Source organism: Synechococcus sp. A15-62 (genome assembly GCF_014280075.1).
In the GTDB taxonomy this organism is placed as follows: domain Bacteria; phylum Cyanobacteriota; class Cyanobacteriia; order PCC-6307; family Cyanobiaceae; genus Parasynechococcus.
Map to the genome: position 1 here is coordinate 443100 of NZ_CP047950.1, position 108168 is coordinate 551267.

Here is a 108168-nt window from a genome sequence, read left to right on the forward strand (position 1 = left end):
CTTCGAACTGTTGAAAAGCTAAGGAGTGACCCGATCGCATTGAGCGCCATTTACCTGTACTTTGAGCAACAAATTGCTCAATCGTCATGCAGGCTTGTGTTGTTTTCTGAGCTGAGCTCATCCAGCGAAGGAGAGTTGATGTGCATCATGTTAACCATGGAGTCGACCATCATGGACATGGCCATGGGTGTTGATGAGACCGACTGCAGGAATGTTGTGTTCCTGTTTGGGTTTTCGCTGGAAGGTGGACGCAGAATGGGCATGTCTGAAACTAAATTTCGTTTTGTACCTGTTGACTGGCGTCTATTGGCCGGTTAACGATCACCAGAAGATTATGACTGAGCATCCAGTCAAATCTGCCAGATATCCCCAAGGGTTAAGCCTTCGCAATAGAAAGGATCTGGCCGCCCTGCGACAGAATTGATTTGATGGTGGCTGACATGGAAGTTTGAGTCACCACCGACTTTTGAACTGCTCGGCGGTTGGCACCCACCTGACGACGTGATGTCCAGTTGATGGTCAAAGACTTGGCGTTGCCAACGCTTCTGCGATCTTGTGCCTCTGGTGAACTGCCAGTGCAGAGACTATTCAAGAGTTTCGAATCTGTTTCTGCGTTGTCGTATCCGGCATATCCGGCATCCAAAGCCTTCGCACGTGTGAAGTACAGCGTGCTTCCGCCCACCACGGTCTGAGTTGCACGATTGTATGGAACTTGGTCGATGCCAAAGGCAGAAAGGTATTCATCGCTGTAGGTGTAACTGGCGATTTCTGCTTCGTATCCCTCTTCCTGCAGCAGTCGAACATGGCTCATCAACTCGGCTTGGTCACGGGGAGGACGGCCTAGTAGATGTTTAAAGTTCAGTTCAACAAAGCTGTAGGGGCTGTTGCATTCCAGGAAAAGCTTTTTATAGGTTTCCGACTGTGCGAGAGCCGTTACCAATCCTTGAACCGTTAGGTCCCCGTTCATGAACAGTGCCTCAATAGAGGGGTTCAGATCGAGTTCCATCAGGTGTCGATTGCCAAACACCTGGCGGTACGCTTGGCGGATCACATCTGCAGCATGTGACGTGTCGACGTTGGCTGCCGAGGAAAGAGTTGTTGGCCCAGTCATTTTTGTATGAATAGAAAGTGATGTGAGTGAGCCACCCCTTCAGGAAGTGGCTCCCTGTTGCAGCAATCGAATGCTCCTACATCACTTCAGTGATGGAAACGATCTTGCCTCCACGTGCATGGATGTACTTCATCTGGCTGCTCATGTCTTTTCCAGACACGACGTAGCTGTTTCCAGCTGTGCGCTGACGGGAACGAGCTGCCTGCGAAGCAACAACAATGCGGTACCGCTTCTTGGTGGGATCAGCTGCGCCTGATTGGGTACCGGTTCTGTTAGCCCGGCTGGTGGTTTTGCTCCAGCCACTGGGAGCCAGGCCTGTGGCGACTGAACTCACCAAAGCGGAGCTGCCGAGGACCGTATCGCTCGCCGCATACCCTTCTGCCAGGCTCAGTTGACGGTTGAAGTCAACTTGAGAGCGGCCGCTTTCCGTGAGGATTCGAGCGAACGGAACTGTGTCTTCACCAAAGGTGTTCTGGTATTCCAGGCTATCCACATAGCTGGAGATTTCCGCCTCGTAGCCACCTTCGGCAAGGATCTTGGTGTGCTCGCTGATTTCCGCTTGGGACCGCGGCGCTCTTCCCAGGAAATGTTTGAAGTTCAGCTCGATGAATCGATATGGCGCGCTGGTTTCGAAGAAACGGCGCTTGTATTCGGCTGAAAGACCCACAGCACGAACGAATTCACGTGTACTCAGATAGCCATCGATGAATTTGCTTTCCGCGGAGACAACCCGTTCGAATTCCATCAGATGGGGATTGCCCATCACCTGTTTGTAGGTGGAACGAATCAGCGCGGCGAGCTGATCGGGGCCGTCACCAGGGCAACGTTGGAAAGTTTCTTGCTCCCGCTGGCCGAGGCCGAAGGTGACATACATATCACCGCGCATGGGTGCAGAGTCTTTGCCTGAGGTGATGCCAGGTGCTTTGCTGCTGAACTGCGTGGCCGTGAAACTTCCAGACGATGGACGCAGACCAACAGGCTGACTAGGCAGGCTGATTCGCGGAGCCACGCCATTGGCAAGGCTGCGGGTTAGCGCCGGGCCTGCGCCGCGGGCACTATCACTGCCGGCAAAACTCTTTTGAAGAGCGGCCAGCATTGGGAAGGCTGCTGTTGATAAATCAGCGGGAGAAGACCATGAACGGGCATAGGGCACCACGTCGCTGCCGAAGACTTCGAGGTATTCCGCGGAGTCGACGATGCTGTCGACCAAGCCGTCGTGACCGTGTTCTGCCAGAAGGGCAATTTTTGACGAGATTTCAGCCTGTGTTTCAGGTGCACGACCCAGCAGATGCTTGAAATTCAGCTCGACACCCCGCTGTGGAGCAACGCTTCTGAAGAAGCGGTCCTTGTAGAAGCTGGACTTGGCCAGGCCGCGAATGAAGTCACGCACGGTCAATCGACCGTCCCGCAGCTGAGCTTCCAATTCCGAGCAACGCTCGAAATCCATCACGTGGGCGTTGCCAAAAATCTGTCGATATGACGCACTGATCACGGTCTCCAGAGACGCGTCATCCTCTGGCGAGTAGCACTCGCTTGTGACGCGATGGGGGCAGTCAGCGTGACTCCGGGGACCAACCCCAATCGCCATCTGATCACACGACTGCTTTAGAAATTCGCCATTGGTTAGGGCAGTGCTTTGTTCTGCTCCTCCCTTGCGCTGGAAGCGAACGGGATCATTCCACTTGGTGGTTGCGCCGAAACCGAGGGAGGATTGGGTGCTGGCCATTGTTTTGGTGAGGGGAGAGGGGAGTCGTTAGCGTCGAGATAAATGCGGAGCTGGGTTAAGTCACCGGCGTAATGCTGGCGATTTTGCCGCCCTCGTTATGAATGCGTTTGAACTGCTCTGAGAGCTTGTCGAACGGCACGTAGAAGATTCGGTTGCTTCGGGTGTAGCGGGAAATTCGCCTCACATTGTTGGCTTTGTAAGCCGTGACTTCGACGCGATACGTAATGCCTTGATCGCCTGCGCCAACCCCGAGACGTGTGGGTGCGTCTTGAAGGTTGGTCGAGGGACGGAAACTCCAGCCAGCCGTTTCTTTGGATGACGGGGGAACCACTGCGATGGCTCTGTTCAAATAAGCCGAACCACCCAGCTTGCTCCTGTTGCCTGCAAGATCACCCTTGAGGCTGCTGCTGCTGTTGCCGCGCAGCAACTGAAAGCTCCAGGTGAATTCCTGCAATGTCGCACAGCTTTCGGTCTTCCAGCCCCGCTGATAGGGGACCGTCCACTCGCCGAAGGTGTTCTGGTATTCAGCGCTGTTCAGGAAGCTGTCGATATCAGCCTCATACCCTTGGCTGTCCAGGCGATCGGCGTGCTCACGCATTTCCGCGTAGTCAGCAGGTGCGCGACCGAGAAGATGGCGGAAGGCCAGCTCGATGTAGCGGTATCGCGCGCAGTTATCAAAGAAGCGGCTTCGGTACAAGTCGCTTTTGGCAATGCGGCCCACCAGCTCACGAACGCTGATTTCACCGAGCTTGAACTGCGACTCTTCGACGATCTGCCGCTCGCTGTCCATCACGTAAGCGTTGCCAAGCACTTGCTTGTACACAGCACGGATGATCTGTTCTTTCCTGGCGTCCTCATCGCCTGGGATCAGCTCGAGAGGGGCTTCACTCTCCTCAGAGAAGCGTTCGACCCCTAGAAGCGAGGCTGGACCGAAAGGCATGAATTCACACGCAGTGGTTCGACTAATAGTCCTTCAGAAGCTCACGCCCGAAGAGCATTCTTTATAAACCTCAATCAATTGTGTCCGACTGTTGCGTCACGGGCTGATTCCTGCGCCGTGACGGCGATCTCGGCGGGTTTTGTAGGAAAAGTTTGGATGCAAATGGCTCGCTTTAGGCGTCCTGCCCTTGCCCCTTGATCAGGGACTCAAGGCTCGCCCTTGTCGTGGAGCGGGTCATCGGATTCCAGCAGTCGAGTTCCTGGACGGATCGACTGAGCAGAGCACCAATTTGATCCTCCAGTCCGGTGCAGAGCGAAAAGTCCGCCCCCCGAATCGACGTCACCGTTTCAAGTGCCGCCCCCTCAAGGTTGGCCCCGCGAAGATCGGCCATGTCCATCTCGCAGGTTCCGAAGCGGGTCCCCCGGCACATGGCTCCGCGAAACGTGGCTGATCGCAGGTCAGCGCCTGCTAAGGAAACGCCATCGAGCAAAGCTCCACTCAGATCTGAACCACTCAGATAGGCGCCCATCAACACGCTCCCTCTGAGATCCATCCCGCGCAGATCTGTGCTGTTGAGAAAAGCCCCATTCAGCTTCGCCCCGGGGCCAACGGCACCGCTTGTGTTCAGTGCAAAGCCCTCAGGCACCAGGGTGGTCTGGTCGTAACGGGCCAGACGTAGATCAGCTCCCTCGAGTTGGCACTGGCTGAGGTTTGTGCCGCGTAGATCACAGCGACAGAGCTTGGCGTCTCTTAGGTCGAGTTCTCCTAAGTCCTGACCGCTCCAGTCAGCCCCTCGAGCATCGATTGGATTTGTGGCTGAGCTTGTTGCTCCGCACGTTTCGGGTGCCGTCCACTCACGCAGATTTAGAGCCCCAGATTTGGGCATCGACATCTCAGTTGCGCAGCATCGAGACAACGATGGTAATGAGCACCCGCACGATTTCGAATCCACCGACGGCAAACAGGCCGAGCCAGAGCTTGAGAGCGAAAGCAGGGGGTTCCTCGTTCACCCAAGTGGCAGCAACCTCCAGTCGTTCTGACTGCGCACCTTGATGGATAGGCGCCCGATCTTGAAGGGCGTCGCGCCAGTCGGTTCCGTAGCGGGGGAATTGTTGGTAGATCGGGATTTCCCCAAGGGGCCGCCCGGGCAGAACGCGTGAACGTTGCTGAGGAACCAGGTCGTACCCGAAGCAGTTCATGTATTCCGGGCTGTCGAGTAGGGCGTCGATGAAGGCGGTAAAGCCCTTCTCTCCGATCACGATCGACCAGGCCCGGCGTTCGGCGTCGCCATGGGTTGGGCGCCCGAGCACGCGTCCCACCACCTGATCCACCATCCGGTAGTTCGAGTTGCACTGGTAGTAGCCCTGCTGGAAGCGTTCCGACAGCAGCAGACCTCGGATGAAATCCCGAACCGTGATGTTGCCGCTGCGGAGCTGTGATTCCAGGAACGGTTCGCGATCACTGCGCATCGCATGGAAGAAGACTTGGCGATAGGCCTGTTCAATCAAGCTGTCCATCTCTGCTCTGGCGCTGTCATCGCCCGCTGCAGAGGAGGCATATGTTTGGGGCTTGATGGTGCTGTTGTCTCCGGCCAGGTTGCTAACGCGACCGTTTTGGGTGTTGAGCGGGTACCCAAGAAGCGGGATGGCCATGGGGTGCTCCGTGAGTAGAAATACTTGGATGTAATCCTCTCTTGATCAAAAAAATTTGGTGGTAGCGCTTATCAGCTCTTAACTGCAGATTTGTTGAGCTCGGCGTGTAGGTGCTGGAAGCAGTCGCGGATCAACTGACGGTCGTTCGATCGCGAGACCCCTTCCAAGGCCTTCTCTTTAAGCTGACCGAGGGCGATGTTCATCCCCTCGATGGGCACGTTCATTCGTCTGTACAGCTCCCGAAGGGCGGCCATGCCGCTCGGGTTTGTAAAGCAGCTCTGGTTGCAGGCCACCGCGTAGGTGATCACGCGTAGAAAGTTCCAGCAGTCCCTCCAGCAGGTCTCTGCCCTGTCTTCCGGGTGAAGAGCTCCTCCCGGTTGCACCAGATGCGGCTGGGTCTCAATCAGATGACCCCGTGCCTGGTTCACCAGCTGATCCGACCGTTGGATCAGGCTGCCGGGAAGCAATTTATCCATACCGGAGACCTGGCAGATCGTTGCGAGCTCATCAGCCGTGAGCTGGCGTTGGGCTTGATCAGCACGCTCAAGAATGCTGCGCGTGGCCTGAGGCAAATCCTGGTTGATGCTCAGTCCTTGAACCTGTGCGGTCTGCAGCAGGGTCTTGAAGTCGATGTTCTGGAAGTTCAAGGGTTGACGCTGGCCACCGGTGTGGCGATCAGCCAGCCGTGGCGTTCCAGGTAAAAAGCCCACACCAGGTCGTCCCCCAGGCCAGGACAACGGCTGATGGCTGCTTCCGTGAGTTCAGTTGGTACCCCCAACTGCGTCAACAGCCAGCCAACTGAGTCTGGGCTTGAGGCCGTCGCTGTGCGGATGGCAGATCCCACCACCCAGGTCAGGCGGGTGTCCTTGAGGTCTCCATTGCTTTCTTCGCAAGCCAAAAGAAGGTTGGCCGCCGTGGTGTGTTGATCAAATGTCTCCTGCCAGAGCGCGATGTTTTCATCACGGAGGTTGATCCGAAAACAGCCCTCTCCCACCGGTAGATCCAGCTCACCGCTGCTGCCGGCCTGGTTCTGCAGGGTGGCAATTCTCGGATCTGCCAGTGCGCTCATCGAGAAACGCCGATCAATTCGAATGTAACCAGTGTCCAGGAATTTCCTCGACCCAGTCAGCGGTTCGTGGGAATCGACATGGATCGGCTGTCATCCCCTAGGGCTCCTGTCAGGAGTGGTTGTTGGAGGGCGCCTCTGAGGATTTCTTTTTCAGCACACCGGTGATGGTTGCCAGAGCAAACATCGCCAGCAGAGCCAAGCCCAGGGTGAGGCTGGCGCCCTGAGCGGCACCAGCTCCAACAGCCACGAGGATCGAATCGCTGATCAGCACGCTGATCAGCAGGGCGGGAGCAAAGAGACGCCAGTGGGTGCGGCTGATCCCGATGGCATAGCTGAGGAAATCAAACAGCCCGGTCATCAGCAGGCCTGTCATCAAGAAGAAGTTGCCTTCCAGCTGGTTCTTGCTGAAGCCATCGATGCGTTTCATCGCGCTAGCCCCCACCAGGCGGCTCACCGGTCCGCGTCCCCAGCGGCGGGCGATGAAGAAGGCCGCGCTGCAGAACACCAGGTCTGACAGGATGATCGTGAGGTAGCCCGCTTTGAAGCCCAGCAGCGAGCCGGCCAGCAGGGAATACACCGAACTGGGCAGCGCTGGCAGGATAATGCTCACCCCTCTCAGCAGGAACAGTCCGAGCGGGGCCCAGATGCCCATCTCATTCACGGCGCTTTGCAGCGGTGCGATGCCGTATCGCTGCAGATAAACGACGGCAACAATGAAGATGGCGACCCAGGCGCTGATCTTCAGCCCCGTCTTCAGCCTGGACATCTCTTCAATCGCTCGAAAGCCCTGGGGAATGTAGGCCAGTCGTGGCTTTTCCCAGGGCCGTGGACACGAAGCTCAGCATCGATACCATCAGCGAAATTTCTCAACACGAGGCCAGCCCGGTGACCACCACCTCCCCGCGCACCGCGTTCGAGCAACAGCTGTGCACCCACCTGCTCAGCCTCAGTGAAGTGGTTGAAACGCTGGCGGATCGGTTGATGGAGCTGGAGACGCGGTTGGCCGCTGTTGAGGGCCAGCAACAGGAGGATGCGGAAATCGCCGCGGTCAGCGATGACGCCGGCGAATTGCTCCTAGCCAGCGAAGAGAAGGTGCGGATGCTTCGGGATCGTCTGAGCCCAGGCGAGGTGGTGGAGCTTCACCCTGATTCCCATGCCGAGGAAGCTCCAGCAGACGAAGATCACGACATCTCAGAAGCTCCTGAAATGGAGATGGACGACGACCGCGTCGAGGACGAGGCCTTCAGTGACGAGACCCTCAGCGATGACACGGAATATGTGGATGATCCCCAGATCGATCTGCTCTCCGCCTGATCAGGCCAGTTCCAGCAACCTGATCCTGAATGCGGCCACCTGGCGTGCCATGTCCGGGGAACTGATCAGGAAGGGGTGATCGGCCATCGCCTCCAGCACGGCTTCGAGATGCTCCTCCTGGCTGAGTTCAGCCTTGTTGCTGCCTCGCAGTTGCTTCCAGGTGCGGTCGAACACCATGGCAAAACTGTCCGCGTTGTCGAAAACGCGGTCTGTGCCTGCATCTGGGGAGATGAATGACACGGCAGTTTTGGCATCAATGTGATGCCAGGACCCAGATTTGAACTGGGGACACGGCGATTTTCAGTCGCCTGCTCTACCAACTGAGCTATCCCGGCGCGCCGCCGAAGCGACACGGGAATCTTAAATCACCGCCTGCGCTCCCTTGCGGGGGTTCGTGCCAGGCAGATCAATCCAGCCACGCGGTGGCCAGCAGCTTCAAGGGCCTCACGGGCAGCCAAAGCGGTGGACCCTGTCGTGAGGATGTCGTCCACGAGCCAGACCGAGCAGTGGGCTCCTTGTCTGTCCAAGGGGCAGGCCTGGAACGCCCCGATCAGGTTGGTTTCGCGTTGGCGTTTGTTCAGATGGTGTTGGCTTAACCCGGCACGGTTGCGGTGCAGCAGCTCTGTCGTCGGCCGGCCCAATCCCAGGGCGATGCGCTGCGGCAAGGGGTTGGATCGTTGCCGCTTCCAGCTTGGAATCGGCACCAGCACTGCTGTTGCAGGCAGGGTGAAGCGGTCAGACAGCAGCTGAACCAAGGCCACAAGCGCTTTGCCTTGGCGCTGTTGACGCAGCTTCAGCAGAAGCTGGCGCAGCGGGCCTGCGTAAGACCCGAGAGCGCACCACGGCAAGGGCTGCAAGCCCTTGAGTCCCTGACAAGGGAGAGCAAGGGCATCGAGGCATGTGGTGCAGGGAGCCGTCGGCGGCAGAGGGTTGTCCCAGGGTCCATCACAGATCGGGCAGCGGGGCTCGATCAGAAGGGTTTGGGCAAAGCTCAGGAGCGCGCGATGCAAAGAGGATTGGTCGCTGCAACGAGCGTTCCACTGTTGGGCTGAATCGCTCCGAGATCAGGCGCCTTCTTTGGGCATCGCCCGCAGCATGGCCACCAAGGTGCGGTGGGCGTCTTCGCTGTCGGTGAGGGTGTGATCGAAAGCAATGCTGACTGTGGCGCCATCCACCTCCAGTTCCATGGTTTCCGCTTTCACAGACACCATGCGTGCTGCAGCGGGATTGCTGACGCCGCCGTAGTGCTTGGCGTAGGCCAGCACCGCTTCGGCATGGTCGTCGTTCATGTGTTTGCAGATCCGTGTGCTGACGGCATCAGTAAGGGGGTCTGCAGGCATTGGGATCAAACAGGTGAGTGCAATCTTTGCAGTGATCGGCTCAAGCGAAGCGCTCGATCAACAAAAGGCCGAGGCGAATGCCACTGAAGCCCACATACCCCGCCAGAACGACGAAAAGGCCGATGGCCAGACCATCGCGGAGCTTGGTGGGCATGGGGGTTGGGCGTATTGCCGGAATTCTCACCCGACCAGGGCCTGTTGGGCCAGTCGCGCCACACCTGCAGCCGGGGGTGTTTGGCAACTCGTAACAACGCAGCCGAGGCGGCGTTCCCGAAGCCGTCGCCATTGGGGATTGCGCGCTCCCCCGCCGATGCTGATGATCCGTCGGGGTGCGGCAGCACCCAGCTCGTTCAGGCGGTGCCAACCCTGCGCCTCGATCTCGGCGAGACCTTCGAGCAGTCCATGCAGGTAGAGGGCATCACTCACCGGCCGTGGTTCAAGCACAGGCAGCAGCTCTGGATCATCCACAGGGAACCGTTCCCCTGGGGCGGGAAGCGGCCGCAGGCGGAGTCCGCTGTCGGTGTCCGGGTTGATCTGGCGGCTCAGTTCGCTGAGTTGGTCGTCGCTGTAGAAACGCCGCAGCACGCCGGCCCCTGCATTGGAGGCGCCTCCACAGAGCCAGCGTCCCCCCACGCGATGGCTGGTGACACCCGTGGCTTTCAGGGGCGTCTCGGTGAAGCACTTCATCACCAGCGTGGTCCCCAGTACGGTGATCCCATCTCCGGGCCCCGGATCGGCGGCGAGCACGGCGGCATTGGAATCCGTTGTTCCGGCAACGATGATCAGATCGTTCGCCAGGCCCAAGGCCTTGGCCTGCTCCGGTGCGATCATCCCGAGAATGCTGCCGCTGGGACGGATCTCCGGCAGAGCAGGCCGCCAGGGCTGTTCGGCAAAACGGGCTGGCCAGCTGTTCGTTATCAGATCCCAACCCAGACGCAGGTTGTTGCCTTCTTCCCCCCAGCGCCAGTCGTTCAGCAGCCATCCGCTGATCCAGTCGGCTTGATGCCGCAGCAGGATCTTCTCGCCGTGGCAAGTGAGGAGTCGCAAGGCCCGGGCCAAGCTGCCGCTGCAGCTGGCGGCCGGACTGCTCGGATCCACCAAAGGCTGCAGAGCTGACTGCAGCTCAGGACAGCTCTGGGAGTAGGCCAGTGCTTTCCCGTGTGGGGAACCATCGCGATCACAGGCCAGCAGCGTGCCGGAGGTGCCATCCACGGCGAGTGCTTTCAGCTGGCACCTCAGCTGGGCTGGGATTGCCCTGATCAGATCTCCACAGCCTTCGCGCCAGCTGTGGGGGTTGGCGAAATCTCCGCCGTAGGCCTGGGATCTGCTGTCGAGAACCGCACCGTTAGCGGCAACAACGGCTGTGCGGATGCCGCTGGTGCCCAGGTCGATTCCGAGCACCAGCGGTGAATCCGTCATGGCTTCAGGCCGCGGCGACCTGCTTCAGCTCCTGGCTTTTTGCTGTCACGTCTTCCCAGGGGGCGTTGAGGTCGTTGCGTCCGAAATGGCCGTAAGCCGCTGTGTCCTGATAGAAACGCCCGCCCCGTTGCTGGGGGAGGTTGCGCAGACCGAAGGTCTCGATGATGGCGCCGGGGCGCAGATCGAAGTGCTCCTGCACCAAGGCGGTGAGGGCATCGTTGGCCAGTGCGCTGGTGCCGAAGGATTCCACCAGGATCGACACGGGTTTGGCCACGCCGATGGCGTAGCTCAGCTGCACTTCGGCCCGTTCGGCGAGCCCTGCGGCCACAAGGCACTTGGCCACATAGCGCGCGGCGTAGGCGGCCGAACGGTCCACCTTGGTGGGGTCCTTGCCGGAGAAAGCACCACCGCCGTGGCGGGCATAGCCGCCGTAGGTGTCCACAATGATCTTGCGGCCGGTGAGACCGGCATCGCCCTGAGGGCCACCCACCACGAATTTGCCGGTTGGGTTCACCAGATATTTGGTGGCCTCGCGGGAGGGCTTGAGGGCCAGATCGGCGGTCGCCGGCTCCACCACATGGGTCCAGAGGTCTTCGGTGATGCGCTCGCGGATGCCCTGCTCATCACTGATCCCGTCCACTTCAGCGGTGTGCTGGGTGGAGATCAGGATCGTGTCGATCGAGACGGGCTTGTCGTTTTCGTAGACAACGCTCACTTGGGTTTTGCCATCGGGAAGCAGGTAACCCAGGGTTCCGTTGTGGCGCACTTCGGCCAAGCGGCGCGACAGCCTGTGGGCCAGGCTGATCGGCAACGGCATCAGCTCGGGCGTCTCGTTGCAGGCGTAGCCGAACATGATTCCCTGGTCGCCGGCACCCACCAGATCCAAAGGATCACCGGCGTGGTCGTCGGCCTCGTTCACGCCCTGGGCGATGTCGGGGGACTGTTGGTCGAGGGCCACCAGCACCGCACAGCTGTTGGCATCGAAGCCACCGGCCCGGGCGCCGCTGTAACCGATCTCCTTGATCACGTTGCGCACCAGGTGGATGAAATCCACCTGCGCCTTGGAGGTCACCTCACCGGTGATCATGCAGAGGCCGGTGTTCACAACGGTCTCGCAGGCCACACGGCTGGAGGGATCTTGCGCCAGCAGAGCATCCAGAACGGCGTCGCTCACCTGGTCGCAGATCTTGTCGGGATGCCCTTCGGTGACTGACTCAGACGTAAAGACGAAACGGCTCATTCGGTGCTCCAGATCGCGCGACTTTACTCGTCTGTGCTGAGGGTGAGGTCGGTCCAGCTGTGGAGCAGATGCTGTGCTGATGGCAGTTCCGGAGCATGCTTCCAGCCACCGGTAAAGCCAATCACCCCGCCGATACCGGCCTCAAGGGCCATCTGAAGGTCGGTCTCCGCATCGCCAACCAAGGCACACCTTTGGGGTGGCAGGCCATGCCTCTTGCACAGTTCCAGCACGGCCTGTGGATCGGGTTTGCGCGGATGGTCGTCAGCACTCCAGATGCCGGCAACGCCTGCGCCGAGCTGATGGTGAGCCAGGAAGTCTTTAATGCCGGAATGGGTGTCGTTGCTGATCACAGCAGCGGTGACGCCCTGCTGGTGCAGGTCCTGTAGCAGTTGCCCAGCCCCGTTGATCAATGGGCTTGGGGTGGTGTCTATCAGGCCATCCTGGTCAGCCGCGTCGAAGCAGGTGTGGGCCAGGGAGAGAGCCTGGGGCCATGAGCAGCCCAACAGGCAGAACACCGTTGCCGTCGAGGCGATGTTGTCCTGCCTGGAGGCAACCGCCAGGGTTCCGCCGGGATCGAGCATGCCTTGATCAACACCGAACGCTCTGCGCAGGGTGTGGCGCAGCTCACAGGGTTTCAGCGCAGGGGCTTGTTCCTGAGCAACCTTTACGGCTTTGTTGATGCGTGCCTCTGCCAAGGCCAGCAGATGCGGCTCGCTATGGGAAAGGGTGCCGTCCTTATCGAACAGCACCCCTTGGAAATTGCCGATGGGATGTCCCTTCAGCAGCAGTTGGGCCATCAGGCTCAGATCATCATGGAGCTGATCGGATCTTCGCCCTCTTCGGCCTGCTCCATCAGCATCTGCTTGTAACGAGCAGCCATTTCCTCGGCCTTCTCGAACACCTTCTGAGGGTCGGTGAGCATGTCGCCCGGTTCGGGCTCGAGAGCCTTCGTGGACAACGAAATCCGGCCGCGCTCGGCATCCAGATCGATGATCATCACTTTCATCTGATCATTCACGTTCAACACCGAGTGGGGGGTCTCGATGTGCTCGTGGCTGATCTCGGAAATGTGCAGCAGACCGCTGACACCACCGATGTCGATGAAGGCGCCGTAGGGCTTGATGCCGCGGACGGTACCCACCACAACTTCGCCCACTTCCAGGCGATTCATCTTCCGCTCCACCAGGGCGCGGCGGTGGCTGAGCACCAGGCGGTTGCGCTCTTCGTCCACCTCGAGGAACTTCAGAGGCAGGAAGTCGGCAACCAGTTCTTCCTTCGGCTTGCGGGTGCTGATGTGGGATCCGGGGATGAAGCCCCGCAGACCTTCAACGCGGACCAAGGCACCACCACGGTTGGTGGCAAACACTTCGGAGTAGATGGTTGCGTCTTCCTTCTGGAGCTGGCGGACCCGCTCCCATGCCCGCTGGTATTCGATCCGACGGATCGACAGGGCCAGCTGACCATCTTCGTTCTCCTCACTCATGATGAAGAACTCGCGGATCTCTCCGGGCTGGAGCACGTCGCTCAGACCCTCGACCCGGTTGATCGACACCTCTTGCAGAGGCATGAAGGCAGCCGTCTTGGCGCCGATGTCGATCATGGCGCCCTTCGATTCCAGGGCGAAGACCGTGCCGTTGACGATGTCGCCAGGCTTGAAGTTGTAGTCGTACTTGCTGAGGAGAGCCGCGAACTCATCGATGGTGAATCCGGCATCGTCCAGGCTGCGGCTGGCGGCGCGGCTGCTTGGATCATCCGCGGTGGGGACGTCTTCAGGAATGCTCAGATCCTCACCCTCAAACGCCTGTTCGGCGGCGGCGGTTTCTGCAGAGGCTTCTGTGGCGTTCGCGTCCTGAACCTGATCCTGGATCTGTTCTTCTGTCGGAGTCGCAGACATGGGGGGCTGGCGGTCTACCTCAGGTGGGTAGTTCGAAAAAATCGCATGGAACGCCCGCCGACGTTTCATGGAGAACTATTGACTTTACAGACCTGACTGACGGCTTCAGTGCAGCGATGCCGCCTAGTGGTTCAACGCACTGAAGTCAACGAACCGATTCAACGAACTGTGGCCAGGTTGTTCTGTTCCTGATCGGCGTTCAGTGTTTCCAGAGTCGACACGAAGTCGTCAATGCCACGGAACTGGCGGTAAACCGATGCGAATCGGATGTAGGCCACTTCGCTGATCTGCTTGAGATCTCTCAGCACAAACTCACCGATCTCAGTGCTGCTGACTTCCTTGCCGTTGCGTTGCTGGAGTTTCAGTTCGAGCTCTTCCACGAGGGATTCGAGCCGAGACGTGTCCAAACCCGTTTTCTCGCATGCACGATTCAAGCCGTGCAGCAACTTGGTGCGGCTGAAGATCTCCCGGTTGCCGTTGCGTTTGATCACTGTGATCGGAACGGTTTCCACCCGCTCGTAGGTGGTAAAGCGGAATTCACAGTTGAGGCATTCACGCCGTCGTCTCACGCTGCGTCCACCATCCGCTGCCCTGGATTCGAGAACGCGACTATCTGTGTTTTGGCAGGAGGGGCACTGCATCCCCGAGGGCATCAATTAGTTCCACCAACTGTAGACAGTGATTTGAGACTTGAGAAGGGCCTCGTAGACATCAGTCTCATTTGAGGATTCCGTCGACGGCTGTTGCTGACGTGAGACTGCTGTGGTCCACTCGTGTGGACGAGACCGGCTTGCGACGGTGGGTGATGGAAAGCATGAAAAAACCCCGCCGAGGCGGGGTTTTGAGGGTTCAAATCACTTACCGATTTTCGGCGGATCGCGGAAGGCGATTGCGAAGAAGAGGGTGGCAATCGCGAGGGTAAGGATGAGGACGTAAGCGAAGCTTTCCATCGTGTTGTTCCTAGAGGGCGATCAGTTGAGGGGAGTTCCTGCGGGGGGAACGTAGCCCTCGGGCAGGCGACGGGTGGTTTTGTCACCGAGCTTGGCGAAGAGGCCAAATTCCACCTGATCTCCGAGGTCTGGATCAATACCAGCGAACACGTCGCGGTACAGGGTGCGGGCACCGTGCCAGATGTGGCCGAAGAAGAACAGCAGCGCGAAGGTGGCGTGGCCAAAGGTGAACCAGCCGCGTGGCGAGCTGCGGAACGTGCCGTCAGAGTTGTAGGTCTCACGGTCGAAGTCGAAGGCTTCACCCAGCTGTGCCTTACGGGCAAGGCGCTTCACGTCGGCAGGGTCAGTAAAGGTCTGGCCGTCCAGTGCGCCACCGAACACCTTGGCGGTTACGCCTTGTTGTTCGAAGGAGAACTTGGCTTCTGCACGACGGTAGGGAATGTCGGCACGAACGATGCCTTGCTCGTCTTCCAGAACGACGGGGAAGTTCTCGAAGAAGTTCGGCAGGCGACGGACTTCGAGGTTGCGACCTTCTTTGTCGCTAAATGCGATGTGACCAACCCAAGCGGTTGCCAAACCATCGCCGTTCACCATCGGACCCACGCGGAACAGACCGCCCTTGGCAGGGCTGTTGCCGACGTAGTCATAGAAAGCGAGCTTCTCAGGGATGGCCTCGAAGGCTTCTTCCTGGGTAGCGCCATCGTCCATCGCGGTTTGAACGCGACGGTTGATCTCAGTTTTGAAATAGCTCTGATCCCACTGATAACGGGTGGGGCCAAACAGCTCGACTGGAGTCGCCGCAGAGCCGTACCACATGGTTCCAGCCACGATGAAAGCGGCGAAGAACACGGCTGCGATGGCGCTGGCCAGAACGGTTTCGATGTTGCCCATCCGAAGCGCTTTGTAGAGACGCTCGGGCGGACGCGTGGTGATGTGGAAGATGCCGGCAATGATGCCGACGATTCCAGCAGCAATGTGGTGGGCAACGATGCCACCGGGATTGAAGGGGTTGAAACCTTCGGGTCCCCAAGACGGTTGAACTGCCTCGAGATGACCGGTTAATGCATAAGGGTCAGAGATCCACATGCCTGGCCCGAAGACGCCAGTGAGGTGGAAAGCACCGAAGCCGAAGCAGCCGAGTCCAGCGAGAAGAAGGTGGATGCCGAAGATCTTCGGGAGGTCGAGGGCGGGTTCGCCCGTGCGGGGGTCCTGCCAGATCTCCAGATCCCAATAAGTCCAGTGCCAGATGGCTGCCAGCATCATCAGGCCGGAGAAAACGATGTGAGCGGCAGCGACGCCCTCAAAACTCCAGAAACCGGGATCAACACCCGTTTCGCCGGTGATGCTCCATCCACCCCAGCTGCCGGTCACGCCAAGGCGGGACATGAAGGGCATCACGAACATGCCCTGACGCCACATGGGGTTCAGGACAGGATCAGACGGATCGAAAATGGCCAGCTCGTAGAGAGCCATGGAGCCGGCCCAGCCGGCTACGAGGGCTGTATGCATGAGGTGCACAGCCAGAAGGCGGCCCGGGTCATTAATGACAACGGTGTGCACCCGATACCAGGGCAATCCCATGGGTCAGGTTCGGGGGACAAGACTGCTTATGCAGTCAGACATGGGCGATCGTAAGGGCTTCAGTCCATGGGGCGGGGGAAAAGTGACCTGCCCGCAACGGTCAGTGACATGAAAGTCAGGCCCCTGCTGTTCACAAAACGCAATGCTTCAGCCCATGATGGGGTTTGGTTGCTTGTGAGCTCATGCCCGTTATCCGGTTTGTTCGCGAAGGGCGTGATGTGGAGTGTTACCCCGGTGAGAATCTGCGTGAGGTGGCCCGGCGTGAGGGCATTGAGCTCTATGGCCTGAAGGGGCAGCTGGGCAACTGCGGAGGCTGTGGTCAGTGCATCACCTGCTTCGTTTCCGTGGTCGACGAAGACAACGCCGATGCACTGACGGCACGCACCGCCGTCGAAGACAGCAAGTTGCGCCGCCGACCCCAGGAGTGGCGTCTGGCCTGTCAGGCCCTGGTGGAGAAGTCGGTCATGGTTCTCACCCGGCCTCAGGTGAGGCTCGCCAATGCCGATTCGAGATTGGCTGCGGCCAGGCAGGCGCCGCTGCCGGCGGGCCCCACCGCATGGCCAGCGCCTCCGGTCAGTGAACTCGATGAGGAGGATCAGGATGGGGTCGATGGCGACAGCCGAGATGTCAAGGCTGCTACCGCCGGTGACGAGGCCTAGAGCAGACGCTCCTCAGGCCTCTTGTCGGTGATACCTTCGCCTGGACCCCTCCAACGGCCATGGAAACCAACGATCTCGGATTCGTCGCCAGCCTTCTGTTCATCCTGGTTCCGGCGATCTTCCTGATCGTGCTCTACATCGGCACGCAGAACAACGAGGCCTGATTCAGCCCTGTTCAGGCTCACGCACCAGCAGCACAGGAGCTGGTGCGTGCACTCGGATGTAGTCGCTGACTGATCCGCCCAGCAGTTTGTCCAAATCCACCAGCCCTCTGGCGACAAGAGGGCGTCGGTCCTGAGAGGCGATGACCACCAGGTCTGCGTTGCACTCCGATGCAGCCAGGCAAACGCTGCGACCGATGTCCTTCCCTTCGGTGTGGATGGCTTTCATGTCGACACCGAAACCCCTGGCCCGCTGAACAGCGGCGTCGAGAACCTCGTCCGCTTTGGTCCGGCCTCCCCTGGAGGGTGCTGATTCCTGGCGAACGACATGCACACCAGTGAGGGTTCCGCCAGGGATTTCACGCACCAGTTCGCAGGCTGTGCGCAGAGCGTCGTCCCCAACGCCTGTTCCGTCAATCGTCACCATCACGCGGTTGACATGCTTGACGTAGAGGTCATCCCGCACCAGCAGCATCGGCCGCGTGGACAGTTGAAAGACGTATTGGCTGGTGCTGTTAGCCAGGATCGATTGAAGGCGTCCCAGGCCGCGGGATCCCATCACGATCAGGTCGGCCTGAACCTCATCGGCAACCTTGAGCACGGTCTGCTTGGTGTCGCCTTCACGAATCAAGGTGCTCACGCTTGATGGGCTCAGGCCCATGCGCGTGATTGCACTGTTCAAGAGGTTTGCTGCTTCATCGCGATGGCCGTCGGATTGCGACTTGCTTTGCTCCGACACCACATGCAGCAAATTGATTTTTGCGGCCTTCAGGCTGGGAATGTCCTGGAGCATGCGGATCATTTCCTCGACGTGACCCTTGCCCGAGTCGGCAATCAGAAGGTTCCTGAACACAGGGAGATGAAGCAGCCTCTGCGGAAGCCTATGGGTGGTTGCCTCCGTGGAGACAAGCTGATGTCGCAGCGTTACGCGGATCATGTTCACCCTGACCAAGCGTGTGCTCCCTCAGCACACCGATTACGCCGGTGTGATGTGGCATGGGGCCTATGTGCAGTGGCTTGAGGAAGCCAGGGTTGAGGCCCTTCAGGCTTCTGGCCTTGGTTATGCCGCTATGACCGCGATGGGTGTTGATATGCCGGTGGTGTCGCTTCATTTGGATTACCGCCATCCGCTACGGCACGGCGACGAAGTGTGTGTTGAAAGCCGATGCCCTGCTCAGCAGGGGGTGCGCTGGCCATGGGTTTCTCGCTTTGTCTGCAGAAACATGGTGGTTGCGGAGGCGTCGGTGAATCTGGTGATGGTGCGTGAGGGGCGCGTGCTTAGGCGCGTGCCGGAGCAGCTGCAGGGGGTGATGGATCAGTTGTTGCGCCAAGCGCTCTGAATCGAACCCCGAGCCGCCGCTGCCGTGCTAGTACACATGTACTTGCTTGGGGCTGGTGCGGGGGTGGTGGTGGTTCTGGACCTTTTGCCCTGGCTTGGGCAGCGCCCGCATGGCCGATCTGCGCAGGCTTTGCCGCGATCAAGCCATCGGCCCTGATCAGCTCTGGGGTTGGCCGATCGGACGCTTAGGTCAGGCGCTGGCTTGGCCGGCGCACTGTTTGCGCGACGTGGAGCGTTACAGACGCGAGCACGGGGCTTCCCCAACTCTTGATGTGCCTGCTTGTGCCCTTCTGCCGGGTGACCCTTCCTGGCCAACTTGTTTGGATCAGGTGCATTCACCCCCCTTCCGGGCTGTATGTCGAAGGGGATCGATCGCTGCTTCGGCACATCAATGCCCGCACAGCCATCGCAGTGGTGGGCACGCGTTCCGCCTCGGACCATGGCCTTGCCATGGCTGAACAGCTGGGCCGTGCTCTGGCCGAGGCGGGTTGGCCCGTCCTCGGTGGTCTTGCGGAAGGGGTTGATGCTGCAGCCCATCGCGGCTGTTTGGCCAGAAACGGCGCACCCATCGGAGTGTTGGGGACACCCTTGGATCGTGTCTACCCAGCGCACCACCGATCGTTGCAAGAGCAGGTCGGCAGGCAAGGGCTGTTGGTGAGCCCCAGCCGATCCGGCTGCCGTGTGCGCCCAGGGCATTTCGCGGCGCGGAACCGTTGGTTGGTGGCCTTTGCCCAAGCACTTGTGGTGGTGGAGTGTCCGCAACGCAGCGGAGCACTGATTTCGGCCCGCTGGGCGGGTCGGATGCAGTGCCCCGTGTGGGTGGTTCCGGGGGATGCCCGCCGTTGGTCCTGTCTGGGCAGCAATGCCCTGCTTCGGGATGGTGCGACTGCCTTGATTCACCCTGAGGATCTGCTCGCCTCCATTGGCGAGGGCCCGTTGAGGTCAGAGGAGTCACGCGGCAAGCATCAACGGTTGATGGCGGCCATTGGTTCAGGGGCGACCTTTGATCAGCTGGTGCTTCGTTTGCAGTGTTCCCCTGCTGAGCTGGCCCCCCAGCTTTTGGCCCTTGAGTGTCGGCGCGAACTGCTGTGTGAATCTGGATTGCATTGGCGCAAGCCTCGGCCTTGAGAGACTGCATAACCGTTGCCGGCACTGATGTGTTGCAGTGGCGGCGCCAACAACTCGCCCGGGGTGGCACCGCGGCTGATCTGGATTGGTTGCTTGATCTTGCCGCTGGTCTTCGTTGGGCCAGCCTGCAACGGCTGTTGCTGGACCCTACGCGCACCGTCGCCCTGGAGCAGTCCCTTGAGGTGCTCTCTGAGCTGTGGGAGCGTCACCTTCATGGGAATGTTCCCCTCCAGCACCTGGTTGGGCTCTGTCCCTGGCGGGATGTGTTGCTTGAGTCGTCGCCTGCCGCCTTGATTCCCCGTCAGGAAACAGAACTGCTGGTGGATCTGGCTATGAGCCAGTTCAAAGCCACCCCTCCCGCCCGTTGGGCTGACCTCGGTACTGGTTCAGGAGCCATCGCTGTGGCTCTGGCCCGTGCCTGGCCGACGGCACCAGGGCATGGCGTCGACCTCAGTTCCGATGCCTTGCAGTTGGCAGAACGCAATCTTCAGGGTTGCGCCCCGCATCACAACTGTTCGCTGCACCTCGGTTCGTGGTGGTTGCCCCTAAAGAGCTGGTGGGGAAGCCTGGATTTGGTGGTCAGCAATCCTCCGTACATCCCCGGTGCTGTGGTTGACGGTCTTGAGGCTGTGGTCCGTGACCACGAACCTCACTTGGCGTTGCTTGGAGGAGCGGATGGCTTGGATGCGATCCGGACCGTGGTGAATGGAGCACCAACGGGGCTGTCGCCTGGGGGCTGGCTTCTGCTCGAACACCACCACGACCAGAGCTCTGAGGTGATGCAGCTGCTGCGGGATGCAGGCTTGGTGGAGGTTAGAGCGGCCGCTGATCTTGAGGGGATCCTTCGCTTCGCGCTTGCTCGCAAACCTGCCGCATCAAGCTGATGCAACTCCTGTAATGAAGGAAGGATTCATGCCTGCTCCGGTTCTGGCCGCCTCCGACCTGGCGCTGCGGCTTCGTGCCGGTGAAGCCGCCATTATTCCCACCGACACGCTGCCGGGACTGGCGGTGCGTCCCGATCATGCCCAGACCCTCTGGCGCTTGAAACGTCGACCAGCCGATAAGCCCCTGATTCTGATGGGGGCATCCGTCAATGATTTGCTCCACGAGGTTGCGGTTCCGTGCCATCGGGAGGTTGAAGCCTTGGCTGAACGCTATTGGCCTGGAGCGCTCACCCTGGTGTTGCCTGCCCGTGATGGCGGCGCGGGCCGGTATCTCAACCCAGGTGGCACAACGCTGGGCTGCCGCATTCCGGCATGTGAGCAGACCCGCGCGCTGCTTCAGATCAGCGGGCCGTTAGCCACCACCAGTGCCAATCGTTCCGGAGAACCCGCCAGCATGACCGCAGCAGAAGTGGCGCTTGTTTTCCCTGATGTTGCTCAGCTGGGTCCGCAGCCCTGGCCTCAACCCTCGGGCCAGGCCAGCACGGTGTTGGTATGGGTCCAGGACGGACGCTGGCGCCTGGTGCGCCGGGGTGCTGTGATTCCGGCAGGGGTTGAGGTGCTCGAGTGATCTCGCTTGTTGGGCTCTGCCTGCTGGTGATGGCCTTGCTTCATTGGGTGCTGGAACCCCTTGAAGCTGTCTTCACCTGGACGCTTCAGCTGAATCTTCTCCCCTGGCTGTTGGGGTTGTTCTTCATCTGGCTGCTGGCGGGTGAATCGGACCGCAGCACGTCGCCCTGATCCAGATCAAGCCGGCTAACGGATTTGAACCGATGACCTTCGCTTTACAAAAGCGCTGCTCTACCGCTGAGCTAAGCCGGCATGGGCTGCATCGTACCGGCTGCCAGGCTATTCAAGGCGGGGTCTCCATCCCTGATCAGCTCAAGCACCAGCTCGAGTCGATTGCGACAACCGCTTTTCCGGAGTGCCCTGCTGATGTGGCACTCAACGGTGCGATGACTGATCACCAACCGCTGGGCGATGGCGCGGTTGTTGAGGCCTTCGAGCAATAACAGCACCACCCGCCGTTCAGCGGGGGTGAGGAGGTTCTGGATTCGAGGTTTCAAGCTTGAGCAGGTTGCTGCTCAGAGGGTTCCACCTTTGCTGGTTGGGCGATGGGGCGACGGATCGGCAGGTTGGCCACCAGGGCGGTGACGCGGTCTTCCGTCTCGAGGCTCACATCACCTTCTGCGAGGTCGATCTCCACGTAGCGGGCCACCACTTCGAGAATCTCGCGGCGCATTTGTTCGAGCAGCTCCGGATTGAGGTCACTGCGGTCGTGGGCCAGCACCAACTGGAGCCGCTCTTTGGCTGTTTCTGCACTGGCGGGCTGACGGCGCAGGAGTTTGTCGATGAATTCCTTGAGTGTCATCGCCTCAGAAAATCCGGGTTTGCATCAGCTTGCGCATCCTGGCGCGGAGGCCGCGGCGGGCCTGGGAGGGGTCCATCAGAGGAATGTCTTCACCCTGAAGCCGTTGGGCGATGTTGCCGTAGGCCTGGGCCGCTGGGGACGACGAATCACTCAGGGTCAAGGGTTCACCACGGTTGGTGCTCACGATCACCTGTTCGTCCTCAAAAACAAGCCCCAGAAGAGGTAACGCCAGGATGTCGGTGACGTCGTCCACCGAAAGCATTTCCTGGTTCGACATCATCTTTGGCCGCACCCTGTTGAGCACGAGCTGCACTGGCTGCACGCCCTGGGTGTTCAGAAGCCCGATCACTCGATCAGCATCCCGCACGGCGGCCACTTCCGGGGTGGTGATCACCACTGCTTCTCGGGCTGCGGCCGCGGCATTTTTGAATCCGTCTTCAATGCCTGCCGGGCAGTCAATCAACACGTAATCGAACTGGCGTTCCAGCAGAGCAACGATGGCCTGCATGTCCTTGGGCTTGAGCCACTCGAGCATCCGAGGGTTGCCCGCAGGGAGCAGGGCCAGGTTTGGCTCCTGCTTGTGCTTCACCAGGGCTTGCTCAAGCCGGCAGGTCTCGGCCAGCACCTCCTGGGCGGTGTAAACGATGCGGTTCTCCAGGCCCAGGAGCAGATCGAGGTTCCTCAGGCCGAAGTCGGCGTCCAGAACCACGGTCTTGGCACCTTGGCGGGCAAGGGCGATCCCAAGGTTTGCCGTGGTCGTTGTTTTTCCGACACCGCCCTTGCCAGAACAGATGAGGATGGTTCGGGTCGTCGACACCAGGGTTCTGCTTTGGTGCGGCCAGAATAATCTGGCTTTTGGGCCTGACAACGCCGTCAGCGTTTTTGAAAGCTCTGGATGACGGCGGGTTCAATGGCGATCACGCCATCCTTGAGCTCGGCCTGTTCTGCCAAACCTGCCTGGGGCAGATCCTCGGGGCCTCGGGCGACAACGTCAGCAATCCTGAGTTGCAGAGGCCGCAGCTGAAGGGCAACGATTTTCGCGGATGTTGACCCCTCACATCCGGCATGGGCCACGCCCCGCAGGCGACCCCACACCAAAACATCAGCCGTTGAACTGATCCGCGCTCCGGGATTCACATCGCCATAGAGCAGGATGGTGCGCTCGCTTTGGAGATGGTCGCCGGAGCGCAGGGTGCCGTGGTGAAACAACAGCTCGGAAGGGGCCGTCGGCACAGGATTGGGCTGGAGTTCACGGGTGGACGGCGTGTTGGACCGGCTTGCGTCCAGTCCCATGGCTGCAGCACTCACGACGGTTTCGGCTGCCCTGCCGGTGATGCGTCCGAGTTGATGGCCTGCCTCGCTGACGGCAGCGCACAAATCAGCGAGGTCGCTGCAGTTCAGGATCCAGTCCCCGCAATCGAGATCAACGATCGGTTGGGAACACCTGCTCAGCAGATCAGGCAAACGATCCCTCCAGTGATCAAGGCGCTGGTCGGGAAGCCTCAAGGTCATGGCTGCTTCACGCTGCTGCTGCTCGGGGCCATTCAACGTCCATTTCCTGCCTGAGTTCGGCACTAATGTCACGTGGGTGAATCAACCAGGAGATTGCCGCCGGGGTCGCCAGACTGGCGACCAGGGGAGAGGCTTTCTCCAGGGCTTGGAGCTGTTGTCCGTCCCAGAGGCGCAAGCCACCTCGATAGGGGTGGTATCCGCGCAGCTGCTGATGACGCAGTCCGCAGCACAGCTCAGGGTCGTGGCCATGACGATCGGCCAGGCGCCTGGCTGTCGCAAGCAATTGCAGTTGATCAGCAGGAGACAGATGCTCGACGGCCGTTGCTTTCAGCAGGCGTCGATCCAGAAAACGCCCACTCAGTTCAGCCAGGGCCGCCGGCGCTTCGGCTTGCCAACGCTGAAGGTGGTAGCCGGTGCGTTGGTCATCGTTGGCGAGGAAGTCTTCTAACCGGATCTGGTCTGGCTGCCAGAGCCAGCTGGCCATCACCTCATCAGCCCACACCTGCTCAGGCCCCAGTTGTCGTGCTCTCTGGATCAGCTTCTCCAGCAGCCAGTTGCACACCACATTCAGCCGGTGGTTGTAGACGCTCCTGTACATCAGGTTCCTCACCACCAGGTAGTGCTCCACAGCCATCAGACCTTTGGGATGAATGGCCATGTCCCCGTCAGGGGCAAGGGTCAGGGCTCCCAGGATGCGGTCGAGATCGAGCTGCCCGTAGCGCGTTCCGGTGCTGTAGCTGTCGCGCAGGAGGTAATCCAGTCGGTCGCAATCCAGCTGACTGCTGACCAGATGTTTGATCAGGGGGTGAGGGCTGCGTCCATGTTCCAGCAGGTTCGCCACCGCCTCAGCCGTCCCGGATTCGTGGCTCTCCAGACAGTCGCGGATCTCTGGGTGATGCCGGATCACCCGCGCCGACCACGCTTCATGGCGCAGGCCAAACATCTCTTCGCCGGTGTGGCTGAGGGGGCCATGGCCAATGTCATGGAGCAAAGCAGCTCCGTAGAGGAGCCCCCGGTACGTCTCCAACTCGGGTGCCAACGGCAGCATCCGCTCAAATGCACGGCGTGCCAGATGAAAGACTCCCAGCGAGTGGGTGAATCGACTGGATTCAGCGCTGTGGAAGGTGAGGTAGGCCGGACCCAGCTGGCGGATGCGACGCAGGCGCTGGAATGGCGCCGTGTCCACCAGGTCCATCACCATTCCCTCGGCTGGGGCTTGGCGGTCCAAACCAATGCCGCGGTGCAGAGGGTCGTGATAAGTCCGCTGACTCATGCCTCGGTGTCGTCAGCGGGTTGTTCCAGCAGGGCCTCCATCCATTGCTCGGCTTCCGAGAGCCAGCGATCACCGTCACCGCCGGGATTCAGGGGTTCCGGATCTGACAACCCACGATCCGGTGCGATGCCTTCTCCTTGGATGTCGCGTCCACTCGGCGTTACGTAGCCGGCGACTGTCACGGCGAGGCCGCTGCCGTCACTGAGGTTGGTCAACGTTTGAATCAGCCCTTTACCAAAGGTCTGGCCTCCGAGCAGAGTGGCGCGTTCGTTGTCCTGAAGGGCGCCAGCCAGAATTTCACTCGCACTGGCCGTCCCTCCATTCACGAGGGTGACCATCGGTCCGTCGTACACCGTCTGGAGACTGGCCTGGATGGTGTCATTGATCCCCTCGCGGTTCCGGGTTTCAACGATGGCGTCACCGGAAAGGAAGTCGTCGGCTACCGCCAATCCAGCACTCACCAATCCGCCTGAGTTGTTGCGGAGGTCGAGCACCAATCCTTCGATCTCTTTGTTCTGCAGTTCTGTAAGGGCTTCTTTCACCTGTTCGGGAACTCCTTCGCTGAACTGGGTGATCCGCAGATAGCCAAGGGTGTGACTGCCGCTGCGCAAGCGTCTTGTGCGCACCGGCCTGAGGTCCACGCTGCGGCGTTCCAGGGTCAGCTCGTTTGTTTCTCCGCTGCCCCTGTCCAGCGTCAGCACCACCTGAGATCCAACGTCTCCCCGAAGTGCTGCAACGGTTCCCTCAAGTCCCAGATCCACCACGGCCCGGCCATCAACAGACAGCAACTGCGTGCCACTGGTGATCTCTGCCTCGCCGGCAGGTGAACCCTCGAGGGCCGAAATCACCACAACGCCATTGCTGCTTTCATCGGGCCCGAGTTGCAAGCCCACACCGCTGAGGCTGCCGTTGGTGCTGTTTTTCAGCGCCGTGTAGTCCGCTGGACGAAGCAGCCGGGTGTAAGGGTCGCCCAGCTGAGCCAGCATCGATTCGATGGCCGCATAGGCGTCGTCACTGCTCTCGATGCTGCGTTCCATGGCCTTCTGCCGTTGACGCTTCCAACGCACCGCATCGAGTTGTTCTGGGTTCCAAAAGCCCTGGTTCACAAGCCTCCAGCTGTCCACCACGAGCTGTTGTGTGTCGCTAAGTGCAACAGCAGTGCAGGCGCTGCCCAGCACCAAAAAGCAGCAAAGAGCCGCTGCGATCAGTTGCCTCAGCGTCCGAAAACCTCTGCGCCGCAGCCAGTCTGAAAGATCGTTAACAGTTGGATACATCGCGGTGGGTTCGCCTCAGTGGCAGAAGCGTGCTCAGTAGACTTTCGCAACTCGAGCCCGCTTGTGCATGGCGAACTCATCACCGGTTTACGACTGGTTCCAGGAACGTCTGGAAATCCAGGACATTGCTGACGACATCGGTTCCAAGTACGTCCCCCCCCACGTCAACATTTTCTATTGCCTGGGGGGCATCACGTTGGTGTGCTTCCTGATCCAGTTCGCGACTGGGTTCGCGATGACCTTCTATTACAAGCCCACTGTTGCTGAGGCTTACAAGTCGGTCGAATACCTGATGACCGACGTCAGCTTTGGTTGGCTGATTCGCTCGGTTCACCGCTGGAGCGCATCAATGATGGTGCTGATGCTCATTCTTCACGTGTTCCGCGTGTACCTCACCGGCGGCTTCAAGCGTCCTCGTGAGCTCACCTGGGTCACCGGCGTGACCATGGCCGTGATCACCGTCTCCTTCGGCGTTACCGGATACTCCCTTCCCTGGGATCAGGTTGGTTACTGGGCTGTGAAGATCGTTTCTGGCGTCCCTGCTGCAATTCCCGTGGTCGGCGACTTCATGGTTGAGCTGCTTCGCGGTGGCGAAAGTGTCGGACAGGCCACTCTCACCCGCTTCTACAGCCTTCACACCTTTGTGATGCCGTGGCTCCTGGCGGTGTTCATGCTCATGCACTTCCTGATGATCAGGAAGCAGGGCATTTCTGGTCCCTTGTGATCTGCGTTCCTACTGTTCCCTCAACACCTGGACTAAACGATGCACATTCTCAAGAAGCCTGATCTCTCCGATCCCAAGATGCGGGCCAAGCTCGCCAAGGGCATGGGTCACAACTACTACGGAGAGCCTGCCTGGCCCAACGATCTCCTCTACATCTTCCCGGTGGTGATCCTTGGCACCATCGCCTGTGTGGTGGGTCTGGCCGTTCTGGATCCAGCCATGCTGGCCGATAAGGCTGATCCCTTCGCCACCCCTCTGGAAATTCTTCCTGAGTGGTACCTCTATCCCGTCTTCCAGATCCTTCGGGTTGTTCCCAACAAGCTCCTGGGTATTGCTCTGCAAACTCTGGTTCCCCTGGGCCTGATGCTCGTCCCCTTCATTGAGAGCTTCAACAAGTTTCAGAACCCTTTCCGCCGTCCTGTGGCGATGACCGTGTTCCTGACCGGAACCTTGGTCACCATCTATCTCGGTATTGGTGCAGCACTCCCGATCGACAAGTCCCTCACCCTCGGACTGTTCTGATCACTCGCTTGCGCGCATTGCATGGACCCCGGCTCGTTGAGTCGGGGTTTTTTTATGCGATGGCTTTGGTGGTTGGTCAGTGACCCATCGATTCGTCGAGGTTGAGCATCAACACGTCGTCTGGGTTGACGTGGAGAAAGTGGTGCATCAGCAGAAAGCCAACGATGGTCCAGGTTTGATACGTACGTGACTGTTGCCCAACCCAGGTTCCCGTGGGGCCGTCGAAATATTCAGCCCATTGCTGACGGGGCAGCTGGTTGAGGTGGCTCCAGTAGCACTCGTCCAACAGAGTTTTCATCTGTCCCATCAGCAACACGTCGGCCTGGGGATTCAGGCGTTCGTGCAGAAGGATGGACGCTCCAAAAAACCAGAGCAGGCTCGGCCAGTGGCCTCCGTTGTGATAGCTCCAGGGCCAGTTTTTGGGGTCGGAACCCGTTTTGTTCTCCCATTCCACGCCCTCCATGGGGGGGTGACAGATGCGCATCGGCATCTGGGCCATCAGGTGATCCCGGTTGTGCAGCACCAGTCGGAACAGGGCCCGTTGCTGTGGTGCAGTCAGCAACCCGAACAGTGATGCCAGGGAATTCCCCAAGGAGTAGAAGCGAAAATCCGGTCGTCCGGTTCGCATGTTCCCGATCATGTAACCGCCACGGTTCTCCAGCCAGTCCTGCAACCAGTCGGGGATGACCTGGGGTTGAACGTTGAACTCGTTGTGGTGCTGGTTTTCGCCGTATTGCTCCGTTGGCCGTCGCCGAAGCACTTGCATTGTTTTGCTGGTCACCCAGTAGTGCTTCAGCAGGAACTGCCGCAAGTCATGGGTCCATTGCCTGCTTAGCCGCAGTCGTTCCGCCAGAAGAACGCTGTTCTCATGGCGTTGGCAGAGTTCCATCAGCCCAACGCAACTGCGCAACGCTGCGAAAAGCAGCACCTCCACCTCCAGTGGAGCGCCCCACACATCCATGGGGCGGTCAATCATGAAGGCGCAGTCGGGAACGAACAGCACTGGTGTGCCTTCGAAGCTGGGGTGAAGAACCAGATCCAGCAGCAGTTGCAACCCCCGTTGCACTTCCGGACTGCGACCGAAGTCGACGTCCCCACTGCGCTTGACGTAAATCCAGCAGAGAATCGGCCACCAGAGGCTTGCATCCACCGAGGTGATTCGACCAATCGAGCGTTGGCCGTAGTCCGCAACCAGTTCTCCCTCTTCCTCCACAAAACTGGTGGGGAAGACACCGCGGGTTTGAACGTTGGTGCTTTGGAGCTCAAGGCTGACGCTCAGGAACTGCTTCACGATGGCGAAGCGCCCTTCCAGCATCAGGTAGATCATCACTGGAACGTTGTCCCGCAGGAAGATTTCGCCGTAGTTGAGGGCGTCGTCAGAGCGGCGATGTTCCATCGCGGCAACGCTGCCGGCGAGTTCCCCTTGAACGCCAATCAGCGTGGCTTCGAAGTGTTCCCGTGCTTTTTGCAGCACCTGCCCTTCATTTGAGTTGGGGCGGAAGCGCTGGCTTTGTTCGGTGAAACGCGTTGGCATCGCGGTGTCCTCCAACTGAAACGTAGTTCTGGCAATGGGTTTCGCCAGTGGAAGCAACCCTTCAGATCTTCAGTCGGCCTTGCCATTGCGTGAGCGGCAGTTGTGGTGTTATGGTTTTGTCTTGCGCGGGAGCCGAGAGGCGAGCGCGCAAGCCGAAGCGCTGAAGGCGAAAGTCTTGATGTGTCTGAGGCGGCTTACGAGACCAAGAAGGAGCGATCCCACGGTGTTGTAAGTTCTTCAAGCGGTCGCGAGAGGCCGCGATGACCAACCAACCGATCTCCTGAAAGGGAGTGAGGAACAGTTTGGTCGCACCTGGACAATTGAAAAGTTTAGGAACTGACGCTTTCATCGCGTTTGGTTCTGAGCCGAACCGAGAGGTGAGGTGAGGGACCGAATGAAAGAGCGATGAAGGTGTGAGGTCCCGTCAAAAAATTTCGTTGCGAAGAAGCAATTCGCTGCAACGGGAGGGTTTTCACGAGCTCTCTTGTTGCCGGTGTGCGGATTGTGGAGCAACAACCGGATCTGAGATCCCGGAAAGTCATTGACAGAGAAATCTAGAGATGCACTCTTAAGAACCCTTTTGTGTCAGCGAAAGGAGGCCTCAACTGTTGCCAGTTTTCACTGAGCAATGGGTGACGCAAATCATTTTGAGGACGTGAAAACGTCTAAGAGGAAATGATCTACAACGGAGAGTTTGATCCTGGCTCAGGATGAACGCTGGCGGCGTGCTTAACACATGCAAGTCGAACGAACCTTCGGGTTAGTGGCGGACGGGTGAGTAACGCGTGAGAATCTGCCCTCAGGAGGGGGACAACAGCTGGAAACGGCTGCTAATACCCCATATGCCGCGAGGTGAAACGAATTTCGCCTGAGGATGAGCTCGCGTCTGATTAGCTAGTTGGTGTAGGTAATGGCTCACCAAGGCATCGATCAGTAGCTGGTCTGAGAGGATGATCAGCCACACTGGGACTGAGACACGGCCCAGACTCCTACGGGAGGCAGCAGTGGGGAATTTTCCGCAATGGGCGAAAGCCTGACGGAGCAACGCCGCGTGAGGGATGAAGGCCTCTGGGCTGTAAACCTCTTTTATCAAGGAAGAAGATCTGACGGTACTTGATGAATAAGCCACGGCTAATTCCGTGCCAGCAGCCGCGGTAATACGGGAGTGGCAAGCGTTATCCGGAATTATTGGGCGTAAAGCGTCCGCAGGCGGCCCTTCAAGTCTGCTGTTAAAAAGTGGAGCTTAACTCCATCATGGCAGTGGAAACTGTTGGGCTTGAGTGTGGTAGGGGCAGAGGGAATTCCCGGTGTAGCGGTGAAATGCGTAGATATCGGGAAGAACACCAGTGGCGAAGGCGCTCTGCTGGGCCATCACTGACGCTCATGGACGAAAGCCAGGGGAGCGAAAGGGATTAGATACCCCTGTAGTCCTGGCCGTAAACGATGAACACTAGGTGTCGGGGGAATCGACCCCCTCGGTGTCGTAGCCAACGCGTTAAGTGTTCCGCCTGGGGAGTACGCACGCAAGTGTGAAACTCAAAGGAATTGACGGGGGCCCGCACAAGCGGTGGAGTATGTGGTTTAATTCGATGCAACGCGAAGAACCTTACCAGGGTTTGACATCCTGCGAATCTCTTGGAAACAGGAGAGTGCCTTCGGGAACGCAGTGACAGGTGGTGCATGGCTGTCGTCAGCTCGTGTCGTGAGATGTTGGGTTAAGTCCCGCAACGAGCGCAACCCACGTCTTTAGTTGCCAGCATTTAGTTGGGCACTCTAGAGAGACTGCCGGTGATAAACCGGAGGAAGGTGTGGATGACGTCAAGTCATCATGCCCCTTACATCCTGGGCTACACACGTACTACAATGCTACGGACAAAGGGCTGCAAGTTCGCGAGGACAAGCAAATCCCATAAACCGTGGCTCAGTTCAGATCGTAGGCTGCAACTCGCCTACGTGAAGGCGGAATCGCTAGTAATCGCAGGTCAGCATACTGCGGTGAATACGTTCCCGGGCCTTGTACACACCGCCCGTCACACCATGGAAGTTGGCCACGCCCGAAGCCGTTACTCCAACCCTTGTGGAGGAGGACGTCGAAGGTGGGGCTGATGACTGGGGTGAAGTCGTAACAAGGTATCCGTACCGGAAGGTGCGGATGGATCACCTCCTAACAGGGAGACAACACAATGATTTTGATGCCTGAGTGCTTTTATTCTTAGGCCGAAATCCTGTCACCTTAGGTCGATCGGTACCTCAGCTTTGAAATTAAGGATCAGCAGCAATGTTGATTGCTTGATGGAGATTTTCAGTTCCTAAACTTTGTCTAGGTCACACCCCAAAAGGGATGAGACTCCTGGGCCATTAGCTCAGGTGGTTAGAGCGCACCCCTGATAAGGGTGAGGTCCCTGGTTCAAGTCCAGGATGGCCCATTCGGTGTTGGGGGTTTAGCTCAGTTGGTAGAGCGCCTGCTTTGCAAGCAGGATGTCAGGAGTTCGAGTCTCCTAACCTCCACTGACCGAACTTGATTCCCATCTCCAATTTTTTGGAGTTTAGCTCGATTGGAGTGTGATTTAGATGTGTCCGCTGGATGACCCCAGCTTCCTGTCATTCCAAGTTTTAGATTTTAAGTCTTGAATTTGGTTGATAAGATGCTGGGCTCGGATCAAATGATCAAGCAATTGATGATTTGATTTGAAGTTCTAGCAGAACCTTGACAACTGCATAGGTGAAGTCTGGAAAAACAAAGCATCTTACAGATGCATTGTTTTGAATCTGATCTTCTGAAAGGGAGATTGGATCTAGAACAATGAAAATTCTTTTGAGCAAGAGCCGAGACTCTTAAATGTTCTTTGATTCGTGTCGAGCGAATCAGAGTTTGATCTTGTTTTTAGCAATAAAAACTTGAGAATCTGCTTTCAACGGCGGTAAGCGTTTAGGAGGTTAATTGGTCAAGCTACAAAGGGCTCACGGCGGATACCTTGGCACACAGAGGCGATGAAGGACGTGGTTACCTGCGATAAGTCTCGGGGAGCTGGAAGCACGCTTTGATCCGGGAATTTCCGAATGGGGCAACCCTTAATACGGCCAGCTGAATCCATAGGCTGGCACGAGCCAACCCAGCGAACTGAAACATCTTAGTAGCTGGAGGAAAGGAAAGTAAAAACGACTCCCTAAGTAGCGGCGAGCGAACGGGGAAGAGCCTAAACCGATACTTTCGAGTATCGGGGTTGTGGGACAGCAACGTGTATCAGGGAGGTTAGGAGAAGTGCTTGAATGGCACGCCACAGAGGGTGAAAGCCCCGTAACCGAAAACTGAACTGAGCTAGCTGTATCCCGAGTAGCACGGAGCACGTGAAATTCCGTGTGAATCCGCGAGGACCACCTCGTAAGGCTAAGTACTACTGTGTGACCGATAGCGAAACAGTACCGCGAGGGAAAGGTGAAAAGAACCCCGGGAGGGGAGTGAAATAGAACATGAAACCGTGAGCCTACAAGCAATGGGAGCCCTACTTATAGGGTGACCGTGTGCCTGTTGAAGAATGAGCCGGCGACTTATAGGCACTGGCGGGTTAAACCGGAAATGGTGGAGCCATAGCGAAAGCGAGTCTGAATAGGGCGTTTGTCAGTGTTTATAGACCCGAACCCGGGTGATCTAACCATGGCCAGGATGAAGCTTGGGTGATACCAAGTGGAGGTCCGAACCGACTGACGTTGAAAAGTCAGCGGATGAGCTGTGGTTAGGGGTGAAATGCCAATCGAACCCGGAGCTAGCTGGTTCTCCCCGAAATACGTTGAGGCGTAGCGTCTCGTGCTCCAGCAGGGGGGTAAAGCCACCATTTCGGTGCGGGCTGCGAGAGCGGTACCAAATCGAGATGAACTCTGAATACCCTGTGTGTAGCGAGGCAGTCAGACTGTGGGGGATAAGCTCCATGGTCGAGAGGGAAACAGCCCAGACCGCCAGCTAAGGTCCCCAAATCAACACTAAGTGATAAAGGAGGTGGGATTGCATAGACAACCAGGAGGTTTGCCTAGAAGCAGCCATCCTCAAAGGAGTGCGTAATAGCTCACTGGTCGAGCGATCCTGCGCCGAAAATGAACGGGGCTAAGTGTTGTACCGAAGCTGCGGATTTATATGGTAGGGGAGCGTTCTATGTGGGGCGAAGCGTTAGCGTGAGCGGGCGTGGACTGCATAGAAGTGAGAATGTCGGCTTGAGTAGCGAAAACATGGGTGAGAATCCCATGCACCGAAACCCTAAGGGTTCCTCCGGCAGGCTCGTCCGCGGAGGGTTAGTCTGGACCTAAGGCGAGGCCGAAAGGCGTAGTCGATGGATAACAGGTCAACATTCCTGTACCGGTCATGTTTTGGGAAGAGGGACGGAGAAGGCTAGCCAAGCCAGATGTTGGTTACTGGTTCAAGCGTTCGAGGCGTTGAGGAGCGGTGAAAACGTTCCGAGCTGAGGCGTGAGTACGAGCTGCTACGGCAGCGAAGTTGGTGACGTCAAGCTTCCAAGAAAAGCTCTATACCCGTTAAGGCATGACTGCCAGTACCCGAAACCGACACAGGTGGGGTGGTAGAGAATACCGAGGTGCGCGAGGTAACTCTCTCTAAGGAACTCGGCAAAATGGCCCCGTAACTTCGGGAGAAGGGGTGCCACCGCAAGGTGGTCGCAGTGAAGAGGCCCTGGCGACTGTTTACCAAAAACACAGGTCTCCGCTAAGTCGCAAGACGATGTATGGGGGCTGACGCCTGCCCAGTGCCGGAAGGTTAAGGAAGCCGGTCAGCGTAAGCGAAGCTGGCGACTGAAGCCCCGGTGAACGGCGGCCGTAACTATAACGGTCCTAAGGTAGCGAAATTCCTTGTCGGGTAAGTTCCGACCCGCACGAAAGGCGTAACGATCAGGGCGCTGTCTCGGAGAGAGGCTCGGCGAAATAGAATTGTCTGTGAAGATGCGGACTACGTACACCTGGACAGAAAGACCCTATGAAGCTTTACTGTAGCTTGGTATTGTGCCCGGGCTCTGAATGCGCAGGATAGGTGGGAGACGTTGATCTCATGGTTGCGGCTATGAGTTAGTCACTGGTGAGATACCACTCTTTCAGAGCTAGGGTTCTAACGTTCACCCGTTATCCGGGGAGCGGACAGTATCAGGTGGGCAGTTTGACTGGGGCGGTCGCCTCCTAAAAGGTAACGGAGGCGCACAAAGGTTTCCTCAGGCTGGTTGGAAATCAGCTGACGAGTGCAAAAGCAGAAGGAAGCTTGACTGTGAGACCTACAAGTCGAACAGGGACGAAAGTCGGTTTTAGTGATCCGACGGTTCTGAGTGGAAGGGCCGTCGCTCAACGGATAAAAGTTACTCTAGGGATAACAGGCTGATCTCCCCCAAGAGTTCACATCGACGGGGAGGTTTGGCACCTCGATGTCGGCTCATCGCAACCTGGGGCTGAAGTCGGTCCCAAGGGTTGGGCTGTTCGCCCATTAAAGCGGTACGCGAGCTGGGTTCAGAACGTCGTGAGACAGTTCGGTCCATATCCGGTGTACGCGCAGGAACATTGAGAGGATTTCTCCCTAGTACGAGAGGACCGGGAGGAACGCACCTCTGGTGTACCAGTTATCGTGCCAACGGTAAACGCTGGGTAGCCATGTGCGGAGTGGATAACCGCTGAAAGCATCTAAGTGGGAAGCCCACCTCAAGATGAGTGTTCCCATGGGGTAACCCAGTAAGGTCACGGGAAGAACACCCGTTGATAGGCTCTACGTGGAAGTCCAGTAATGGATGCAGCGGAGGAGTACTAATAGACCGAGGGCTTGACCAACATTTTGGTTCTTGCCTGAAGACTCATTTCTTTGTTTGATTCAGACGTGCAGCATTTGCTGCAGATCCTATGCAGTTCTCAGGGTTCACCCCTTGAGAATGTTTATCTATCCTGGTGTCCATGGCGGTGTGGTCCCACTCCGATCCATCCCGAACTCGGTTGTGAAACGCATCAGCGGCGACGATATTTGGGGGGTAGCCCCCTGAGAAAATAGCTCGATGCCAGGTAAAACATTCTCTTAATAGGTTGATGATGTGCTGATTGCAGAAGCAATCACCATCACCACCCACGAAGAAGCCACCTCGTCTTGAGGTGGCTTTTTTGTTGGCTATTGGTTTGTTGTTAGGAGAGCACTTACCTCGCGGAGTGATTGAACCACCGTGTGATCCCGTGGGTCACGGTCGGGATTGCCATCGCGAAGGCTGAAGAGAGTGTGCATTCCTGCCAAGCGAGCGGAATCGCATTCAGCTCCGTTGTCACTCACAAACCAAATGTGATTGGGCAGGCTGTGGAGCTGCTCGGCGATTGTTGTATAACTCTCCGTGGATTTTTTAGGGCCTGTATGTGTGTCAAACCAGTGACTGAAAAGATCTTCTAAATCACCATTTGAGCTGTGTCTGTAAAGCAGTTTCTGAGCTTGAACGCTGCCCGACGAATACACGGATAGCGTCAATCCTTGTTCGTGCCATTGGTGCAGGCATTCCGCAGTTTCTGGAAACAGTTGAGATTTGAGATCGCCATTGTTATAGCCGTATTCCCAGATTTTTCCTTGCAGGTCTTTGAGTGCTGTTGATTTTCTGTCAATGCCAATCAGGTGTTTGAGGTATTGAATTAACCCGTCAACTTCCCTTGTCTTGCCCTGCATGACTTGTTGTTTGATCTTCATGCTTTCGGCGGATTGGTCATCCAGCCATTCTTTCCTGGCCGCTTGGATGGGCTTGTTGTGAGGGCTTTTGACCCAGTGTTGTGTGATGTATCTACTCAGTTCTTTCTTGGCGAAGGGAAATAAAACGTCGCTGACAAAGCTCACTGGGCATGTCGTTCCCTCGATGTCGAGCAGTAGATGTTGTTGATTCATCGTTGATCTCCGATCTGCATTTGAGTCAATTTCACATTCAAAAGAAATTCCAGGATTTCCAGATGTCGTTTGCTCGCATCCAGGTCAGCCCCCCACGCGTAAAGGCCATGCCCGGCCACGAGAAAACCGCACGGAGCGGTTTCCAGAAAGGGCGCGATGGCATCGCACAGCTCCTGCATAGACTGACTGTTGCTGATCACGGGGATGGTGATCCTGCAGGCGTGGGTGTTGATTCCAGCCAGACCTTTAAGCATTTCCCAGCCCTCTAAGGCAATCCCTCCTGTGGTCTCGTAATGGCGGGACAACACCGTTCCGGGGACGGAATGGGTGTGCAGCACAGCTCCTGCCTGAGTCGCTTCAACAATGCGCAGATGCAACGCTGTTTCGGCACTGGCTTTTCCCTTGCTCGTTAAAACCCTGCCCTGCCCATCCACAACAATCAGCTGATCGGCAGGTAACTGCCCCTTGTCCACACCACTGGGTGCCATGAGCAACTCCAGGGGCTGATGTTGCAGCACAACGCTGAAGTTCCCTCCAGTGCCATCGCACCAGCCGCGTCGGTGGATGCCTCGCATCACCTCAGTCAATTGTTCGCGCTGGGTTTGGTTTGCGGTCACAATCCGCTTCTCCCTCCGTCTTCTATACAGGACACAGAGGCCCACGTGCATTGACGCTTCCCCCCAGTTGCCGCTGGAGCGGTGATCACCTGGAGTTGCTGGACCAGCGACAACTTCCCGGTGCTGTGGTCTTCATGCAATTGCACCGATGGCAGGAGGTTGCTGAGGCGATTTCCTCCATGGCTGTGCGCGGCGCACCCGCGATTGGTATCGCGGCGGCCTGGGGGGTTGTCTTGGCTGCACGCTCCGGTGATGACCTCCCCACTGCCATCCGAGGCCTGCGTGCATCACGGCCAACCGCCGTCAACCTTGGCTGGGCCCTCAATCGGATGCAGGCGGCCATGGGTTCCGCCGCCCCAGTTGATGTTGAAGCGCTCGCCGGCGTGGCCGCTGCGCTTCAGCGTGAGGATTGTGTTCTGACCCAGCGGCTGGTGGATCACGGCGTTTCCCTGTTGGCTCAGGGCTGCCGGGTCTTGCATCACTGCCACACGGGGGCGATCGCTACGGGTGGCGTTGGTACCGCCCTCGGTGTGATTGCAACTGCCCATGCACGTGGCCTGCTTCGTCATGCCTGGCTGGATGAAACGCGTCCACGCTTGCAAGGTGCTGCTCTTTCTGCCTGGGAATTGGGCTGTCTCGGGGTTCCCTGCACCGTGCTTGTTGACGGTGCAAGCGGACTGCTGATGCGCCGAGGTGAGGTGGATGCCGTGATGGTGGGCTGTGACCGTGTTGCTGCCAATGGCGATGTTGCCAACAAGATCGGCACCTACAACTTGGCGCTCGTGGCCCGAGCCCATGGCATCCCCTTTTACGTCTGTGCCCCTGGCAGCAGCATTGATCGTGCGACGGTTGATGGGGACGCGATCACCATTGAGGAACGCGATGCAGAGGAGATCACCCACGTGCGGGGCATGGATGTCGCGGCTCCCGGGGCCCAGGTTTGGAATCCTGCCTTCGACATCACCCCGGCTCATCTGGTGACGGGCTTCATCACCGAGTTCGGCGTGCTTCGTCCTCCCTATCGAGAGGTTCTTACGGCGCTTCCGCTGCCCAATCAGCTTTGACAGGACGGGCACCAGTGTGTGCTTCGGCCGGACAGTTTCTCTCTTTGAATGGCCGTTCCACAGCTGCGGCAGGGTTCCCCTCCACGCCGGTAGACCCAGGCCTGGCCGCCGTAGTTGCCATTCACCCCCTCGAGATCGCGGAAATCACTGAAGGTGGTGCCACCGGCTCCAATGCTGATGGTCAGCACATTGACCAGGGCATCTCGCAACCTCTCCAGTTGTTGGAGATTCAGCTGCCCTGCTGGCGTGAAGGGGGCGATGCCTGATGCGAAAAGGGATTCATCCGCGTAGATGTTGCCCGCCCCGGCCACCAGGGCTTGGTCCAAGAGCGCTGTTTTGATCGGTCGGCTGCTGCCCTTGAGTTTCTGCTTCAGATAACTGGCGGAGAAGTCGGCGCTGAAGGGTTCAGGGCCGAGCCGCGTTAAGCCTGTGATCACCTCTTCAATCGCCTGACCCGGAGGCACCCACCACATTTCTCCGAAGCTGCGCACATCCACAAAGCGCAACTCCTGCTCTTTCGAGTTCCAGAGGCGAACACGGGTGTGTTTGCACGGTTCTGAGGGCTGCTCATGCCATTGGAACTGGCCGGTCATGCGTAGATGAACACCCCAAACACCGCCTTCGGGCTCAAGGGCGGCCATCAGATACTTCCCTCTGCGCTGCCACTGCCCCACCGTTGTGTCGCAGAGGCCAGTAACAAAGTCCTCGGGACCTCCAGGGCTGGCAATCGCCCTTGGTCTGCAGACTTCAACCTGCGCAATTTTGAAGTCGACAAGACGGTCTGCCAGTCCCCGGCGGACCGTCTCGACTTCAGGAAGTTCAGGCAACGGCCTCAGGCCGGCTCGAGCTCAGCTTCAGCAAAATTGTTGGTGTTAATGCCACCGTCAACGCCTTGCAGGCCGCTGTAGTTGACCTTCTCGAAGCGAACGACAACGGGGTAGCGGATTCCCGAGGTGTCGATGGAGGCAACGGTGCCAACTTCGTTGAACCAGTAGGACTCAGGACGCTTGATGCGCACCTTGGCGCCGCGGGTGATCGCCATCGCTGGGCATAAGGAGATGCAATCGGAGCGTATCTCGTGGAATGGATGGTGATGACCGCTGCGTCACAGAATGTCGTCCCTTCGTTGTCGGCGTCCCTTTGACCAGTTCCATCGCCCTTGATCCAGATCCGTCGCTGCTCCAGCTGGATTTGCCGGACCCGGAGCAGGACGACATCAGCACGATGGAATTTCTGGCCCGCCTCGAACAGGCCTGGGCCGTCTGCGATCGCTTTGATCTCCAGACCGAGATCTGGCGTGGTCGCATCCTCCGCGCTGTGCGGGACAAGGAAAAGCGCGGTGGTGAAGCCCGGGGCGCCGGATTTCTGCAGTGGCTGCGGGAGCGGGAAATCAGCAAGACCCGCGCCTACGGCTTGATTCAACTGGCGGAATCCGCCGACAGCATGCTCAGCGACGGCACCCTGGAAGAGAGCAGCGTCAATCAATTCTCCAAGCGGGCCTTCATGGAAACCGCCCAGGCGGTTCCTGAAGTGCAGCTGATGATTTCTGAGGCTGCCAACGAGGGGCAGGAAATCACCCGCAAGCAGGTGCGCCGCCTCACGGATGAATTCACGGCAGCAACGAGCCCTTTGCTGCCGGAGGAAATTCGTCAGCGCACCCAGGAGAACCTTCTGCCACCCCGTGCGGTGGCTCCCTTGGTGCGGGAATTGGCCAAGCTGCCTGAGCCGCAGCAGGAAGATCTGCGCAAGGTGCTCCGCGATGAGCCCGAACTCGATCGGATCAAGGACGTCACCAGCACAGCGCGCTGGATCACCAAGGCAACCGAGTCGGGTGTTGCCGTGCGGGCCTTCCAGCAGGGGGAACTGGATCTTGACCGCGCCATGCAGGAGGCCCAGCGCCTGGACGCCCTTGGCTTGCTGGCCGATGCGGTGGGCCAGGCCCAGGCCCTTGAGTCTGCGGTGTTGAAGCTGCACACCTCCTGGCGGCGCTTGGGGGGGCTCCAGGAGCGGCTTTGGGTTGAAAGCGGAAGCAGCACGCCTTACCTCCGCGATGTGCTCAATGCCCTGCAGACCCTCAGCGGCGCCACCATGCGGGTGTCGTTGGGAGAGTTGGCGGGCGGCAAACGGGTGCGGCTCCAGCTGGTGGAGGAGTCCCCCGATCAATTGGATCCCCCGCCGCTGGCCTGACACCAGATCTTGTGCTCGATAATCTGAAGCCCCCACATCTGGTGTGTTCTGGCTTCGCTCGAGCGTGCACTGCAGACCCACTTCGGTTGGGATGGCTTCCGCCCCGGGCAACGGCCCGTGGTGGACGCCGTGCTGGCCGGCAGGGACGCGCTTGCGGTGCTGCCCACCGGTGGTGGCAAATCGCTCTGTTATCAGCTGCCGGCCCTGGTGCGTGAGGGCCTGGTGGTGGTGATCTCACCATTGGTGGCACTGATGGAGGACCAGGTGATGGCCCTGCAGCGACGGGGAATCGCTGCGGCCTGCCTGCATGCCGGACTCGAGCCCGCCCGACGCCAGCAGGCTTTGGAGCAGCTGCGGGACGCCACACTGCGCCTGCTCTACATCGCGCCGGAACGACTCCAGGGTGAGCAGACAAGGCTGATGCTGGATCGTCATGCCACGGAGGGGCGACTGGTGGCCCTGGCGGTGGATGAAGCCCATTGCATCAGTGCCTGGGGGCATGACTTCCGCCCCGATTACCGCCGCCTTGGCCAGATCCGCAGCCTCTGCCCGGGAGTGCCGATGCTGGCCCTCAGCGCGACTGCAGCTCCAAGGGTGAGGGCCGACATCATTCGCCTGCTGGATCTGCGTCGCCCGCTCGTGCAGGTGAGTTCGGCCCGCCGGGACAACCTTCACTACACGATGCAGCGGCGGCCCAGGGATCCCATGCCTCAGGTGTTGGAGGCACTGGAGATGTCCCGTGGTGCTGCGCTGATCTATGCCCGCACCCGTCGTTCCGTGGAGCAGTGGGCGGAACGTCTCAGTGATCAAGGGGTTGCAGCAACGCCGTATCACGCCGGCTTGGATCCGGAGACCCGCCAGCAGGCTCTGAAGCTGTTTCTCGAGCACGAGCGACCTGTGCTGGTGGCGACGGTGGCCTTCGGCATGGGCGTTGACCGTGGCGATGTGGGCTTGGTGCTTCATCTCGATCTGCCGGCCACGCCCGAGGGCTATCTGCAGGAATCGGGCCGCGCCGGCCGAGATGGCAAGCCCGCCCATTGCCAGGTGCTGTTTTCGCCGGGTGATCGCACCAGCCTTGGCTGGGCCATGCAGGCTTCTGCCCGGGGCAGTAACGCCCTGGAGGACCGTCGCCGCCTGGACCTGGCGCAGCAGCAGCTGCGGCGCATGGAGGCCGTCGCGGAGGGTGAGATGTGCCGTGAACAGGCGTTGCTGCTTGCGGTTGGCGAGTTGGTCGGTCCCTGTGGTCGCTGCGATCGCTGCATGGAGTCCCCCAAACGACGCGACTGGTCAGCCCAGGTGGAAACGCTCCTGGCCCATCTGGCCGAGCAGGACGGCACGGAGATGCGTCGCCTCGGAGAGCACCTGGCCCTGCATGAGCCCGGACGCCACGACCGCTGGACCTGGTTGGCCCGTCGGCTCGTTCAGGAGGAGCTGATCCAGGAAAGCAACGACGGTGCTCAGCGGCTTTATCTTCGCGAAAGCGGCCGGAGATTCCTCGATTCGCCCTGGCCGCTTGATTACGCCGCCTGATTCAGATCAGGCCTTGGTCTGACAACGGTCCTTCACCAGGTCTTGTTCGAAGCGGTTGTTCGGCGCTTCCCAGGTTTTCCAGCTTCCGTCGGAACCGGTGGCATTGATCTTTTTGGCGGAACAGTTCACAGCCAGGTACAGAGCCTGCCCCTGGGCATTGAGGGTGGGCACCACTTGACTGCCACCCATGGCCTGCCAGTTGCCCCAGTCCACCTGAAGGGGGCCATAGGTGCGCCAGTCAGCCGACTTGGCCAGGGTCTGCTGGGGCTTCGCAGCCTCGACCGGTTTGGCCTTGGCCACGGGTTTTTTGACCTGAACCGGTTTCGTTTGCACTGCCTTGGTTTGGACGGGTGTCGTCTTGGCTTGAGCCGTGGGCTGCACCGTCACAACCGGTCTGCCGGCGGTGACTGACGGTTCCGTTGTGGCGGGCTGCGCTTGGGTAGTGGAGGGTGTCTGGAAGGAGGGATCCGTCAGATACAGGCGCGTGCCCACCTCCACTTTGTTGGGGTCGCTCAGCTGGTTGATGCTGATCAGGCTGGCCACCGGCAGTTTGTAGGCCTTGGCGATTTGCGTGAGGGTCTGCCCTTTGGCAACGGTGTGTTCTGTGGCTCCTGGGATTGGGGTCACAGCCACCGGTTTGAAGGCCGGACGGGGCATCACGGCGTTGCTGGGGAGTCGCAGGGTCTGGCCAACCTCAACGTGGTTGGCATTGCGCAGGTTGTTGAGGGCCATCAGGTCGCGACTGCGGACCTGGTATTGGCTGGCAATGCTGCTGAGGGTTTCACCGCTGTTGACGCGATGGCGGCCGGAGCCTGCTGTCACCGTGGGTCCTGGCACCTGCAGGCGGCTCCCGGCTTGAACAAGGTCTGGGTTGCGGATCCCATTCATCCGCATCAGGGTGCCGACGCTCACCCCGTAGCGGTCGGCGATATCCGAAAGCGTCTCCCCGGATCGCACCTTCACCGAGGCAGCCGTGGCTGACAGGGGGAACCAGGCCGTCAGCAGCAGGGCGGCAAGAGCGGTACGGCGCATTTGTCTCCGGCAGATCCCCGCAAGATACGGTGCCTGAGCTAAAGCGCCAGCCCCTCAGAGCACTTGCTGCAGAAGGGATGTGGTGGCAATGAGGGCGACTTATCCCGCCAGCCGCTTCAGCAGGTTGAGATCCACCTTGTAGGGCGGGTAACGCAGCTTGAAATCAAACCGGAAGGGGCGCTTCAGCACCGCCTTGTGGTGGCTGAACGTGTCGAAGCCGCTTTGGCCGTGGTAGCTGCCCATCCCGCTGGCGCCGACGCCCCCGAAGGGCAGCTGGGGCACGCCGGCCTGCATCACCACGTCGTTGAAGCAGACCCCGCCTGAGCTGGTTGTGGAGAGCACCTGCTGTTGCTGGGCCTCATCACCGCCGAACAGATAGAGCGCCAACGGCTTGGGCCCTTGGCGGATTTCCTGAAGGGCTGTGGTGAGGTCCTCGAGCACCAGCACCGGCAGGAGAGGGCCAAACAGCTCCTCAGCCATTAGCGGATCCTGGCGGTCATCCACGCGAATCACGGTGGGGGCGATGCGCCGCTGTTCTCGGCTGATTTCGCCTCCGATCAGGATGCGACCGTCCGCTCTGGCGGACTCCAGCAGCTGCTCCAGCCGATTGAACTGGCGTTCATTGATGATCTGCCCTAGCTGATTGGAGTTGAGGGGGTCGGCGCCATACATCTCGGTTCGCGCCTCCTCCATTGCCTTCAGCAGCGGTGAACGAAGGGCGGGTGGCACCAGCAGATGGTCTGGTGCGATGCAGGTCTGCCCAGCATTGATCCCCTTTCCCCAGATCAAGCGGCGCGCTCCCACCGTGAGGTCGGCCCCTTCAAGAACGATGGCGGGGCTCTTGCCCCCCAGCTCCAACGTCACCGGCGTGAGGTGTGCTGCAGCCCCCTCCAACACCTTCCGGCCGATGCTGCCGCCACCGGTGAAAAAGATGTGGTCGAAGGGCATGGCCACTAGCTCTGCCGCGACGGCTCCATCTCCCTGGACCACCTGCACCACCTCAGGCTCGAAGTGCTGAGGGATCAGCCGCGCGATCAGATCCGCGATGGCACTGGCGTGTTCCGAAGGCTTGAGCACGGCGGTGTTGCCAGCAGCCAGGGCACTGATCAAGGGCCGCAGCGTCAGTTGAAAGGGATAGTTCCAAGGTCCGATCACCAGAACGCACCCGAGTGGTTCCGGTACAACCTTTGCCTGGCCGGGGCGCAGTGAGAGGGGAACAGCCACGCGGCGCGGGCGCATCCACCGCTCCAGCTGCCGGCCGGTGAGCTTGAGCTCCTGTCGCAGGGCCACCAGCTCAAAAAAGGCTTCGGTGGGTGGTTTGCCGAGGTCGGCGGCGAGGGCGTCGAGCACCTCCGATTCGTGCTCCTCCAGCAGAGCGGAGAGCCGTTGTAATTGCTCTCGGCGCCATGCCAGTGGACGGGTCAGCCCAGCCCCCACGAGCTCCTTCATCCGGCTCAGTTGCGTTTGGGTGAGGGCCACAGGGCTGACGATCAGGCCAGTCGGGTCTAGCAGTGGTGAATCTGCAACCGGGGGATGACCCCAGCGCTTCCGTGGTGGTCAGGGACGGTCATCTATCAGCTGATCGTTCGCAGCTATTCCGATGGGAATGGTGATGGCACCGGTGATTTCAAGGGGCTTGCGGCGCGGTTGCCCTATCTCCGTTGGCTGGGGGTCAACACCCTCTGGTTGACCCCGATCTATCCCTCCCCCCTGAGGGACGGGGGCTACGACATCACGGATTTCACCGGAATCCATCCGGATCTGGGGGATCTCTCTTCCTTTCACCGGTTCCTCACGGCGGCCCACAGCCAGGGCATGCGCGTGATTTTGGACCTGGTGCTGAACCACACCAGTGACCTGCATCCCTGGTTCCAGCGGGCCCGCTGGGCTCCCAAGGGCAGTCCTGAACGGGATGTGTACGTCTGGAGCGACGACCCCAAGCGCTACGCCGAGGCACCGGTTCTGTTCCGGCATTTCGAGGCTTCCAACTGGGAGTGGGATCCGGTAGCCGAGCAGTACTACTTGCACCGTTTTCTGCGTCATCAACCCGATCTCAATTACGAGAACCCCTGGGTGCAGGACACGATGCTGGAGGTGGTCGACTTCTGGCTGGATCGCGGCGTCGATGGGTTCCGCTTGGATGCGGTTCCGTTCTTGTTTGAGTCAGAGGGGACCCGCTGCGAGGGGTTGCCGGAAACCCATGCCTTCCTCAAGCGATTGCGGGAGAGGGTGGATGCCCATGGCCGTGATGTGCTCTTGCTGGGAGAGGCGATTCAGCCGGTGGAGGAGGCCGCTCCCTATTTGGCGGATGACGAACTGCATGGAGCGTTCAACTTCGTGCTCACCGCCCATCTATTTGCCGCCATTGCCAGTGGCCGCACCCAGCAGCTCGGGGAGTGCCTGATCCAAGCCGAGCAGGCGGTATCTGGTCCTCGCTGGGCCCTGCCCCTGCGCAATCACGATGAACTCTGGTTGGGGGATGGCCATCTCATCAGCGATGACGTGATTCAGACCATCCGGGTGGGCCTGCCCCAGGGACAGGGGCACTGGTTGAACTGGGGCATCAACCGACGCTTGGCTCCTCTTCTCAATGGCGATCCACGCTCCAACCGGTTGCTGCACGGGCTCCTCTACAGCCTTCCGGGGATGCCCTGTCTGTATTACGGCGATGAACTGGGCATGGGCGACTGGCCCGGTCTGCGGGACCGTGATCCAAACCGCACGCCGATGGCCTGGACGCCGGCCCGCAACGGTGGCTTCTCCACGGCCCCCGATCCGCTGTTGGTGCTGCCCCCGATCACCGCTCCCGGCTACGACTACCGCGTGGTGAATGTGGAGGTGCAGAAGCAGCTGCCCGGGTCGCTGCTGAATTGGCACCGGCGCATGCTCACCTGCCGCCGCCTGCTGCCAGCACTGCGGCATGGAAGCTTCCGGTTGCTGCACAGCCCCCACCCTGGAGTGCTGGTCTATCTCCGCTGCACCGAGGCGATGACGGTGCTCGTGGCCGCCAATGTCACCGCTGCTGGAGCTTCGCTCAGTTTGGATCTAACGGAGTGGACCGGCGAGCGCACCCGTGAGGTGATGTGGGGCTGTGAGTTCCCGCCTGCCGCAGCGGAGTGGTTCGTGAACCTTCCGCCCTATGGATTCAATTGGTGGTTGATCGGAGAGGTGGACGCTCAGTCCTAAGGCGATTGGAGTTGGATCGGCTGTTGTTACGCAGACAAGCCGGTCATCAGCCCCGCAATCACGGGTTGCTGGTGGAGGTCGCGATGCACCACGAGGCGCATCGTTTCAGGCTCGTCCGTCAACGGGAGGCTGATGATGGCTTCGCTGCGGCCCAGGGCCTGCTCCTCAGAGGTGAGCCAGGCCTCGATCACCCGTCGTTCCAGCAAGGTTTCGAAGTGATCGGGCTCGCGGATCCGGGAGCTGCCAACGGTCCAGATCCTTGCGAGGTCTTGAGGTAGGGCGGTTTCAGGGCTGAGGGCCGCCTCCAGTCGCAGACCCTGCCCAAATTTCACCCGCGCCGCCTGATGCACCTCCCGCTCCAACTGCAGGAGTTGGCAGTCCCCCTCGATCTGCCAGAGACCATCGCGTTTCAGCACGTCGACCCCAAAGGCCTTCGCGCATTTCCGCTGATTTCTGCTGACGGTGGTTTGGTGCTGGAGCGTCAGAGCCCCAACCGCATTGCCTGACTGAAGCCAGATCAGACCGTCGAGACAGCAGAGCTGGTCGACCGTAACCATGCTGTTGGCCAGGATGTTCAGATCCTTCTTGCTTGCAGCTGTTCAGGCAATCCCCAGTTCTGGGGGGCTAGCCCTGTCTGGGGAGAAGCAGCACCGCGCGGGTGCCGCCGCTGGGGCTGATGCCGAGAGTCAGTTCTCCGTTATGCCCCTCCATCGCCGAGCGCACGATGAACAGTCCCAGGCCACTGCCGGAAGGCTTGCTGCTGTAGAGCGGCATGTCACCAGTGTGGTCGTCAGGCAGTCCGGGACCGTTGTCGTCGACAACGATCGCCCAATGCTGTTCCCGGCGTTCGAGTCGAATCACGATCTCCGGAGCAACCGTGGTTGGAGGTTGATCCGACAGGGCGTCCACAGCATTCTTCACCAGATTGATCACGGCGATCTGGAGCTGGATGGCATCGCCTTCCACCCAGGCCTTCTGTCTTTTCAGCTCGGAGGGTAGGGAGGTCGTGATCCAGCTGCTGGCTTCAATCAGGTTGGAGTTCACATACAGCTCAATGCTGTCCAGCACATCACGCAGATCGATCCGGCTCAGGCTGGTGTTCGCATTGCGGATGATCGCCTTCATCTGGTCGGTGGTCCGTGCGATCCGGCTGGCTTGATCGTCAAGGATCTGCAGGGCTTCCAGCAGTTCGGCGGGATCGTCCGCCTCGGCTCGCTCGCGTACTTGATGCTGCAAACGTTGTGCCGTCAGGCGCAGGATGCTCAGGGGTTGATTGATTTCGTGGGCGATGGCCGCGGCTTCAAGACTCACCTTCAGCCGATGGTTCATCTGGGTCAGGGCTTGTTCATCCTGCAGGCGCTGCTCCTGAAACATCCGCGTGATCTGCTGCTCCTTGGCGGCAAGGTTTTGGGTGAGTTGATTGAAGGCCTTCACCATCGACTGAACCGCCACGTTCAGGTCCAGCAATTCCTGGCCGCTGTTCTGGTCCAGTTCACAGCGGTATTCCAAGGCCTGAGGCTGGGCATCTTCCAGCTGGTTGATTTGCTGTTCCGTGGTCTGGCTGGCCCGCTGCAGGGCGCTCAAAGGCTGAAGAATCCTGTTGATCAGGCTGCGGTTCAGCAGCAGGGTGAAGCCCAGAGCCAGCACGGCAGCGCCGACCTCAACGGCGAGTGTGAGTCCGGCTTGCGTCACTTCCTCGTTGGCACTGCTGGCGGTCAGCAAGATCCAGTCGAGACCGAGGTCGCTGCCCCATGGCGTCGACTGCAGCAGGAAGGCTCCGTCCTTGTGGCGCAGGAGTTGAGGCTGCGATGCGTCTCCTGGCGTCTGTTGGATCCGGTGCAGCATCTCCGCGAAAGAGTGTTCCAGCTCGCTGAGGCTGCTGCGCTCGTTGCTTTCTCCTGTTGTTGTAAGGGGAATGCTGGGGTCTGAGCTGGCGATCAAACGTCCATCGGCTTCGATCAGCACAGCCAGGCCATCTCGGCTTCCCCAAACCTGGTGGAGCCAGGTGCTGAGTTGGTTGATCACCATGTCCACGCCGATCACCCCCAGCAACTGGCCATCACCGTCAAGCAGGGGGGTGTTGTAGGAAACCGAATGAATCTCGGGCTGGTCTTCCCAGGCGTAAATGCTGCTCCAGCTCGAACGTCCGGCCGCAACGGTGTCGACGTACCAGGCTTCCTCGTGGGTGGCACTCATGCCCGGGATGACCTCGGTTGGCTCGAGGCGTTCCCCACGGGGTGAGAGGGAGAACACCGTCAATTGACCCCGCCCCAACCGTGTGCTGTCTTCGTAGAGCAGAACGTCACCATCGGAGCCGCGTTCCAGACCCAGAAAGGAGCCATCTGGCGCGCCGTAATTGATGTAATCAACAGGGAAGGCTTTCAGCTGATGCCAGAACCGACGCCCCAGGGTGTCGAAGTTTTTCAACAGATTGGGCTGAGCATCAATGGCCGACGCATTGAGGTCATTGAGAAACATCGGAACCCGTAACTTGCCGCTCAGTTGCTCACGAATCTCAGTGATCAAAAGATTGGTGCGGTGCCTTTCACTCTGCTGAATCCCGCTGTTCCGCCCCAGCGTGTAGGTCAACAGACTGAATGAACCCGCCACCAGGATTAGTTGCAGTCCGGTGGACCGGACCAGCCGTTGCCCCAGGCTCAATGTGGAGTGCTGGCTCATGGGCGCGGGTTGATCTGACGTGTCAGGGATGCCTCTCGAATTAATTCAGCGCCGCTGAGCTTGAGTTTCTGGGCGATGGCCTTGCGGTGCGATTCGATCGTTGATGTGGCGCTGTTCAAAATGTGAGCGATCTCCTTGGTGCTTTTGCCGGCACCAATGAGCTCGAAGATTTCGCTCTGGCGTGGCGTCAAACGTTGATGTGCTGGTTGCAGAATCGTGCTCAAGCTGTGGTGCAGTGCATCGAACGAATCACGCTTGTCGATCAGGGCATGGATTGATCCCCGCAGTTCATGCGAAATCCTGAAGTCTTCCGGGGCTCCTGTCAGAACAATGAGTCGAATTGAGGGATTGCGTTGGACAAGACGTTGTCCCAGTTCGCTGCCGTCACCATCTGGAAGATACAGATCCAGGATGGCTAAATCCACCGGCATATCTTTGCTTACGGTGATCGCTTGTCCGCACGTTGTGGCCTTCGAGACGGTCGAGATCTCGGAGAAAGCGTCCACGATGGTTGCCAGCAGATCCAGCAAAATTTGCTGATCTTCAACAACGAGGCAGTGCAAGCGTTTTCTCCACTGATGAGCGAAACCTAGGTCGCCTAGTTCGCATTTACATCTGTTCGAGTTCGTTGTTCACCAGAGGGCTCAGCCGCTCTGCCTCGGCAGCATCGACCATCGCGAGCCGGCAACGGCGGCTCAGAACATCATCGGAGCTGCTGGCGTGCTCCTTTTGGATGGCGTGCTGGATCTCGGCGCGGCAGATCGGGATCACGCTGCTCAGTGGTTCGCGTGCCTCCATCGGGGCCTGAGCCACCACCGCCTCGGCACCCAGTCCGAAGTTGTGCTGCAGATGCAGGACCTGTTGAGCTCGTTCGGGTGTGTCGGGCAGCAGGGCCTCGAGGGCCAAAGCTTGCTGCCGCAGTTCGGTGATGGTGTGCTCGGGGTTGGCGGCTGTCCCGAGCAGCGGCAGGGATTGCGGTTTCGGTAGGGGTGCTGAAAGCTGGCGTTCCACTGCGGTCAGGGTGTCCTCAGCCATCGGCCGGCAGGTGGTCCACTTGCCCCCCATCACGCTCACCAGGCCGCAGGCCAGCGTTTCCACCTCGTGCTCCCGCACCACACGGCTGCTGTCCAGGCCCTGGTCCGCTGGCTTCAGCAGCGGGCGGCCCCCCGCCCATCGGCTGCTCACCTTCGGATCCTGGAGCTGGGGAAACCAGTCACGCACGTAGTTGAGCAGGTAGGCCTCCTCTTCTGGAGAGGGGGATGTGGCGTTCTCTTTGCTGCAGGCTTCATCCGTCGTCCCCACCAGGGTGCGGCCGTGGAAGGGGAGCATGAACAGCACGCGTCCATCCGCGGTGGATGGCACAAGAAGCCCAACACCTTCCGGGCAGAGGTTCTGCTCCAGCACGATGTGGGCCCCACGGCTGGTGAACATCCGAGGAGGGGCATCAGCCTCCGCCATCTGGCGGATCTCATCCGCCCGGATGCCCGTGGCATTCACAAATGCCGAGGCACACCAGCGTTCCCGTTGGCCGGTGGCGGATTCACTGATCGCGGCCTTGAGCTGGCCCGTGCCGCCAGTCTCCAGCTCCACCACCCGGCAACGGGTGCGCAGGGTTGCCCCCCGTTGCTCGGCGGTGAGGGCCAACAGCAGGTTGAGGCGTGCATCGTCGAACTGTCCGTCGCTGTAGGCCACGCCGCCCTGACACGCCTTCAGCAGAGGCAGGGCCTGACGCATCTGCTGCTGGGACAGCAGTCGGCTGTGGCCGATGCTTCGCTCACCGGCCAGGGCGTCGTACACCCCCAGCCCCACTCGGTAGTAGGCCTGGCCCCAGAGCTGTTGTGTGGGCAGGGCCAGCTCCAGTCGTCGGGCCAGGAATGGTGCCTGGGTCAACCAGTGGCTCCGCTCGAGCAGGGCTTCCCGCACCAGCCTCAGCTGGGCCAGGTCCAGAGTTTTAAAGGCCAGCTCCAGGTAGCGCACCCCGCCATGGAGCAGCTTCGTGCTGCGGCAACTGGTGCCACCGCCGATGTCTCCGGCCTCGAGCAGGGCCACGCTCAGCCCCCGTCGTGTTGCTTCATAGGCCACGCTGGCACCGCTGGCGCCGGCGCCGATGACCAGCAGGTCAACCTGGTGATCAGCCATGCCACCCCAGGCTTCTTGAGACGGCGTCCTGCCAGCGTGAGCGCCACCGGTGGCGCTCAGATGCATCCATCTGTGGGTGGAACAGTTCCGCCCCGTCCCTCCGTGCGGTTGAGAGCTGCTCCAGGTCGCTGATCACCCCAGCCTGAAGGCCTGCGAACAGCGCCACCCCCCGGGCGGTGCTCTCGAGGCTGGCGGGACGCCGCACCGTCAGACCGGTGTAATCGGCCTGTGCCTGCAGCAGAGGATCCGAGGCCGCGGCGCCACCATCCACCGCCAGCTCACCCAGGCCCGTGCCGAGGGCCTGCTCGGCAAGTTCCACCAAAGTCGCTACCGACAGGGCGATTCCCTCCAGCGCTGCTCGGGCGATGTGACCGCGTCCGCTGTCGCGGGTAAGGCCTACCAGAACGCCGCGTGCCTGGGGATCCCAGTGCGGTGTTCCCCAGCCGGTGAAGGCGGGCACGAGCATCACCCCTCCCGAATCCGGCACCGAACGCGCCAGTTCGTTCACCTGAGGGGCCTGATCAATGATCTGCAGCCCATCCCGCAGCCACTGGATCACGGTGCCGGCGTTGAACAGACTTCCCTCCAGGCAGAAGCTGGGTGTTCCGGCGGCATCGGTCCAGCCGAGGGTGCTGAGCAGCCCCGCATCCGAGCGGCGGATGACGTCACCGGTGTTGATCACCAGAAAGGCTCCCGTGCCGTAGGTGCACTTGCCTTCTCCGGGCTGCAGACAGAGCTGGCCCAGGGTGGCGGCCTGTTGGTCGCCAAGCATCGCCTGGATCGGTAGGCCTGCGAAGGGAAGATCCGCAGTGATGTGCCCGAACTCCCCGCGGCAGGGCAGCAGTTCGGGCAGAGCGTTGGCGGGGAGCCCTGTGGGCTCTCGGAAGTCATCCACCCAGCGCTGCTGCTCCAGGTCCATCAGCAGTGTTCGGCTGGCATTGCTCATGTCACTGCCGTGGCGCTGCCCGCCGGTGAGTTGCCAGAGCAGCCAGCTCTCCACTGTTCCGAAACAGAGGTCATCGCTGGCTGCGGCAGCCTGGGCGTCCTGGTAGTGATCGAGCATCCAGCGGATCTTGCTGGCACTGAAGTAGGGGTCGAGCAGCAAACCGGTGCGCCGGCACCACTCCTGCTCCAGTCCCTGCTGCTTCCAGGCCTCGCAGATTGCGGCGGTGCGGCCGTCTTGCCACACGAGGGCCGGGCCACAGGGGAGTCCATTGCTGCGGCGCCAGAGCACGGTGGTTTCCCGTTGGTTGGTGATGCCGCAGCTCACCACTGCCTTGCGCTGTGCATCGCTGAGCTTCGAATCGAGCTGCACCAGGGCCTGCCGCTGGCTGGTCCAGATCGCCATCGGGTCCTGTTCCACCCATCCATCGGCGGGGTAGGAAATCGGCAGCGGCGCACTGGCGCTGATCACCAGATCTCCGGAGCTGCTGAACAGCGCGGCTCTGGAGCTGCTGGTGCCCTGATCGAGGGCCAGAAGAAGAGGCTGCTCAGCCATGGCCAATGTCTTTCTCTCCTGCTAGCCAGGAGATGGCTGAATGCAAAGGCTTTGCCTGTGACCACTCCGTTTCGCGATCCCCCTGCCTGGGTAGCGGATGCGGTGCTCTACCAGATTTTTCCCGACCGTTTTCGCCGCAGTGGGAGGGTCGATGCGCAGCGCCACCTCGCCCTGAAGCCATGGGGGACGGACCCTCGCGAGGAGGGATTCCAGGGCGGGGATCTCTACGGCGTCATCGATGCTCTCGATGGGCTTCAAGCCATGGGCATCACCTGCCTCTATCTCACGCCGATCTTTAGTTCAGCCGCCAACCATCGCTACCACGCCTACGACTACTTCGAGGTGGATCCCCTGCTGGGGGGCAATGCAGCACTCAGGGATCTGATCGATGCCGTGCATCGGCGCGGCATGAAGTTGGTTCTCGATGGGGTGTTCAACCACTGCGGCCGCGGCTTTTGGGCCTTTCATCACGTGGTGGAGAACGGTGCGGATTCGCCCTACCGGGACTGGTTCCATGTGCACCGTTGGCCCCTGCAGCCCTATCCCGCCCCAGGCGAGGACTGCGGTTACGACGGTTGGTGGGCCTTGCCGGATCTGCCCAAGTTCAACCATGCCAATCCAGGGGTTCGGGAGCACCTGCTGGCGGTGGGCCGTCACTGGCTCGAGCAGGGCATTGATGGCTGGCGTCTTGACGTTCCTGCCGAGGTCCCGGCCGACTTCTGGGTGGAGTTTCGGCAGATGGTGCGGTCCACCAACCCGGAGGCTTGGATTGTCGGAGAGGTGTGGGGTGATGCCACCACCTGGCTGCAGGGGGACCACTTCGATGGCGTGATGAATTACCGGCTGGGTTGGAGCAGCATTTGCTGGGCCGCCGGTGAAGCGTTACGGCGGGACTACCGCAATTCCGAGTACCCGCTCGATCCCCTGGATGGCCAGGCTTTGTTGACCATCTGGACGACCACAACGGGTTCCTACCGGGAGGTGGTGAACAGGTCGCAGATGAACCTGCTCGACAGCCATGACGTGCCACGGGCCCTTCACAGCCTCAACAATGATCTGGCGGCCCTGAAGTTGGCCCTGCTGCTGCTCTTCCTCCATCCAGGGGCACCTTGCGTCTATTACGGAACCGAAGCTGCTCTGGCGGGTGGCCCTGAGCCGGGCCCATCCAGCGGTCCCGGACCGGCCTGCCGTGAGGCCTATCCCTGGGATGTTCCCTGGTCTGCTGATCTCCGCTCCTTCATTCAATCCCTCGCAGAACTCCGCTCTGCCCATGGGGTTTTGCGCAGGGAGGGTCTGCGCTGGTCAGCCCAAGGGGCGGACGTGCTCGAGGGCGTTGCGGATGGCCTGCGGGTTGTGATCAACCGCAGTCGCTCCAACTCTGTGCCGCTGACAAACGAGCAGGGACTCAGTTGCGTCTGGATGCTGGGCACTGTCGACAGCCGTTCTGTTGGCCCGCAATCGGCGGCTGTTTTGGGGTCGTAACCCCTCTCCCCTGGTGCCGAGGGGAGGAAGTAAGCCCTTGTCGAGACTTGAACTCGAGACCTCTCCCTTACCAAGGGAGTGCTCTACCGCTGAGCTACAAGGGCATGTGGAGGATGGGCCGGGTTGGATTTGAACCAACGTAGGCAGAGCCAGCGGATTTACAGTCCGCCCCCATTAACCACTCGGGCACCGACCCGAACCACACCGCAAGAACTTACCAGTCGGTGTGTCCTTCGCCACGATCTCGATACGATCGGCCGAGCTGAACCGATCTCCAGCCATGCACGTTCTGCTGCTGAACGGTCCGAATCTGAACCTGTTGGGTCAGCGTGAGCCTGGGATCTATGGCCATTCTTCCCTGGCGGACATCGAAGCGGCGCTGACGCGGGAGGCGGAGCAGGAATCTGTGCAGCTGGACTGCTTTCAGAGCAATTTCGAAGGTGCCCTGGTGGATCGGATTCACCAGGCCATGGGCCGATGCGATGGGATCTTGATTAACGCCGGGGCCTACACCCACACGTCCATTGCCATCCGTGATGCCCTGGCTGGCGTCGCGATCCCTTACGTGGAATTGCATCTCAGCAACACCCATGCCCGGGAAAATTTCCGCCATCACTCATTTCTGGCTGAGCGCGCTGTGGGTGTGATCTGTGGGTTCGGCCCCGCCAGTTACAGCCTTGCCTTGAACGGATTGCTCAGCCACCTGCGCCGGAACGCATGACCAGCACTGCTCCAGCACAAACTGTTCCCTCCAAGACATCTCCCACTAAGACAGTGGCGTCGATCCGCTGGTTGGCCGCACCCACCAGCTGGAGCTGGGTGGAGCAGGCCAACGCCCACCCGATGGAGGTGCTGATCGATCACGCCCACTGCGAACGCAAGGCTGCCGGAGCTGCGGTGCAAATGATGTTCCGCTACCTCTGCGAACCGGGTCTGGGTGAAGCCCTCAGCCCTCTGGCGCGGGAAGAGCTGGAGCACTTTGAGCAGGTGCTGGCGTTGATCAAGGCCCGGGGGCGCTACCTGGAACCGCTGCCTTCGCCGGGCTACGGCGCTGATCTCGCACGGCAGATCCGTAAAGGTGAGCCCCAGAGAATGCTCGACTCCTTTCTGGTGGCGGGTCTTATCGAAGCCCGTAGCCATGAGCGCATGGCCCTGCTGGCGGAGCACAGCCCTGATCCTCAATTAAGGGAGCTTTACAGCGATCTCTTGGCCAGTGAAGCGCGCCACTTCGGCCTGTACTGGGTGTTGTGTGAGCAGCGTTATCCGCGGGAGCTGATCGTCGAGCGCCTCGAAGTGCTGGCCCTGGCCGAAGTGAAGGCCTTGGAAGGGGCGTTGACTCGCCCTGAAGACGTGCGAATGCATTCCTGTGGAGTGGACGTCACACAGATCAGCAGTCAAATCAGCTGAGCTGCCTCCTGCAAGGCCTCCAGCCTGGACGGCCGAAGCACACCTTCCACTCCAAATTGCCGCAGCCGTTGTTCGAGGGTGTGGTTGGCTCCTGCGATGAACAGGGTGCGCCCCGCTGATCGTGCTTCATCCACCATGCGTTCAATGGCCAGCGTTGCAGTGACACCGATGCGGGGCACGTCGGTGAGGTCGAGGATCAGAACCCTGTAGCTCTGGATCAACCCCATCCGGGCACTGATTCCCTTGGCGGCGCCGAAACTCAGAGGGCCGCGCAGCCGGAACAGCATCAAGGCCTTGCCGCAGCGCAGGATCAGGGCCTCCTCTTGCGGGGAGAGATTGGCGTGTCGTGCATCGGTGGCATCGGACGGGTTGTCCTCTTCCATCCCTTCCAGTTGGGACCGTGTGATCGCATCAACGGTCAACAGGTTGGCTACGAACATCCCCACCAAAACGCCCCAGATCAGGTCCCAGAACACCGTCATCAACAGCACGGCATACATCAGTGCAGCCGTTTTTGCCGACAGGCGATGGGCGCGGAGCAGAAAGCCCCAGTCGATGATGTCGAGGCCGACCTTGATCAGGATTCCCGCCAGCAGCGCCGTGGGGATCTGTGCTGCCAGGGGGCCTGCCCCCAGCAGCACGAGCAGCAGCACCAGGGAATGGGTCATTCCCGACCAGGGCGTCTGACCACCGGATTTGATGTTGATTACCGTTCGCATCGTGGCGCCGGCACCGGGGAGGCCCGAGAGGAACCCGGCCGCGGTGTTGGCGATGCCCTGGCCGATCAGCTCACGGTTGGAGTCGTGGTTGGTCTGGGTGATGTTGTCGGCCACCAGGGAGGTGAGCAACGAGTCGATCGCCCCCAGCAGGGCGAGAACCATGCCGGCTTTCACCAGCTCCGGCAGGTGCTGGCTGAAATCGGGAACCACCAGTTGCAAGCCGCCTTCCGGGATGGCTCCGATCCGGGCGATGGGCTCAAGGCCCAGCTCCAGCAGCCGGTTGTCGTTGAACAGAACCAGCGACAACGGCGTCACGATCAGCAGCGCCAGCAGAGGCGTTGGCACCCACTGACGGATCCTTAAGGGGGTCAGAAACACCACGGCGAGTGTCATCAATCCAACGGCGAGTGCGGCTGGATTCCAGCTCTGCGCCTCGATCAGCGAACCCAGGGAGGCAACCACGCCGCCTCCGGTGCTCACCCCGATGAAGGGCCCAAGTTGCAGCACCAGGATGATGAAACCGATCCCCGACATGAAGCCGGAGATCACCGAGTAGGGCACCAGGGTGATGAAGCGCCCCAGCCGCAGCACACCGAGCAGGGCTTCGAACACACCACCGATCACCACAGCGGCCATCACCAAAGGCAGCATCTCGCCGGCATTGAGATCACGACTGATGCCGATGGCGGCCAGGCTTGAGACGATCCCCGCCACGGTGACGCTCATCGGTCCGGTGGGTCCGCTCACCTGAGCGGGAGTCCCACCGAGCAGGGCCGCCAGGAATCCGGTGACGATGGCGCCGTAAAGGCCATAAATGGCGCCGCCTGGCCCCAGGGCGGCATTGCCGAAGGCCAGGGCAAGGGGCAGTGCGACCACGGCTGCCGTCAGGCCTCCGAGAAGGTCACCTCGGATGTTGCGCTGATGCAGGCCGTGAATCAGTGCCATCTCAGTTCAGGCCACTCCAGCGGCTCAGGGCTTCCAGGGACTGAACCCCAACTTTTCGGCGTCCATCGGGGAGAACCCAGGTGGGGTAGGCCCGGATCTCTGCGGCTATGCAGGCGTCGGCTTGGTCCGGCAGCTGCTTCGGCTTGCGGCATTCCACATAAGTCAGGTCCGCTCCGGCCTGTTTCCCGAACAGATTCATCTGCTTGAAGCACGCCGGGCAGGTCCAGGCGCCGTAAAACTTGGCCCCAATCGCCTTCAGATGTTGCGTCAGTTCAAGGGCCTGGGGGCTGGAGTTGCGCAGGGGCTCTCCGATCGTGCTGGTCCAGGGACCTGCCGATACCGGTGGGCCACCGATCGCTCCGCCAGCTGCAACCAGAACGGATGCCAGCAGAGATGAAGCCGTGCTCCTCATGCTGATGCAGCGGTTGGCCTGAAACTAGGTCGCATTAAGGCGTTCGGGCTTCCCTCCATGCGGAAGCAACAACGCAAGCCCTGTTGCGGTGAGACTGGATCCACCACTGGATGGGTATGGCAGGCAGCGGATACAAGGATTATTTCCAGGTGCTCGGTGTTGATCGCAGCGCTGATGCCAATGCCATCAAGAAAGCTTTTCGCAGCCTTGCGCGCCAGTACCACCCTGACGTCAACCCCGGTGATGCCCAGGCGGAAGCACGGTTCAAGGAGATCAGTGAGGCCTATGAAGTGCTCTCTGATCCCGAAAAACGGCGTCGTTATGAGCAATTCGGCCAGTACTGGAACCAGGCCGGTGGCATGGGCGGGGGAGCCGCACCCGGCATGGATGTCGACTTCGGTCGCTACGGCAATTTCGACGATTTCATTAACGACCTGCTGGGCCGTTTCGGTGGACCAGGCGGCGGTGGCTTCCAGGGGGGTGGTTTTCCTGGGGGTGGATTCCCCGGCGGGGGATTCGCAGGAGGTGGTTTCCCCCGTGGTGCCCAGGCTTCACGCGCTCCGGTGAATCTGGATGCCGAAGCTTCGGTGAATGTGACGTTTGCGGAGGCTTTTCGAGGTGGAGAACGCAGCCTTTCGGTGAACAATGAGCGCGTTCAGGTGCGCATTCCTGCTGGGGTGAAGAACGGCTCGCGGCTGCGGTTGAAGGGCAAGGGCAACCTGCAACCGGGAACCGGAAGGCGCGGCGATCTCTATCTCAATCTCAAGATTCAGGATCACCCGATCTGGCGGCTGGAGTCGGATCAGCTGCGGGCCGACCTGCCCGTCAGCCTCGATGAGCTGGCCCTTGGAGGCATGGTCTCGGTGATGACGCCCGATGGTGAGGCCCAGGTGAGCATTCCGGCCGGCACCGCTCCGGGTCGCAGCCTGCGGCTTAAAGGCAAAGGTTGGCCGTCGAAGACCGGTCGTGGTGATCTCCTGCTCACACTGATGTTGGCCATGCCGTCCTCGTGGAGTGACGAGGAGCGTCGCTTGCTCGAGCAGTTGCGTGCCAAGCGCACGGACCATCCACGTCAAGAGTGGCTTCGTTCGGCGTCCCTCTGATCGGGTGACCCTTACGATCGCACCTTGTGTTTGGGTCTGATGGAGCTCACCTACCGCCCCCGTCGTCTGCGGCGTACGCCCGCCCTACGCGCCATGGTGCGTGAGCACAGCCTCTCGGCTGCAGACTTCATCTACCCCCTGTTTGTGCATGAAGGCGCTGAGGTGGAGCCGATTGGTGCCATGCCTGGTGCCAGCCGTTGGAGCCTGGCGGCCCTCACCGGCGAAGTGCAGCGTGCTTACGACCTGGGAGTGCGTTGCATCGTTCTGTTCCCCAAGGTGTCCGAGGGGCTGAAGACCGAAGACGGGGCCGAATGCTTCAACGCCAATGGCCTTATCCCGCGAGCGATCCGCCAGATCAAGGCAGCCATCCCCGAGATGGCGATCATGACTGACGTCGCCCTGGATCCCTATTCCTGCGATGGTCATGACGGGATCGTCAGCCAGGACGGCGTGGTCCTCAACGACGAGACGATTGAACTGCTGTGCAAGCAGGCCGTTGTGCAGGCCGAAGCAGGCGCTGATCTGATCGGCCCCAGCGATATGATGGATGGCCGGGTCGGTGCCATCCGGGAAGCCCTCGACGACGAAGGCTTTGAACATGTGGGCATCATCAGCTACACGGCGAAGTACTCCTCCGCGTACTACGGACCTTTCCGTGAGGCTCTCGACTCCGCCCCGCGTGCCGCCGGCAGCAAACCGATCCCCAAAAACAAGGACACCTATCAGATGGATCCCGCCAATGCTCGGGAAGCCATCACCGAAGCCCAGCTCGATGAGCAGGAGGGCGCCGACATCATGATGGTTAAGCCCGGTCTGGCCTATCTCGACATCATTCACCGTCTGCGCGAGGAGTCGGAACTCCCCATCGCTGCTTACAACGTGAGTGGCGAATATTCGATGGTGAAGGCCGCGGCGGAGCGGGGCTGGATCGATGAAAAGTCCGTAGTGCTGGAGACGTTGCTGAGCTTCAAGCGCGCCGGTGCTGATCTGATCCTCACGTACCACGCTTGCGACGCAGCGGCTTGGTTGAAGGAGGCCTGATCCGATGGCAACAACCGATCAACCCAGGGGCGTGGATCGTCTCGGTCACGTTGCGATCCGTGTTGAGAACGTCGATCGGGCTGTTGCCTTCTACACCGATCTGGGCATGCGTCTGGTCTGGCGTGCCGACGACTGGTGCTATCTCGAAGCTGGGGAAGGTCGCGACGGACTCGCCTTGTTAGGCCCGGATTACAAAGCCGCTGGCCCACATTTCGCCTTCCATTTCCGCGATCGTGCGGAGGTGGATGTGATTCACGACCGTCTCAAAGCGCAGGGTGTGCACGTTGGTGCCGTCCATGACCACCGCGACGGCACGGCGTCTTTCTATCTGAAAGACCCGGAAGGCAACTGGCTCGAAATGCTCTATGAACCCCCCGGTGGCATCCCCTCCAACTGCAATTGACTTGAGTCAAGAGGCGGATCGGGCTCAGCAGGAAACCCTCGAACTGCTGGAGTGGCATCGGGTCTGTGACCATCTCAGCGGCTTTGCCAGCACCGGCATGGGCCGTGATGCGGCTCGGATGCAACCGCTTCCGGCCAGCCTGGATGAGTCGAAACAACGCCTGGCCGAGACCGTTGAAATGGCGGCGCTTGATGACCTCACCGAGGGCGGGCTTAGCTTCCGCGGCGTGCAGAACCTCGAGCCCGTGGTGCTGCGTTGCAGCAAGGGAGGAGTGGCCTCCGGCGAAGAGCTGCTGGCCGTGGCGGAAACGTTGGCAGCGGCCCGTCGCCTGCGCCGTCAGATCGACGACCCCGAGCTGCGCCCGGTTTGCACCGCGTTGATTGAAACGATGGTGACGCTGCCGGAGTTGGAGCAGCGGCTCAAATTTGCCCTCGAAGAGGGTGGCCGCGTCGCTGATCGCGCCAGCTCGGCCTTATCGGCGCTCCGGCATCAATGGAACGGACTGCGCCAGGAGCGACGCGACAAACTTCAGGAGTTGCTGCGTCGCCTGGCGCCATCTCTGCAGGACAGTGTGATCGCCGAGCGTCATGGCCGTCCTGTTCTGGCGGTGAAGGCCGGTGCCGTGAGCCAGGTGCCGGGGCAGGTGCACGACAGTTCGGCTTCAGGCAGCACCCTCTTCGTGGAACCCCGCTCGGTGCTCACCATGGGCAACAAGCTGGCGGAGCTGGAGTCCCGCATTCGGGATGAGGAACGCAGGGTGTTGGCGGAGCTGAGTGCTCTGGTGGCTGAAGAGGCGTCTGCCCTCAACCAGGTGGTGGCCGTGCTGCGCACGCTTGATTTTGCTCTTGCCCGTGGGCGTTACGGCCGCTGGCTTGGCGGCGTCGAGCCGCAGCTTGAGCCGGCAGCGGAGGCTCCGTTTCGCTTTTCAGGTCTGCGGCACCCGCTGTTGGTGTGGCAGCACAAGCGCGCGGATGGGCCACCCGTGGTTCCCATTTCGGTGGAGGTGTCTCCGGAGCTGCGGGTGGTGGCGATCACCGGGCCCAACACCGGTGGCAAAACGGTCACCCTGAAAAGCATCGGCCTCGCTGCACTGATGGCGCGCGCCGGGATGCTCCTGCCCTGCTCGGGCCAACCCTCCCTTCCCTGGTGTGCCCAGGTGCTGGCGGACATCGGCGATGAGCAATCCCTTCAGCAGAGCCTGTCCACCTTCAGCGGCCACGTGAAGCGCATCGGGCGCATTCTTGAGGCGCTGCAGCGCAGTGGTTCCCCTGCCCTGGTGCTGCTGGATGAGGTGGGTGCTGGAACAGATCCCAGTGAGGGAACGGCCCTGGCCACGGCTCTGCTCAAGGCTCTTGCCGATCGAGCTCGGCTCACGATTGCCACCACCCATTTCGGTGAACTCAAGGCCCTCAAATACGACGACGCTCGTTTTGAGAATGCCTCTGTGGCCTTCAACCCTGAGACGTTATCCCCCACCTACGAGTTGCTTTGGGGAATTCCGGGACGCAGCAATGCGCTGGCGATCGCGACGCGCCTGGGGCTCGATTCGGATGTGCTTCACCAGGCCCAGCAGCTGCTGGCTCCAGGAGGTGATGGTGAGGTGAACAGTGTGATCCGCGGCTTGGAGGAGCAACGGCAGCGCCAGCAGGCCGCGGCAGAAGATGCTGCAGCACTCCTGGCACGCACTGAGCTGCTGCACGAGGAGTTGCTGCAGCGCTGGCAGAAGCAAAAGCAGCAGACCGCGCAACGTCAGGAGCAGGGTCGTCAACGCCTGGAGCAGTCGATCCGTCAGGGCCAGAAGGAAGTTCGCACCCTGATTCGCCGTCTGCGGGATGAACGCGCGGATGGGGAAACCGCGCGGCGGGCTGGGCAACGGTTACGCAGCCTGGAGGACCATCACCGCCCCACCCCTGAACGGCGTGCACCCAAGCCAGGCTGGCGTCCGGCCGTGGGCGATCGCGTGCGCTTGCTGGCCCTCGGTAAGGCCGGCGATGTGTTGGCCATCACCGATGACGGCCTTCAGCTGACAGTCCGTTGCGGGGTGATGCGCACCACGGTGGATCTGACGGCGGTGGAAAGCCTGGATGGGCGTAAGCCAGAGCCGCCTCCAAAGCCGGTGGTGAAGGTGCATGCCCGTTCAGCCGGTGGCGGTGGTGCACAGGTGCGCACCAGTCGCAACACCCTTGATGTGCGGGGCATGCGGGTGCATGAGGCCGAAGCAGCGGTTGAGGAATGCCTGCGCAGTGCCAATGGCCCGGTTTGGGTGATCCATGGCATTGGTACGGGCAAGCTCAAGCGCGGCCTGCGCGCCTGGCTGGACACGGTGCCATACGTGGAACGGGTGACTGATGCGGAGCAGGGGGACGGCGGACCGGGCTGCAGCGTTGTCTGGGTGCGCTGAGTTGCCTCAGCCGTCGCAGTGGTTAACGGATCGCTTCTCCATCCGCCTCGAACAACCGCCAGCCTGTGGGGTCAGGGTCGAGATGGATGGCATCGCCGGCCTTGATGTTGATGTCTGCTGAACCTCTGACTTGGATGAGTTGATCCCCATCCACGAGCCGACAGGTGAGGATCTGCTCATTGCCCAGACGCTCGCAATGGCTCACCTCGGTTTGGAGATTTCTGTTCGTTGCTGGTGCCAGATGCCAGTGTTCAGGCCTCAATCCTGCGGTGAGGTGTTGGCCTTCTCGTTCAAGTAAGGGCTCAACCATTTCACCTTCAACCTGAATGCGCTTGCTTCCCAAAATGAGGGTTGCATTGGGTCCCACCGTGACGGGCAACAGGCTCATCGCTGGGCTGCCGATGAACTGGGCCACAAAGATGTTGGAGGGCCACCGGTACAACTCCATCGGTGTTCCGAGTTGTTGCAAGCGCCCTTGGTTCAACACCGCGATGCGGTCGCCCATGGTCATCGCTTCCACCTGGTCGTGGGTCACATAAACCGTCGTTGTTCCGAGTTCTCGCTGCAGCTCGACGATTTTTTGGCGCGTGCTCGTTCTGAGTTTGGCGTCGAGATTGCTGAGCGGTTCATCCATCAAGAACACCTCAGGATTGCGCGCCATGGCGCGTCCGAGGGCGACCCGTTGTTTCTGTCCACCGGACAGTTCCTTTGGCCTTCGATCGAGCAATTCCGTTAGTTCCAGAGATCTGGCAACGGTGTTCACCCGGGCATCGATTTGTTCTTCTCTGACTGACCGCACCCGCAGTGGTTTGGGCAACATGCGCGTGGATCGAAAGGCTTGATCTTGGATTCGCTGAAATGTCGATCTTGCCTGGCTTCTGCGCAGCCCGAAGCTGAGGTTGTCCCTCACGCTGAGATGCGGGTAGAGCGCGTAGCTCTGGAACACCATGGCGACGTTGCGGCGCGCTGGCGGCACATCGCTGATGGGCCGAGTTCCGATTCTGATTTCACCGCTGCTGGGATGGTCGAGACCGGCCAGCAGTCGCAGCAAGGTGCTTTTGCCGCACCCCGAGGGACCGACCAGCACCAAAAACTCGCCATCGTTGATCGTCAGATTCAACTGACGAATCACATCAACGGGATCACCGCCGCCGCGCCCTGGGAACGTCTTGCTGAGGTCTTCGAAACGGACGCCGGCCAACGGCAGAGCTGCAGCGGCTGAATCTTAGGGTTATGGATTGGATTGAGCCGGCAGCACCGTGCAGTTCATCGATCAGGCACGGATCACGGTCCGAGGCGGGCGCGGCGGCGACGGCATCGCTGCATTTCGCCGTGAAAAGTATGTGCCTGCTGGAGGCCCCTCCGGAGGTGACGGCGGGTGTGGGGCTCCCGTGGTTCTGGAGGCCGACAGCAACCTGCAAACTCTGCTCGACTTCAAATACAAGCGCCTGTTCGCTGCTGACGACGGGCGACGCGGTGGCCCGAACAAATGCACCGGTGCATCAGGAAAAGACCTGGTGATCAAGGTGCCTTGCGGCACGGAGGTACGCCATCTGCGCACCGGCATTCTTCTGGGCGACCTCACAGCGCCGGGTGAACGGCTCACCGTTGCCTTCGGTGGGCGAGGTGGTCTGGGCAATGCCCATTACCTGAGCAATCGCAACCGTGCGCCGGAGAAATTCACCGAGGGGCGTGAGGGTGAGGAATGGCCCCTTCAGCTGGAACTCAAGTTGCTGGCTGAGGTGGGCATCATTGGACTTCCCAATGCCGGCAAAAGCACCTTGATCGCCGTGTTGTCGGCAGCGCGACCCAAGATTGCCGATTACCCCTTCACCACCTTGGTCCCCAACCTTGGTGTGGTGCGCCGGCCCAGTGGAGACGGCACTGTTTTTGCAGACATACCAGGCTTGATTGAAGGGGCCGCACAGGGCGCTGGTCTTGGCCACGACTTTCTGCGTCATATCGAACGCACCCGTCTGCTGATTCACCTGGTGGACGCTGGATCCGAGGATCCCGTGGCTGACTTGAACGTCGTCCAGCAGGAACTGGAGGCCTATGGCCATGGTCTGGTTGATCGGCCCCGTCTGCTGGTGATCAACAAGCAGGAGTTGGTGTCAGAGGAGGATCTACCCGCCTTGCGAGAAGACCTTGAAACGGCGAGTGGTCGGCCCGTGCTCTGCATTTCCGCAGCAATGGGAACCAATCTTGACCAATTGCTTGCCGAAACCTGGGCCCAGCTCGGAGTGTGAGTTGATGCTCTAGACAATCTTCATGTGATCAGCCACAACGATGCTTGTGGGCTGAACGCGGGAGAGCCATAACGGGAATGTCTCTCCCATGACATGACCTTCTACACCTGTCTGGATAACAAAGGCGACGTGATTGCCCGGTGCCAAACGAAAGAGGATGTTGCTGTGCTTCAACGCATGGGACGCCCAATCGCTGAAGTGAAGGCGATGCGTAATGAAGAGGCTGTCGTCTGCACCCTGACCGGCAGCCCCTCCGATTACAACGAGGACTACTAAGCCCTCGTTGGATTTCACGCGCTGGTTGATTCAGTCGTCGTAGACGCGGCACTCGTCTGCATCGGGATTGGCCTCGCAATGCAGCTCGAGGGAGGTTGGGTCGTGGCTGTCGCCGGGGTGGTGCTCCTTGTATTCCTCTAGCGACTTCAACTCATCGGTGAGGTGACGAACCTTGGCCTCGTCGCCAGCTGCTTTGGCAGCTTCGATTTCCGATTGATCCTTCTGGATGTGTTCGTCGATGGACTTCATGAATTCAGACCGTGGCCTGGAAGCACCTTACGGCGATTCATTGGTTTTGGAGTGGTGGAATCCCGCCCCATGACCATCCGTCAATCTTGATCTGAGGTGGCGGTAGCCGTGGCTACAACCACGGCTCCAGCTCCTTGCTCAGGGCGCCAATTCGCTGAGTTCCAGCCAGCGTTCTTCGGCCTGTTCGATGCGGGAGATCAGATCAGCCAGATCAAGGCTCAGCTTGGCCATGTCGGCGCCCTCCTGCGTCATCTGCTGTTCCAGCTCCTCCTTCTGCAACTCCAGGTCAGGCAGCTGTTGATCGAGAGCCGCAAGCTCCTTGTTTTCCTTGAAGTTTCGACGCCGCGGACCATCGCGCTTGGTTTCGCTGCTGCGCTCCGGTTTTGGTGAGGAGGGTTTGCTCGCCTGGGTCTGGCTGCGTTCCTCCTGGCGCTGTTGCTCCAGAAACGCGCTGTAGTTCCCTTCAAAGCGATTAAGCCGTCCTTGGTTGAAGCAGAACAGGCGATCAACGGTGCGATCGAGGAAATAACGGTCGTGGGAAACAACGATCACGCAGCCCCGGAAGTCTTCAAGGAAGTCTTCGAGAACGCTGAGGGTCTGAACATCCAGATCATTGGTGGGTTCGTCCAACAGCAACACGTTGGGCGCCTGGATCAGCATCCGGCAGAGGGTGAGGCGGCGGCGCTCGCCTCCCGAGAGCTTGGCCAAGGGGCTGTGCTGCTGGGCCGGTGGAAACAAAAAGCGTTCCAGAAGCTGAGATGCGGTGACCTGTTCACCCCCCAGATCGATCCGGCTGGCGGCTTCTTCCACGAACTCGATCACTTTGCGATCGAGCCCTTTGCCTTTGTTGAAGTCTTCGGTGTGCTGGTCCAGGTAGCCGATATGCACGGTCTCCCCAAGCAGCAGGCTGCCTTGGGTTGGCTCGCGCCGTCTGGCAATGAGATCAAGCAGGGTGGATTTGCCGCTGCCGTTGGGGCCGATGATGCCGATTCGGTCTTCAGGGCTGAAGCTGTAGCTGAAGCCATCAAGGAGTGGGCGACCGCCTTGGCTGCCATCGGCTGTGACCCCAACGTCTTCCGCTTCAATCACCTGTTTGCCGATGCGCCGGCTGATGCCGGTCATCTCCAGCTTCGCTTTGGCCTGATTGGGTTTCTGCTCGCGCATCGCTTCGATGCGTTGCAGTCGCGCCTTCTGTTTGGTGCTACGCGCCTTGGGGCCCTGGCGTAGCCAGGCCAATTCTCGGCGAAGCACGCTTTTGAACTTGGCCGCTGAGGCTGCTTCTGAGGCTTCTTCTTCCGCTTTGTGCTGCAGAAATGTGCTGTAGTTCCCCTGATAGGTGCGGGCCTGGCCTCGGTCCACCTCCACCATCCGTCGCGTCACCCGATCGAGCACATAGCGGTCATGGGTGACCAGCACCAGAGCCCCGGGGTAGCGATCCAGCCAGCTCTGCAGCCATTCCACGGCAGCGGCGTCGAGATGGTTGGTGGGCTCATCCAGCAGCAGCACATCGGGGCAGGCCACCAGGGCTGATGCCAGACCCACCCGTTTGCGGTATCCGCCGGAGAGGTCATCGACCGGGCGCTGGAGATCGCTGATGCCCAATTTCTGCAGCACTTCCCGGCATTGCTGCTCCAGGCTCCAGGCTTCTTCTTCATCCATCCGTTGGCTGAGCTGACCCAGCTCCGCCATCAGTGCTTCATTGCTGGGGTCTGCCGCGATGGCGTCGCTGAGGGCGTTGAAGCGCACCAGCAGATCCCGTTTGGCGCCGCAGCCCTCCAGCACCTGTTCCAGCACCGTGAGCCCCGGAGTGATTCGGCTCTCCTGACCCACCAACTCCACCCGAAGCCGCGGTGAACAGCGGCGTTCCCCCTCACCGAGTGGCTCTTTCCCCGCCAGAACCTTCAACAGGGTGGATTTGCCGGCGCCATTGGGACCGATCAGCCCGAGCCGCTCCCCTTCACCGATGTGGAGATCGAGATCGGAAAAGAGGGTGCGGATGCCGAAATCCTTGGCCGCACTCACCAGGCTGATCAGACTCACGGCTTGCCAGCGGGCAGTTGACCGTCCAGATAAGCAAACACGCTCTTGTCGCCCACATCCGCTGCTGCCTCCATGCCGAATTTGCGCAGGGCCAGCAGCACCAGCAGCAACGCCGCAGCTTCCAGTAGAGCCAGGCAGAGGTCACCATTGATCAGTCCCACCAGATGCCCCAGCAGCGCTGCCGGCAGCAGCAAGGTGAGACCAATGGCTTCGGGCCGTTGGAAGCAGAAAAACTCCTTGAAGCCGATTCCCGCCAAGGCGGCAAACAGCGGCCCTATGGCCAGGATCCACAGCGGCTGAATCCGGAGGGTGGAGAGCACTTCGGTGGGGCCGGCCTGCAGCAGCAGGGCCCCCCAACCGATGCAACCGCTGAGCCAGAACAGTTGCAGGGCCCGGTGCAAGGGTCGGAGATAAATGTGAATCCAGCGCAGCGCCAGGCCAAGGGCCGTGGCCATCGGCAGCACCCAGAGCCATGCCCAGGGGCTGTCGGTCTGCCACCACTGCAGCACCCCTGCGGCCAGGCTGAGACCGGTGATCAACAGGGCGATTCGATAAAAACGCACCTCCTGGCGATCGGCAGCGGTGATCGAGTAGGTGCCGTAAACACCTTCAAAGGTTGGATCTGCGCTGGTCATCCCGACGCTGCCGTGCTGTTCACCAGTGTGCTCAGGTCAGGACCGGCTGGAACGATGCCGCTGGGATTGAGGGGGAACAGGGCACCGAAGTAATCGTGTCGCCAGGCGTTGCCGTCGCAGGTGTCCGCCACGCCCGGCAGGCGATAAAAGCGCTGTCGCCATTTCCAGAGCTTCCGGTAGTGCCATAGCGGCTGCCGACTGCAACCGAACAGGGGGGCATACACCAGCTCCCAGCGGATCAAGGTGGGGAACAGCCGCACATCCGCCAGGGTCAGTGCTTCCCCGCACAGCCATGGACCATTGCTTTCGAGGCTCTGCTCCACCGCATCGAGGGCGGCGAAGAGATCGGCTTCAGCGTGGTCGTAGGCCGCTTGGTTGCGGGCGAAACCGCAGCGGTAAACCCCATCGTTGATGGCCGGTTGCAGCCGCTGCTGCCAGGCCTGGATCCTGTCGGTTGCTTCTGCTGGTGCCAGGTCCACAATCTCGTCGTGATGGGGCCAGCGGTTCAACAGGTCCACCAGTGGTGCACTGTCATTTCCCAGCAGGGTGCGCGTCTTGGGATCCACCAGCACAGGCACGGTGGCCCGGTAGCTGGGGGGGGCGCCGCAGTGCTGATACAACTCCAGCAGCGTTTTGCACCCCTCCCAGGCTGGATCGAGGGCCCAGCGTCCAGCGTTGTGATCCGCCCGTGCCATCACGAGGGTGACGCTGTCGTGCAGATGGCGCAGCTGATGCACCAGCCAGGTGCGGTGGGCCCAGGGGCAGCTGCGCCCGATCACCAGCATCGGCCGTTGACCTGCGCTGCGCTGGAGCAGGTCCGCGGGATTTAATGCCGGCTGGGTGAGCGGATCGCTGGTTGGGCGGGTGTAATTGCCGGCCGCATCGGCTGGGCCTAGCCCACCCATGAGCCGTTGCCATTGCCATCGCCAGCTGCGACGGGCGGCCGTGACCACGACAGGTGGGATCGACATGGCTTGTTTTGGATCCCTTTCATCCTCGCTGTGACTCGTGCTTCAGTCAGAACTTGGTTCGCTGTGGTCCATGAGCAGCTGTGGCGTTCTTGTGGTGGCCGGTACCCATGGGAATGAGGTGAATGCCCCTTGGTTGCTGCAGCAGTGGCAGGCCAACCCTGATCTGATCGACGCGGCTGGCTTGGCGGTCCAGAAGGTGATCGGCAACCCAGAAGCGTTGCGCCGCCGCTGCCGATACGTCGATCGTGATCTCAACCGCTGCTTCCTCCCGGAACAGCTGGAGCAGGGTGCCTCCGGATTGGAGTTCCTGCGAGCTGGGGAACTCCTGCGTTTGCATGGCCCGAGTGGCGAGCAGCCCTGTGCTGTGGCCATCGATCTGCACAGCACCACTGCGGCCATGGGCAATTCCCTGGTTGTGTACGGCCGACGCCCTGCTGATCTCGCCCTCGCTGCTTTGGTGCAGGGAGCGCTCGGCCTGCCGATTTATCTGCATGAAGCCGATGCTCAGCAGACCGGCTTCCTTGTTGAATCCTGGCCCTGCGGACTGGTGATCGAGGTGGGGCCTGTGCCGCAAGGTCTGCTCAATGCCCGGGTCGTTGAACAGACCCGTCTTGGCTTGGAAGCCTGCCTGAGGGCCTTGGATCAGGCACATCAGGGGTTAGCCCGGCTGCCGGATGCTTTGGTGGTGCACCGTCACTTGGGGAGTCGGGATCTTCCGAAGGCGGAGAACGGAGAGCCTCAGGCCCTTGTGCATCCCGACCTGCAGGGCCGCGATTGGCAGAACATCGCCTCAACCCAGGCCATGTTTCGTGCTGCTGATGGGACCGACCGTTGTGAAGCTTGGGTTGAAGGGGAAATTCCGGTGTTTGTGAACGAAGCGGCCTATGCCGAGAAAAGCATTGCTTTCTCCCTCACCCGCCGGGAGGTGTGGCCTGTGGAGCCCAACTGGCTACTGGCCTTCAAACAGCTGCTCGCTGCGGCTTAACCGCAGGCCCACACACCCTTCCCTTCTTCTGAGCAGATCAGATTGCTCATCTGACCATCAGCCCAGTACATCCGCAATCGGTCGTCCTCGGTGCCGATCCGCAGGGTGAGGGATCGCAGCGGGCCGGCTGGTGTCTTGCTGTCGGGGTCGCCGGCAGGTGACCTGAGTTCTTGCAGCTTCTGCTCCAGCTGGTTGATCCTTCGTTCCAGCTGTTCGATCGAAGCACTTCCGCTTGGCTTGTCGTTGCTGGAGGGCACCACTCGACAGCTGCTCAGGCCAATTGAGGTCACCCCAAGGCAAAGCAGAGGAATCAAACGCCGCATGGGCCAGTCCCGATTGGTCCCAGCCTCTCAGCAGAGCTGGCCTTGGGCCAGTCGCTCACTCCAATACACCGTGGCACCTTGAGCCTCCAGCTCCAGTCGCCTGTGACGAGCCTGGCTCAGAGGAACGGTTTCCTCCAAGCGAAGGCCGGCTTGCATCCAGCGGATCAGAACCAAAAAGCGCCCTGGTGAGTCTCATGAATCTTAAGCCTTTTGGAAGTCTCGCTTTCCCCGCGTGGGGCGCTTAAGCGTTGGTTTCGCAATCTGAGGACACACAGCGCAATCTTCCTTTACACTCCCGAACAGGCAGGGCTGTCCTGCCCTTCCTTAAACCGTTCCTTCGGGAACATTTCTTTCCGTTCTCATGACCACCACCCTCCAGCAGCGCTCCGGCGCTTCCAGCTGGCAGGCCTTCTGTGAGTGGGTCACCTCCACCAACAACCGTCTGTATGTCGGTTGGTTCGGTGTGCTGATGATCCCCACACTGCTGGCTGCCACCATCTGTTTCGTCATCGCTTTCGTCGCCGCTCCTCCGGTCGACATCGATGGCATCCGTGAGCCCGTCGCTGGCTCCTTGATCTACGGCAACAACATCATCTCTGGTGCTGTTGTTCCTTCCAGCAACGCCATCGGCCTGCACTTCTACCCCATCTGGGAAGCTGCTTCCCTCGATGAGTGGCTGTACAACGGCGGCCCCTTCCAGCTGGTTGTTTTCCACTTCCTCATCGGCATCTACGCCTACATGGGTCGTGAGTGGGAACTCTCCTACCGCCTGGGCATGCGCCCCTGGATCTGCGTTGCCTACAGCGCACCTGTCGCTGCAGCCTCCGCTGTCTTCCTGGTTTACCCCTTCGGTCAGGGTTCCTTCTCTGACGCAATGCCCCTGGGCATCTCTGGCACCTTCAACTACATGTTGGTGTTCCAGGCCGAGCACAACATCCTGATGCACCCCTTCCACATGCTGGGCGTCGCAGGTGTTTTCGGCGGCAGCCTGTTCTCCGCCATGCACGGCTCCCTGGTGACCTCCTCCCTGGTGCGTGAAACCACCGAGAGCGAGTCCCAGAACTACGGCTACAAGTTCGGCCAAGAGGAAGAGACCTACAACATCGTGGCTGCCCACGGTTACTTCGGTCGCCTGATCTTCCAATACGCCTCCTTCAACAACAGCCGTAGCCTTCACTTCTTCCTGGCTGCCTGGCCTGTTGTCGGCATCTGGTTCACCGCCCTCGGCGTGTCAACCATGGCCTTCAACCTGAACGGCTTCAACTTCAACCAGTCCATCCTTGATGGTCAGGGCCGCGTCCTGAACACCTGGGCTGATGTGCTGAACCGTGCCGGCCTCGGCATGGAAGTGATGCACGAGCGCAACGCTCACAACTTCCCCCTCGACCTGGCTGCTGCTGAGTCCACTCCTGTGGCTCTGCAAGCTCCTGCCATCGGTTGATCTGGAATCAACAAACGATTCAGATCAACTGAATCGGAAAGCCCCCTCCTCGGAGGGGGCTTTTTGTTGTGCAGGCAGTTCTTGGAGTCGGATCAATCATCAATGGCGAGGACCATCTGTGCATCAGGCGGTGATGGCTAAAACAAGGACACTCCCGAGCTTCCTCTGATGACCTGCGGCGACATCTTTCGGATCATCATTGCTCTGTTCATTCCACCCCTTGGTGTCTTCACCCAGGTGGGGTTGACCCAGCCCTTTTGGATCAACCTGGTGATTTATCTCTTCGCTGTGGGCGGCCTTGGTTTTCCGGTGTTGTTCGGCATGTGGCCAGCCGCTGTGATTCACGCCCTGTTTGTCATCCTGACTCGCAAATAAATCGCGTTTCAGCAATCTGTCTCTAAACAAATTCCAGTATTAGCGGAGTCTTCAGCTTCCTCTTTCGTTTCATCTTCAAGCAACTGTGCTGGTGCGAGGGCAGTATCTAACTCGTTGAAGAGTTGCTCGAGATCAACCTCCACGTCTACTTCATTTCCTTCCACCACGCTCATATTGATGCGTTGCACCTGCATCTGTAGTTCAAGGCCGGGGAATTGGCCTGCAAGTCTGCTGTTGATCGTGTCTTGGATGTTCTGAACCTGCTTGTAACTCGGCAGCGTGGGGTCGAGCGATCGCACCACCACCTGGAAGCTTGGGGCCTTATCTTGTTCCCAGTAGTTGGGCCAGTCGAATACAACTTTTCCCAGTTCCACGGCGTCGTTGGCGCCAAAGATTAATGTTTCATTTTTGAGGTAGTAGCGGATCTCGGATTCAATCTGTTTTTGAGCAACCTCTCGTTTCAGCTTGAATCGGTATTGCTCATATCTTCCATACAGTTTTTGACCCACCAGCACGGCCAAAACCAATGCCAACAGCACGGGTAAGCGTGAGCGGCGGCGGCGCCTGAGTTTGTCGCGGAAGTACGGCTCACGAATCGCCAGCACCGTGATTCCACCAATCAGTATTCCAAGCAGGTTGGCGGCATAGAGCAGTGCAGGACCCTGGGCACTGCTGATGTCTGGCCCGGAGAGCATCAATCCCATCACGCAAACCGGCGGAACCAAGGCCACGGCAATCGCCGTGCCGGCCATCGAACTCACAGCACCGGGGTTGACCTTGGCGTAGGTCGCGATCGCACCTGCCGCCAGAGCGATTCCCAGATCAAAGGTGTTGGGCTCCAGTCGGGAGACGATCTGTTCTGGCAAGGCCTCGACCAAAAGCAAGTCTTGAGCGCGTGCGATGAAGCCCAATCCCATCGATAGGAACAAGGTGATCCCTGCTCCGGCGACAAGGGTGATCAGTGATCGGGATAACAGCCTTGCCTGCCCGATCAGAATCGCGAACACCGCCACCCGCAGCGGCAGGATCCACGGCGCCACAACCATGGCACCGATGATCACAGCATTGTTGTCGGCGACCAAACCCAGGCTGGCGATCAGGCTGGCGCCAATCGTCAGAACGATGAATGATTCGTTCAACCGTTCTTCGCCGTCGTAACTGCGCTGCAGTTCTTCGAGACGATCTTGTTTTTCGAGAAGCGATTGTTGATCAACAACCACGGCTGGCCTTCATTCAGTTGCGTCGCCCCACAATTACTGGAGGTGTGCTGCCATTGCTGCCCGGAAGGGCCGGTACCACCTCCGTTTGCCCATCCCACTTGTCGAGGAACAGTTTGTAGAGAACCTGATCATCAAGACTGCGATTCAGGGTGTCGTAACGCAGGGCTTCCTGTTCAGCGATCTTCACTTCGGTTTGGGCGCGGAGCAGTTGTTGCTCGGCGATCTGTTTTTGTTCAATGGCGGCGCGATATTCCTCGGCGATCTGCAGGCCTGTGAGGTCAAGACCGCGCACTTCCACATAATCAAACTTGTCCAGCTCTTCGGCAACCGTGCGCTCCACCAGGGCGGAGATGTCGTTCCATTCGGTGGCAATGGTGACCAGCTCGTACTGGGAGAAGACCGACTTCAGGGCTTTCAGCAATGACGGCTGAATGATGCGGGGATAGATCTCACGGTCATTGCCGGCGATCGTTCGGTAGATCCGTCCAGCTTCGTTGGGACGAACCGCGTATTTCACAGTTGCGGTGGCTTCAATCACCTGGAGGTCTTTGGTGAGGGTGGCAAATTCCTCCGGTTTGACCTGGGTTCGCACATCAAAGGGATACACCGATTGAATGAACGGCACTTTGAGATTGAGGCCGGGCAGTCGCGATCCTCCGCTCACCTTGCCCAAGGTGGTGACCACGGCAACCTTGCCGGCTGGAACGATGAACAGAGCCTGGCCCAACAACAGCAGTGCGCTGAGAACGATGGCAACCACGACGGCGAGGCTGTTGGTGGGATCGTTGATCCGTCGTGGGGTCTGCATGATTCGGCTTGATCCTGACTTGATGATGTCGGTTTTGTTCTTACGCCGTTGGCTCAGTGACTGCTTCTCCGCCAAACCGACATCATCAGGATCAGACGGATGTTCAGTTCAACCAGAGCGCTTTGAAAGCGCTTGGGTGGGGATCTCGCATGGTCATCGAGGTCTCGCGGATGAAGGTGATGCAGGCTTTGGATCCATCAAAGACCTTCTCTTTGATCATCATCTCCATGGCTTGCTGAAGCGTTTTTCCTTCTTTCAAACTGGTGTCGATGATCTTCACCGCTTTGGCGGGCTCACAAGGACCCAGCTCCAGAGCTCCTGCCGCAGACGAGAGCAGACTTAGAGCAATCGAGAGAGGCAGCAGTCCGTTGAGGGAACGCATCAGCCGGGATCCTGTGATGGATGCACGGAGCTTATGGCGTGGGTCTGTAGGGATCTGACTCGTTTCTCACGGAGTTGTTGTCTGATCCCACTGGGCTGGGTCAGAACCAAAGAAAGCTCCAGCGCACTCAGATCAATGAACAAAGTTGTGCACCTTTGGCTCAGCTCCGCTGTGTAGACACGCTCCTTGGATACAAAGGCTCTCCAGACAGGTCTGCCTTGTTGAGGAACAAGCCATAAAAAACCCTCCGTTGAACGGAGGATTAAGCCAAGTAATCCCCATCACCTGGCGCTCCAATAAGTGTAGTGCTTCGCGTCAAGTTTGTGCAGCTGATCCACCACATCTGGTGGATTGAATTTCACAAGACATCGCTTGGCGGCGTTTTGTCCACAGGAAGGTGGATAACTTTGACGAACTGCGTTGTCGCCGTTTCTTCAAAAGGCCTGCAATCACTGGATCGTTCAGGTAAGCTGTGGATATCCCCATCACCCGGCCGCCCATTTGTGGCGGCTTTTTTGTGCCCGTGCTGCCAGTGTGGGCCCGTATTCCACAAGCCCTATGACGGTGAATCGGGAGCAGGCCAGGGACGCACTGGCGACACTTCTCGAGGTTTTCGCAGGGCCGAACTATTCGGGTGCGTTGCGCGATGGTGATCTCACCACCCGCCTCGAACGATGCACCGGTTGGGTGAAGGCTGAGGCCTCTGAGGCGGCATCCCTGATCGAGTCATGTGTTCCCCATGGCAAGCCAATGCTTGCCCAGGCGCAGCAACGCCTGGCTGTTCTGGAATCGTTGAAGACCTTGCAGGAGGTTGCCGTCAACCATTTCGGCCCCCTCGACGATCCCAGCTAAGGGGCTTCAGTCGCGACGCAGCCAGGGCGAGGCATTGCTGAACCAGTCGCCGAGATCATCCTCTGGATGCTCAGGGTCGTCTGGATTGCGTCGCCCCAGATCGAGATCGGCCATTAAGCCGTCGAGCCCTTGTTGCGTGCCTTCCCGTTGAAAACGCTGCGCTCTGCTCACCCACGTGCTGACGCTGCGATCGCGTTCGGCAAATTTTTGAAGGTAGACACGTTCCTGGAGGGATACGAACTCACCCTGGGCCAGACGGCTGCAGATGTTTTGCAGTTTCAAGCGTGTTGATGTGGTCAGCATGATCGGTTCACCTTTTTCAGGTGATAGGGAGTCGCGACCCTGGCGTCAGTGGCTCAAGGCACCATTTGTTGCGTTGGTGCAGGGCCTGGTTTTCATATCCTGACGGGATGGAACACGAGGAAACCCAGAGCCTGACGCCGATTTCATCGGACTTGCCTTGGTTGGAGCGCTGCGGCACCTTGTTGCGTCCGCAGGGCGACCCTGCAATGTTCGGGCCCGCCGATGCAGATCTGTATTTCGCTGCAGATGGCTTGCCACGTTTCTATGTGATGCGGATCCGCCGCCGGCCCCCCGTGCTCAAGTCGATGACGCGGCACTATCGCGTGAGCCAATGTTTGGGGTCTGCCGATGCACAGCCCTGGTGGTTGGCCATGGCTCCTTCAACGGATTCAGGCTGTCCCCCTGCCGTATCCTCCATCGCTCTGATCAAGTTTCAAGCCGGTGAAGCCTTCAAGCTGCATCCGGGAACGTGGCATGCAGGCCCTTTTGTTCAGGAGCAATCAGCGCTGTTTTTCAACCTTGAATTGAGAACGACGAATGAAGACGACCACAATTCGCTCGCATTGCCGCAGCTTGTGCGGTTGAGCTTGATCTAATTGCCTCTCGCTGTTGCGTGACGAACAGCGCAACCGGTCTTGGGTGTCCTATATTTATTTTGTAGCAACTGCTACAAACGTTCACTTCGCTACATAGCGAAGCGCAGTTCGACTCAGGGCATGGAACGGGGCCTGAGCTTTCTACGAGGAACACCATGAATGCTCTTCAGCTTCTGAAGCAGCGTGAGCTGCGCGTGCAGCTCCGCAACAGCTCCAAAAAGGCTGTGGCTCGCGGATCCGAATCCAGCGACTACACCTCTGCCCATCTCTCTCCCGTCAAGCTGGCGAAAGAGAAGGTTGCTCCAACTCAGTTGAAATACCGAGGCGTGACCTACGAGGCCATGCGTGCCAATTGGCTCTGATCCCCGTTTCATTCAAGGGATGACGCCCCACTTCGGTGGGGCTGTTTGTTTGGATGGACTGATCGTGTGTGCAAGTCGACAGTGGCCTTTGATGTTGCGACCACCGGATCAATGTCGTATCTGGATGTCAGGGATCAATTGCCATCGATTGACCCTGAAAATCTTTCACCGCAGGACGTTCTGACCATTCTTCTGCATCTGTTCCAGCAGCAGCCCGGATTTGTTGACCGTGGCCATGAGGTCAACAACAAAGAGACAGCTTGGGTGAATGGCTTTCTCTTTCGTCTTCAGAATGACGCCATAGCGGAGCGTCTTTCCATAGAGGAAGTTGGTTCAAGCGTCGACAAAATTTCAGCTTTACGCTGATTACAACAGCTGATCAAGTGATCCCAACGAGTTTCTGTTGATCCTGCACAGAACCCGTGTTTCCCTCGAGCCTTTGTTCAGTTCGAGTCAAGCGCATGTTTGCGGTTCAAGAGCTAACTGTTGAGGGTTGGTCCAACCGTGCCGAGCACGCTTCAAAAGACAATGCGTTCTGGCATGCCCGTGCCCGCAGTGATGCTGATGGGCATACATATCGCCTGATCAGCGAGGAAAACCATGTTGTGTGCCTGCTCACCAGTCGTGGTTCTGAGTGCTGGGAGCTCGACTGATCCGCTGCTCTGGTCGTCCTGTTCAGGCATGATTGGTTGATGACCGACGACACGCAACAAACCCATCCGCTTTACGCCATCGATCGCGACCAGATCGATGCTGTTTTGGGTCATGAGGGCACGCCAGGTCCGCAGCAGTTGACAACGATTGCTGCATTGTTTTCTCGTTATGCGGATTTTCCTGGCGCTGAAGATATTCGCGATGATCTTCAAAAATGTCTCACGCTATGGGGATTATCGCGCGACGAGTTGAACCTCAAGACGCGGGAAATCTGGGAAAGTGGTTGGCGGCCTGGGCAGGATCCCGTGGCTGAGGGTGTTGGTTCTGGGGCCGATGTTGAAGATGCAGAAGCTTGATGCTTGCCTGCATGACTCTTTCCCTTAAGTGTTGAACGTGAGCCTGAGATGAGATCAGGTTGTTGCTGTTTCAGGGTGATCAGACAAAGAGGAAGGCCGCCCTTCCCGGTGGAAAGACGGCCTAACTCGCTCGTTTGTGCATCGTTCAACCCATCACTTCAGCGAAGAAAAGAAAGGGTCGAAGCGTCTGGCTCGAGGCGCCCTGGGGCCATGGGCTCGAGGTGTTGGGTCGTTTTCTCCGAGGGCACCTGAGACGGTGCAAGTGGAGCGTCGATTGGCGTGGCGGACCATTGCGTGCCCACCAAAGGACCAACCCAGGTCATTGTTGAGACTGTTGGAGCAGGGGCCAGAAAGTCAGTCTGCTTCTTTGGTCTGCTGGGGTGGAGTGTCGTCCGTCATGGGCTCCTCCGATCTCGATGCCCATAGTTTTGTGCCTTCTGGGCCCAAAGTCATCAGCATTAAGGCGCATTGCCTTGAGGGCCTGAACGATCGATTGTTTGGATGGCGTGCCTTTCAGTTGGTTTCAAGCCTCGGTCTGGTTATCGACGCCCCTTGATGCCCGTTCTTCCTCGGTGAGGTATTCCTCGATGAGGGGGGAGCTTTCACCCCGCTGTACGGCGGCGATCTCCCGTTCGATGTTCTGAATGAAGAGCTCGTTTCCGTTCCGCTTGGCCACCGCAAGCACCCGTTCGAGGCGTTCCAGTTCCGCCTGCTGCTTGTTATTCATCCCATGGAACGTCAATCACTGCCCACGCTGGCAGGGCTGGCCCCATAACGCTGAACAAGCTGGCCGGACGTGTGGCTGATTTCGATGGAGTTTTGATCTGAGGCTGATGTCAAAACCCGCTTAAGCAGCCTCTGATTCCGCCTCCTCATACAGAGCTTTGAGTTGATCGAGCTCAACCATCAGATATTGAATTTCAAGCCAGTCTGTCGACAGGTCAATGGCGGTTTCCAGGCGGTCGATCTGACGCTTGAGAAGCTCCGGCATTCCGCCATCTGGCTGTATGGCTCCCATGTAACCGCGCTTGACGCTGGATGCAAGACGACTGCCGATGACGATTGAGGGAAGGGCCTGCAGCGTTCCATCCCTCCGTGTTCGCCCTCACAGACAAGCTGTCTGGTCTGTGGGAATGTTCGCTGGCTTCAACACCTTCCATGACCTTTTTGATGCACTGGTCGTTCAAGACCGGCTACCACGAAATTGCTGCCAAGAAGTTCCTGGCAACGGGTGCGCCTTTCCCTGAGTGCAAGTCCTGGAAGCGTTGGCATGCCCCTGGCTCGGTTGAAGGCTGGATCCTCGTGGAGGCAGACAACGCTGATGCCTGTTACGAGCATGCCGCCGAGTGGGCCGAGTGCCTTGACTGGGAGGTCACCCCAGTGCTGTCAGATGAGCAGGCTGGCCCCCTGATTGCCAAGGCCTACAGCTGAGCGTCTGATGGGAGCCCCTTCAACAATCCGAGGGGCTCCATAACCCGTTTGAACCATTTCAAGACGTTTTCGTTGGAGTGGCTTCGTCGTCGACGCCCCCTGATGGATTCGAACCATCGACCGACTGCTTAGAAGGCAGTTGCTCGCTGCTTTGCAGCAAGGGGTTTCAGCCAATTTTTCGTGTTTGCACGGAAGGCTGATCTCAGCACTGCTCGTTGTTCCTCGTAGTTGCACGAAGCCGCCAACCTGTACTAGTACATCTGTACTTAATCAAAGGGTATGTCGGTTGATCATGCAAGCGCCGTTGCTGCGCCGAAGGCGGATCCTGTTTTCCTGCACGTCAAAGCAGCCATGACCGTGATCGTCACTGACACGGAAGGCGCCTGGCGCATGGCTGATGTGATCTGGGTCGATGGCGGTGCCAGGAACCCCAAAGTTCCAACGTTGCTCCAGGTCGCTGATGTCGATACCGGCGTCATCAACCGGGTGAACGCTGACCTGGTGACTCACATCGTTCCAAGGGTTTGATCGCCAATTGAAGACATGATCCCGAAGGTGATTTTGAGATCACAGGCGCACGGGACAGGACACACCAAAGGTGTAGGTACTTGCGTCAGATCTATGTACTGCGTTGAACGGGACAATGGCCCCGATCAGTGGGCCAGAGAAACTTGCTTTCAAACTGAATTCAAGGCGTTCGTTCATGCCCGCACAAAATCGCTGGCAACAGGGAACACCTATCGAGTTCTGTTCAGCAGCCCCTCCATTACAGGAGAGGTGCTGAGAGTTTCGAAAGGGAAGGCACTCTTAGATGCCGATGACCAACTAGTTGGTTAGGGGTTCAGCTGCCAACCTTGGCGCATGCACAAGAATTTCAAGCAGGGCTTAGGTATCGGGGTCGGAGTTGCTGCTGGCATCGCCCTCTTTGGCTTTGGAGCGGTTTGCTTGAAGGAGCTGCCCCTCAGAATTCAGTGGGCGGCCTACAACTTCAAGCTCAGTGACCTTGAGATCAAGAGGAACTGTCCTAGTCCCTCAGTCCAGTGCCGCAGCTTCGACATGAGGGTCAAAGACTCGATCCAGGGGTTTTTCGCATCCAGCCAAGAGCTGGAATGGGTAAAGCCTCTGCTGGAGTGATTTCGTCCGACGTCAGCAACCGCTCCCGTTCCAGTCGGAGGTAGCGCTTCCCTCGGGCTGCAACCTCAGGCAGCAGCAGTTACAGCAAGGCGAGCACCTCAAGAGGAAGTGCAAGCTTTGGGCTCCCACCTGGCAGAAGCAAGTCGGTTGGGCGTATGAGGCTGGCTAAACAAGCGAAACCACCAGCCTTCACAGAGGTGATCTCGCCGCTCTCAGTCAGTTATGCAAATCAACTGCGAGCAGTTCAGTCCTAGCTCTTTTAATTAGTAGCAAGTGCATCAAAGAATCCTAAATAATCGGGTTAGAAAGCCTGTCTGATGACGCAGAACCTTGAATCGCCTTCCTTTTCTTGTAGTAGCTCTTTTGATTGCAGTCCCTGCAATAGCTGAAACCCGAAAATATGGCCCATTAATACTTGATTTTGGACGCTCTCAAAAAATGGGTGATTCAATTGTAGTTCCAGGTGTAAACCCTCAAAAACAGCCTCTTTTCATTGCGGTTCTATGTACGGAGCGTTTATTCAATTTCACTGGTGCTGGATCGAAATGGAATGACTGGAATGAGCCGGCTACTATTCACGAAGCAAAAATTGTTGCCGATGTATGTAATTTTATTTGAGCGCCTGATGAAGAAGTGCAAGCTCTGGGCACCAACGTGGCGTGCTGAGGCTGGCTGGGCTCCTGAAGTCGGCTAGAACTGCAAGGCACGCACCAAGCAATTGGCTGAGGTCCTCCTAGACACGAAGTTCTGGAACAAGGTCTTCAAGATTCTGAAGCCGGCAACTGTTGTTGCAGTAAAGAAAATTAAGGGGAACGCAAAAGGAAAGCTCATACCATCCGATTACAGCCTCAACATGAATAGGAATACAGACAACAAAGTTGGCTTCATTCTTAAATGCATGGCAGAGAACGTTGAAGGGCCCTACTCAGCTAAAAGTAGAATTCTTGTCGCAAAACAAAGAGCCCAGAAAGAGGGCATCACAGGATCCATAATAAAAGAAATTGAAAAATCAATTGTCATAGTGGCAATTCATGAGGGAATCCTCCCTGAGACAGCGCGCTACGAAGGGAAGCATGTTGTCGTCATTCAGAGTCAGAACGAAGCGAACTCAATAACGTATTCAACCGAGGCGTATGGATTCGTTTACTTCGTCAAAAATTCTGACATCTACAAAATTGGAATTACCGAGAATCTGCTTAGGCGGATGAAAGAGCTGAACCCTGATGAGATTCTCAACTCGGTTCGTTGCAGCAACTACCAAGAGGTCGAAAGGAAAATGCATGCTCATTTCAAAGAAAAAAGGATTCCACAAACGGAATACTTCCGACTTGATCCGGCCGAGGTAGAGCAAGCACACTCCCTGATGACTGACTTGGCCGATTTCAAGGGCCGCTGAGCTCAACGCTTCAGCCAGCGCAGCAGGGGAGGCATCACCCTTGAGCTGTATCCCCGGCCGACGTAAGTAAACACACTTAACCCAGCCGTAGGAAGCGAGCCCGCTGGGCTGCACCGGTCATCCCTCAATGTCGTTCCAGGCCAAAAAAGTTTTAACATTCGGGCCGCGACGCGACGCTCACATGCGAACGAAATTCGGAGGTAAGAGGTAAATCTAGGGCTTCAGCAGCTTCCAGCTCGCTAGCTCAGTTGGACAGGCCTTAAGAAGACTTAGCTTGCTTGGCTGATGAAGAAGTTGAATGATTCTGAGAGTTATTGTGAGATTTAAATAGATTCAGTCTCTTCTGAATCGCATCGGTTGAAAGTTCCTTCTCAATGCGGGTTTTGGTTAATTTTAAGAGACTACCAGAAATATCGCTTCTAAAAACAATTAAATTTGTTTGTGGATCAATGCAGAACAGATGCTTATCAAAAGCGCTGTGATGTGTTGGGCAAAGTGGAATTCCATTTCTTGGTTCGTCGGAACCTTGCTCAGAGACAGGCACTATATGCGCCGCCTCTAGAACACTCTTGATACTGAAATCACAACATAAGCATGTTGTTCCATGTAATGCGAAAACCGCTTCACGAAATCCAGAGTCTCTAACCCTTACTTTTGTCTGCAAGAGGCGAAGCTGTCTATCAAGTGCAACTAAGCTTGCTGGATTTTGTGAATTATTCTCATCTAGTTTATCCTTAGGTAGAACCACTTCGTCAGTAGATTGAATGTATTCTTGAACCATTCTGCTTAGAGGTCCAAAACTGACTGAAGCTGCTTTGCTAAAAGCCTTCCTGAACGAAGCAATCTTGTCTATTTTATAGCCTGAGCGTAGACAAATTGAGGTTTCAGGGACGCCTTCAGTCAATGCATCCACGGCAAAATCGACTAAATCTCGACCTGAAAGAAGCAAAAATCTTTTTGCTTCTTCTTGACCAGAACCGAGATCTAGTATCGAATTTCTCTCGAGCTTTCTACGTTTAAGATCTTGGTTTTTACGCAGTTCTTCAATTTTGGAATCAGACCTTCTCTTGGATTCCATTAAAAGGATCTCGTTTATAGGTAATCCACGATGCGCACTCCTAATTGCGTCGATGATTCCAGTTACATCGCCTTTGTAATCATGCTCTTTGACTCTTTTATCAGGAACGATCCAGCCATTGCGAGCCGCAAAAAAGTTCCAAAGAGTTCTTAACCTTTTTGCGCCAGCCTTTTGATTAGCTAGCACTTCTAGCTCATAGTCATAAAAAGTGGAAACAATATCGCCCACTGCTTTCTGCTTATTGCCTGCAAATCTTTTGTTTAGACCAGAGAATAGATTGTTTATGAACTCAACTTTATTGTCTTTATTGTATCCACAAGCTTTAGCTAAGTCTATCCAGCTTGTAGGTAGAAGCGAACGACTTGATATCAAGTGTTCGCATTGTGAAATCAATTCTTCGCCCTTAAGCTCGCCTCGCAATGGTGGAAGCAAAGATTTTGGAGGATCAAATGCGATGCCTCTTTTGTTCAACTCGTTAAGAAGAATATCTTCCCAGTTTAAACTATTATTTTGGCGAAGTATTTCGGCTGCCAGCGCCCGATCTGACGGTTCATACAATCCGTCAGGACTTCGCCTGATCCATCCAGCATGGAGTGCAAGATAAACTAGTGGTCTTTGGAATTTAAGTGATTTATGGCTAACTACACAAAGAGTATGGAGATGATGGTCTGGGAATGCGGATAAAAAATTAGAAGTAATTCGATTCTCCCATCCTCTGCCTTTTGTGTCTATGTAGGCTCGGCAGAGCTCATCAAAAAAGTCTTTTGTATCAAGATCTGAATAGCCACATTTCTTTTTTAAGGTAGATATCTTTATAAATAGGCTTTGACGAAAGCACTGTTCAGATTTCTCATATAGAGCCCTTCCTCTTGGGACTACTGATGATTCCATGACACAATCACCCCAGCAATAGGAATTATAGTTCTGATATTGATACTTGCTTTAGCTCGTAATAGGTCGAATGACATGGCTTAGATGCTGACTACCACATGTAGCTTCTGTTTCCAGGGCCTGAAGTGTATCCCTTACTTCTTGAAGCTGCCTCCTTTGCTCCTGCTCCAGGACGTTCTCGCGCAAGATTTTGAAGCTCTCGCTGATGGCCTGCGTTCTTGCATACGCCTTCACATTGGGATCCAGTGCAATCTGAATAAGTTCATCTGCAAGTCGTGGTGCTGCTGAAGTCAGCAAATTGTTGGCGACGTTGAGGTTTTCACGTACCAACGCTTCGATGAACTCTTCAGCCCTGCGGTCTCGATACCACTTTCGGAGGCAAGGCGCCTTGATGCCAACAGCAGCTGCAGCATCAGCCCAAGTGGAGCCATTGGCGCAAAGCGTCAGAGCTTTGATGATGTGCGGCGGTATTGCGTCAAATCTGTTGACGAGCTGATTCTCACTCATGACATCGCTCCAGGGAAACCTTTGGCTTTCAGCTGCTTCCATTTGCGCAGCCTTTGCCTGTCACTCATGCCAGGAGCCCTGCGGTCCCGTAGTTGCTCAGGTGTGATGCCTTCGAGAATCCAGCGTTGATATGCAAGCCTTCCAAATTCATCTGCTGCGTGTTGATCTCTGCTGAACAGTTGTTCTGCCACCCGGTTGCAACGTGAGAGGACGATCCACTCGTCTATTGTTGTGTTCCAGGTGGTATTCATCTCGACAAGATGCGCTTTCTTGAATACTACCTAGTCTTTTTATCTAGCGGCTGTGCTACATTAAATCTATCGAGAATTGGTGCTGTTTCAAAAGGTTCCCTAGGGGTTGCTGATAACATCAGAAATCCGAACCCTTCCCCCTAAGCAACCAGCAAAGCTAATAACAGCAAGTGTCATCTAATAGGCCAATTGCATAAGAAATAGTCAGCAAAGATCACTGATCTCTTGTGATAGCCAGGTAGGAACACCGCGTAAAATACAAATAAGACGCGGTGGCAGGCTAAAACTGCGTTCTTGCCTACTTAAAAACTTAAAAATGAAGTCCAATCGACACGGGCAGTCGCGTGTGTTGAGCACCGACGAGCTCGATTTATTGATTTCAAAGCTGCCTGAGCAGCATCACCAAATCGTTGCCGAGATTTGTCGCCGTACTGGCTGCCGCATTGGCGAGGCAACGCAGCTCACCTGGGGCATGATTTCGGAATCTGCCGTTACGTTCCAGCGGGGGATCACCAAAGGCAAGCTGGCAAGTCGGTCGGTGCCGGTAACGCCGCAGCTATGGGAAGCCCTGCGCTCTTGGAGAGCTGCTTGGGTGGTACGGCAGGGTCGCGAACCTCTAGGTGGTGACTATCTCGTTCCAGGCAGATTTGCAGGTTCTTGCCTGAGTACGCGCAGCTTTATGGATGCGCTTGAAAGGGCCGCGGCTGAATCGGGCCTAGAAGGCGTTTCTAGCCACTCTTTTCGGCGTTCGGCCTTAACTTCGGCGCACAATGCTGGAGTGCCGTTGAGGGTGCTTATGGCCCTGTCTGGGCATAAATCAATGTCAGCGCTCCAGCGGTACTTAGAAGTAACTCCTCAGCAGCGTGAGGAAGCCGCTGCGACTTTTGCCTGATAAGTCACTTATTCCAGAAGTTCGTCTTTAGTGATGCTTTCATGACGCAGCAGTGCAAAGGTTGTACCTGCATTGCCTCTGCAAATTCGTAATTCTTCGTCCAAGAACGTGATATCCAGCCATGCAGGGAAGCTTTGCTCAACCTCGCGTAATAACTTGAGTTGGCCAATTCCTGGTAATGAGGGGCCAAGCCAGCCTCCTTTATGGAATTTGACCTGGACTCGTTTCTCGTTGATTACTTCCAGATCAGCCTGGACGCTGATTGCTCCCATTGCTCCAAATGGTCCACGCAGTCGGAGTAAATTGCATCCTCTTTTCTGAGCAGGGTCCAGAACCTGAAGATTCTCTAGCCATGGTGCTTGACGCAACCAGGGCTGGCTTGAACTGCTCCAACGCAAGTCCCATACACCCTCAAGAAGCGCAGAATCGCGGCTTAAATCAGCTGGGTGTGATTGTTCAAGTGCTGATACTCGTTCAGCAATGCTGGGGTCATTGGGAGTGCGCTGAAGTATTGACACCAGATCATCGCGTGCATCCGACATGAACACATCAGCGTTGAAGCTGATTCTGTCGGAATTAGCTCTATTCCGACGTGGCCTCATTGCGTGAGGACTTCAGCTGAGCGGACAGAGTTGGCCAACGGGTTTGCCTTTGTCGTCGGCTGGCCTTTTGCCATCGACATGAACAACGATCCACGGTTGGAATGTCTCCACACCATCCGGTGGCTCTGGTACTTCCTCACCGCGAAAGACTCCGGTGACAAGCCAAAACGGCGGCCTTGATCGCGCCAGTTGGATTTGCTGCGCCCGCTGCAGCATTCGTTGAAGCTCTCGGCTGTGATCCACGAGGGGTGAGGCATCTATTTCGTTCTACCGGGGGCCAAGTTCCTGAGCAGAGCCTTTTTCCTTGGGTGAAAAGGAGGTTTAGGAGGGATGAATTTTCCCCCTTATCCCCCTTTGACCTCCCTTGACTTCGCCTCTACCGCAATGGATTTGGGCCATAGGAGGGAAGGATGGTCGTACCCCCATGTGTGTAGCTCCAGGGGGGTGAATAGGTAGGGATAAATAAAGAGAGTTTTTGACCTTCCTTCCCTCTTATGGGTGATACCCCCTCTGGGGCAATGGATCTCAAGGGAGGTCACCCCTGCCCTCCTTCGTCCCCCCTATCCCTCCCAGCATCTGGAGCAGCTCGATACTCCAAGCCACCTTTTGGCCCCGGACGCACCTCCCCGTAGCCGTTGTTGGCCAACTCTTGGAGCATCTCTCTTTGCTGCTCGGCTTTGAAATTCTCTCTGAGGTGTTTGTCGAGGCCTTGCCCGAGTTCCCTCCTTGAGATCCAGCGGCCTGGTTTCTTCAGAGCAATCTCATGAAGGCGGAACGAGCACCGCTCCTCCTCTGTTTGATTTGCCATCCGCTGGAACTGGGTGGCGTAGGCATCGCTGTGATCAACGATCCGAATTGCCCGTTCCACCATTGAGGCATCAATTTCTGCTGGACAGCTGGGCCTGTCGATTGCTGCACTAATCAACCAGAGCAAGCCAGCAATCCGCCCCACTTTCCCTGGAGCTTTATTCAGCAGACCAGCATGTGAACCCAGGGCAGCCTTGGAAGCCTCCAAGCTTTTGCGGTCGTAGTAATCGCTAAAAATCGCTTGAGCCTCTGTGCTGAGTTGGAGCTGCAAAAGGGGTGGATTTTTGCTGCCAATGAGCCGCAGGATTTCTCCAACAGCCTCACGAGCCAGCTTGATTTCCTCGAGTTGTTGACGCGGCACGTCCCTGGGAAGCGTTGCCGGTATTGACGGCAACTCAGAGAACAGGAAGCGTGCCCACATCCCATCTGCATCGTCATCTGTCTGCAGCTTCACCAGAACATCCGGCTGAATTGAGCCAGTGATGCTGACCTTCGTCCTGGAACAAAAGCGGCTCTTGCCAACACGCTTGGTTTCGAAACTGCCGCCGTCGTAAAGCTCGAGAAGTTGCTTGCCCTGTCCTGTGCCGGCCTTGCTGCCACCACCCTTGTACTGATCCATGCTGATGAAGACACCAGCTAATTCATCCTTAGCGATCAGAAGTGCCAGGCCGTACTCCTCCTGCGTGATGAGTTGCTCCTCAAGCCCCTCCTGATTGGTGTCACTGAGAGAGACGGTTGCAGGTTTCGGCGGGTCGTATTCGTCATCGCTGTCTTTCACCTGCTCGTTGTACGAGGCAAGTTTGTCTTCGTACAAACCACGGACATAATCCGCGTAGTGCACCAGCGGTTGTTTGATCAGTGCCTTCTGGGCCGGGGATTTCTGCGTTCCTGTCTTGCCCACCACGCAGTGGAACAAGTTCAACGGAACACTGAAGTTAGTCGCTTCACACAAGACGACCTCAGTACCCATTCGAGCGGCAGTGGAGACAGCGACCAAATACGAATTGATCACCAGTGCTTCCGGCCACGGAGAAAAGCAACTCATCAGCTTCAAGTCATGAGCCAGTGGTGCTGGGAAGACGTCATCCAGTAACGGCGCCGTCGCTGATTCCTCCTTCTGTGGTGGACTCAGTTCAATCGGCCGTGCACTTGGGGGCTCATATCCGAACTTCCGAGCCTCCTCGATGAGCGACCCAAGGTCCCAATGATCTTCCCTGCTTCCTTCGTTACTGAAGCTGCTCCACTTGTTTTCGAGAGCAGACTCGCCGTCGTATTTGGGAGCCTTGGAGCACCAGTCATTCCAGTAAGGGAACAGCAGCCATTCGTCGCTTGAACGGGACGACAGCAGGTGTGCCACCATCCCAATCATGAGGAAGAGGTTGTATCCCCGCGTCTCCTTACTCTTTGGATCGAGCCAATTCTCGACGATGTCAATGAAGATCTTGATGTCGCGCTCAGGGTCGCCGATCTGTAGGTGTTTTTTGTGCTCCTGAGAAATGAATCCAGAGCCATTGGCCCGGGATTTTTTCTCGGGTGCTTCTACCTCCGGGCAACACTGGAGGATGTCCTCCAGGGCGTAGCGCTTTTCGCAGCCGCCAACGATTTCGGCACGCTGTCCCGTATCGGGGTGCACCGACCCTGCCAACCGCAGCGGCTGGTTAGCCCTGTGCATGCTGTGGTCGGTTTTGACTTCCGCCGAATAGGTCTTCGCCAGATACCCATCGACTTGAGCACTAAGACCCGCCCGAGCGCGTTCACCCTCCGCAACCCCGCAGGGCTTATCCAGTACGTAGTAAACATGCACTGACTTGTTGCCGGTAAAAACCATCAGCGTTGGTTCCGGCAGTCCTGCATGTCGCCAGATTTCTATTTGCTCCTCTACCGAGACTTCTTTGCTGTCGATCTCATAGATGAGGAAGCGCACCTCGAAGATTTCATTGGCTTTGGTTCCGCCAGGTGATCCACGAAATCCAAGGCTGCCGCCACCGTTCTGGAGACTTGATATCGCATGCTCCCAGTACTTTTCTTCTGCGTGCCTCTTGCTGCACCATTCGCCAGCAAGCTTCCAATTACATGTCCGTCCTTCCTCGTGTGACCAAATAGGGATGTGACCGGTGCGTGTACCACCCCACAAAAACAGAAGGACGGCTTCACCAATCACAAAGCCGACGATATTCAGGTGTCGTTCTGCATCCTTGATGCAGATATTGTGAGCAGCTAACGGAGTACTGGTGCCCATCTAAAATGAGGGTGTGACGTGCAGAGATGCCTGGGGAGTCTTTTGGTGCGGGCAGATGGTCACCGCGGTAACGGTGACCTTTTTATGCCGATTATTTCTGCTCGGAAAAGAACAGATAGCCCTGGTGCTCCATGGCTTCTTTCACCAGCTCCATGTGCCAAGCAGTCTTAGAAGTCCGGTAACGCCCCTTCTTGAAATGTTTGCCTTCGAGAAGAAACCCTGTTTCTGCGTTGGCATAACGCCGCAGTGACCATTCGCTGATGCCTAAAACCCTCGCCGCCTGGCGGGTCGAAAGCCAAGTTTCGTTTTCAGGAACGGTGGTGAACATTATGGAGATCAAAGGTTCTTGTGGTTCAACGTACCCGCCAAATCACACCCCGCATGGCTAATTACCACCATCCATAGTGTCCCGTGAAAATATAACTTTCTTGGCTAGTACATCAGGCCGTCGATTTCGTTCTGCTTGCTTTCTATTCGCTGTTTGTTTGAGTTTCTAGATTGCTACTTTAGAAGTGTTGGATATCTCAAACGCTTCTTTCACAAGCTTCAGGCTGTGTTGCCGCTGGTACGTCTGAAGGTGAACTTGCAGGCTGTGCCCCATCGCTACTGCTGCCGCTTTAGGTGGGATTGGAGGTGTGGCCATTGCGCATCGATCAGCAAAACAATGTCGAAGGCTGTAGAGGCTCACCCGCTGCCCCATTGCCTTTGCGTCTGCCTTGTATTCCATCCAGACGTCGTTTCGCCGCAGGAAAGTGTCTATGGCTCCCGACGCGGCCTTATCGGTGCTTCCCAATGGAGGCAGTTCAGTGATGCCGCTGCTCAGTGTCATCAGCAGCTGTTGCCCAAGCCCTGCTCGTCCTGCGGGGTCAAGGATTGGGATGTCTCTTGCTTCTGTTGACCCTTTGGCAGTCCGTTTCCCGTAGTTGACGTGCAGGTGGTCACGGTGAGCAGTGGCGTATTTGAGTTCCACCCCCCGTAGGCCGAAGACACCGATCAACCCCACCGCCAGCTTCCAGCGTGCGTTGGCAATCGAGTCGAACAAACGCAAAAACTGTTCGTCCGACAGGGCTAACGCTTGCCCCGATTGGCTGGCCTTGCTGCTGTTGGGTGCTGGCTCACCTATGAGGTCCCGAATGGTGTCTTCGTCTGGGGGAAGCCAGCGACCTGAAGCACCGCACTTCGACACCGCAAACCTGAGCATCTGCACGGCGTACTGGATTCGGAGCTTTCGGCTGCGACTTCCCGGTGCATCGCCTTGCCCGTTTCGCCCTGCGCGCATGGCTGCCAACGCAAGTTCGGCGTTGTTTGGTGCGTCTGCCCCAGTCAGTACGTCAATCAGCCAAAGCAGCCGGGGTGCGTACTCCTTTTCCCAGGTGGTCTCCTTGACCTTCGCCGGCACTTTGAAGTCGTAGAAGCGGCTGTAAATCTCCCGCCAGTTCGTTTGCACCTTCAGCCCTGCGGTGAGGTCGAAAGTCAGCCGCACTGCGTCCTTAAGCGAAAGCCCCTTGGCGATTGCGGCATTGATGCCGTGCAGGGCATTGAGGACTTCTCGTTCGCAGCCACGCCGCCACTCAATGGGCAAGGTTGCGGCTTGGCGTTTGCCGGTGTCTTTCCAGTACCGCTCGACCTGCACCTTCCCGCGCATGGGTCTTACCGAGTAGCCCCATTTGTGCTGCGTCTTAATCGCACGCTTCAGTGCCGCCTCCCAAGGCTGTGCGTCAGCGCGCTCCTTTGGCATGTGCGTCTCTCCCGTGCACGGAAACTACCGAGCTGCACGGAAGATTGCACGGAAACAGCACGGAAGATGCCCAAACATCCTCAAAATGCACGGAAGCTGGCAGGGCTGGTCTCGGTGTGAGAAGCCCTGCTGCTGCTTGGCTTTTAGTAACGCCCCCTGATGGATTCGAACCATCGACCGACTGCTTAGAAGGCAGTTGCTCTATCCAGCTGAGCTAAGGGAGCAAGCATCCACATCTTGGCAGGCTGCTTCAAGGCAGGCTGGTATTGGAAGCCTTGCGCCGCCTAAGGTGATGGGCTATTGATCGGCATCCATGGCCCCGCGTCGTCTCAGCGACAGCGAGAAGCAGGATCTGGTCGGTCGTTACAAGGCCGGCGAGTCAACAGCTGCTTTGGCTGAGGCCTTTGGCTGCAGTCCCAACACCGTGAGTCGCACGGTGAAAGCGCTGTTGCCCGCTGACGCTTATGCCGCACTGAAGGCCAGCCGGCAAAAAGGGTTGGTCACACCTCCTCTGCCAACCGTCACGGAGGCTGAACAACCTGAGGTTGACGAGGTTGACTCCCTCAAGGAAGACGACAGCAGCCTGGCCCTGGATGACGCGGATGACTTCGGCGAAGACTCTGAGGAGGAGCTCGCTGAAGACGATGACAACGGCAGCGTTGAAACGTTCACGGAGCTTGTTCCCCTTCTGGGCGTGGGAGACCTCAATGATCGCCCGCTCAATCAAGCCCAACCGTTCAGTGTCGACCTGTTGCCCGACAGCGCTTACATGCTGGTTGACAAGGTGGTTGAGCTGGACGCGCGCCCTCTCAAGGAGTTTCCCGAGTTGGGCCTCCTCGACGATGCCGAGCAAGAACGCCAGGGGTTGTGCCTGTTTGCCAGCCCTCGCGCGGCAAAGCGCCAGTGCGGGCGGAGTCAGCGGGTGATCAAGGTTCCCGACACGGCTGTGTTTCAACGCACCAGCAGCTACCTGTTGGCTCGAGGCATCACTCGCTTGGTGTTGGATGGAACTTTGATTGCGCTTGATGCCTGATCATCGGAGTTGATCGCTCTTAGTTGATTGCACCTAATCGAAGCGATCGCGCTGATCGGGAAGCAAGACGGCCGTAGCGGTTCCGCCACTGATCACACCGATCACAAGAGCAACGCCCACTAGAAAACCGGTGGGAAGAGGCACCGAGCGCTGCCCTCCGAGTTGGAGCGTGTGGCGATCCTGAAGGTTCTGCGCTCCAAGGCAGAGCAGCAGCAGCAGCAGCAGACCGCCGCCAAAACTGATCAGCAGAAGACGCAGGCGAATCAACACAGCACAACCGTCGACGGGCTCAGTTTGACGTGCCCTGGTGCAGGAGGGCATACAACCGTCGTTTGGACAGCCCTGTGGACTTGGCCAATTGCCGCGCAGCATCGCTGGCACTTGCACCCTCGTCCTGCAGCGCCTGAAGCTGCCTAAGCAGGTCATCGTCGTCAGGTTCTTCTGCATCTTCCAGCGGTGCTCCTCCAAGCACAACCGTGCATTCACCTTGGGGGGGGTGCTGCTGAAAGTGCAGCAGGGCATGATCCACGGTCGGCCCCACCTGCTCTTCATGGCGTTTGGTCAGTTCCCGTGCCACCTGCAGGGGACGGTCTCCTCCGCAGTGGTGCTGGAGTTCCTCGAGCAATGTGATCAGGCGGTGCGGCGCTTCGTACAGCACCGTTGTGCGGGGTTCATGGCTGATGGCGTCCAGCCGTGCCCGCCGTTCCTTGCCTTTGGCCGGCAGAAATCCTTCGAAGCAAAAGCGTCCGCTCGGCAGGCCGCTGCTCACCAGAGCAGTGGTGGCGGCGCAAGGGCCAGGGATGCAGATCACGGGATGGCCGGCCTGGTGCGCGGCGGCCACCAGCTCTTCCCCGGGGTCGCTGATGCCTGGCAGCCCGGCATCACTGATCACCGCCAGGCTTTGCCCCTCCGCCAGCAGATCCAGCAGTTGGGGCACGCGGGTGCGGGTGTTGTGCCGATGAAAGGACAGCTTGCGGCCGCCCGCTCCCAGGCTGCTGAGCAGCTGTCCGCTGTGGCGGGTGTCTTCACAGGCGATCACATCCACGCTGCGGAGCAAGTCGCGTGCCCGTGGCGACAGATCCCCAAGATGACCAATGGGCGTGCCCACCAGATAGAGGCTGCCGCCGCTTGGTTCATCCCGCTGCATCACAATGGCGAGCGCCTCTGTTGATCATGATGCCCAGCTCTGCCGTCCTCCCCGCTGGCGTGAACAAGGAGGCTCTGCTGACGGAACTGCGTCGCCTCAGTTGGGGAGCCGCCGACATCCTGCGGGCCTATGCCCGCGGCGAGCAGCCTCCGCATGGTTTCCCCAAGGCCTTGAGTGTTGATGAAGGCGGAGAGGGCCCGGTGTCTGCGGCTGATCTGGCCGTGAACAAGTGGTTGCTGGATGGACTGTCCGCCGCGTTCCCCAAGGCCGACTGGACGCTGCTCAGCGAGGAGACCGCCAAAGAGCAGCTCACGGAAGGCCAACCGCTGCCGGCGGAGTGGCTGTGGATTCTCGATCCCCTGGATGGCACCAAGGATTTCCTGCAGGGCACAGGCGAATACGCCGTTCATCTGGCCCTGGTGCGCGACAAGCGGCCGGTGATCGGTGTTGTGCTCCTGCCGGAAGCCGATGAACTTTGGATCGGCATCGTTGGCGAGGGTGCCTGGTGTGAAGACCGTCAGGGTGAGCGGTCGCCGGTTCGCTTCAGCGACAGAACTGAGGTTTCAGACCTGATCCTGGTGGCCAGCCGCAGCCACCGCGACGACCGTTTGGTCAAGCTCATTGATGCCCTCAATCTCGGCGGTTCCAAAGCCGTGGGCAGCGTTGGCTTCAAAGTGGCCACGATCCTGAGGGGCGAAACTGACCTTTACGTCTCCCTCTCCGGTAAGAGTGCTCCCAAGGATTGGGACATGGCTGCTCCGGAAGCGGTGCTGCTCGCGGCCGGTGGTCGTTTCACCCATGCCGATCAGGCCGACCTCACCTACAACACCGGCGATGTGCGTCAGGCCGGCTGTCTGATCGCCAGCCATGGAAAAACCCACGTCGAGCTCGGAGAGCGTGCGACGCAGGCCATGGCCGAGATCGATCCCGGCTTTCAGGTCTGAAACCTGATCAGCTGAGCGGTGCCACCGGGGTGGGCTGAGGCTCCACTTCCGCGGCATCGCCGGCCTGGGGCACGCCCCGCAGGGTGAGGTTGATGCGGCCGCGGTTGTCGATTTCGCGCACCCGCACGGTCACCTCGTCGCCCACCTTCACCACGTCTTCGACCTTTTCGACGCGAGCTTCGGAGAGCTGCGAGATGTGGATCATGCCTTCCTTGCCGGGGAGGATCTCCACGAAGGCGCCGATCGGGATGATCCGCGTGATCGAGCCGGAGAACACCTCGCCTTCGTTGACCTTGCGGGTCAGGCCTTCGATGATCTTTTGGGCTTCTTCAGCGGCAGCACCATCGTGGGAGGCGATGGTCACGATGCCGCCGTCCTCGATGTCGATCTTGGTGTTGGTGCGCTCGGTGATGCCCTTGATCGTGCGTCCACCTGGGCCTATCACGGTGCCGATCAGCTCAGGATCAATGCGGAAGCTGAGCAGACGTGGGGCATGGGGTGACAGGTTGTCCCGAGGAGTGTCGATTGCCTCGAGCATCTTCTCGAGGATGTGGAGCCGTGCCGGGCGCGCTTGATTCACGGCTTCGGCCACCGTCTTCACCGAGAGGCCGGTGATCTTCATGTCCATCTGCAGGGCGGTGATGCCCTTCTCGCTACCGGCCACCTTGAAGTCCATATCACCGAGGAAGTCCTCGATGCCCTGGATGTCGGTGAGGATCCGAACCTCATCACCTTCCTTGATCAGACCCATGGCAGCGCCACTCACCGGAGCCTTCAGCGGCACACCGGCATCCATCAGCGACAGGGTGCTGCCGCAGACGGAGCCCATCGAGGTGGAGCCATTGGAGCTGAGCACTTCGCTCACCACACGCACCACGTAGGGGAAGGTGTCCTTCTCGGGAAGCACCGGAAGAATGGCGCGTTCGGCCAGGGCGCCATGGCCGATCTCACGACGACCGGGGGAGCGCATCGGCCGCGTTTCACCGACGGAGTAAGGAGGGAAGTTGTAGTGGTGCAGGTACAGCTTTTCGGTGTTGGGATGGAGGTCGTCCATCTCCTGGGCATCGCTGGGGGTGCCCAGCGTTGCGGTGGAGAGCACCTGGGTGAGTCCGCGCTGGAACAGACCGGAGCCATGCACCCGGCGCGGCAGCACGCCGGCCATGGCGCTGATCTGACGCACCTCGTCGAGGCCGCGTCCATCTACACGCTTGCCGTCCTTGAGAATCTGCTGACGCATCAGCTTCTTGGTCAGCGCTTTGAAGCTGTTGCCGAGCAGTTTCGGGCTGCTGGCCAGGGCCTGGCGAACGGCATGGTCTTCCTTCAGACCTGAGATGGTCTCGGACACCTCGCCCTTCACGGTTTCCAGGGCTGTGTCCCGCTCGTCCTTGCTCTGATCAAATTTGCTGAGGACAGCGCTGATCGCCTTGGTGCACTGCTTTTCCAGGTAGGCGGGAACGGTGCTGTCTTCGTCCGGCTTCTCCGGCTTCACCTGGGTGATGCCCAGATCCTTCAGCAGCTGTTCCTGTGCCTTGATCAGTTCGCAGATCGCTTCGTAGCCGAAATCAATCGCCTCGATCACGTCCTGCTCGGGCAACTGATTAGCGCCGGCCTCAACCATCACCACGCCGTCAGGGGTGCCGGCGACCACCAGGTCCAGATCACCCCGTTCGATCTCCCGATAACTCGGGTTAAGCACGAAGTCATCTCCGAGCAAACCCACCCGCACGGCTGCCATTGGGCCGTTGAAGGGGATGCCTGCCAGCAGCGTGGCAATCGAGGCGCCCGTCACCGCCAGAACATCGGCGGGAACCCGCTCATCGAGGGACAGGCAGGTGGCCACCACCTGCAGGTCGTCGCGCAGCCAGCTGGGGAACAGCGGCCGCATGGGGCGGTCAATCAGTCGAGCCGTGAGCGTGGCGCGTTCAGGTGGGCGGCTCTCACGACGCATGTAACTGCCGGGAATGCGGCCAGCTGCATAAAGCCGCTCTTCGTAGTCGCAGATCAGCGGCAGAAAATCAATGCCTTTCCGACCGCCCGAACGGGTTGCGGTCACAAGCACGGCGGTGTCGCCACACTCCACCAAGACGGATCCTCCCGCCTGAGGGGCGAAGCGCCCGGTGGTCAGTCGAATCTCGCGTCCGTCAAAGGAGATCGACTGGGTTTGTCCTTGCACGACGTCTTATGTCCTTTTGTCAATCCCAAGTCTGACATTTCATGGCTGCTCTTCACAAGAAAGGGGAGGCCAAGCCTCCCCTCACGACGCCGTGGCGACGAGCTGATCACCAGCTGGACTTGACCACGCCGGGCAGTTCTCCTTTGTGGGCGCGCTCACGCAGCTGGTTACGGCAAAGACCGAAATCGCGATAAACGCCGCGGGGTTTGCCGGTGGCCCAGCAGCGGTTGCGCACACGGATGCGTGCGCTGTTGCGAGGCAGAGCCTGAATCTTGCGATGGATCTCCAGGCGATCCATCGGATCTTCGGCTGCGTTGAAGGCTGCCATCAGTGCTGCGCGCTTGGCCGCATAGCGCTCAACCGTTTTTTTGCGCTTCACATCGCGAGCGATCATCGACTTCTTGGCCATGCAGCTGAGGGCAGCGAGTGAACGAATCGTCAACGATACACGGGCGCCTTCGCCCCCTTAGCGACCCATCAATTGCTGGACCACCGGCAGTTGTGTGGTGTCACGCACGATCAACACAAGCGTGAGCCCCACCAGAAGCAGAAAACCGGATTGCACGAAGGCCATTTGGATCCGTTCCGACACCGGACGACCCCGAACGGACTGAATCGCGAGCATCATCATCTGCCAGCCATCAAGCAGCGGCAGCGGCAGAGAATTGAGCACCGCCAAATTGATTGAGATCAGGGCTGAGAAGAGCACCAACCCGGATCCCCCCTGCTGGCTGAGCTGAGCGCCCATCTCAACGATCTTCACGGGACCACTCACCTGGCCTGCCGTGGCTCGGAAGTTGGTCAGGAGTCCGGCGTAGCCGCGCACGGTTTGCTCCAGCATTTGGCTGAATTGCGAGCCGGTGGTGAGCACCAGTTCACCGGGATTGCGCACGGGGCGCATCTCCCCACTGATGTTGGCCTGCAGCTGGGCACCGATTTTTCCTGTGCCCTGTTGATCGTCGGGGATCAGTTCAACGGTTGAGGTCGCGTCGCCCCGCTTTCGCTCCACACGAATGGGTTGCTCGGGTGCTGCTTTCACATCCCGCACCATCGCGGCAACGCCCCGTTGTCCTGCGGCGAGAGGTTGGTCATTCAGGCTGAGGATCTGGTCGCCTGCACGAAGCCCGGAGCGGGCGGCAGCACCACCCTGTTGCACCTGAACCACGAGGACTCCGGGATCTGGCGCGGCGGGCACGCCGACAATCGCTGCCTGAGCGAACAGCACTACCAATGCCAAGGCCAGGTTGGCCAACACGCCTGCAGCCACCACCAAGGCCTGCTGGGGGATCGGCCGGTTGCGCAGCAGATCCGGATCATCAGCAGGGATCGTGCTCTCCTCGTCGTCGTCGGGGAAGGCAACGAAACCACCCAGGGGCAGCAGCCGCAGGGCGTAGGTCACCCCACGCCGTTGTCTCTTGATCAGGGCTGGGCCAAAGCCAATGGAAAAGCCGCTGACGCGAATGCCCTGGAGTGTGGCAGCGAGGAAATGGCCGGCCTCATGCACCACGATCAGCAGGGCGAGCACCAGAAGGGCGGCCAACACGTTCATATGTCCGTCAGGAATCCAGTCGAATCATTCTGGCTGGAGTCGCTCGCGGCCGACGTAGGGCACCAGAGCTTTGGGCAGCAGGACGCTGCCGTCGGGCTGTTGGCCGTTCTCCAACAGAGCCGCCATGGTTCTGCCGACGGCCAGGCCACTTCCATTCAGGGTGTGCACCAATTTCGTGGCCTTGCCTTCTTTGGTGCGGATGGAGGACCGTCGCGCCTGAAAATCGCCACAGACGCTGCAACTGGAGATTTCCCGGTAAGCCCCTGCTCCCGGCAGCCACACCTCGAGGTCGTAGGTCCGGCGGGCGGAAAAGCCGAGGTCGGCGGTGCAGAGGTCCAAGACCCGATAGGGAAGCTCCAGCGCCTGAAGCACGGCTTCTGCATCGGCCGTGATCTGTTTGTGCGCCTCGTCGGAGTGATCGGGGTGCACAAACCAGTACAGCTCCACCTTGTTGAACTGGTGCAGGCGGATCAAGCCACGGGTGTCGCGGCCGTAGCTGCCGGCCTCACGGCGGAAGCAGGGGCTGTAGGCGGCATAACGGAGGGGCAGTTGGTCTGCCGGGATGATTTCGTCCCGGTGCAGGGAGGTCACCGGCACCTCAGCGGTCGGTGTCAGCCAGAGGTCGTCCTCCGCGCACCGGAAGCTTTCCTCGGCGAACTTGGGCAGCTGCCCTGATCCGGTGAGGCTGGCGCTGTTCACAAGCACCGGGGGCAGCACCTCGCGGTAACCCTTGCTCGTGTGGAGGTCGAGCATGAAATTGATCAGGCCACGCTCCAGCCGTGCCCCTTGCCCCATCAGCGTGACGAAACGGCTCTGCGCAATGCGGACGGAGCGTTCGGTGTCGAACAGCTGCAGCCGCTCGGCGATCTGCCAGTGCTCGTCGAGGCCGTCATCAACCCGGGGGGTTCCCCAGCGGCGCACTTCAACGTTGTCGTCTTCACTCCGCCCATCCGGGCAGGCCTCTGAAGGCAGGTTGGGGAACCCCAGCAGCTGCTGCTTGAGCTCACTGGAAAGCTGCTTCTCCTCCTCCTCCAGCACCGCCACCTTCTGCTTGATGGCATTGCCCTGCTGGCGGAGTTCGGCGACCTCATCGCCTTTGGGATCGGCGCCCGACTTAATGCGCTGGCCAACCTCCTTGCCGATCCGGTTGCCTTCCGCCTGCAGGCCGCTGCGTTGTTGCTCTAGATCGCGCTGCTGCTGGGCAATCAGCTGCAGTTTGGTGAGATCAACGGCCTTACCTCGACGCCCCAGTTGCTGGGCGATCGTTTCAGGGTTGTCACGCACAAGGCGCTGATCGAGCACGGTTTCAGGGGCGTCAGCGCCGGCAGCCTATGGCAGTCCGTTTCAGAGCACTTGGCCAACCATCACCGCAGCAATGCCTGAGAACAGGGTGATGCCAAGGGCGGTGAGGGGGCTTTGCCCCTGGGCCACGGCCATGGTCGTGATCACACCGGCACCAAGGCAGGCCACGCAGAGCTGAGTGGCGATGTCGTTGCGGCTCTCCACGTTGGTCCTGCTGTTGTTGGGACGGTAGGGAGCGCGCCGGCCAGCGCCTTGCCCAAGGCTGGCGTTCGTTACGCCGCGTCAGGCTTCGTTACCTGCAGCAACAGAGGCGGGGCGGGCGCGGCCGCCGGCAGCCCACTGCTGTAGCCGCTCGAGCTGTTCGCTTGCGGTGCGGGACAGGGGGATGAGCTGGGATGCCGCTCCAATCAGATCCGGCTCCGTCAACTCACGGTTGTCGGCAAAGGCCAAATGCATCGCCTCGATCACGGTCTGCTCCAGCTCGGCACCGGAGAAGCCCTCACTGCGGCTCACCACCGTGTCCAGGGGAAGCTTCAGCCCAGGGCGACGCCGTTCCAGATGCAGCTCAAGAATGCTGTGGCGCTCAGAGCTGCTGGGCAGATCGAGCATGAAGATCTCATCGAAACGTCCCTTGCGCAGCAGCTCCGGTGGCAGCTTCTCAACGCCGTTGGCGGTGGCCACGACGAACACCGGGGACTGCTTCTCAGCCATCCAGGTGAGCACGTTGGCCAGAACCCGCTGGGTGGTGCCGCCGTCACTGCGGCCATCCCCCCCGAAGCCCTTGTCGATCTCATCGATCCAGAGCACGCAGGGGGCCATGGCTTCAGCCCGTTGGATCATCTCGCGGGTGCGTGCCTCGCTGGCCCCCACCAAGCCCGCGAACAGACGCCCCACATCGAGCCGCAGCAGGGGCATCGACCAACTGCAGGCGATCGCCTTGGCCGTGAGTGATTTGCCTGTGCCTTGAGGCCCCACGAGCAAAACGCCACGGGGCAGAGGCAGTCCGAAACGGCGTGCATCTTCCGAGAAGGCCCGGTGCCGTTGGTTCAGCCAGGTCTTGAGACCGTCGAGGCCCCCGATGGCTTCCGTGCCCGCATCGCTGCGGCAGAACTCCAGCACCTCGCTGCGGGCAATCGTCTGGCGTTTTTCGTCGAGAACGTCCTGCAGATCCTCTGATCCCAACTGGCCGCGGCGGGCCAGGGCACGGGCGGCCACCTGGCGCACCCGCATTTCGCTGAGCCCGCTGCAGGCCTGAGCCAATTCATCCAGGACAGGAGCTGGCAGGGGGCTGCCGCTGCTGGTGCCGATGCTGCTGATCAGCCGGCGCAGGTCGTTGTTGTCGGGAAGGGGGAGATCCAGCAACGTCAGGCTCTCTTCCAGATCACCGGGGGGTGTCCATTGCCCGCAGCACAGCACCAGGGTGTGCGGGGTGCTGCGCAGGGATGCCTCGAGATTGCGCAGCATCCGGGCCACACCGGGGTCATCGCAGAAACGATGAAAATCCTTGGCAAGCAGCAGGGTTGGGCTGCCCGCATCCCGTTGCTGGAGCCACTGCAGCATGGCCATCGGTTGACGGCTTCCCTGGCCATCGGCATTCACCGGCCCGCTGATGCCATCGATGAAATTCCAGCAGACCAGCTGGCGTGCAAGCCGTTGAGCGGCCTCTCCGAGCAGGCTTTCCACCCGGGCTTCCTCATTGCTGCGCACCCAGATCAAAGGTGTGCGAGCACGCACCAGAAGGTCGAGCTGGTGTCCCCAGGCGGCACTGCTCATGGCTGGTCGATCTGCTGCTGGAGCTGTTGCAGGGCCTGCCAGCGGGGATCGACGTCCTTCGGGTTGGCGTCTGAGGTCACGGGCTGCTGCTGAAGACCTGGTGGGCCTGGGCAGTGGTCACCGCAGTAGTTGACGACGGGCAACAGCAGGTTGAGCTGTTCGAAGGCCCATTGCTGGGGGTCAAATTGACCGCGTGGATCGAGAACATCCACCAGACCTTCCATCTCGGCAACCTCTCCGGACAGCTCCAGTTCGTCGGCCGTCGGTTGCTTGTCTCCCAGCCAGATCAGTTCCGAAGGCGTGCAGCTGAGGCTCTGATTGAACTGATTCAGGCAGCGATCGCAGCAGAGCGTCACGATCGTGCTGAGTTTCCCCTCAACCGCCAAGACGTTGCCGCGATGCTCTGCGGAGACATGGCCTCGCACGAGTGTGAGCGATGGGAGCTCATCAAGCTCACCCTCGACGTCCCAGACTTTCGCGGTGCCGAGGGCCCGGAGCTCCTGGAGGGGAACAGGCTCCAGTGCCTCGATCACTTGCCCTTCGGTTCAAAGGGCAGCCGTGAGCCGCCTGAAGTGGCGGAGACCGTCACCGTTTTCTGGGCCATTTGCTGGTCCAGAATTTTCTGAAGATTGTCGGGAAGTGCCTCTTTGGTGAGGATGAAGGTCTGTAGGCCTTGGAAAATGTTGGCGATCAGCATGTAAAGCAGAACGCCGGCAGGGAGCGGGAAGAACAAAAACATACCCGTGATCATCACCGGAGTGATTTTGTTGGCCGTGGCCTGCTGAGGGTTGGCAGGCATGCCCATGCCCGACAGCAGTTGGGAAATGAACAAGGTGATGCCGAATCCGGCAACGAGAATGGCGATGTCCCAATTGATGGCGCCGTCGGCGTAGAAGCCCACCTGACCAAGGGCCTTGATGAACAGGAAGCCGCTGCGGGCTGCCAGGCCAGGAATCTTGGCTTCAACGGTGGCATCACCGGCGGCGAGGGCCGTGATCGTGCCGTCCTCACTGACGCTGACGATTTCATCGCCCTTGGTCACTGCCCATGTGGGGGCAAAGCGTCCAGGGTTTTCAACATCCGTGAGCACGTCGCTGAAAACGCGGCCGTCCTTCGTGTGAAGGTTCACAGTGGCGCTGTCACCGACGCCGATCTTGGTGCCCCGCGGCAGGCTGGCGATCACCGGCACATGGTCGGTTTCACCGATGAAGATGGAATGGCTGGCGCTGTTGAACGGTTTGGGTTCAACGGCGGCGATCTGGTCCGCCGGCAACACCTTCATGTTCAAGGTGTAGGGGACGTCGGCGAATGGTGATCCCCGCAGGGTTGCAAACAGAGCAAACAGGATCGGCATCTGCACCAGCAGCGGCAGGCATCCCGCCAAGGGGCTGCCGAACTCCTTCATCACATTGCCCAGCTCCTCCTGAAGTTTCTGAGGATTGTTGGCGTAACGGCTTCTGATCTCAGCCTGGCGTTTCTGGATCACCGGTTGGGCAATGCGCATGCGCCGAGCGCTGCGAATTGATCCTGCGCTCAGGGGGTAGAGCGCGATCCGGATCACGAGGGTGAGGGCGACGATGGCCAGGCCATAGCTCGGAACCAATCCATAGAAGAAGTCCAGGATTGGAATCAGCAGGTTGTCGGAGATGTATCCGATCACGTTGAAGAAACGGGGGGGCGGGACGTTGTGAGGCCAGTGTGCATGAACAGCTGCACTCAGGCGGCGAAACCTTCAGTGGTTTTCTCTTGGGCTTTGGCCGCACGGGTGCTGATGCGTTCGAGGATGTAGGCCTCCACTTCCCGGAATCGAGGCATCGAGCGCAGTTCGAGCCTGGCCCCGTCCTTGAGCACCAACACCATGTCTCCCCAGGCACCGAAGCCCCGGGGCACGGTGCGCACCTCGCTGATCTGCGAATACACCACCTGGGTTTTGTCTTTGCCCATCCAGCCACCCGTCACCGAAATGCGACGACTGGTGATGCGGAACCGCAGCCAAAGGGCCCGAACAACAGCCCCGATGGTGAAGGGAAGGCCGATCAGCGTGAAGCCAAGCAGGATGTTGAAGATCAGATCCCCGCGGGCTGGGCCACCGTCGTAGTGGACATCTTCCTGAATGCTGGTCATGGATCCAGTCCGGCGCTTCTCAGAAGACTGTCGCATTCTTCGAGCAACTGTGTGGGTTCGGCTTCCGCGGCTTCCGGGCGAAGGCTGATCAACAACCACCGGCCTGCCAAGTCGTTTCGCCGTTCAAAACGTTGACGCAGGTGGTCATGCAGAAGCCGTCTGAGCCGGTTCCGTTTGACGGAACGCTTGCTCACCTTGTTGCTGATCACCAGGGCGCAACGGCAGGTTCTCTCCTGTATGCCCCGCAACTCCCGGCGAAGCAAGTTGGAATCCGCTGCTGCAACTCGCAGAACCATCAAGGTTCCGTGCTGGCGCTTGGAGGATCGGTGCAAGCGGTTGAAGCATCGATGCCCGCGCAATCGCATGGAGGCGGGAAGGACCATCAACCAATCCTGTTTGGAGGTTATGTGGAAACTATGAATCCTCCGGATTCATACCGCACCATCAAGCGGCGAGGCGGGCGCGGCCGCGCTTGCGACGCGTGCGGATTACGCGACGGCCGGTGTGGGAGCGCATCCGTACACGGAAACCCGAGACGCGCTTCCTCTTGCGGTTTGTTCCCCCGAGGGTGCGCTTGGTCATGGACGTCTCCTGGCTACCGGCCGATCTGAATCTGGGATTTTATCAGTCAGTCCACATCGATCAGCCAGCTGCCGCGGTAGCCGGACATCGGCACATCACCGGGGGCCTGCACCAGGGCGTTGAACTGATACATGCGCTTCCCCTGGGGGTTGAACAGCTTGATGTGAAGTGAGTAGTCCCCGTCTGAAGGCAGCGGCGTATCGGGGAAGACCACGATTTCTGTTTGGTCTTTGTTGACCTCGATCACGGCCGGGATCTCTTCGAGGCACTTGCTCCGGCTCATCATGCTGCCAACGCTGGTGCGGCAAATGCGCATGCGGTGAGGCTTGAGCTTGGAGTCGAAGTAGTCCGGCACGGTGACGGTGAGTTTGAGAATCGCGGTCTTGCGGTCCTTTTCGCGCAGGGTGAGATACCACTCCGAGCGGTCGTTTTCGATGTTGGATGTCTGGTAGTAGTACAGCTTCCGGTAGTCACGATCGTTGTCCCACCGGAATTCCATCAGTCCTGGTGTGCCCTGGGCGTGGGCGATCTGCTCGGGAGCTCCGCTGAATGCTGAGCCAAGCAACAGAGCTGCAGCGGTGCCGGCTCCAGCAAGCAAGCGTCTGGTGGTGGAACGGGCCATAGGAAGGATCTTGATGATGGGATTCTCCTGAGTCCAACCACGGGGCGGTGATCTCAGGGGTCGGAGGCTGATCTGTCAGTTGTGACCAGATCGGTCTGGACGCAGCCGCTGCGCGTCGCCTTGATAGGGATGCACAGGTTGCTGCTCCTGCGGGATCCAGGCGTGGGCCAGCACACGGATGCAGCGGGGGAGGTCGCCTTGAACAGCCATTTGCTGGCAATCCAGCAAGGCCACCGTGTCCCAGCCGGGCCGCCGCCGGGCAATGGCAGCCGGAAAACAGGCGTCGAGATCGGCGGTGACCGAGAAGGTCACCGACACCAGCTGGTTGGGGCTCAGATCATTGCGATCGACAAGGGCATCCATCAGCGCGCTGACCGCCGCTTCGATGGCCTCCGTGCTGTTCTCTATGCAGGTGGTGGCACCGCGCAGGCCTCTCAGAACAAGGGGTGAGCTGGTCATGGGCGGTACAGCCAAAGCACCTGACCGCTTCCCATCAATTCAATCGAAAGGCGCTGCTGCAGTTGATGGAGGAGCTGGGATCCCGGCAGCAAACCACTGAGCTTGCGGCGTTGCTTGCCAAGAGTGACGGGGCGGATGTCGTCCGTGTCGAGATCGGCCAGCTGCGCTGCGAGACGACGGGCATGGTCCTCGTCGCCCAGTTCATCCACCAAGCCCAATGCCTGTGCCTGTTCTCCGCTGAACACCCGTCCATCGGCGAAGCGCTTCACCGTTTCCAGCTCAAGGTTTCGCCCCTGCGCCACAACACCAACGAATTGGCCGTAGCTGCTGTCGATCAGCTCCTGAAGCAATGCACGTTCGGCATCGCTCAGCGGACGATCCGGGGAAAGGATGTCCTTGAACGGACCGCTCTTCACCGTGTCGAAGCGAATCCCGATCTTTTCGAACACCCGCGAGAGGTCGTTGCCCCGCAGGATCACCCCAATGGAACCGGTGATCGTGCCGGGATTGGCGACGATTTTCTCGGCAGCTACGCCGATGTAGACCCCCCCTGAAGCGGAGATGTTGCCGAAGCTGGCCACCACGCGACAGCCCTGTTCCCGGAGCCGCAGCAGGGCTGCATGAATTTCCTGGCTGTCTCCAACCGTGCCGCCGGGGCTGTCAATGCGCAGCAACAGTGCTGGAAATTCCCTCTGCTTCACCTCCCTCAGAGCCTTCAGCACCCGCTTCCGTGTGGCGCCGGTAATGGGGCCATCAACAACGATGCGCGCCATCCGTCGTCGGGATTTTCGCCGCAAGGGCCAGATCATGTTGCGCATCTGCATCGCCCCAGATCTTAAAAAGAGCACCCAAGTGCCCATCCATGCCGTCATCGCGACTCTGGTTTCTGATGGTGTTGCCCTTTGCGCTCTGGGGCACGGCGATGACCGCCATGGCGCCATTACTTGCCAGCGCAGGGCCTTGGCTGGTTGCTGGCTTGCGCCTCGTGCCCGCCGGTTTGGCTCTCTTGCTCTGGGGTCAGTGCACCGGCCGTGGCCTGGCGATCGATTCCCGTGATTGGCTTTGGTTCCTCCTGTTCACCGTGGTGGATGCCACCTTGTTTCAAGGCCTTCTGGCGCTGGGCTTGGAGGGCACAGGCGCCGGTCTTGGTTCCGTCCTGATTGATTGCCAACCTCTGTTGGTGGCCCTGATGGCACGCACTCTGTTCATGGAGTCGATCAATCCCATCGGCTGGATGGGATTGGCCATCGGTTTGGCGGGAATCGTCTGCATTGGTCTGCCCGCTGAGCTGTTGGGACATTGGTGGTTGCTGGCTGATCCTCCGGTGGTGCAGCAGTTGTTTCAGCCCGGTGAGGGCTGGATGTTGCTGGCGGCCGTCGCGATGGCGGCTGGGACGGTGTTGATCCGCTTTGCCTCACGCCACAGCGATCCGGTCAGCGTCACGGCCTGGCACATGGTGCTGGGGGGACTTCCCCTGCTCGGGGTTCATGCCCTGCAGCGCACCGATGCCGGCTTGGCCTGGACGGCAACGGACTGGGCGCGCATGGGGTACGCAAGCCTGCTTGGAAGTGCACTGGCCTACGGATTGTTCTTCTGGTTCGCCAATCAGCGCGATCTCACCAGTTTCAGCAGCCTCGGATTTCTCACCCCTGTGTTTGCCTTGGCCACCGGTGGGTGGTTGCTGGGAGAGCGCCTTGATCTGCTCCAGTGGATCGGTGTCGTGATGGTGCTTGTGTCGGTGATTTTTGTGAGTCAACGTCGCCGGTTCTGGGAGCCCCTGTCGCTTGCGGACCCCTCCTCATGACGGTGTCGCCGCTTCATCTCGTCATCGTCAACACGCCCATCGGTGCCCTCGGCAGTGGCGAGGGTGGAGGTGTGGAGCTCACCCTCCGATCCTTGGTGCAGGGGTTGGTGCGGCGCGGCCACAGGCTCACGGTTGTGGCCGCCAAGGGCTCGACGCTCCCCTCCGACTGCAGCGGAGTTGAGCTGCTGGAGGTGGAGGGTGTGAACCAGCCCAGCTGGCAGCATGCCGCCGAGCATGCGCCGGTCGAAATTCCCCGCAACGGTCTTCTGCCGGCTCTCTGGGAGGCCGCGCTCGATGTAGGTCAGTCCGCCGACGCTGTGATCAACGGTGGGTACGACTGGTTGCCCCTGTGGCTAACGCAACGGGTCAGCGTCAGGATCTTCCACCTCGTGAGCATGGGGGATGTGGCTGCGGTGATGCGTGACGTGATCGAAGCCGTCGCCGCTTGGGATTCCCGTCGTCTTGCTTTTCACACGCACCGCCAGGCCGCTGATTTCCGGCTCCCATCCCCCGCCAACGTCGTGGGTAACGGTTTTGATCTCAGCAATTACACCTTTCAGCGCATAACCGATGGCCCCTTGGGTTGGGCGGGCCGCATCGCTCCGGAAAAGGGTCTGGAGGATGCGGCAGCAGCAGCAGCAGCGTTGGGAGAACAGCTTCTGGTTTGGGGGTTGCGTGAGGACGACGCCTATGCGCGCCAGGTGGAGTCGAGTGTTCCCAAGGGCACGATCGACTGGCGTGGATTTCGATCCACCCAGGAGCTGCAGCAGGAGATGGGCCACTGCCGCGCTCTGATCAACACACCCAAATGGAACGAGGCCTACGGCAATGTTGTGGTCGAAGCCCTTGCCTGTGGTGTTCCGGTCGTCGCCTATGACCGCGGTGGACCGGGGGAGCTGATCTGTTCGGGGCGCACAGGCTGGTTGGTGCCGCCCGACGATGTCGCAGCCCTCACGGAGGCTCTTCGGCGCGTTGACAGCATCGAGCGATCCCACTGCCGCAGCTGGGCTGAGGAGCATGCCTCCTGTGAGGTCTTCAGTCAGCGAGTTGAATCGTGGGTTCGAACAGGACTGATGGCGGATGTCAGCATCAACCCCAGGAGCTGAGGGTCCCTTGTCGGTCAATGTTTCAGGACGCCAGCGACGCCAGGTTCTGGCGCTTGTGCTGACCCTGGGACTCGTCATCACCTTTTGGCGTTTGGGATCCACCGGCGTGGTGGATGAAACTCCGCCGTTGTTTGCCGCAGCCGGGCGGGCCATGGCTGACACCGGCGACTGGCTGACGCCTCGGGTGAACGGCTTGCCCCGTTACGACAAACCGCCCCTGGTGTACTGGCTGATGGGGTTCGGCTATGCCTTGCCCGGACGCGAGGTTTGGGATCCTCTCGGCAGTTGGGCGGCACGGCTTCCTTCCGCCCTGGCCTCTGTCGGGCTGATGCTTGGCCTCGCCGATACCGTGCTGCGTTGGCCGTTTTCCGGCGATGCGCGTCCGCGTTTAACGGCACTGATTGCGCCGCTGGCGTTTGCCTTCTCGCCCCTGGTGCTCGTCTGGAGCCGCACCGCAGTGAGTGATGCTCTGCTGTGCGGCCTGCTGGGTCTCAGCCTGTTGTTGCAGTGGCGGCGTTTTGCTGCCCCCCAAGAGGTGGCCTGGTGGCCGGCCTGGGTGATCCTCGGATTTGCAGTACTGGTCAAAGGGCCTGTCGCTGTTGTGCTGTCAGGGCTCGCTCTGCTGATGTTCGGAGCGTTGCGACGGGATCTCGTTCAGCCTTGGCGGAGGCTGCGCCCGCTGCCCGGGTTGCTGCTCACCGCTCTGATCAGCCTTCCCTGGTACGCCCTGGAGTTGCTGGTGGAAGGACAGCCCTTCTGGGACAGCTTTTTCGGCTACCACAACCTTCAACGCTTCACTTCCGTGGTGAACGATCACCTCCAGCCCTGGTGGTTTTTCGGGCCGGTGATGCTCGTGGCTGCCCTGCCCTTCACGCCTTACCTGCTGTTGGGGCTGGCGCGGGTGCCTCGATCACGGATCGCTCCGGAGCATTCGTTGCATCAATTCGCAGCTTGCTGGCTGTTGGCGGTGCTGCTTCTGTTCACCACCGCAGCCACCAAGCTCCCCAGTTATTGGTTGCCGGCTACCCCCGCGGCGGCTCTATTGGTGGCCCAGGCAACGGTGAGCTCCACGGTGGGCTCATCGCGCTGGCAACGGATGGCCTGGGGCGCCTGCCTGATGCTGATCGCGGTCCTGGCCGCTGGGTTTTGGCTGGGATCGCTCTGGGTCCCCCTAATCGACGATCCGGAGATGCCAACGCTGTCGGTGGATTTGCTGGCCTGCGGTTTGTTGAAGTGGGCTGCGGTCTGGTTCAGCGCTGCCGCCGCCCTTGGAGCCGTTCTCTTGCTTCAGCGCCGTGCTGCCGCTCAGGCCTTGCTGGCCCTGCAGGGCTGTCTGCTCGGATTTCATCTCACGGCTCTGATCCCCATCGCCGAACTCGCCGATCGTCTGCGTCAGCAACCGGTGCGCGACGCGGCCTCGCTGATGCTGTCGCAACAGCGCAGTGGAGAGCCCATGGTCATGGTTGGCGCCATGAAGCCTTCGCTGCACTTCTACACAGGGCAGGTGATCCTCTACGAAGGCCAATCCGATGGGGCGTTGGTCAACATTGCGGATCGCCTGGCCCATGAACAGCGGCGCGGCTGGAGTGGATACCCCCTTGGAAGCCCTGGTGCATCAAGCACTGTGCTGGTGCTGATCGATCGCGGCACGGCAGCACGGGATCATTGGAGCGACCTGCAGCCTGTGCTCCTCGGCCAGATCGGGATCTACGACGTGTGGCGTCTGGACCGCAGTCGCCTTGAGCAACGGGCAGAAAACCTCAAGGGCGATGGCGTGGATGCCGACTGGCGGGAGCCGCGCCCAGAGCGGTACTGAGCCTTAAGACGGAAACAAGGTCTGGCGATGGCAAAAACCGCAGTGACCCCAGAGCTTGATTTCTCCGTTGGGCGCTGGTCTGCTGCAGTCCGGGCATGTCCCCATGCCATGGACATCGGTGCGGCTCGGATGCTGGGCCCAAATGCTGGCTTCGCTCTCCAGTACCGCGGATTGAAGGGGGTGGTGTTGCTGAATGCGCAGATCACGCACCGCGTGGCCGGCTTGATGCAGGGCGCTGATCAGTTGAGGCTTGTTGTAGAGGAGAGCCTGGCGCCATTGGGG

The 108168-nt window shown here is 59.3% G+C and carries 122 protein-coding genes, 8 tRNA genes and 3 rRNA genes (2 of these 133 running past the window's edge); 50 read left to right on the plus strand and 83 right to left on the minus strand.

All coding sequences use genetic code 11. The features are described 5' to 3' along the window. Window positions 1-88, minus strand: the beginning of a protein-coding gene (locus SynA1562_RS02310; RefSeq protein ID WP_186494593.1) for a phycobiliprotein lyase. 455 nt of this gene lie to the left of the window's left edge; the window shows 88 of its 543 coding nt (coding positions 1-88); the start codon lies at window positions 86-88; the stop codon falls past the left edge of the window. Between the two features lie 11 nt (window positions 89-99). On the opposite strand from SynA1562_RS02310, the gene SynA1562_RS02315 reads away from it, so the two are divergent. After that, a complete protein-coding gene (locus SynA1562_RS02315) occupies window positions 100-318 on the plus strand; it encodes a hypothetical protein (protein WP_186494594.1) in 219 nt (72 codons plus the stop codon). A gap of 58 nt (window positions 319-376) precedes the next feature. Here SynA1562_RS02315 and SynA1562_RS02320 read toward each other — a convergent pair whose 3' ends face one another. From SynA1562_RS02320 to SynA1562_RS02355, 8 genes are all read right to left on the minus strand, one after another. Further along, window positions 377-1111, minus strand: coding sequence for a phycobilisome rod-core linker polypeptide (locus SynA1562_RS02320; RefSeq protein WP_186494595.1), 735 nt, complete (start codon window positions 1109-1111; stop codon window positions 377-379). A 76-nt stretch (window positions 1112-1187) separates the two neighbouring features. Next, on the minus strand, window positions 1188-2837 hold the full coding sequence (locus tag SynA1562_RS02325; RefSeq protein WP_186494596.1) for a phycobilisome rod-core linker polypeptide: 1650 nt from the start codon (window positions 2835-2837) through the stop codon (window positions 1188-1190). 55 nt (window positions 2838-2892) lie between these two features. Next, window positions 2893-3777 (minus strand): phycobilisome linker polypeptide, encoded by an 885-nt coding sequence (locus SynA1562_RS02330; protein WP_115080295.1) that lies wholly within the window; start codon window positions 3775-3777, stop codon window positions 2893-2895. Between the two features lie 172 nt (window positions 3778-3949). Beyond that, window positions 3950-4669 (minus strand): pentapeptide repeat-containing protein, encoded by a 720-nt coding sequence (locus SynA1562_RS02335; protein WP_186494597.1) that lies wholly within the window; start codon window positions 4667-4669, stop codon window positions 3950-3952. Between the two features lies 1 nt (window position 4670). After that, the gene (locus tag SynA1562_RS02340) at window positions 4671-5429 is read right to left on the minus strand and encodes a phycobilisome rod-core linker polypeptide (protein ID WP_186494598.1); all 759 of its coding nucleotides are present in this window, start codon (window positions 5427-5429) and stop codon (window positions 4671-4673) included. A 71-nt stretch (window positions 5430-5500) separates the two neighbouring features. Beyond that, a complete protein-coding gene (locus SynA1562_RS02345; protein ID WP_255445695.1) occupies window positions 5501-6139 on the minus strand; it encodes a phycobilisome polypeptide in 639 nt (212 codons plus the stop codon). Continuing rightward, window positions 6073-6498 (minus strand): hypothetical protein, encoded by a 426-nt coding sequence (locus SynA1562_RS02350; RefSeq protein ID WP_186494599.1) that lies wholly within the window; start codon window positions 6496-6498, stop codon window positions 6073-6075. The genes SynA1562_RS02345 and SynA1562_RS02350 overlap by 67 nt, the downstream gene beginning before the upstream one ends. A gap of 109 nt (window positions 6499-6607) precedes the next feature. Continuing rightward, on the minus strand, window positions 6608-7264 hold the full coding sequence (locus tag SynA1562_RS02355; protein ID WP_186494600.1) for a TVP38/TMEM64 family protein: 657 nt from the start codon (window positions 7262-7264) through the stop codon (window positions 6608-6610). 119 nt (window positions 7265-7383) lie between these two features. On the opposite strand from SynA1562_RS02355, the gene SynA1562_RS02360 reads away from it, so the two are divergent. Further along, entirely contained in the window at window positions 7384-7812 is a 429-nt protein-coding gene (locus tag SynA1562_RS02360) for a hypothetical protein (protein WP_255445696.1), read from the plus strand. On the opposite strand, the gene SynA1562_RS02365 is transcribed toward SynA1562_RS02360, so the two are convergent. From SynA1562_RS02365 to psbB, 11 genes are all read right to left on the minus strand, one after another. Beyond that, a complete protein-coding gene (locus tag SynA1562_RS02365) occupies window positions 7813-8052 on the minus strand; it encodes a hypothetical protein (protein ID WP_186494602.1) in 240 nt (79 codons plus the stop codon). A 22-nt stretch (window positions 8053-8074) separates the two neighbouring features. Continuing rightward, a tRNA-Phe gene (locus SynA1562_RS02370) sits at window positions 8075-8147 on the minus strand. Between the two features lie 30 nt (window positions 8148-8177). Beyond that, window positions 8178-8822, minus strand: coding sequence for a ComF family protein (locus SynA1562_RS02375; protein ID WP_186494603.1), 645 nt, complete (start codon window positions 8820-8822; stop codon window positions 8178-8180). A gap of 54 nt (window positions 8823-8876) precedes the next feature. Beyond that, on the minus strand, window positions 8877-9152 hold the full coding sequence (locus SynA1562_RS02380) for a DUF2470 domain-containing protein (RefSeq protein ID WP_186494604.1): 276 nt from the start codon (window positions 9150-9152) through the stop codon (window positions 8877-8879). A 180-nt stretch (window positions 9153-9332) separates the two neighbouring features. Next, a complete protein-coding gene (locus SynA1562_RS02385; protein WP_186494605.1) occupies window positions 9333-10571 on the minus strand; it encodes an FGGY-family carbohydrate kinase in 1239 nt (412 codons plus the stop codon). Between the two features lie 4 nt (window positions 10572-10575). Then, on the minus strand, window positions 10576-11811 hold the full coding sequence (gene metK / locus SynA1562_RS02390) for a methionine adenosyltransferase (protein WP_186494606.1): 1236 nt from the start codon (window positions 11809-11811) through the stop codon (window positions 10576-10578). Window positions 11812-11834: 23 nt separating this feature from the next. Then, entirely contained in the window at window positions 11835-12608 is a 774-nt protein-coding gene (locus SynA1562_RS02395; RefSeq protein WP_186494607.1) for an HAD family hydrolase, read from the minus strand. A gap of 5 nt (window positions 12609-12613) precedes the next feature. After that, window positions 12614-13705 carry a 30S ribosomal protein S1 gene (locus SynA1562_RS02400; RefSeq protein ID WP_186494608.1) on the minus strand — a complete coding sequence of 364 codons (1092 nt, stop codon included), beginning with the start codon at window positions 13703-13705 and terminating at the stop codon, window positions 12614-12616. Window positions 13706-13863: 158 nt separating this feature from the next. Beyond that, on the minus strand, window positions 13864-14346 hold the full coding sequence (gene nrdR, locus SynA1562_RS02405; protein ID WP_186495263.1) for a transcriptional regulator NrdR: 483 nt from the start codon (window positions 14344-14346) through the stop codon (window positions 13864-13866). Between the two features lie 213 nt (window positions 14347-14559). After that, complete coding sequence (locus SynA1562_RS02410; RefSeq protein ID WP_011128841.1) at window positions 14560-14655, minus strand: photosystem II reaction center protein T; 96 nt, start codon at window positions 14653-14655, stop codon at window positions 14560-14562. Between the two features lie 21 nt (window positions 14656-14676). Then, on the minus strand, window positions 14677-16236 hold the full coding sequence (psbB, locus tag SynA1562_RS02415; RefSeq protein WP_114987403.1) for a photosystem II chlorophyll-binding protein CP47: 1560 nt from the start codon (window positions 16234-16236) through the stop codon (window positions 14677-14679). Between the two features lie 182 nt (window positions 16237-16418). Here psbB and SynA1562_RS02420 point away from each other — a divergent pair, with 182 nt between their 5' ends. Together SynA1562_RS02420 and psbM are read left to right on the plus strand one after the other, a co-directional pair. Next, window positions 16419-16895 (plus strand): 2Fe-2S iron-sulfur cluster-binding protein, encoded by a 477-nt coding sequence (locus SynA1562_RS02420; protein ID WP_186494609.1) that lies wholly within the window; start codon window positions 16419-16421, stop codon window positions 16893-16895. A 59-nt stretch (window positions 16896-16954) separates the two neighbouring features. Beyond that, a complete protein-coding gene (gene psbM, locus SynA1562_RS02425; protein ID WP_025362091.1) occupies window positions 16955-17059 on the plus strand; it encodes a photosystem II reaction center protein PsbM in 105 nt (34 codons plus the stop codon). 1 nt (window position 17060) lies between these two features. Here psbM and SynA1562_RS02430 read toward each other — a convergent pair whose 3' ends face one another. After that, complete coding sequence (locus SynA1562_RS02430) at window positions 17061-17909, minus strand: universal stress protein (RefSeq protein WP_186494610.1); 849 nt, start codon at window positions 17907-17909, stop codon at window positions 17061-17063. A gap of 82 nt (window positions 17910-17991) precedes the next feature. On the opposite strand from SynA1562_RS02430, the gene SynA1562_RS02435 reads away from it, so the two are divergent. From SynA1562_RS02435 to SynA1562_RS02455, 5 genes are all read left to right on the plus strand, one after another. Then, window positions 17992-18396, plus strand: a complete 405-nt coding sequence (locus tag SynA1562_RS02435) for a thioesterase family protein (protein WP_186494611.1) — start codon at window positions 17992-17994, stop codon at window positions 18394-18396. 269 nt (window positions 18397-18665) lie between these two features. Then, window positions 18666-19523 carry a DNA-processing protein DprA gene (locus tag SynA1562_RS02440; RefSeq protein WP_370593244.1) on the plus strand — a complete coding sequence of 286 codons (858 nt, stop codon included), beginning with the start codon at window positions 18666-18668 and terminating at the stop codon, window positions 19521-19523. Further along, on the plus strand, window positions 19520-20407 hold the full coding sequence (gene prmC, locus SynA1562_RS02445) for a peptide chain release factor N(5)-glutamine methyltransferase (protein ID WP_255445697.1): 888 nt from the start codon (window positions 19520-19522) through the stop codon (window positions 20405-20407). The genes SynA1562_RS02440 and prmC overlap by 4 nt, the downstream gene beginning before the upstream one ends. A gap of 28 nt (window positions 20408-20435) precedes the next feature. Beyond that, complete coding sequence (locus tag SynA1562_RS02450; RefSeq protein WP_186494613.1) at window positions 20436-21035, plus strand: L-threonylcarbamoyladenylate synthase; 600 nt, start codon at window positions 20436-20438, stop codon at window positions 21033-21035. Further along, complete coding sequence (locus SynA1562_RS02455) at window positions 21032-21205, plus strand: hypothetical protein (RefSeq protein WP_186494614.1); 174 nt, start codon at window positions 21032-21034, stop codon at window positions 21203-21205. Before SynA1562_RS02450 ends, SynA1562_RS02455 begins: the two co-directional genes overlap by 4 nt. A gap of 9 nt (window positions 21206-21214) precedes the next feature. On the opposite strand, the gene SynA1562_RS02460 is transcribed toward SynA1562_RS02455, so the two are convergent. The 7 genes from SynA1562_RS02460 to ctpZ form a co-directional block, all read right to left on the minus strand. Further along, a tRNA-Thr gene (locus SynA1562_RS02460) sits at window positions 21215-21286 on the minus strand. Beyond that, complete coding sequence (locus tag SynA1562_RS02465) at window positions 21277-21531, minus strand: response regulator transcription factor (protein ID WP_370593245.1); 255 nt, start codon at window positions 21529-21531, stop codon at window positions 21277-21279. Before SynA1562_RS02465 ends, SynA1562_RS02460 begins: the two co-directional genes overlap by 10 nt. Beyond that, window positions 21528-21836 carry a cell division topological specificity factor MinE gene (gene minE / locus SynA1562_RS02470; RefSeq protein WP_006851856.1) on the minus strand — a complete coding sequence of 103 codons (309 nt, stop codon included), beginning with the start codon at window positions 21834-21836 and terminating at the stop codon, window positions 21528-21530. The genes SynA1562_RS02465 and minE overlap by 4 nt, the downstream gene beginning before the upstream one ends. A 4-nt stretch (window positions 21837-21840) precedes the next feature. Then, on the minus strand, window positions 21841-22653 hold the full coding sequence (minD, locus tag SynA1562_RS02475) for a septum site-determining protein MinD (RefSeq protein WP_006849989.1): 813 nt from the start codon (window positions 22651-22653) through the stop codon (window positions 21841-21843). 56 nt (window positions 22654-22709) lie between these two features. After that, on the minus strand, window positions 22710-23348 hold the full coding sequence (minC, locus tag SynA1562_RS02480; RefSeq protein ID WP_186495265.1) for a septum site-determining protein MinC: 639 nt from the start codon (window positions 23346-23348) through the stop codon (window positions 22710-22712). Between the two features lie 7 nt (window positions 23349-23355). Next, complete coding sequence (locus SynA1562_RS02485) at window positions 23356-24621, minus strand: HD domain-containing protein (protein WP_186494615.1); 1266 nt, start codon at window positions 24619-24621, stop codon at window positions 23356-23358. After that, on the minus strand, window positions 24618-25895 hold the full coding sequence (gene ctpZ / locus SynA1562_RS02490) for a carboxyl-terminal processing protease CtpZ (RefSeq protein ID WP_186494616.1): 1278 nt from the start codon (window positions 25893-25895) through the stop codon (window positions 24618-24620). The genes SynA1562_RS02485 and ctpZ overlap by 4 nt, the downstream gene beginning before the upstream one ends. Before the next feature lie 67 nt (window positions 25896-25962). Here ctpZ and petB point away from each other — a divergent pair, with 67 nt between their 5' ends. Both petB and petD read left to right on the plus strand, forming a co-directional pair. Beyond that, window positions 25963-26619, plus strand: a complete 657-nt coding sequence (gene petB / locus SynA1562_RS02495; protein ID WP_011363493.1) for a cytochrome b6 — start codon at window positions 25963-25965, stop codon at window positions 26617-26619. Window positions 26620-26658: 39 nt separating this feature from the next. Then, the gene (gene petD / locus SynA1562_RS02500) at window positions 26659-27141 is read left to right on the plus strand and encodes a cytochrome b6-f complex subunit IV (RefSeq protein WP_006851144.1); all 483 of its coding nucleotides are present in this window, start codon (window positions 26659-26661) and stop codon (window positions 27139-27141) included. Between the two features lie 76 nt (window positions 27142-27217). Here the strand turns inward: petD and SynA1562_RS02505 are convergent, their stop codons facing one another. After that, window positions 27218-28675, minus strand: a complete 1458-nt coding sequence (locus SynA1562_RS02505) for a glycoside hydrolase 100 family protein (protein WP_186494617.1) — start codon at window positions 28673-28675, stop codon at window positions 27218-27220. 682 nt (window positions 28676-29357) lie between these two features. Here SynA1562_RS02505 and SynA1562_RS02510 point away from each other — a divergent pair. The 5 genes from SynA1562_RS02510 to rrf all read left to right on the plus strand — a co-directional run bounded on the left by SynA1562_RS02510 (window position 29358) and on the right by rrf (window position 34713). After that, window positions 29358-30843: ribosomal RNA gene (locus SynA1562_RS02510) — 16S ribosomal RNA — on the plus strand. A 184-nt stretch (window positions 30844-31027) separates the two neighbouring features. Further along, window positions 31028-31101: transfer RNA gene (locus SynA1562_RS02515), tRNA-Ile, on the plus strand. A 9-nt stretch (window positions 31102-31110) separates the two neighbouring features. Next, window positions 31111-31183, plus strand: a tRNA-Ala gene (locus SynA1562_RS02520). 435 nt (window positions 31184-31618) lie between these two features. Further along, a 23S ribosomal RNA gene (locus SynA1562_RS02525) occupies window positions 31619-34486 on the plus strand. A 110-nt stretch (window positions 34487-34596) separates the two neighbouring features. After that, window positions 34597-34713 (plus strand): 5S ribosomal RNA (rrf, locus tag SynA1562_RS02530). Together the 16S, 23S and 5S rRNA genes with 2 tRNA genes alongside form the textbook arrangement of a ribosomal RNA operon. Window positions 34714-34814: 101 nt before the next feature. Here rrf and mtnC read toward each other — a convergent pair. Both mtnC and mtnB read right to left on the minus strand, forming a co-directional pair. Then, a complete protein-coding gene (gene mtnC, locus SynA1562_RS02535; protein WP_186494618.1) occupies window positions 34815-35564 on the minus strand; it encodes an acireductone synthase in 750 nt (249 codons plus the stop codon). Then, the gene (gene mtnB, locus SynA1562_RS02540) at window positions 35561-36181 is read right to left on the minus strand and encodes a methylthioribulose 1-phosphate dehydratase (RefSeq protein ID WP_370593274.1); all 621 of its coding nucleotides are present in this window, start codon (window positions 36179-36181) and stop codon (window positions 35561-35563) included. Before mtnB ends, mtnC begins: the two co-directional genes overlap by 4 nt. A 50-nt stretch (window positions 36182-36231) precedes the next feature. Here mtnB and mtnA point away from each other — a divergent pair, with 50 nt between their 5' ends. Next, on the plus strand, window positions 36232-37245 hold the full coding sequence (mtnA, locus tag SynA1562_RS02545) for an S-methyl-5-thioribose-1-phosphate isomerase (protein ID WP_186494620.1): 1014 nt from the start codon (window positions 36232-36234) through the stop codon (window positions 37243-37245). Here the strand turns inward: mtnA and SynA1562_RS02550 are convergent. Both SynA1562_RS02550 and SynA1562_RS02555 read right to left on the minus strand, forming a co-directional pair. Then, a complete protein-coding gene (locus SynA1562_RS02550) occupies window positions 37236-38072 on the minus strand; it encodes a DNA-formamidopyrimidine glycosylase (protein WP_186494621.1) in 837 nt (278 codons plus the stop codon). The two genes, mtnA and SynA1562_RS02550, sit on opposite strands and share 10 nt — an antisense overlap. Window positions 38073-38077: 5 nt before the next feature. Continuing rightward, entirely contained in the window at window positions 38078-38287 is a 210-nt protein-coding gene (locus SynA1562_RS02555; RefSeq protein ID WP_006851563.1) for a photosystem I reaction center subunit IV, read from the minus strand. Between the two features lie 41 nt (window positions 38288-38328). Between SynA1562_RS02555 and SynA1562_RS02560 the strand changes: the two genes are divergently transcribed. Continuing rightward, the gene (locus SynA1562_RS02560; protein WP_370593246.1) at window positions 38329-39432 is read left to right on the plus strand and encodes a hypothetical protein; all 1104 of its coding nucleotides are present in this window, start codon (window positions 38329-38331) and stop codon (window positions 39430-39432) included. Between the two features lie 69 nt (window positions 39433-39501). Further along, window positions 39502-40962, plus strand: a complete 1461-nt coding sequence (locus SynA1562_RS02565) for an ATP-dependent DNA helicase RecQ (protein ID WP_186495266.1) — start codon at window positions 39502-39504, stop codon at window positions 40960-40962. 6 nt (window positions 40963-40968) lie between these two features. Here the strand turns inward: SynA1562_RS02565 and SynA1562_RS02570 are convergent, their stop codons facing one another. Both SynA1562_RS02570 and SynA1562_RS02575 read right to left on the minus strand, forming a co-directional pair. Next, the gene (locus SynA1562_RS02570; RefSeq protein ID WP_186494623.1) at window positions 40969-41994 is read right to left on the minus strand and encodes a LysM peptidoglycan-binding domain-containing protein; all 1026 of its coding nucleotides are present in this window, start codon (window positions 41992-41994) and stop codon (window positions 40969-40971) included. A gap of 99 nt (window positions 41995-42093) precedes the next feature. Next, window positions 42094-43443 (minus strand): aldehyde dehydrogenase family protein, encoded by a 1350-nt coding sequence (locus SynA1562_RS02575; protein ID WP_370593247.1) that lies wholly within the window; start codon window positions 43441-43443, stop codon window positions 42094-42096. 84 nt (window positions 43444-43527) lie between these two features. Here SynA1562_RS02575 and SynA1562_RS02580 point away from each other — a divergent pair, with 84 nt between their 5' ends. Continuing rightward, window positions 43528-45180 carry an alpha-amylase family protein gene (locus SynA1562_RS02580; protein WP_186494625.1) on the plus strand — a complete coding sequence of 551 codons (1653 nt, stop codon included), beginning with the start codon at window positions 43528-43530 and terminating at the stop codon, window positions 45178-45180. A 26-nt stretch (window positions 45181-45206) separates the two neighbouring features. Here the strand turns inward: SynA1562_RS02580 and SynA1562_RS02585 are convergent, their stop codons facing one another. The 5 genes from SynA1562_RS02585 to glpK all read right to left on the minus strand — a co-directional run bounded on the left by SynA1562_RS02585 (window position 45207) and on the right by glpK (window position 51496). Continuing rightward, window positions 45207-45737, minus strand: coding sequence for a hypothetical protein (locus tag SynA1562_RS02585; protein WP_186494626.1), 531 nt, complete (start codon window positions 45735-45737; stop codon window positions 45207-45209). Window positions 45738-45804: 67 nt separating this feature from the next. Further along, entirely contained in the window at window positions 45805-47859 is a 2055-nt protein-coding gene (locus SynA1562_RS02590) for an ATP-binding protein (protein WP_186494627.1), read from the minus strand. After that, entirely contained in the window at window positions 47856-48422 is a 567-nt protein-coding gene (locus SynA1562_RS02595) for a response regulator transcription factor (RefSeq protein ID WP_186494628.1), read from the minus strand. The genes SynA1562_RS02590 and SynA1562_RS02595 overlap by 4 nt, the downstream gene beginning before the upstream one ends. Window positions 48423-48468: 46 nt before the next feature. After that, window positions 48469-49998, minus strand: a complete 1530-nt coding sequence (locus SynA1562_RS02600; RefSeq protein WP_186494629.1) for a glycerol-3-phosphate dehydrogenase/oxidase — start codon at window positions 49996-49998, stop codon at window positions 48469-48471. Beyond that, window positions 49991-51496: a glycerol kinase GlpK gene (gene glpK, locus SynA1562_RS02605; protein WP_186494630.1), complete on the minus strand. Its 1506-nt coding sequence runs from the start codon at window positions 51494-51496 to the stop codon at window positions 49991-49993. Before glpK ends, SynA1562_RS02600 begins: the two co-directional genes overlap by 8 nt. 51 nt (window positions 51497-51547) lie before the next feature. Here glpK and SynA1562_RS02610 point away from each other — a divergent pair, with 51 nt between their 5' ends. After that, complete coding sequence (locus SynA1562_RS02610) at window positions 51548-52978, plus strand: glycoside hydrolase family 13 protein (protein ID WP_186494631.1); 1431 nt, start codon at window positions 51548-51550, stop codon at window positions 52976-52978. Window positions 52979-53010: 32 nt separating this feature from the next. On the opposite strand, the gene SynA1562_RS02615 is transcribed toward SynA1562_RS02610, so the two are convergent. Further along, window positions 53011-53082 (minus strand) — tRNA-Thr (locus tag SynA1562_RS02615). Between the two features lie 10 nt (window positions 53083-53092). Beyond that, window positions 53093-53174, minus strand: a tRNA-Tyr gene (locus SynA1562_RS02620). An 84-nt stretch (window positions 53175-53258) separates the two neighbouring features. Here SynA1562_RS02620 and aroQ point away from each other — a divergent pair. Both aroQ and SynA1562_RS02630 read left to right on the plus strand, forming a co-directional pair. After that, window positions 53259-53699, plus strand: coding sequence for a type II 3-dehydroquinate dehydratase (gene aroQ, locus SynA1562_RS02625; RefSeq protein WP_186494632.1), 441 nt, complete (start codon window positions 53259-53261; stop codon window positions 53697-53699). Further along, on the plus strand, window positions 53696-54385 hold the full coding sequence (locus tag SynA1562_RS02630) for a tRNA-(ms[2]io[6]A)-hydroxylase (protein WP_186494633.1): 690 nt from the start codon (window positions 53696-53698) through the stop codon (window positions 54383-54385). Before aroQ ends, SynA1562_RS02630 begins: the two co-directional genes overlap by 4 nt. Here SynA1562_RS02630 and SynA1562_RS02635 read toward each other — a convergent pair. Both SynA1562_RS02635 and SynA1562_RS02640 read right to left on the minus strand, forming a co-directional pair. Beyond that, window positions 54373-56049 carry a SulP family inorganic anion transporter gene (locus SynA1562_RS02635; protein WP_186494634.1) on the minus strand — a complete coding sequence of 559 codons (1677 nt, stop codon included), beginning with the start codon at window positions 56047-56049 and terminating at the stop codon, window positions 54373-54375. The genes SynA1562_RS02630 and SynA1562_RS02635 overlap by 13 nt on opposite strands. Window position 56050: 1 nt before the next feature. Further along, window positions 56051-56461 carry a vitamin K epoxide reductase gene (locus tag SynA1562_RS02640; protein WP_186494635.1) on the minus strand — a complete coding sequence of 137 codons (411 nt, stop codon included), beginning with the start codon at window positions 56459-56461 and terminating at the stop codon, window positions 56051-56053. 116 nt (window positions 56462-56577) lie between these two features. Here SynA1562_RS02640 and SynA1562_RS02645 point away from each other — a divergent pair, with 116 nt between their 5' ends. From SynA1562_RS02645 to SynA1562_RS02660, 4 genes are read left to right on the plus strand one after another with little or no spacing between them, the layout of a single operon-like run. Then, window positions 56578-57564, plus strand: a complete 987-nt coding sequence (locus tag SynA1562_RS02645) for a DnaJ C-terminal domain-containing protein (protein ID WP_186494636.1) — start codon at window positions 56578-56580, stop codon at window positions 57562-57564. A 39-nt stretch (window positions 57565-57603) separates the two neighbouring features. Then, complete coding sequence (hemB, locus tag SynA1562_RS02650; RefSeq protein WP_186494637.1) at window positions 57604-58605, plus strand: porphobilinogen synthase; 1002 nt, start codon at window positions 57604-57606, stop codon at window positions 58603-58605. A gap of 4 nt (window positions 58606-58609) precedes the next feature. Continuing rightward, entirely contained in the window at window positions 58610-59008 is a 399-nt protein-coding gene (locus SynA1562_RS02655; protein ID WP_186494638.1) for a VOC family protein, read from the plus strand. Continuing rightward, window positions 58971-61409 (plus strand): endonuclease MutS2, encoded by a 2439-nt coding sequence (locus SynA1562_RS02660; protein ID WP_255445698.1) that lies wholly within the window; start codon window positions 58971-58973, stop codon window positions 61407-61409. The genes SynA1562_RS02655 and SynA1562_RS02660 overlap by 38 nt, the downstream gene beginning before the upstream one ends. 22 nt (window positions 61410-61431) lie before the next feature. On the opposite strand, the gene SynA1562_RS02665 is transcribed toward SynA1562_RS02660, so the two are convergent. Next, window positions 61432-62610: an ABC transporter ATP-binding protein gene (locus SynA1562_RS02665; protein ID WP_186494640.1), complete on the minus strand. Its 1179-nt coding sequence runs from the start codon at window positions 62608-62610 to the stop codon at window positions 61432-61434. A 58-nt stretch (window positions 62611-62668) separates the two neighbouring features. Between SynA1562_RS02665 and obgE the strand changes: the two genes are divergently transcribed. After that, complete coding sequence (gene obgE / locus SynA1562_RS02670) at window positions 62669-63658, plus strand: GTPase ObgE (RefSeq protein ID WP_186494641.1); 990 nt, start codon at window positions 62669-62671, stop codon at window positions 63656-63658. Window positions 63659-63751: 93 nt separating this feature from the next. After that, window positions 63752-63934, plus strand: a complete 183-nt coding sequence (locus tag SynA1562_RS02675; RefSeq protein WP_186494642.1) for a hypothetical protein — start codon at window positions 63752-63754, stop codon at window positions 63932-63934. Between the two features lie 30 nt (window positions 63935-63964). Here the strand turns inward: SynA1562_RS02675 and SynA1562_RS02680 are convergent, their stop codons facing one another. The 4 genes from SynA1562_RS02680 to SynA1562_RS02695 all read right to left on the minus strand — a co-directional run bounded on the left by SynA1562_RS02680 (window position 63965) and on the right by SynA1562_RS02695 (window position 67829). Next, window positions 63965-64183, minus strand: coding sequence for a CP12 domain-containing protein (locus SynA1562_RS02680; RefSeq protein WP_186494643.1), 219 nt, complete (start codon window positions 64181-64183; stop codon window positions 63965-63967). Between the two features lie 138 nt (window positions 64184-64321). Beyond that, entirely contained in the window at window positions 64322-66223 is a 1902-nt protein-coding gene (locus SynA1562_RS02685; RefSeq protein ID WP_186494644.1) for an ABC-F family ATP-binding cassette domain-containing protein, read from the minus strand. Then, a complete protein-coding gene (locus SynA1562_RS02690; RefSeq protein ID WP_186494645.1) occupies window positions 66220-66858 on the minus strand; it encodes a DUF2301 domain-containing membrane protein in 639 nt (212 codons plus the stop codon). The genes SynA1562_RS02685 and SynA1562_RS02690 overlap by 4 nt, the downstream gene beginning before the upstream one ends. Next, window positions 66855-67829, minus strand: a complete 975-nt coding sequence (locus SynA1562_RS02695; RefSeq protein ID WP_186494646.1) for a glutathione S-transferase C-terminal domain-containing protein — start codon at window positions 67827-67829, stop codon at window positions 66855-66857. Before SynA1562_RS02695 ends, SynA1562_RS02690 begins: the two co-directional genes overlap by 4 nt. A gap of 70 nt (window positions 67830-67899) precedes the next feature. Between SynA1562_RS02695 and SynA1562_RS02700 the strand changes: the two genes are divergently transcribed. Continuing rightward, on the plus strand, window positions 67900-68814 hold the full coding sequence (locus SynA1562_RS02700; protein ID WP_186494647.1) for an aspartoacylase: 915 nt from the start codon (window positions 67900-67902) through the stop codon (window positions 68812-68814). Here SynA1562_RS02700 and SynA1562_RS02705 read toward each other — a convergent pair. Together SynA1562_RS02705 and SynA1562_RS02710 are read right to left on the minus strand one after the other, a co-directional pair. Then, entirely contained in the window at window positions 68811-69137 is a 327-nt protein-coding gene (locus SynA1562_RS02705) for a hypothetical protein (protein ID WP_186494648.1), read from the minus strand. The two genes, SynA1562_RS02700 and SynA1562_RS02705, sit on opposite strands and share 4 nt — an antisense overlap. A 27-nt stretch (window positions 69138-69164) precedes the next feature. Continuing rightward, window positions 69165-69311 (minus strand): hypothetical protein, encoded by a 147-nt coding sequence (locus SynA1562_RS02710; RefSeq protein ID WP_186494649.1) that lies wholly within the window; start codon window positions 69309-69311, stop codon window positions 69165-69167. Window positions 69312-69498: 187 nt separating this feature from the next. On the opposite strand from SynA1562_RS02710, the gene psbA reads away from it, so the two are divergent. Together psbA and SynA1562_RS02720 are read left to right on the plus strand one after the other, a co-directional pair. After that, window positions 69499-70578, plus strand: coding sequence for a photosystem II q(b) protein (gene psbA, locus SynA1562_RS02715; RefSeq protein WP_006850357.1), 1080 nt, complete (start codon window positions 69499-69501; stop codon window positions 70576-70578). Between the two features lie 168 nt (window positions 70579-70746). Continuing rightward, window positions 70747-70953 (plus strand): YqaE/Pmp3 family membrane protein, encoded by a 207-nt coding sequence (locus SynA1562_RS02720; protein ID WP_115081635.1) that lies wholly within the window; start codon window positions 70747-70749, stop codon window positions 70951-70953. An 8-nt stretch (window positions 70954-70961) separates the two neighbouring features. Here SynA1562_RS02720 and SynA1562_RS02725 read toward each other — a convergent pair whose 3' ends face one another. The 3 genes from SynA1562_RS02725 to SynA1562_RS02735 form a co-directional block, all read right to left on the minus strand. Continuing rightward, window positions 70962-72173 (minus strand): DUF389 domain-containing protein, encoded by a 1212-nt coding sequence (locus SynA1562_RS02725; protein WP_186494650.1) that lies wholly within the window; start codon window positions 72171-72173, stop codon window positions 70962-70964. Window positions 72174-72186: 13 nt separating this feature from the next. Continuing rightward, on the minus strand, window positions 72187-72981 hold the full coding sequence (locus SynA1562_RS02730) for a prohibitin family protein (RefSeq protein WP_186494651.1): 795 nt from the start codon (window positions 72979-72981) through the stop codon (window positions 72187-72189). Window positions 72982-73084: 103 nt separating this feature from the next. After that, entirely contained in the window at window positions 73085-73363 is a 279-nt protein-coding gene (locus tag SynA1562_RS02735) for a hypothetical protein (protein ID WP_186494652.1), read from the minus strand. Window positions 73364-73921: 558 nt separating this feature from the next. Here SynA1562_RS02735 and SynA1562_RS02740 point away from each other — a divergent pair. After that, window positions 73922-74215 (plus strand): hypothetical protein, encoded by a 294-nt coding sequence (locus tag SynA1562_RS02740; RefSeq protein WP_186494653.1) that lies wholly within the window; start codon window positions 73922-73924, stop codon window positions 74213-74215. 6 nt (window positions 74216-74221) lie between these two features. Here the strand turns inward: SynA1562_RS02740 and SynA1562_RS02745 are convergent, their stop codons facing one another. Continuing rightward, the gene (locus SynA1562_RS02745) at window positions 74222-74518 is read right to left on the minus strand and encodes a hypothetical protein (protein ID WP_186494654.1); all 297 of its coding nucleotides are present in this window, start codon (window positions 74516-74518) and stop codon (window positions 74222-74224) included. 107 nt (window positions 74519-74625) lie between these two features. On the opposite strand from SynA1562_RS02745, the gene SynA1562_RS02750 reads away from it, so the two are divergent. The 5 genes from SynA1562_RS02750 (at window position 74626) to SynA1562_RS02770 (ending at window position 76486) form a co-directional block, all read left to right on the plus strand. Then, entirely contained in the window at window positions 74626-75114 is a 489-nt protein-coding gene (locus SynA1562_RS02750) for a hypothetical protein (RefSeq protein ID WP_186494655.1), read from the plus strand. Window positions 75115-75269: 155 nt separating this feature from the next. Further along, window positions 75270-75476, plus strand: coding sequence for a hypothetical protein (locus SynA1562_RS02755; RefSeq protein WP_041434375.1), 207 nt, complete (start codon window positions 75270-75272; stop codon window positions 75474-75476). 81 nt (window positions 75477-75557) lie between these two features. After that, complete coding sequence (locus SynA1562_RS02760) at window positions 75558-75842, plus strand: hypothetical protein (protein WP_255445699.1); 285 nt, start codon at window positions 75558-75560, stop codon at window positions 75840-75842. Window positions 75843-75937: 95 nt separating this feature from the next. Then, entirely contained in the window at window positions 75938-76129 is a 192-nt protein-coding gene (locus SynA1562_RS02765) for a hypothetical protein (protein ID WP_011363535.1), read from the plus strand. A gap of 39 nt (window positions 76130-76168) precedes the next feature. Next, window positions 76169-76486 (plus strand): DUF3288 family protein, encoded by a 318-nt coding sequence (locus SynA1562_RS02770; protein WP_186494656.1) that lies wholly within the window; start codon window positions 76169-76171, stop codon window positions 76484-76486. 523 nt (window positions 76487-77009) lie between these two features. Here the strand turns inward: SynA1562_RS02770 and SynA1562_RS02775 are convergent. Then, window positions 77010-77213 carry a hypothetical protein gene (locus tag SynA1562_RS02775; protein WP_186494657.1) on the minus strand — a complete coding sequence of 68 codons (204 nt, stop codon included), beginning with the start codon at window positions 77211-77213 and terminating at the stop codon, window positions 77010-77012. 120 nt (window positions 77214-77333) lie between these two features. Then, window positions 77334-77477, minus strand: a complete 144-nt coding sequence (locus tag SynA1562_RS02780; protein WP_186494658.1) for a hypothetical protein — start codon at window positions 77475-77477, stop codon at window positions 77334-77336. A gap of 167 nt (window positions 77478-77644) precedes the next feature. Here SynA1562_RS02780 and SynA1562_RS02785 point away from each other — a divergent pair, with 167 nt between their 5' ends. Continuing rightward, complete coding sequence (locus SynA1562_RS02785; protein WP_114988194.1) at window positions 77645-77917, plus strand: DUF3303 domain-containing protein; 273 nt, start codon at window positions 77645-77647, stop codon at window positions 77915-77917. Window positions 77918-78013: 96 nt separating this feature from the next. Here SynA1562_RS02785 and SynA1562_RS02790 read toward each other — a convergent pair. Next, window positions 78014-78083: transfer RNA gene (locus SynA1562_RS02790), tRNA-Arg, on the minus strand. Window positions 78084-78196: 113 nt separating this feature from the next. Here SynA1562_RS02790 and SynA1562_RS02795 point away from each other — a divergent pair. From SynA1562_RS02795 to SynA1562_RS02810, 4 genes are all read left to right on the plus strand, one after another. After that, entirely contained in the window at window positions 78197-78445 is a 249-nt protein-coding gene (locus SynA1562_RS02795; RefSeq protein WP_186494659.1) for a DUF3104 domain-containing protein, read from the plus strand. Between the two features lie 417 nt (window positions 78446-78862). After that, the gene (locus SynA1562_RS02800) at window positions 78863-79051 is read left to right on the plus strand and encodes a hypothetical protein (RefSeq protein ID WP_186494660.1); all 189 of its coding nucleotides are present in this window, start codon (window positions 78863-78865) and stop codon (window positions 79049-79051) included. A gap of 330 nt (window positions 79052-79381) precedes the next feature. Next, entirely contained in the window at window positions 79382-79669 is a 288-nt protein-coding gene (locus SynA1562_RS02805) for a hypothetical protein (protein ID WP_186494661.1), read from the plus strand. Window positions 79670-79769: 100 nt separating this feature from the next. Beyond that, window positions 79770-80447 (plus strand): GIY-YIG nuclease family protein, encoded by a 678-nt coding sequence (locus SynA1562_RS02810; RefSeq protein WP_186494662.1) that lies wholly within the window; start codon window positions 79770-79772, stop codon window positions 80445-80447. 259 nt (window positions 80448-80706) lie between these two features. Here the strand turns inward: SynA1562_RS02810 and SynA1562_RS02815 are convergent, their stop codons facing one another. From SynA1562_RS02815 to SynA1562_RS02825, 3 genes are read right to left on the minus strand one after another with little or no spacing between them, the layout of a single operon-like run. Continuing rightward, window positions 80707-82416 (minus strand): HNH endonuclease, encoded by a 1710-nt coding sequence (locus SynA1562_RS02815; RefSeq protein WP_186494663.1) that lies wholly within the window; start codon window positions 82414-82416, stop codon window positions 80707-80709. A gap of 51 nt (window positions 82417-82467) precedes the next feature. After that, window positions 82468-82923, minus strand: coding sequence for a hypothetical protein (locus tag SynA1562_RS02820; protein ID WP_186494664.1), 456 nt, complete (start codon window positions 82921-82923; stop codon window positions 82468-82470). Beyond that, on the minus strand, window positions 82920-83174 hold the full coding sequence (locus tag SynA1562_RS02825; RefSeq protein WP_186494665.1) for a hypothetical protein: 255 nt from the start codon (window positions 83172-83174) through the stop codon (window positions 82920-82922). Before SynA1562_RS02825 ends, SynA1562_RS02820 begins: the two co-directional genes overlap by 4 nt. Before the next feature lie 346 nt (window positions 83175-83520). Here SynA1562_RS02825 and SynA1562_RS02830 point away from each other — a divergent pair, with 346 nt between their 5' ends. Further along, complete coding sequence (locus tag SynA1562_RS02830; protein ID WP_255445770.1) at window positions 83521-84066, plus strand: site-specific integrase; 546 nt, start codon at window positions 83521-83523, stop codon at window positions 84064-84066. Window positions 84067-84074: 8 nt separating this feature from the next. Here the strand turns inward: SynA1562_RS02830 and SynA1562_RS02835 are convergent, their stop codons facing one another. Then, window positions 84075-84608 (minus strand): PAP/fibrillin family protein, encoded by a 534-nt coding sequence (locus tag SynA1562_RS02835; RefSeq protein WP_186494667.1) that lies wholly within the window; start codon window positions 84606-84608, stop codon window positions 84075-84077. A gap of 90 nt (window positions 84609-84698) precedes the next feature. Between SynA1562_RS02835 and SynA1562_RS02840 the strand changes: the two genes are divergently transcribed. Continuing rightward, window positions 84699-84848: a hypothetical protein gene (locus SynA1562_RS02840; RefSeq protein WP_186494668.1), complete on the plus strand. Its 150-nt coding sequence runs from the start codon at window positions 84699-84701 to the stop codon at window positions 84846-84848. A gap of 355 nt (window positions 84849-85203) precedes the next feature. On the opposite strand, the gene SynA1562_RS02845 is transcribed toward SynA1562_RS02840, so the two are convergent. The 4 genes from SynA1562_RS02845 to SynA1562_RS02860 all read right to left on the minus strand — a co-directional run bounded on the left by SynA1562_RS02845 (window position 85204) and on the right by SynA1562_RS02860 (window position 89676). Then, a complete protein-coding gene (locus SynA1562_RS02845) occupies window positions 85204-87714 on the minus strand; it encodes a DUF3987 domain-containing protein (RefSeq protein WP_186494669.1) in 2511 nt (836 codons plus the stop codon). Between the two features lie 91 nt (window positions 87715-87805). Further along, the gene (locus tag SynA1562_RS02850; protein WP_186494670.1) at window positions 87806-88042 is read right to left on the minus strand and encodes a hypothetical protein; all 237 of its coding nucleotides are present in this window, start codon (window positions 88040-88042) and stop codon (window positions 87806-87808) included. Between the two features lie 165 nt (window positions 88043-88207). After that, window positions 88208-89452, minus strand: a complete 1245-nt coding sequence (locus SynA1562_RS02855; protein WP_186494671.1) for a hypothetical protein — start codon at window positions 89450-89452, stop codon at window positions 88208-88210. Between the two features lie 150 nt (window positions 89453-89602). Beyond that, window positions 89603-89676: transfer RNA gene (locus SynA1562_RS02860), tRNA-Arg, on the minus strand. An 89-nt stretch (window positions 89677-89765) separates the two neighbouring features. On the opposite strand from SynA1562_RS02860, the gene SynA1562_RS02865 reads away from it, so the two are divergent. Next, window positions 89766-90485: a helix-turn-helix domain-containing protein gene (locus SynA1562_RS02865; RefSeq protein WP_186494672.1), complete on the plus strand. Its 720-nt coding sequence runs from the start codon at window positions 89766-89768 to the stop codon at window positions 90483-90485. A gap of 33 nt (window positions 90486-90518) precedes the next feature. Here SynA1562_RS02865 and SynA1562_RS02870 read toward each other — a convergent pair whose 3' ends face one another. Together SynA1562_RS02870 and rsmI are read right to left on the minus strand one after the other, a co-directional pair. After that, window positions 90519-90755 (minus strand): hypothetical protein, encoded by a 237-nt coding sequence (locus tag SynA1562_RS02870; protein WP_186494673.1) that lies wholly within the window; start codon window positions 90753-90755, stop codon window positions 90519-90521. A gap of 19 nt (window positions 90756-90774) precedes the next feature. Then, window positions 90775-91632, minus strand: coding sequence for a 16S rRNA (cytidine(1402)-2'-O)-methyltransferase (gene rsmI / locus SynA1562_RS02875; RefSeq protein ID WP_186494674.1), 858 nt, complete (start codon window positions 91630-91632; stop codon window positions 90775-90777). A gap of 26 nt (window positions 91633-91658) precedes the next feature. On the opposite strand from rsmI, the gene SynA1562_RS02880 reads away from it, so the two are divergent. Further along, a complete protein-coding gene (locus tag SynA1562_RS02880; RefSeq protein WP_186494675.1) occupies window positions 91659-92576 on the plus strand; it encodes a 3'(2'),5'-bisphosphate nucleotidase CysQ in 918 nt (305 codons plus the stop codon). Between the two features lie 7 nt (window positions 92577-92583). Here SynA1562_RS02880 and SynA1562_RS02885 read toward each other — a convergent pair whose 3' ends face one another. The 14 genes from SynA1562_RS02885 to sppA form a co-directional block, all read right to left on the minus strand. After that, the gene (locus SynA1562_RS02885) at window positions 92584-94749 is read right to left on the minus strand and encodes a polyribonucleotide nucleotidyltransferase (protein WP_186494676.1); all 2166 of its coding nucleotides are present in this window, start codon (window positions 94747-94749) and stop codon (window positions 92584-92586) included. A 106-nt stretch (window positions 94750-94855) separates the two neighbouring features. Further along, window positions 94856-95158 (minus strand): 30S ribosomal protein S14, encoded by a 303-nt coding sequence (gene rpsN, locus SynA1562_RS02890; RefSeq protein ID WP_011363576.1) that lies wholly within the window; start codon window positions 95156-95158, stop codon window positions 94856-94858. Window positions 95159-95215: 57 nt separating this feature from the next. Then, complete coding sequence (locus tag SynA1562_RS02895) at window positions 95216-96298, minus strand: RIP metalloprotease (protein ID WP_186494677.1); 1083 nt, start codon at window positions 96296-96298, stop codon at window positions 95216-95218. Between the two features lie 24 nt (window positions 96299-96322). Next, a complete protein-coding gene (gene serS / locus SynA1562_RS02900; protein WP_186494678.1) occupies window positions 96323-97600 on the minus strand; it encodes a serine--tRNA ligase in 1278 nt (425 codons plus the stop codon). A 42-nt stretch (window positions 97601-97642) separates the two neighbouring features. Beyond that, window positions 97643-97804 (minus strand): hypothetical protein, encoded by a 162-nt coding sequence (locus SynA1562_RS02905; RefSeq protein WP_006852120.1) that lies wholly within the window; start codon window positions 97802-97804, stop codon window positions 97643-97645. A gap of 78 nt (window positions 97805-97882) precedes the next feature. Continuing rightward, window positions 97883-99373 carry an AAA family ATPase gene (locus SynA1562_RS02910; RefSeq protein ID WP_186494679.1) on the minus strand — a complete coding sequence of 497 codons (1491 nt, stop codon included), beginning with the start codon at window positions 99371-99373 and terminating at the stop codon, window positions 97883-97885. After that, entirely contained in the window at window positions 99370-99906 is a 537-nt protein-coding gene (locus SynA1562_RS02915; protein WP_186494680.1) for a DUF177 domain-containing protein, read from the minus strand. The genes SynA1562_RS02910 and SynA1562_RS02915 overlap by 4 nt, the downstream gene beginning before the upstream one ends. Then, the gene (gene yidC, locus SynA1562_RS02920; protein WP_186494681.1) at window positions 99903-101033 is read right to left on the minus strand and encodes a membrane protein insertase YidC; all 1131 of its coding nucleotides are present in this window, start codon (window positions 101031-101033) and stop codon (window positions 99903-99905) included. The genes SynA1562_RS02915 and yidC overlap by 4 nt, the downstream gene beginning before the upstream one ends. A gap of 56 nt (window positions 101034-101089) precedes the next feature. Beyond that, window positions 101090-101497, minus strand: a complete 408-nt coding sequence (locus tag SynA1562_RS02925) for a PH domain-containing protein (RefSeq protein WP_186494682.1) — start codon at window positions 101495-101497, stop codon at window positions 101090-101092. Further along, window positions 101494-101880, minus strand: a complete 387-nt coding sequence (locus tag SynA1562_RS02930; protein WP_186494683.1) for a ribonuclease P protein component — start codon at window positions 101878-101880, stop codon at window positions 101494-101496. Before SynA1562_RS02930 ends, SynA1562_RS02925 begins: the two co-directional genes overlap by 4 nt. Window positions 101881-101941: 61 nt before the next feature. Further along, a complete protein-coding gene (gene rpmH, locus SynA1562_RS02935; RefSeq protein ID WP_011363584.1) occupies window positions 101942-102079 on the minus strand; it encodes a 50S ribosomal protein L34 in 138 nt (45 codons plus the stop codon). A gap of 46 nt (window positions 102080-102125) precedes the next feature. Then, window positions 102126-102701, minus strand: a complete 576-nt coding sequence (locus SynA1562_RS02940) for a DUF2808 domain-containing protein (RefSeq protein WP_186494684.1) — start codon at window positions 102699-102701, stop codon at window positions 102126-102128. 75 nt (window positions 102702-102776) lie between these two features. Continuing rightward, window positions 102777-103160 carry a chorismate mutase gene (aroH, locus tag SynA1562_RS02945; RefSeq protein WP_186494685.1) on the minus strand — a complete coding sequence of 128 codons (384 nt, stop codon included), beginning with the start codon at window positions 103158-103160 and terminating at the stop codon, window positions 102777-102779. Next, on the minus strand, window positions 103157-103969 hold the full coding sequence (gene sppA, locus SynA1562_RS02950; protein WP_186495268.1) for a signal peptide peptidase SppA: 813 nt from the start codon (window positions 103967-103969) through the stop codon (window positions 103157-103159). The genes aroH and sppA overlap by 4 nt, the downstream gene beginning before the upstream one ends. Window positions 103970-104022: 53 nt before the next feature. Between sppA and SynA1562_RS02955 the strand changes: the two genes are divergently transcribed. Genes SynA1562_RS02955 through SynA1562_RS02965 form a run of 3 tightly spaced genes read left to right on the plus strand, consistent with a single transcriptional unit; the run spans window position 104023 to window position 107886 of the window. Next, on the plus strand, window positions 104023-104964 hold the full coding sequence (locus tag SynA1562_RS02955) for a DMT family transporter (protein WP_186494686.1): 942 nt from the start codon (window positions 104023-104025) through the stop codon (window positions 104962-104964). Next, complete coding sequence (locus SynA1562_RS02960) at window positions 104961-106070, plus strand: glycosyltransferase (RefSeq protein WP_186494687.1); 1110 nt, start codon at window positions 104961-104963, stop codon at window positions 106068-106070. Before SynA1562_RS02955 ends, SynA1562_RS02960 begins: the two co-directional genes overlap by 4 nt. Then, window positions 106045-107886: a glycosyltransferase family 39 protein gene (locus tag SynA1562_RS02965; protein ID WP_186494688.1), complete on the plus strand. Its 1842-nt coding sequence runs from the start codon at window positions 106045-106047 to the stop codon at window positions 107884-107886. The genes SynA1562_RS02960 and SynA1562_RS02965 overlap by 26 nt, the downstream gene beginning before the upstream one ends. 3 nt (window positions 107887-107889) lie before the next feature. Here the strand turns inward: SynA1562_RS02965 and SynA1562_RS02970 are convergent, their stop codons facing one another. Further along, window positions 107890-108168 carry the 3' portion of a DUF721 domain-containing protein gene (locus tag SynA1562_RS02970; protein WP_186494689.1) on the minus strand. 243 nt of this gene lie beyond the right edge of the window, so the window shows 279 of its 522 coding nt (coding positions 244-522); its start codon lies beyond the right edge, outside the window — the gene reads right to left on this strand; the stop codon is at window positions 107890-107892.

Bases quoted from the DNA above. Each gene is read 5' to 3' on its own strand.
- rsmI (WP_186494674.1), bottom strand. From the start codon at position 91,632: ATGCAGCGGGATGAACCAAGCGGCGGCAGCCTCTATCTGGTGGGCACG.
- SynA1562_RS02865 (WP_186494672.1), top strand. From the start codon at position 89,766: ATGGCCCCGCGTCGTCTCAGCGACAGCGAGAAGCAGGATCTGGTCGGT.
- SynA1562_RS02930 (WP_186494683.1), bottom strand. From the start codon at position 101,880: ATGGTCCTTCCCGCCTCCATGCGATTGCGCGGGCATCGATGCTTCAAC.
- SynA1562_RS02580 (WP_186494625.1), top strand. From the start codon at position 43,528: ATGACCCCAGCGCTTCCGTGGTGGTCAGGGACGGTCATCTATCAGCTG.
- aroH (WP_186494685.1), bottom strand. From the start codon at position 103,160: ATGACCAGCTCACCCCTTGTTCTGAGAGGCCTGCGCGGTGCCACCACC.
- SynA1562_RS02835 (WP_186494667.1), bottom strand. From the start codon at position 84,608: ATGTCGGATGCACGCGATGATCTGGTGTCAATACTTCAGCGCACTCCC.
- SynA1562_RS02575 (WP_370593247.1), bottom strand. From the start codon at position 43,443: ATGAAGGAGCTCGTGGGGGCTGGGCTGACCCGTCCACTGGCATGGCGC.
- SynA1562_RS02765 (WP_011363535.1), top strand. From the start codon at position 75,938: ATGTTTGCGGTTCAAGAGCTAACTGTTGAGGGTTGGTCCAACCGTGCC.
- SynA1562_RS02505 (WP_186494617.1), bottom strand. From the start codon at position 28,675: ATGCCAACGCGTTTCACCGAACAAAGCCAGCGCTTCCGCCCCAACTCA.
- psbB (WP_114987403.1), bottom strand. From the start codon at position 16,236: ATGGGATTGCCCTGGTATCGGGTGCACACCGTTGTCATTAATGACCCG.
- SynA1562_RS02695 (WP_186494646.1), bottom strand. From the start codon at position 67,829: ATGTCGATCCCACCTGTCGTGGTCACGGCCGCCCGTCGCAGCTGGCGA.
- SynA1562_RS02485 (WP_186494615.1), bottom strand. From the start codon at position 24,621: ATGAGTCAGCGGACTTATCACGACCCTCTGCACCGCGGCATTGGTTTG.
- SynA1562_RS02680 (WP_186494643.1), bottom strand. From the start codon at position 64,183: ATGAAGTCCATCGACGAACACATCCAGAAGGATCAATCGGAAATCGAA.
- SynA1562_RS02585 (WP_186494626.1), bottom strand. From the start codon at position 45,737: ATGGTTACGGTCGACCAGCTCTGCTGTCTCGACGGTCTGATCTGGCTT.
- SynA1562_RS02645 (WP_186494636.1), top strand. From the start codon at position 56,578: ATGGCAGGCAGCGGATACAAGGATTATTTCCAGGTGCTCGGTGTTGAT.
- SynA1562_RS02350 (WP_186494599.1), bottom strand. From the start codon at position 6,498: ATGAGCGCACTGGCAGATCCGAGAATTGCCACCCTGCAGAACCAGGCC.
- SynA1562_RS02330 (WP_115080295.1), bottom strand. From the start codon at position 3,777: ATGCCTTTCGGTCCAGCCTCGCTTCTAGGGGTCGAACGCTTCTCTGAG.
- SynA1562_RS02325 (WP_186494596.1), bottom strand. From the start codon at position 2,837: ATGGCCAGCACCCAATCCTCCCTCGGTTTCGGCGCAACCACCAAGTGG.
- SynA1562_RS02395 (WP_186494607.1), bottom strand. From the start codon at position 12,608: ATGGCCCAACTGCTGCTGAAGGGACATCCCATCGGCAATTTCCAAGGG.
- SynA1562_RS02555 (WP_006851563.1), bottom strand. From the start codon at position 38,287: ATGGCGATCACCCGCGGCGCCAAGGTGCGCATCAAGCGTCCTGAGTCC.
- SynA1562_RS02690 (WP_186494645.1), bottom strand. From the start codon at position 66,858: ATGACCAGCGCAGATCCAACCTTTGAAGGTGTTTACGGCACCTACTCG.
- minE (WP_006851856.1), bottom strand. From the start codon at position 21,836: ATGACACTCAAGGAATTCATCGACAAACTCCTGCGCCGTCAGCCCGCC.
- SynA1562_RS02730 (WP_186494651.1), bottom strand. From the start codon at position 72,981: ATGCAGACCCCACGACGGATCAACGATCCCACCAACAGCCTCGCCGTC.
- SynA1562_RS02845 (WP_186494669.1), bottom strand. From the start codon at position 87,714: ATGGGCACCAGTACTCCGTTAGCTGCTCACAATATCTGCATCAAGGAT.
- rpmH (WP_011363584.1), bottom strand. From the start codon at position 102,079: ATGACCAAGCGCACCCTCGGGGGAACAAACCGCAAGAGGAAGCGCGTC.
- SynA1562_RS02335 (WP_186494597.1), bottom strand. From the start codon at position 4,669: ATGTCGATGCCCAAATCTGGGGCTCTAAATCTGCGTGAGTGGACGGCA.
- SynA1562_RS02410 (WP_011128841.1), bottom strand. From the start codon at position 14,655: ATGGAAAGCTTCGCTTACGTCCTCATCCTTACCCTCGCGATTGCCACC.
- SynA1562_RS02780 (WP_186494658.1), bottom strand. From the start codon at position 77,477: ATGCCGGAGCTTCTCAAGCGTCAGATCGACCGCCTGGAAACCGCCATT.
- minC (WP_186495265.1), bottom strand. From the start codon at position 23,348: ATGACCTTGAGGCTTCCCGACCAGCGCCTTGATCACTGGAGGGATCGT.
- SynA1562_RS02560 (WP_370593246.1), top strand. From the start codon at position 38,329: ATGGATGGTGATGACCGCTGCGTCACAGAATGTCGTCCCTTCGTTGTC.
- SynA1562_RS02795 (WP_186494659.1), top strand. From the start codon at position 78,197: ATGTCGGTTGATCATGCAAGCGCCGTTGCTGCGCCGAAGGCGGATCCT.
- nrdR (WP_186495263.1), bottom strand. From the start codon at position 14,346: ATGCAGTGCCCCTCCTGCCAAAACACAGATAGTCGCGTTCTCGAATCC.
- SynA1562_RS02355 (WP_186494600.1), bottom strand. From the start codon at position 7,264: ATGTCCAGGCTGAAGACGGGGCTGAAGATCAGCGCCTGGGTCGCCATC.
- SynA1562_RS02400 (WP_186494608.1), bottom strand. From the start codon at position 13,705: ATGTCTGCGACTCCGACAGAAGAACAGATCCAGGATCAGGTTCAGGAC.
- SynA1562_RS02855 (WP_186494671.1), bottom strand. From the start codon at position 89,452: ATGCCAAAGGAGCGCGCTGACGCACAGCCTTGGGAGGCGGCACTGAAG.
- SynA1562_RS02700 (WP_186494647.1), top strand. From the start codon at position 67,900: ATGAGCAGCTGTGGCGTTCTTGTGGTGGCCGGTACCCATGGGAATGAG.
- SynA1562_RS02660 (WP_255445698.1), top strand. From the start codon at position 58,971: ATGAACCCCCCGGTGGCATCCCCTCCAACTGCAATTGACTTGAGTCAA.
- SynA1562_RS02705 (WP_186494648.1), bottom strand. From the start codon at position 69,137: ATGCGGCGTTTGATTCCTCTGCTTTGCCTTGGGGTGACCTCAATTGGC.
- SynA1562_RS02910 (WP_186494679.1), bottom strand. From the start codon at position 99,373: ATGAGCAGTGCCGCCTGGGGACACCAGCTCGACCTTCTGGTGCGTGCT.
- SynA1562_RS02750 (WP_186494655.1), top strand. From the start codon at position 74,626: ATGGAACACGAGGAAACCCAGAGCCTGACGCCGATTTCATCGGACTTG.
- SynA1562_RS02965 (WP_186494688.1), top strand. From the start codon at position 106,045: ATGTCAGCATCAACCCCAGGAGCTGAGGGTCCCTTGTCGGTCAATGTT.
- SynA1562_RS02755 (WP_041434375.1), top strand. From the start codon at position 75,270: ATGAATGCTCTTCAGCTTCTGAAGCAGCGTGAGCTGCGCGTGCAGCTC.
- petD (WP_006851144.1), top strand. From the start codon at position 26,659: ATGCACATTCTCAAGAAGCCTGATCTCTCCGATCCCAAGATGCGGGCC.
- SynA1562_RS02600 (WP_186494629.1), bottom strand. From the start codon at position 49,998: ATGGCTGATCACCAGGTTGACCTGCTGGTCATCGGCGCCGGCGCCAGC.
- SynA1562_RS02770 (WP_186494656.1), top strand. From the start codon at position 76,169: ATGACCGACGACACGCAACAAACCCATCCGCTTTACGCCATCGATCGC.
- metK (WP_186494606.1), bottom strand. From the start codon at position 11,811: ATGAGCCGTTTCGTCTTTACGTCTGAGTCAGTCACCGAAGGGCATCCC.
- SynA1562_RS02440 (WP_370593244.1), top strand. From the start codon at position 18,666: ATGTGCCTGCTTGTGCCCTTCTGCCGGGTGACCCTTCCTGGCCAACTT.
- glpK (WP_186494630.1), bottom strand. From the start codon at position 51,496: ATGGCTGAGCAGCCTCTTCTTCTGGCCCTCGATCAGGGCACCAGCAGC.
- SynA1562_RS02895 (WP_186494677.1), bottom strand. From the start codon at position 96,298: ATGAACGTGTTGGCCGCCCTTCTGGTGCTCGCCCTGCTGATCGTGGTG.
- psbA (WP_006850357.1), top strand. From the start codon at position 69,499: ATGACCACCACCCTCCAGCAGCGCTCCGGCGCTTCCAGCTGGCAGGCC.
- SynA1562_RS02880 (WP_186494675.1), top strand. From the start codon at position 91,659: ATGATGCCCAGCTCTGCCGTCCTCCCCGCTGGCGTGAACAAGGAGGCT.
- SynA1562_RS02775 (WP_186494657.1), bottom strand. From the start codon at position 77,213: ATGAATAACAAGCAGCAGGCGGAACTGGAACGCCTCGAACGGGTGCTT.
- SynA1562_RS02630 (WP_186494633.1), top strand. From the start codon at position 53,696: ATGACCAGCACTGCTCCAGCACAAACTGTTCCCTCCAAGACATCTCCC.
- SynA1562_RS02735 (WP_186494652.1), bottom strand. From the start codon at position 73,363: ATGCGTTCCCTCAACGGACTGCTGCCTCTCTCGATTGCTCTAAGTCTG.
- SynA1562_RS02815 (WP_186494663.1), bottom strand. From the start codon at position 82,416: ATGGAATCATCAGTAGTCCCAAGAGGAAGGGCTCTATATGAGAAATCT.
- SynA1562_RS02420 (WP_186494609.1), top strand. From the start codon at position 16,419: ATGCCCGTTATCCGGTTTGTTCGCGAAGGGCGTGATGTGGAGTGTTAC.
- SynA1562_RS02450 (WP_186494613.1), top strand. From the start codon at position 20,436: ATGCCTGCTCCGGTTCTGGCCGCCTCCGACCTGGCGCTGCGGCTTCGT.
- SynA1562_RS02340 (WP_186494598.1), bottom strand. From the start codon at position 5,429: ATGGCCATCCCGCTTCTTGGGTACCCGCTCAACACCCAAAACGGTCGC.
- SynA1562_RS02380 (WP_186494604.1), bottom strand. From the start codon at position 9,152: ATGCCTGCAGACCCCCTTACTGATGCCGTCAGCACACGGATCTGCAAA.
- SynA1562_RS02740 (WP_186494653.1), top strand. From the start codon at position 73,922: ATGACGGTGAATCGGGAGCAGGCCAGGGACGCACTGGCGACACTTCTC.
- SynA1562_RS02820 (WP_186494664.1), bottom strand. From the start codon at position 82,923: ATGAGTGAGAATCAGCTCGTCAACAGATTTGACGCAATACCGCCGCAC.
- SynA1562_RS02590 (WP_186494627.1), bottom strand. From the start codon at position 47,859: ATGAGCCAGCACTCCACATTGAGCCTGGGGCAACGGCTGGTCCGGTCC.
- SynA1562_RS02850 (WP_186494670.1), bottom strand. From the start codon at position 88,042: ATGTTCACCACCGTTCCTGAAAACGAAACTTGGCTTTCGACCCGCCAG.
- hemB (WP_186494637.1), top strand. From the start codon at position 57,604: ATGGAGCTCACCTACCGCCCCCGTCGTCTGCGGCGTACGCCCGCCCTA.
- SynA1562_RS02635 (WP_186494634.1), bottom strand. From the start codon at position 56,049: ATGGCACTGATTCACGGCCTGCATCAGCGCAACATCCGAGGTGACCTT.
- petB (WP_011363493.1), top strand. From the start codon at position 25,963: ATGGCGAACTCATCACCGGTTTACGACTGGTTCCAGGAACGTCTGGAA.
- aroQ (WP_186494632.1), top strand. From the start codon at position 53,259: ATGCACGTTCTGCTGCTGAACGGTCCGAATCTGAACCTGTTGGGTCAG.
- rpsN (WP_011363576.1), bottom strand. From the start codon at position 95,158: ATGGCCAAGAAGTCGATGATCGCTCGCGATGTGAAGCGCAAAAAAACG.
- SynA1562_RS02570 (WP_186494623.1), bottom strand. From the start codon at position 41,994: ATGCGCCGTACCGCTCTTGCCGCCCTGCTGCTGACGGCCTGGTTCCCC.
- SynA1562_RS02960 (WP_186494687.1), top strand. From the start codon at position 104,961: ATGACGGTGTCGCCGCTTCATCTCGTCATCGTCAACACGCCCATCGGT.
- SynA1562_RS02640 (WP_186494635.1), bottom strand. From the start codon at position 56,461: ATGAGGAGCACGGCTTCATCTCTGCTGGCATCCGTTCTGGTTGCAGCT.
- SynA1562_RS02655 (WP_186494638.1), top strand. From the start codon at position 58,610: ATGGCAACAACCGATCAACCCAGGGGCGTGGATCGTCTCGGTCACGTT.
- psbM (WP_025362091.1), top strand. From the start codon at position 16,955: ATGGAAACCAACGATCTCGGATTCGTCGCCAGCCTTCTGTTCATCCTG.
- SynA1562_RS02435 (WP_186494611.1), top strand. From the start codon at position 17,992: ATGTTCACCCTGACCAAGCGTGTGCTCCCTCAGCACACCGATTACGCC.
- SynA1562_RS02675 (WP_186494642.1), top strand. From the start codon at position 63,752: ATGACCTTCTACACCTGTCTGGATAACAAAGGCGACGTGATTGCCCGG.
- SynA1562_RS02925 (WP_186494682.1), bottom strand. From the start codon at position 101,497: ATGACCAGCATTCAGGAAGATGTCCACTACGACGGTGGCCCAGCCCGC.
- SynA1562_RS02745 (WP_186494654.1), bottom strand. From the start codon at position 74,518: ATGCTGACCACATCAACACGCTTGAAACTGCAAAACATCTGCAGCCGT.
- SynA1562_RS02385 (WP_186494605.1), bottom strand. From the start codon at position 10,571: ATGACGGATTCACCGCTGGTGCTCGGAATCGACCTGGGCACCAGCGGC.
- SynA1562_RS02320 (WP_186494595.1), bottom strand. From the start codon at position 1,111: ATGACTGGGCCAACAACTCTTTCCTCGGCAGCCAACGTCGACACGTCA.
- SynA1562_RS02720 (WP_115081635.1), top strand. From the start codon at position 70,747: ATGACCTGCGGCGACATCTTTCGGATCATCATTGCTCTGTTCATTCCA.
- SynA1562_RS02955 (WP_186494686.1), top strand. From the start codon at position 104,023: ATGCCGTCATCGCGACTCTGGTTTCTGATGGTGTTGCCCTTTGCGCTC.
- mtnC (WP_186494618.1), bottom strand. From the start codon at position 35,564: ATGAATCAACAACATCTACTGCTCGACATCGAGGGAACGACATGCCCA.
- ctpZ (WP_186494616.1), bottom strand. From the start codon at position 25,895: ATGTATCCAACTGTTAACGATCTTTCAGACTGGCTGCGGCGCAGAGGT.
- SynA1562_RS02940 (WP_186494684.1), bottom strand. From the start codon at position 102,701: ATGGCCCGTTCCACCACCAGACGCTTGCTTGCTGGAGCCGGCACCGCT.
- SynA1562_RS02785 (WP_114988194.1), top strand. From the start codon at position 77,645: ATGACCTTTTTGATGCACTGGTCGTTCAAGACCGGCTACCACGAAATT.
- SynA1562_RS02825 (WP_186494665.1), bottom strand. From the start codon at position 83,174: ATGAATACCACCTGGAACACAACAATAGACGAGTGGATCGTCCTCTCA.
- sppA (WP_186495268.1), bottom strand. From the start codon at position 103,969: ATGATCTGGCCCTTGCGGCGAAAATCCCGACGACGGATGGCGCGCATC.